Origin of the sequence: Pseudomonas syringae, assembly GCF_000737245.1 — a bacterium.
Lineage (GTDB): Bacteria > Pseudomonadota > Gammaproteobacteria > Pseudomonadales > Pseudomonadaceae > Aquipseudomonas > Aquipseudomonas syringae_J.
In genome coordinates this window covers 1-114,413 of sequence record NZ_JPQU01000023.1, presented here as the reverse complement: position 1 = coordinate 114,413, position 114,413 = coordinate 1, and the positions used below count along the sequence as shown (strand labels likewise).

Below are 114,413 nucleotides of genomic sequence, written 5' to 3'. Positions count from 1 at the left end.
TGGAGCTTGAGCACGGACGGCCTGTCAGTGTAGCCGGGCTGGTGGTTGGCAGGCAGCGGCCGGGTACGGCCAGTGGCGTGACATTTGTCACGCTAGAGGACGAGTTCGGGATGGTAAACGTGGTGGTATGGCGTGACCTGGCAGAGCGTCAGCGCAAAGTTCTGGTCGGATCTCAGTTGTTGCAGGTATTCGGACGGCTGGAGTCACAAAGCGGGGTGCGCCATGTGATAGCGAAGCGACTTTACAATCTGACGCCGCTACTGACGGGGCTGGATGTACGCAGTCGAGACTTCAAGTGAAACGGTATAGAGCATGCTGCACTCAGCGTGACTGGCTCGCGGTTTCGCTGGAGTGGGCGCCGCTAGCACTGATCTTCCCGCATACACCATCCAGCAGCTGAGTAATGGTCCAGGGCTTGGCGATGAAAAGCACATCAGGAGGAAGCTGATCACTGCCGGGCGTTCCGTGTCCGGACATCACCACGATGGGCATCGCAGGCCATTTACCGGCCACCAGATTTGCCAAAGCGATGCCGTCCATGCTTCCAGGCATGCGTACATCAGTCAGCAGTAATGACACTTCATGCGCGTGATTCTGAAGATATTCAAGGGCTTGATCTGCGTTCTCCACAGACTCAGTCCTGAACCCGCCTTCGAACTCAAGGATCTCTTGCACGAAGTCGCGAATCATTGGTTCATCCTCGACAATCAGCACCAGACTTGCCGATGCCGATGCCGATGCCGAGGCCTCCCCATACTGCGATGATTGAGTCATTACTTATTCCCTCTGCTAATCATTAAGAAGCACGAAGCACTGCGCCGTTGGATCCAGTCGGTCGCTTCTCGTCATCTGAACAAAACAAACTGAAAAAAATTCATTTTTTTATAAAAATCGACGAGTTGCAGATGATCGGCGCAATGACGGCGCATTGACAGCTAAACGGGAGAAAAATGCGAAGTCTGCCAAATAATGCATTCCTCGTGTAAATGACTGAAATGCCAAGCGCAATCAACACGAATTTGCGGTTAAACTGCCGCCCGCTATTGCCTGTCGATAGCCTTCGTTAGCGCCAATGCATGGATTTGCTCGGGCCAGATCGTTTCAGCCGTTATCCGGGCGACAAAATTCCATGAAAACCATTTTCACTGTGATGAGCTGTCTCGCCATGGCGGCAGCACTGGCGGGTTGTATTGCCGCGCCGGTTCCTCTGACCTCCGAAACCGAGCAACGGTTGCAGCAGCAACCGCCGATTCGCTTCCTTCTGACATTCGATGACGGCCCCAGCTCTTCGGGGTTCGCTAATCCAACCTTGCAAGTGATGGACAGCCTTGCCCATAACCCGCTGCAAAGTGGCATCAAGGCAGTGTTCTTCGTTCAAACCGGAGCGCCCAGGGCGGGCAACAGTGATCGAGGGCGCAGAGTAATGCGTCGCGAGCATGCGCAAGGGCATATCCTGGGTTTTCATACCGGGACCCCGTCGCATACCAATCATCGCTCGTTGAGCCCCCAGGAACTTGAGCAGTCGTTGAACCAGGGCAGCGCAGCCATTGCCGCCATTACCGGTGCGCCGCCCTCACTATTGCGGCCGCCGTTCTGGAACTACGACAAGCGAACCTTTGCGGCTTATCAGTTGCACCAGATGCATGTGTTGCTGACCGATGTCAGCGCCAACGACGGCAAGATCTGGGGCTTCAATGCCAGCCCGCGTCGGCGCTCGCACATGCTCCGGGAATTGTCCGTCGTGCGTGAGCAGGTTGCCAAGGGCGAGCTGCCCAGCGTGGACGGAGTGGTGCCGGTTGTCATCACCTTCCATGACTTGAATCGTTATACCGCAAGGCACACCCGAGAGTATCTACAGATATTGCTCGACAGCGCCCATGCCAACGGCCTGAAGCTGGATGCTAAACCTTTCTATGACAACACCGCCGAACTGCAACGCGCAGCCATGGCACGGACTGTTCAGAGCAGTTCTGAATCCGTGCATTTGCCGGGCTTGTGGGGCTGGATATGGGATAACGACGCTCAATGAAAAAAGGCGACCTAGAGGTCGCCTTTTTTTTCACTTCACTGATCAGTAACGCTCAAGCCAGTGCGCGTAAGGTGCTGGCAATGTCCAGGAAGCCCGATCCACGCCCAATTCCTTGGCCGCGAAATACGCCCAGTGCGGGTTGGCAAGGTGAGCTCTGCCGACCATCACCAGGTCCAACTGACCGTCCTTGACCACTTGCTCGGCGATAGCCGGAGTACCAAAGCCCCAGGCCGAGGACACCGGGATCCCGGCTTCACGGCGCACGCGCTCGGCAATTGGGCCCATGAAGGACGGAGCCCAGGGAATGTTGGTTTCCGGGATGGTGAAGCCGATGCTGACGCTGAGCATGTCCAGGCCTGCCGCCTTGAATTGACGGGTCAGCTCGATGGATTCCAGCATGGTCTGCTCATCACGACCATCGAACTCCAGCACGCCAAAACGCGCGGTCAGCGGCAGGTGTTCAGGCCAGACGTCACGGACGGCGGCCAGGGTTTCCAGCAGGAAGCGGCTGCGATTTTCAAAGCTGCCGCCATAGGCGTCGTCACGCTTGTTGGAGTGTTCGGAGAAAAACGTTTGCGCCAGGTAGCCGTGGGCGAAGTGCAATTCCAGCCATTCAAAACCGGCATCGCGAGCGCGGCGAGCGGCTGCAACGAAGTCGTCACGCACCCGGGCGATATCATCCAGTGTCATGGCTTCTGGCACTTTGGGCAGGTTGGCACCAAAGGCAATGGAGGAGGGCGCGATGGTCTGCCAGCCGCGCGAATCATCGGCAGCGATATGGTCGTCGCCTTCCCACGGACGGTTGGCGCTGGCTTTGCGGCCGGCGTGGGCGATCTGGATGCCTGGCACGGAGCCAGCGTCCTTAATCGCCTTGACCACAGGCACAAAAGCTTGAGCCAGTTCATCATTCCAGATGCCGGTGCAGCCGGGGGTGATACGGCCCTCAGGAGACACCGCAGTGGCTTCGACGATCACCAGGCCGGCGCCGCCACGGGCGATGGCCGCTAGGTGAACTTTGTGCCAATCGTTGATCAAACCATCGACGGCCGAGTATTGGCACATCGGCGGGACGGCAATGCGGTTGCGCAATGTGATGTCTTTAAGGGTGTACGGCTGGAACAACGCAGACATGCTGAAACCTCAGGGATCTAGTGAATTCGATTGTTCGATACTATTCGAACTATGGCTGATTCGTAAACCCCTGTGTATGATTCGCCCCATGCGACCATTCAAACACCCCCCTGCCAGCGATTTTGTCCTCGAGCGATTGTTTTACGCCTTGAGCGATCCGGTACGTCTAGACATCGTGCGCCGCCTTGGCCACGTTACCGAAGCAACCTGCGGCGAGCTTGACGGTGGTCGCCCCAAGTCGAGCATGTCTCATCATTTTCGCGTCTTGCGCGATGCGGGGCTGGTGAGAACCCAGAGCGTGGGCACCACGCACATGAACTCGTTGCGTCTGGAAGATCTGGAAAGTCGCTTTCCGGGCTTGATGCCCATGATCCTTGCCCAGCAAGCGTGAAGCAGATTTAACAGGCCAGAGACCTGGCCGGAGCTGTAGATGAAATTCATACACCAGCGTGAACATCTCAATGAGGACGACATTGTCGTCATCCAGGCGTCCCAGGCCTGCAATATCCGCCTGATGAGCGATGCGAACTTTCGCAGCTTCAAGAATGGCGGCCGCCACACCTATCATGGCGGCGCCTTCGACAGCTTTCCGGCAAAGATCACGGTACCGAGCAGTGGCTACTGGAACATCACTATCGATACAGTGACACGCCGGGCCATCAGCGTGACCCGCAAGCCGACCCTGACTCATTCGATCAAGATCGTGCGCAGATCCTGACGCTCAATCAGACCTCCTGCGCCGTCGGAGGGAAGAGAATTTCGTTGATGTCCATTTTGGACAGCGCTCACATCGCATGCTTGTTGCATAAGTAAACGGCAATCCAAAGAGCTCCCCTTGTGCCCGGCCTTCCGACCGGTGAGGAGGTCAGGTGAGAGATAGGCTGGAAAAATCTTTAGCGCTGAATGCGTCCGACGATGGCGTTGAGCAACACATCGCACCCCATGCGCGCGTGTTCCGGGAAGATGTCTTCGGCCTCGTTGTGACTCAGCCCACCCACACATGGAATGAAGACCATGGTGGTCGGACAGTGGCGCGCCAGCAGGATGGCGTCGTGACCGGCGCCACTGACGATGTCCTGATGGGGGTAACCCAGGGCTTCGACAGCGCTGCGCACTGCCGCAACGCAATCACCATCAAAAGGCGTCGCTGGACTGAGCCAGTGGCGCTCAATACTCAGGGTCAGGCCCCGGGCGTCGGCGACTTGCTGGAAGCGCTGCTGCACTTGCTGTTCCATGGCGGCAATCTGCTCGTCCTGATGATGACGCAGATCCACTGTGAAATTCACACTGCCGGCAATGGTGTTGCGCGACGATTTGGCAATGCTCAACTGGCCGATGGTCACCAGACCCTTGGGGGCGAACTCTTCAGCCAGGGCCTCAAGCTGCGAAGCCATCTGTGCCACGCCAAACACCGCATCCTTGCGCAGTTTCATCGGCGTCGTACCGGCGTGGGCGCTCTGACCCTTGACCTGCACGTCCAGCCAGCAGATGGCCTGGCCGCCGGTTACGACGCCAACTGGCAGGCCATTGTCCTCAAGGATCGGACCTTGCTCGATATGGGCTTCGAAATAAGCGTCGAATGGCCTTTCAAATGGCAGCTCACCGGTGTGGCCAGTCGCTTGTAGCGCTTGGGCGACGCTGATGCCGTCAGCGTCCTGCGCATCCAGAGCCGTTTGCAGGGGCAGGCTGCCAGTGAACACCGCCGAGCCAAACATGGCCGGGGTAAAGCGTGCACCTTCTTCGTTGGTCCACACCGCAATCTCGATGGGGCGCTGGCTCTGAAGGCCTTGTTCGTTGAGGCAGCGAACCACTTCCAGACCGCTCAGTACACCGTAGATGCCATCGAACCTGCCGCCTTTTGGCTGGGTATCCAGGTGACTGCCCATGACAATGGGGGCAAGGCTGTCGTCAATTCCGGCGCGACGCGCGAACAGGTTGCCAATGGCGTCGAAGCCGAGAGTCATGCCTTCTGCCCGGCACCAGCTCATGAACAGTTCGCGTCCGGCTGCATCTTCTGCTGACAGCGCCAACCGACAGTTACCACCCTTGGCGGTGGCGCCTATTTTGGCCATGTCCATGAGGCTGCCCCAGAGGCGCTCGCCGTTGCATTTCAGTACGTTCATCAGTAAGCCTCTTGCGTATTACTCAGTAACCCAGTTCCGGGTTCACCAGATTGTTCAGGGGTTCGCCATTGCTCAGCCGGCGAGCGTTTTCGGCCACCTGCCGGGCGATACAGTCATGAGAGGCGGCTGAAGCCATGTGCGGGGTGATCACCACTCCCGGCATTTGCCAGAGTCGCTCACTGAAAGGCAGCGGCTCGCGCTCGAACACATCCAGTACCGCGCCGCGTAATTGACCGCTGGCGAGCGCCTGCTCCAGGTCGTCAATCACCAAGTGTTGCCCGCGTCCGACGTTGACGATCACCGCACCGGTAGAGAGCGCCGCGAAGGTCCGCTTGCACAGGATGCCGCGGGTGGCCTCGGTCAACGGCAGCAGGTTGATCAGCATGTCCAGCCCGTCGAGGAAACCGTCGAACTGATCATCGCCATGATGACAAGCGACACCCGACAACTCCCGTGGGCTTCGCGCCCAGCCGCGCACCGTATACCCGGCACCGGACAAGTCCGTGGCGATTGCCGCACCCAGCGAGCCAAGACCCATGATGCCCACCTTGAACTCCGAGGCCGGACGCTGCGGGTGACGCTGCCACAGTTTTTGGCGCTGTTGCGCCGTGACACGGTCGAAGTCCCGATGGAAATTCAGCACGGCCCAGCGCACGTATTCGGTCATGCCCTGACGATGGTCCGGGTCGACCACCCGGCAGGCGGGTACGTCAGGACGGCTCGGATCGGTTTGCAGGTGATCAACCCCGGCCGCTACCGAATGCACCAGTTGCAGGTTGGGCAGGGCGCTCATGCTGTTTGCCGGCGGATACCAGCAGGCGGCGATTTGTGCCCGGTCCGCGTGCGGGTCATCGGCCAGCACCACCCGCAATTCGGGTGCCTGGCGAGCGAACGCAGCCTGTAACTGGGTGAGCAGGCCGGTATCGCTTGCCAAAAGAACGACAGTCATCATGAGCAGTACGACTCGCGCTGGTCTTCGATCAGGGTAAGCGTCGCTTTCCAGCTGAGCTGGATGATTTCTTCGGCTTCCTCGCGATCAAATTGCTGTGCTGCCAGGCGGCAGACCTCTTCACTCGGCTGTATCAGTTTGCTGTTGCCGGACAGGGCTTGAATCTGCGCCTGGCAGGCTCGCTCCAGGAAGTGCAATTCGTGGAATGCGTGGGCAACACTTTTACCCCCCACCAGCAGGCCATGGTTGCGCAGGATCATCGCCTTGTGAGTGCCCAGATCAGCGACCAGACGCTCACGCTCATCCATCGACAGGGCGATGCCTTCATAGGTGTGATACGCCAGCTTGCCGTAGAACTTCAACGCGTGTTGAGTGATCGGCAGCAAGCCGTGTTCTTGGGCCGCGACCGCCATGCCTGCGGCGGTATGGGTATGGATCACACAGTTCAGGTCCTCGCGGGCCATGTGAATCGCCGAATGGATCACGAAACCTGCGGCATTGACCCGACTGTTCTCGACGTCGCCGTTGACCACTTGACCATACTGATCGATGCGCACCAGATCGCTGGCCGTCATGCGGTCGAAGATCACCCCGTAGCGGTTGATCAGAAAGTGATGCTCGGGACCTGGAATACGCAGGCTGATGTGCGTGTCGATCAGGTCGGTCATGCGGAAATGCGCCACCAGTCGATACAGCGCGGCCAGGTCATATCGGGCCTGCCGTTCGACGGCATCCATTGAGTCAAGGGTGTTCATGATGGCTCCTTATTAAATGCTGGCTTATTGAACGGCTGGGTTACTGAAGTGCTGGCGCGCGGGCGGCGTTCGTTTCGCCACGCAAGCGCGCCAGGCCACAGACGCCAAATAGCGACAGGCCAGCCACCAAGCTGAAGAAAATCGCCAAGGGCAGCCATTGCCCGGCGTAATGTGTGGCCAGCAACGTGCCAATGATCGGGGTCGTACCGCCAGCAATCGCGCAGATCAATTGATAGGCAATAGAGATGCCGCTGTAGCGCAGATGCGCTGGGAAGGCCTGGGCCATGTAGCCGGCGATGACCGCGTAAAGCGCCGACAAGGTGATCACCGCCATGGCGATGCCCAGGGTCATTAATGCCAGGTTCTGTGTCCCGACCAACACAAACATCGGGTACGGCATGACCATCGAAAGCAGGGCCGCGAGCTTCAGGAACCGGCCTTCGCCGATACGCTCTGCCAGCAGTGCACTCAAGGGCTGGGAGATAAATTGCAGGATCGTCACGATGAACAGGCAATCAAGAATCGTCGCCCGGGAGATTCCCTGATATTGCGTGACGTAGGTGATCATGAACGTATTGGTGAAGAAGAAGCCTGCCGAGCCGATGGTCACGGCGCAGGCCGCGAAGAAAATCTGCCTCCAGCACGTACGTATAACGTCCAGCACAGGGTATTTGGCAGTCTCGCCGTTGTCCGCGACGGCTTTGAATTCCGGCGACTCATCGACCCCGAAGCGAATGACCAAACCAATCATCATCAGCACACCACTGGCCAGGAACGGCAGGCGCCAGCCCCAGTCGAGCAGTTCGGCTGGCTCAAGTGAGGTCACCAGCCGGAAGGCAATCAAGGCGAGCAGCAGGCCGGCCGGGCTACCCAGTTGCGCAAAAGAGGCATAGAACGTCTTGCGACCCTTCGGTGCGTGCTCGCTGGCCATCAACACCGCGCCACCCCATTCGCCACCGACCGAGATCCCCTGAACGATGCGCAGTGCAACTAATCCGATGGGGGCCCAGATGCCAGCGCTGGCATAGCTGGGCAGCATGCCGATTCCGGTGGTAGCCAGGCCCATCAACAGCATCGTGAACAACAGCATCTTCTTGCGACCCAAACGGTCACCCAGATGGCCGAACACCATCCCGGCCATTGGCCGTGCGATAAAGCCAACGGCGAACGTACCGAATGCGGCCAGCGTACTGAGTGCCGGGTTTTCACTGGGGAAGAACACCTGGCCAAGTACCAGAGCAGCGGCAGTGGCGTAGATGTAGAAGTCATAAAATTCGACGGTGGTTCCGACGAATGCAGCGGCGGCCGCACGGCGCGACTGGTTGCGAGAGGTTTGCATGCAAGGCCCTTTTATCATTGGCTTTCTGGCAGGGTTTCAAGACTGATCAATGGCGCTCTGATGGCGCTTACCCGCTTTATCGCTTACCGGTTATGATTAATCAATTTTCTAATACTAATTCTTGGTATTAGCCTGGCTACTAATGGTGAGTGGATGAGCGACGGCGATGTCATCGAGCCGGAAGACAAATGGAAGGGGCGGCGTTTTCTCAATGATCGACTGGACTGGAATCTGCTGCGTACCTATCTGGCCATCGGTCAGGAGCGCAGCATCAGCCGGGCTGCAGCGCGGCTTTTCGTTACTCAATCAGCCGTCAGCCAATCCCTCAAACGGCTGGAGGAACAACTGGATTGCGCATTGATCCTGCGCAGAGGGCCGCGGTTCGACCTGACCCAGGCAGGTGAGGAAGTGCTGGACATCGCGCAGGAGATGTATGGCAACGTCACACGTTTAGGTACAGCGGTTGAGGACGCAGTAGAAGACGTCGTCGGCAAGGTGCGGGTGCTGTCCATCAGCCTCGTGCAGTCGTCCCTGTACGATGAATTCCTGGCGGATTTCCACCAACAGCACCCTCGGGTGGAGTTGGAAGTGGAGGTCATGCGCAGTTCGGATATTCAGAGCTCGTTGAACCAGAAGACCGCCAGCGTGGGCGTCGGCCTGTGCCGATTTGCGCAGCCCAAATTAGAGCGGGTGCCCATGATGCGTCAGCGCTATGCGTTCTTCTGCGGCAAGCGCCACCGGCTATTCGGACAGCGACGGTTATCCCTGGACGGATTGAAAGGGGAGAATTTTGTCAGCTTCACCAGCGACCAGATTGGCGGGAATCTTTCACCCTTGACGGTCTTTCGGGATGAGCACGGGTTCACCGGCAAAATCGTTGCCAAGTCCTCCAGTTTTGAAGAGATCCGCCGCTTGATCATCGCGGGCTACGGCATTGGTTGCTTGCCGGAGCATCTGGTGGACATCGATCTGCACAATGGCCTGATCTGGCGATTGCCGCCAGCGGAAGGCGTTGTGGATGTTGACGTGTTTCTCATGTGGAACCGCGAGCAACGCATGACCCGCGCTGAGACCGTATTTCTCGAATCATTTCAGCGCGCGATTAACTTCTCGGTGCTGGAGAAGACCTAGGCAACAAGTCCTGTAGGAGCGCGCTTGCCCGCGATGGCGTTATTTCAGACGCTAACTTTGTCGACTGAACCAACGTCATCGCGGGCAAGCGCGCTCCTACAGGGTCTACATTTGCTGTGCGATAGCGCGGTGTCAGTTAGCAACCTCTCCAGCTCTGCGAACTGTGGAAAAACGCCTGAGCATTGTCTGCCAGTGTTTCCAGGTGATAGCCACCTTCCTGCACGATCACGCAGGGCAGACCCAGGCTTCGAACGCGTTCACCCAGCCTTGCAAAACCTTCGCGGGTAACGGCGACCTGGCTTTGAGGGTCCAGCTCATAGATATCGAAGCCCAGCGACAGCACCAAGACCTGCGCATCGAAGGCTTTTACCGCCTCCAGCGACTGTTCCAGCTTGTCCATGAACACCGCTTCGCTGGAGCCGTGAGGCATCGGGAAGTTGACGTTGAAGCCCGTCCCGACGCCCGCTCCTTGTTCCTCCTCGAAACCGGCAACCCCAGGGTAGAAGTTCTCCGGATCACCATGAATAGAGGCGTAAAGCACATCATCACGTTCATAAAAGATTTCTTGAATGCCCTGGCCATGATGCATGTCGGTATCGAGCACGGCCACACGCTGGAAGCGTTCCCTTAACACCTGAGCAGCAACCGCCGCGCTGTTCACGTAGCAGAAACCACCAGCCGCCTCGGCACGGGCGTGATGCCCTGGAGGTCTACACAGCGCGTAAGCAGCGGGCTCGCCGTCGAGCACGGCCTTGGCAGCGGCAACAGCACTTTGCGCTGACCAGTAAGCCGACCGCCAGGTATTTTCGCCAACCGGGCAACTGCCATCCGCCAGGTACCGCGCGGCCTTGGCGAGGATTCCACGCAGGGCATTGGGTTCGCGAACAAAGATATTGGACATCACCTCATCGCCCCAGTCGTCGGGCATTTTTTTCCAGTCCGCGTGGGCGTTTTCAAGGAAGGTCAGGTAAGCAGGGCTGTGCACTGCCAGTAAAGGGTCGAGGCCGAAATCCTCGGGTTCTCTGATGTCGAATCCGAGACTGTCCACGGCTTGCAGAAGATTTTGCGCGCGCTGGGGGACTTCCTGCGGGGTGCGCATCTGTCCGCGCGAATAATAGCTTTTCGGAAAGTGCAGAAGTTGTTCGGGATGGAAGAAACTGAGCATCGGTAATTCCTCGTTCGGTAGTTGGCCAATCAGGCTTCGCGAGCCGTTTCGAGTCTGAAGGCAGTCGCATGACGCTGCGCCAGCGCTAACACACAGATCAGTGAAGTCCCGGCGATCAGGGTGTAGAACACTGCCATCGGCCACCACTGGCCAGGATAGGAGTGCGCCAGCCAGGTTCCGATCAGCGGCGTCAGGCCACCAGCCAACGCACCGCACACCTGATAGGCGAGGGAGATGGCCGTGTAGCGCACGCGGGTTTCGAACATGCCGCTGACGTAGCCTGCGATCACCGCGTAGAACGACGCCATGCACACCACCGCCAAGGCAATCCCGGCAATGATCATCGGTGCTTCACCACTGCTGACCAGGATGAACATGGGGTAGGGTGACGCCATGGCCAGAATCGTCACCGCGCAAAGGAAGCGCGTTGCACCGACTTTTTCCGCAATCCATGCCGCAATGGGCTGGATGCAGAACTGGATGATGGCGACCACAAACAGACATTCGAGAATCAGCGAGCGGGGCAGTCCCAGTTGCTGGGTGCTATAGGCGATCATGAATGTATTGGTGAAGTAGACGCCGGCGATCCCGAGGGTGTTGGCTCCGATACAGAGCAACAGCGGGCGCCAGGATGTTTTCAGGACTTCCAGCACTGGTGCTTGTTGCTTGCGTCCGGATCTTTCGAAGTCCAGCCGCGCCTGCTCTTTGTTATCGAGAAACTCAGGCGACTCGTTCACCCCCAGGCGAATGGCAAGCCCGACGATCAACAGCGCCGCGCTGGCCAGGAATGGCAGACGCCAGCCCCAGCTCATCAAGTCCTCTTCCGGCAAACGCGTCACCGCACTGAAGGCCAAAAGCGAAAGAATCAGGCCCGCCGGGCTGCCCAACTGAGCAAAAGAGGCGAAAAAGTTGCGTCGACCTTTAGGCGCATGTTCGCCCGCCATGAGCACCGCGCCACCCCATTCACCACCCACCGCGATGCCTTGTACCACTCGCAGCAGGATCAACAGCACCGGAGCAGCGGCGCCGATTTGCGCGTAAGTGGGTAGTAAGCCGATGCAGATTGTCACCACGCCCATCATCACCAGCGTGATAACCAACGATTTTTTGCGGCCTATGCGGTCGCCGATATGACCGAAGATCACGCCGCCCAGCGGCCGGGCGAAGAAGCCCACGGCAAAAGTGCCAAACGCAGCCATGGTGCTGAACAGTTTGTCTTCGGAGGGGAAAAAGAGCTGACCGAAAACCAGGGCGGCAGCGGTCGCATAAATATAAAAGTCGTACCACTCGATCATGGTGCCGACGAATGCGGCGGCCGCCGCACGGCGCGGCTGCGGGGAAGCAGAAAGCTCCATGTAGTACTCCATTGGTTAGTTTTGTTGGCAGGAGAAAAAGTTACGGCGAAGTCACTCTGGTGGCGACTGTGAAATGATTTTTTGCGCTTTAGGCATAATCAGTCAAATTTCTATTTATTATGCGAACTATAAACAGGAATTATTATTGAGGCCGGCGATGACAGATCCCTCTCGCAATATCCCTTCATTGCTTAACGACCGCCTTGACTGGAATCTGCTGCGTACCTTTCGCGTCATCGGTCAGGAGCTGAGCATCAGCCGTGCCGCCGCCCGGATGCACCTGACACAACCCGCAGTCAGCCAGGCCCTCAAGCGTCTAGAAGAGCAGTTGGGTTGTCAGCTTATTGCCCGTCGAGGGCCGAGGTTTGATCTGACAGAAGCGGGCGTGAAGATTTTCGCTCTGGCGGGCGAGATGTATGGTCACGTGTCCCAGGTCAGCAATACCCTGCAAATGCCGGGTGATGAGGTGATCGGTAAAGTCCGCTTACTGATGATCAGCCGCATCGTTTCGACCAGCTTCGATAATTTCCTTACGCAGTTTCATCGCAATCACCCCCGTGTTGATCTTGAGGTGGATGTGATGCGCAGCTCTGACATTGTCAGCGCGCTGCTGGAAAAGACCGCAACGTTGGGTTTAAGCCTCAATCGCCGACTGCAACCGCGCCTGGAGCAACGTCTGTTTCAGCGTCAGCGTTATGTATTTTTCTGCGGCCGTAATCACCCTTTATATGGCCGTACAGACCTGACTCAGAGCGACGTGCAGCAAGAGAACTTCGTCAGTTTCACCAGCGACCAGATTGGCGGAATGCTCTCGCCCCTGACGATTTTTCGCGACCAGCAGGGCTTCTCCGGACGGATCGTCGCGTCCTCATCGAGCCTCGAAGAAATCCGCCGGCTGGTCATCGCCGGGATTGGCCTGGGGTGTTTGCCGGAGCACGTGGTAGTTGAAGACGTCGCCAACGGCTTGCTATGGCGCGTCCCGCCGCTGGATGGGGTTGCGGATGTCGATATACACCTGTTGTGGAACCGCGAACAGCGCATGAGCCGGGCAGAAACCGTGTTCATCGAGGGTTTGGCAGCGGGTCTGGAGAGGACTTGGAACGTCGGTAGTGACTCAGCCTTGATACCGTGAGGTTATCGGTTATTGAATATTTGTCATTGGAGTTTATCGCTGTCAGCACCTAGCGTGAGGGGCCTCGCTGAACAGGAAACCAATAAAAATGTCGCTCACACTTACGCCTGCGAACACACTCCCGACGGATGGCCTGACGGGTACTTTAATTGGCCGCGCATGGATCCCCGGTGCAGTTTCAGGCCCGTCGCCAGTGGTCATTCGCCCGGAAGGGGTGTTCGATCTGTCCCGGCATTTCCCGACCCTGACGGACTTGCTGGAGCACCCAGAGCCCCTCAGTGCTGTTCGAGCCGCAACAGGCACCCTGGTCGCCAGTCTCGAAGCCTTGCTGGAAAACTCGCACCCCAATCCGGATCCTGAAAAACCGTACTTGCTGCCGCCAGTCGATCTGCAGGTTATCAAAGCCGCAGGTGTAACCTTTGCCGCCAGCATGATCGAACGTGTCATCGAGGAGCAGGCAGGAGGCGATGCCGCCAAGGCCGAGGCGGTACGGGCCGTGGTGCACAGCGCCATTGGCGATAATCTGCGCAGCATCAAACCAGGTTCGGAGCAGGCTATGCGGCTCAAAGCCTTGCTGATCGAGCAGGGCATGTGGTCGCAATATCTGGAGGTGGGCATAGGCCCGGACGCCGAAATTTTTACCAAAGCACCGATCCTCGCGGCTGTCGGCAGCGGCTGCGAAGTGGGCATCCATCCCAAATCGCACTGGAACAACCCTGAGCCGGAAATCGTCCTCACTGTTAACAGTCGCGGGCAGATTCACGGCGCCACGCTGGGTAATGATGTGAACCTGCGTGACTTCGAAGGCCGTAGTGCACTGCTGTTGAGCAAGGCTAAAGACAACAATGCTTCATGTTCTCTTGGGCCATTCGTGCGGCTGTTTGACGAAACCTTCAGCCTCGACGATGTGCGCAGCTGTGTGGTGGATCTGGAAGTACGAGGCCTGGACGGATACGTGATGCGCGGCTCCAGCTCCATGGATCAGATCAGCCGCGACCCTGCTGACCTCGCCGGCCAAACCCTCAACGCTAATCACCAATACCCGGACGGCTTTGTGCTGTTCCTCGGCACTTTGTTCGCCCCTACTGAGGATCGCGATCACCCGGGCGGCGGTTTCACCCACAAACTGGGCGACCAGGTCACCATCAGCAGCCCGTTGCTGGGCAGCCTGCGCAACATCGTCACCCACAGCAGTGATGCTCAGCGCTGGAGCTTCGGCGTTAATGCCTTGTTCCAGAACCTGGCAGCGCGAGGGCTTTTATCCCGTTGAGCCCTGACTTATACGCCTGATCGTAAAAGTCAGGACTGCCGTGCTAATAACAATAAAAGCGAGGCTCACCATGCACTCTGACGCCAGTGATTCGAACCCTGTCGCGCCTGATCCCAAACAGCTACGACGGGCCATTTTTACCGGTGCTGTCGGCAGCGCCCTTGAATACTATGATTTCGCCATTTACGGCCTGGCCTCCGCGCTGGTCTTTGGTCATATCTTTTTTCCGTCCCTGGGCACCACCGGCGCGTTGCTGGCCAGCTTTGCGACCTATGGCGCGGGCTTTCTTGCTCGCCCATTCGGAGGCCTGTTCTTTGGATCATTAGGTGATCGCAAGGGGCGCAAGCTGGTGCTGCTGCTGACCATCGGCCTGATGGGCCTGGCGACAACCCTCATCGGCCTGTTACCCACTGGAAGCGTGGGTGCGGTGTTGCTGGTATTCCTTCGCCTGCTGCAAGGTTTTGGCGCCGGAGCGGAACAAACCGGCGCTGCGACCTTGATGGCCGAACTGGCGCCGCCCAAGCGTCGAGGTTTTTACGCGGCATTGCCGTTCATAGGCGTATTCACCGGTCTGGCGATGGCGACCATTACCTTCCGCATCATGCAAGCCGTGCTGACCCAGGAGGAAATACTTGCCTGGGGCTGGCGCCTGCCGTTCCTGGCGAGCATCGTGCTCATCGTCATGGCGATCTGGATCCGCTTGAAGCTCAAGGAGAGCCCGGTTTTCAAAGACCTCGCTGAATCGAGGAATGTCATCCAGTCGCCCATGCGGGCGGTGCTCAAGGGGGCTCGTCGCCCGCTACTGGCAACCAGTCTGATGCGTCTGGCGGAGACCGGTTGTTCGACGCTCTATACCACAGTGGCCATTGCATTCCTCACCGGCTATGCGATGAAGCAGGGCGCTGCCGACAATGCAAACTTCGCCACTATCGGCACCAATGCGGTGCTCATTGCGAGTATCGCCAGTGTGATCACCACGCCGCTGTTCGGCGCGTTGTCTGACCGAGTAGGGCGTCTGGTGGTTTATCGCTGCGGGGCTATTTTCACTGCACTCTGGGCGGTTCCGGCCTGGTGGATGATCGACACCGGTAACCCGACACTGGTCTCGATCGCCATCATCGGCGGCTTTGCTCTGGGCGCCAACAGCATGCTCGGCGCACAGTGCGCGCACTTCACCGAGCTGTTCGGCAATCGTTATCGCTACTCCGGGGTTGCCTTGTCCCGTGAGGTGGGAGCGATGCTGTCCGGCGGTATCGCCCCGATCCTGGGGATTTTCCTGGTCGGGATGGCGGGCGGTGCATATTGGGTGCTGGCGGTGTACACCATCGTGCTGGCGGTCTTGACCTTGATGGGAACCCTGTTATCCATCGAAACCCGCGGTCGTAGCCTGACCGACCTGGCTGACGCCGTCGGCAGTGGCGCAGTGCTCAGCGAAGACGAAATTCACTCGCAGCAACAAGCCCGCGTCATTGCCTGACCCCGTTGCTTCGGGGCAAACAGATTCGCCTGACTGATCAATTCAATTACAAGAGAGAAACCGATCATGACTGATACACCCAAACGCCCTCTGCGCAGCCAGCAATGGTTTGATGACCCCGAGCACGCGGACATGACGGCCCTCTACGTCGAGCGCTACATGAACTACGGCCTGACCCGGGATGAGCTGCAGTCCGGGAGACCGATCATTGGCATCGCCCAGACTGGCAGTGATCTAACGCCCTGCAATCGCCATCACATTGAACTGGCGCAACGGGTGAAGGCGGGCATCCGAGATGCCGGGGGTATCCCCATGGAATTCCCGGTGCATCCGATCGCCGAACAGTCGCGGCGACCGACCGCAGCGCTGGACCGCAATCTGGCTTATCTGGGGCTGGTAGAGATCCTCCACGGCTACCCACTCGATGGCGTTGTCCTGACCACCGGTTGTGACAAGACAACTCCTGCCTGCCTTATGGCAGCGGCAACGACCGACCTGCCATCTATCGTCCTGTCCGGCGGACCCATGCTTGACGGTTATCACAAAGGCCAGTTGATCGGTTCCGGGACCGTGCTCTGGCACGCCAGAAATTTGATGGCCGCCGGGGAAATCAACTACGAAGGTTTCATGGAAATGACCACCGCGGCATCACCGTCTGTAGGTCACTGCAACACCATGGGCACGGCGCTATCGATGAATGCTTTGGCTGAAGCCCTCGGTATGTCACTGCCTGGTTGCGCAAGTATTCCAGCGCCGTATCGTGAGCGCGGGCAAATGGCCTATGCCACAGGCAAACGCATCTGTGACCTGGTGCGGCAGGACGTGCGCCCCTCGCAGATCATGACCCGCGAGGCGTTCGAAAATGCCATTGCCGTGGCCTCGGCGCTGGGCGCGTCGAGTAACTGTCCTCCGCATTTGATCGCTATTGCACGGCACATGGGGGTCGAACTGAGTCTCGACGATTGGCAACGGATCGGTGAGGACGTCCCGTTGTTGGTCAACTGCATGCCAGCGGGTAAATACCTGGGGGAAAGCTTCCACCGGGCAGGGGGTGTGCCCGCAGTGATGCACGAACTGCAAAAGGCCGGACGACTGCATGAGGCTTGTGCGACGGTGTCCGGGAAAAGCATCGGCGAAATCGTTACCACGGCCTTCGCCAGTGACGTGGACGTGATCTTTCCGTATGACGCTCCACTCAAGCATGGCGCCGGTTTCATTGTGCTCAGCGGCAACTTCTTTGATAGCGCGATCATGAAAATGTCTGTGGTCGGCGAAGCGTTCCGTAAAACCTATCTGTCCGAACCCGGCGCGGAAAACACCTTTGAAGCTCGGGCCATCGTCTTCGAAGGGCCTGAGGACTATCACGCGCGAATCAATGATCCGGAGCTTGATATCGACGAGCGTTGCATTCTGGTGATCAGAGGCGCGGGAACAGTGGGATATCCGGGCAGTGCCGAGGTGGTCAATATGGCGCCGCCTGCCAGGCTGATCAAGCAGGGTATTGATTCGCTGCCGTGCCTGGGCGACGGTCGGCAAAGCGGAACCTCGGCGAGCCCATCGATTCTCAATATGTCGCCAGAAGCGGCTGTAGGCGGGGGACTTGCGCTGCTGCGCACCAACGACCGACTGCGGGTTGACCTCAACTCACGTTCGGTCAATGTGCTGGTTTCCGATGAAGAGATGGCTGAACGGCGTCTTGCCTGGACACCGGACTACCCGGCATCACAAACGCCCTGGCAAGAACTCTATCGGCAACTGGTGGGGCAATTGTCTACAGGTGGCTGCCTGGAACCGGCAACCCTGCACTTGAAAGTGATTGCCCGCACTGGTGGCGAGCCTCGTCATTCGCATTGAAAGTGCTGACCTGTAGGCGCTCACCGAGGTTACGAGGCCAGCGAGCCCGGTGTTTCAGGCAAACCGCCATCGCTGCCTCGCGGTGCTCGTGAGCTCCTACAGAAAAGCATTCCAATTCAGATATTTATTTCATGTGTGATGGGATGTACCGAAGGCCACGAACTGCGGCGTGTCAGAGACGCCGCATGCGTCGCCGTCGTAACCACCGATAACTCCTACAGTCCCGCGTACTGTCTGTAGGAGCTGCCGAAGGCTGCGAACTTTACAGGCTCAGGCTATTTAGAACACCACACCCTGGCTACGCAGGTAGTCGTCGTAGGTGCCGCTGAAGTCGGTCACGCCACTTGGGCTCAGTTCGATGATGCGGGTCGCCAGGGACGAAACGAATTCGCGGTCGTGGCTGACGAAGATCAAGGTACCTGGATAGTTTTCCAGCGCCAGGTTCAGCGCTTCAATGGATTCCATGTCCAAGTGGTTGGTCGGTTCGTCCATGATCAGCACGTTCGGCTTTTGCAGGATCAGCTTGCCGAACAGCATGCGGCCTTGCTCACCACCGGAAATCACCTTGACCGACTTCTGGATCTCGTCGTTGGAGAACAGCATCCGACCCAAAGTACCGCGGATCATCTGCTCGCCCTGAGTCCACTGGCCCATCCAGTCGAACAGCGTGACGTCATCTTCGAAGTCGTGAGCGTGGTCCTGAGCGTAGTAGCCCAGTTCCGCCGCATCGGTCCATTTGACGCTACCAGCATCCGGAGTCAGTTCGTTGACCAGGGTGCGCAGCAGGGTGGTTTTACCGATACCGTTCGGGCCGATGATCGCTACGCGCTCGCCTGCTTCAATCTGGAAGCTGAAGTCTTTGAACAGCGGCTTGCCGTCGAAGCCTTTAGCCATGCGCTCGACGATAACCGCCTGGCGATGCAGCTTTTTGGTTTGTTCGAAGCGGATAAACGGGCTGACGCGGCTCGAAGGCTTGACCTCGGCCAGCTGGATCTTGTCGATAGCCTTGGCGCGGGAAGTGGCCTGTTTGGCTTTCGAGGCGTTGGCGGAGAAGCGGCTGACGAACGATTGCAGCTCGGTAATCTGAGCTTTCTTCTTGGCGTTGTCCGATAGCAGTTGCTCGCGGGACTGGGTCGCCACGGTCATGTATTCGTCGTAGTTGCCCGGGAACAGACGCAGCTCGCCGTAGTCCAGGTCAGCCATGTGGGTGCACACGCTGTTCAGGAAGTGACGGTCGTGGGAGATGATGATCATCAGGCTGTTGCGCTGGGTCAGGATGTTTTCCAGCCAGCGAATGGTGTTGATGTCCAGGTGGTTGGTCGGTTCGTCGAGCAGCAGCACTTCCGGATCGGAAAACAGTGCCTGAGCGAGCAATACGCGCAGCTTCCAGCCCGGCGATACTTCGCTCATCGGGCCAAAGTGTTGATCGATGCCGATACCCAGGCCAAGCAACAACTCACCGGCACGGGACTCGGCCGTGTAGCCGTCCATTTCAGCGAATTCGGTTTCCAGCTCGGCCACCGCCATGCCGTCTTCTTCGCTCATTTCCGGCAGCGAGTAGATGCGATCGCGCTCGGCCTTGACCTTCCACAGTTCTTCGTGACCCATGATCACGGTGTCGAGCACCGTGAATTCTTCATAGGCGAACTGATCCTGGCGCAGTTTACCCAGACGCACATTCGGCTCAAGCATCACCTGCCCACCCGAAGGCTCAAGATCGCCGCCCAGGATCTTCATGAAGGTGGACTTGCCGCAGCCGTTGGCGCCGATCAGGCCGTAACGGTTACCGGCACCGAACTTGACCGAGACGTTCTCGAACAGGGGTTTGGCGCCGAACTGCATGGTGATGTTTGCTGTGGAGATCAATTACCTTACCTTCAATAGCTTGGATGTGGCTTATGGAAGCCGATTACCGATTTGATACCCGTTTTCGTCTCTGTACCTGAGCGATTGAGACTCTGGTTCGAGGCCATTCTTCGGGCCATATCTAGCCAGCATCTGCGACACAGGAGGTCGGATGACTGGAAATGAAAGCGGGATTCATGCCGAATTTGGCGCGCATTGTCGCATAGGTGAGGCGACAGTTGTATGGCGGCATGCAAGCCCCTGGGAGTAAGGGGCTTAAAGGAGAGGTTTTACAGGTGGGTGATTAGCTGGATGACAACCAACGCAGCCGCTGCAGACACCGCACCGGCCGCAAAAGGCAGGAGGCCGATGCGCTTGGCAAACGACTCTTTGGTGTTCATCAACACATCCAGCTCGGCAAGCTCACGACTCAACAGCCTCTCGCCGCTATTGCTGTTTCGAGTGTTATCCATGGTCGATCCTTTCAACGGGACGGTATGATCTGGTAGCCGTCGCTTGTAATAATGTGTACCCATAGCCGCTAAAACTCAAGCCCGGCGATGGTCTGAAGCCAATCAGGCCTTGGAAATCAGATTGATGATTGCACTGGCCGCTGTTATCAGGCCTGCGCCTACAAGGTACGGGTACCAGAAGGCTTCTCGCTTCAATTTCTTTTCTTCGGCCAGTAGCTTGCGGGTTTCTGCGACCAACTTGCGGCTCTGGATTTGGAGATTTTCCAGCTCAAGATATTGGCGGTCGTCTTGCAACATCCTTTGTCCTTTGGCTTCGTTCATTTGCTGGTGCGGTAGTTTCCGGTACCTCGCGTACTCCCGCAATAATGTTGAACTGCCATTCTTGCCCGACTGTCTAGTAAGGGTCGCTTCCAGATTCGGAAGCCAGTCTCTGGAGAATAGACCTTGAATATTTTTGAAGCCTTGCGAGAAAGCCACGAGCGCCAGCGCAACTATGCCGACATCCTGGTGCAGACCCACGGCGACACTGCCGAGCGTGCTGAAGCCTATAAACAGCTCAAAGCCGAGCTTCAGGCCCATGAAACGGCCGAGGAACGCTTCTTTTATATCCCGCTGATGGAGCACGACAGTGGCGTTGATCTGAGTCGGCACGCAATCTCCGAACATCACGAAATGGACGAGATGATGGAAGAGTTGGACGAGACCGAAATGTCGAGCCCCAGCTGGCTGGCGACAGCCAAGAAACTTTCCGAGAAAGTCCATCATCACTTGAAGGAAGAAGAGCAGAAATTCTTTCAAATGGCGGGCAAGATTCTCGATGACAAGCAGAAAGAAACCCTGGCTGGGGAATACGTCAAAGAGTACGAAGTGCAATTGACTGAAGCATAAAGCTCACGGGCAGGGCGCATGGACCGGCATGCGCCTTCCCCGACCGTGTAGAATCCATTTCTTTAACCCAAGGAATGTCATGAAGCTTTTGATTTCGGTGCTGGTCCCCACGGTGCTGGTTGTCACACTGCTCGCAGGATGCACCTCCCCGTCAAATCAAGCCCGCCTGGCTGGTCCTTACAAGTCCTACTCCAGCCACAAGACTGCCGTTGTTGTCGCGCAGTGCATTGAATACTCATGGCAGGACGAAGCACTACTGGGCGGCGAAGCGGATGCCTTCATGCATTCAGGCAAAGATGGGTTCACTATCTACAACACGGGCGCGGAGTTTTTTGTCGACGTGAAACCAGCTGGGGCCGGATCGGCTGTCAGCTATTACGCGCCGCCGTCGAGTCAGGCAGCCGAGCGGCGTGGGGCTGCGTTGGCGACTTGTCTTTAACTTAGCCAGCTCGTAACTCAAGCAAAAAAAATGGCCCGGCATTGACCGGGCCATTTGCTGTCACCGAGACTCAGTTGTCGTCAGAGCCTGATGCGCCGCCGCCGGTACCATTAGGGCCGTTTTTGTTCGGGCCACCGGTTTTACCTACAGCGCTGCCAGTAGTGCCGCCATCGACAGATTTGCCCGCACCGGATTCGGAGCTGCGACCATAGGCATCAGCTTTTTTGGTGCTGCCGTCTGGAGCGGCAGGGTGAGTGCCTGGTGGCATCGCGGAACCGCTCTGGGCACCGCCGGTTTCAGGTTTGACTGGGCCGGTGCCCGATTCGCCCGCTGCGAACGCGGACCCGAAAGAGATGGAAAGCAGTCCTGCAAGGAAAAGGCTAGTCATCTTTGACTTCATCATGGTGCGTCTCCAAATTATGGGCGTTACCTGATATTGGTCAGTCGAGAGATGGCAGGGTGCCCTTGGGGGCGACGAACGGTCTTGTTGCTCAGGGTGTCAGACCGTTCATTTCGCAGTATTGAAGCCAGTCCATCCCGGCCATCTGCGCTACCTCTTTATGCACCTCTTGGCGTTGAGCTTCGTACTCTTCGGGGGTTTGCGCCGTCAGCTGCAAGGTCAACTCCCAGGCAAATAAGCCCTGCCTCTCGGCTTCTTCCTCGAAGGCCTCATGCAGGCGCTCTTCTCGATACTGCTCCCGGGTCAGCCCTGCGGCCTGGGCGGCCAAAGGATTGAGCCTGGCAAGTTCCTGCTCCAGGTCCGGGTGCCGGGCGAGGAAAATTTCCAGGGCAACTTGATGAGGATGTTCTGCTAAAGCCATTGGATCTCCGTTTTGCGGGCAACGGCGAAATGCCTGTCTGCCTGATAATAGCTGCTCAGCAACCAGTCAGCCCTGTCTGGCGTTAAAGCGTATCCGATAGACAGCCAGGACGTCGGCGCGTTGGTTTTTTTCATCCACTGATTGTGGCAGACTCTTCAGTATTCCTTTATTGCAGAATAAGTTCCGCTGTAGCGGAATTAGGTTTTTGCTTTCATCACCTTCAGCCTGGAGAAAAACAGCATGAGCATCAAACGTTACGGCGCTGGAAGCGTTGCCGGTGGCGGCCAGCCTCGTCCTTTTGCACGAGCCGTGGAAGCCGATGGCTGGCTGCATGTCTCCGGGCAAGTGCCCGCCCATGAGGGTGAAATCATCGCCGGCGGGATCGTTGAGCAGACCCGCAAGACCATGGACAACCTGGTAGCTATTCTGACCGAGGCCGGTTACGGCCTTGAGGATGTGGTGCGGGTCGGCGTGTGGCTGGAAGATCCGCGGGATTTCTGGAGTTTCAATAAAGTGTTCGGTGAGTACTTCAAGCCCGAGCATGCGCCTGCACGAGCCTGTGTGCAGGCCAATATGATGGTCGATTGCAAGGTCGAGATTGATTGCATTGCGTACAAAAAGAAGGCGTGACGTGGAACCGGCTTTAGCCGGGAAGGCGCGACAAGGATTGAAGAATATCTAGCGGCTGCACCGGCCTCTTCCCGGCTTAAGCCGGTCCCACGACACAGGGCTGGACGATGAGCCTTCACACCATTTCGGATAACCCAGACATGACCGAAGACACCATAAAGCGACGGGCGCGGGGGCTGGATCGGGCGTTCGACATCCTTGATTTCCTCAAGGAAAAAGGCGCTCCATTACGACCCAACGACATTGCCAACGGCATCGGCAGCCCAAAATCCACGGTGTATGAACTGGTGGCGTCATTGCTCGAACGGCGCATCCTTGAACCTGTTGGTACCGAAGGTCATGTCTATCTGGGCCGCCAGCTTTATTTCCTGGGTCAGGCTCATCTACGCCATTTCGACTTTACGCGTGAAGCTCAGGTTTGCCTCAGTGATATTGTCAGGCAGACCCGGGAAACCGCGCAGATGTGCCTGCTCAACGGCCGCAAATACACCGTGGCACTGATGCAGGAGGGTGAACGACATTTCCGCATATCCTCGAATATCGGCGAGAACGCTCCGATTCCCTGGACCGCTTCTGGCCGCTTGCTGCTGACCCATTTGTCCGATCAGGCCATTGCCGAACTGATTGACGCCGATGACTTCATCCTGCCCGATGGGGAGAGGCTCTCCATGGCGACCTTTCTCGGTGAAATTCGCAAGGCGGGCGAAGAGGGTTTCTTCTCCTTCGATAGCGTGGCCGACACTTTCACCCATTGCTTTGCCGCTCCGGTCAAAGACAGCAACGGCGTGTGCATTGCTACCTTGTGCATCGTTGCCCCACGCGACGATGCCAAAACCCATTACAACGCTTATCGCAAAGTCTTGATCGAGAGTGCCAACGGCCTTGCACGGCGCATCAGTGAATAGCATCAGTAAATAAAAACCATCTGGAGATCTGCATGAGCATTGCAAAAGTTGAGAAAGGTGCGGCAACGCCGGGCGACTATATGGTGCGTGACGTTAGCCTCCCGGCACTGGTCATTCATCGTCAGGCGCTGGAGCACAATATTCGCTGGATGCAGACCTTTGTCAGTAACAGCGGCGCGGAACTGGCGCCCCATGGCAAAACCAGCATGGTGCCGGCGTTATTCCGTCGGCAACTGGAAGAGGGCGCCTGGGGCATGACGCTGGCGACCGCCGTACAAACCCGAGCGGCCTATGTACGCGGCGTGCGACGGGTGCTGATGGCCAATCAGCTGATTGGTACCCCAAACATGGCGATCATTGCAGAGATGCTGTCGGACTCGATGTTTGATTTCCATTGCATGGTCGACCACCCAGACAACGTCGCCGCACTGGGAGAGTTCTTCGCCTCTCGAGGTCTTCGCCTGAACGTGATGATTGAGTACGGCGTGCCGGGCGGCCGCTGCGGTTGTCGCACCGAGCAACAAGTGCTGGCACTGGCCGATGCCATCGCGGCTCAACCGGCACTGGCGTTGACTGGCATCGAGGGATATGAAGGTGTGTTTCACGGCGATCAGGCGGTCAGCGGCATCCGCGAGTTCGCCGCTTCACTGGTGCGGCTGGCCGTACAGTTGCAGGATCAGGGCGCATTTGCTCTGGAGCGGCCGATTGTCACGGCGTCGGGCTCGGCCTGGTACGATCTGATTGCCGAAGCTTTTGACGAGCGCCAGGTGCGCGAGCGATTCCTGGCCGTCTTGCGCCCCGGCAGTTATGTGGTACACGACCACGGCATCTATAAAGATGCGCAATGCTGTGTGCTCGATAGGCGCAGTGATTTAACCGAAGGGTTGCAACCGGCCATGGAAATCTGGGCGCATGTGCAGTCACTGCCTGAGCCCGGCTTTGCAGTCATCGCAATGGGCAAACGTGACGTTGCCTACGACGCTGGATTGCCCAATCCATTACGCCGCTACCAGGCGGGGATGCTGGAAGATAAAGGAACGGACATCAGCGCATGCACCGTCACCGCCGTGATGGATCAACACGCCTTTATGACCGTCGCGACCGGCTGCGAGCTTAAAGTGGGCGACATCATCGCCTTCGGCTCATCTCACCCCTGCCTGACGTTCGACAAATGGCGCTCGGGCTGTCTGGTGGACGAACAGCTGCAAGTCATTGAAAGTTTCGACACCTGTTTCTAATCGAAGGATTGATCCGTTATGAGTGAACTCGTTACCCATAGCCAGCCACGAATCGCCTTGATCGGTGAGTGCATGATCGAGCTGCAGCAGCATGCCAATGGCGCTCTGCAGCAGAGCTTCGGCGGCGACACGCTCAACACCGCGGTTTACTTGTCGCGGCTGCTCAAGAGCGGTGCACAGGTTGACTACGTGACAGCGTTGGGCGACGACAGCTTTAGTGATGCCATGTGCCAGAGTTGGGCGCAGGAAAACGTAGGGCTGAGCAAGGTGCAACGTCTGCCGGGCAGGTTGCCGGGGCTGTATTGCATCCAGACCGATGCCAAGGGTGAGCGGCGCTTCTTGTATTGGCGCAATGAAGCGGCAGTACGCGACTGCTTTACCAGCGAAAGTGGTGATACGGTCCTGAATGCTTTGGCTGACTACGATGTCCTCTACCTGAGCGGTATTACCCTGGCGGTGCTGGGGGAAGTCGGCCGTGAGCGGCTGCTTGCGGCGTTGAAACGCGCACGGGCGAAAGGCACGAGAGTAGCTTTCGACAACAACTACCGGCCGCGGCTCTGGGCTTCAGTTGATCAGGCGCGCGAAGCTTATCGAGCCTGTCTGGAGCATGTCGATGTCGCGCTGCTGACCGAAGACGATGAGCAAGCGCTGTTTGGCTATGCCGACACGGAACAGTTGTTAGCCGCTTATCGGCAGCGTGATATCAGCGAAGTGGTGGTCAAGCGCGGCTCCCTCAGTTGCCTGGTGGAATCTGCGGGTGAACGCTATGACATTCCGGCACAGCCTGTAACACGAGTGATTGACAGCACCGCTGCCGGGGACTCGTTCAGCGCCGCTTATCTGGCCATGCGCTTGCGCGGTCGCGGCCCGGCTGAGGCAGCAGAAGCCGGGCATCGTTTGGCGAGCGTGGTGATTCAACATCCCGGGGCGCTGATTCCCGACAGTGCCATGCCAACCTTTTAAGCTGATCAGGTATCAGTCGCGGTAGAAAACCTGGACCAAGTGGTAGCCAAATTTGCTTCTGATCGGACCATGGACGGTGCGTAACGGCTTTTTGAAAATCACCTGATCAATCGCCCCCACCATTTGTCCCGGCCGGACTTCACCCAGGTCACCGCCACGTTTGCCAGAAGGGCAGGTGGAGTGTTTCTTCGCAAGCACATCAAACGCTTCGCCTTTGGCAATGCGCTGCTTGAGTTGTTCGGCCTCTTCGGCGGTTTTCACCAGAATGTGGCGGGCTTGGGCTTTCATGGGTCGCAGGGCCTGAGGAAAAATCGGCGGCCATTATCACACAGGTCACAGCGCAGGTCGCAGTAGGGTGAGCGTCGCACATGTCGTCCTGCCGTGAATACGTCCACTGTTTCAAAAGCAGGATGATCAATGATTGCGTCCGGCACCGTTCTGCCGCCAAGCTATGCGCACTCGCCCGTGAACGATTATTCCGGGTGAACGTCGCCTAAGGTGCGGCATCTATTCAGTCAAATCATTGGTGCGGTGTTGCTTATGGATTTTCCGGCGTTGTTGAGGATTCTGGCCAGCCAGGATGGATCGGACCTTTATCTTTCCACCGGCGCACCGCCTTGTGCCAAATTCAATGGGGTGCTCAAGCCCCTGAGTGCAGAGAAGCTCAAGCCCGGGCAAGTGGGCGAAATTGCCCAGAGCCTTATGGATAAAGAGCAGCAACTGGATTTTCATCGTGAGCTGGAGATGAATCTGGCGGTGTCCATGGCCGGAATCGGGCGCTTTCGAATCAACATCTTCATGCAGCGCAACGAAGTTTCACTGGTGGCGCGAAACATCAAGCTGGACATCCCACGGTTTGAAGACCTGCATCTCCCGCCCGTGCTGCTGGATGTGATCATGGAAAAGCACGGGCTGGTGCTTTTCGTGGGTGCGACCGGCTCTGGCAAGTCCACTTCACTGGCCTCCCTGATCGACTACCGCAACAGCAATGCCAGCGGCCACATCATTACCATTGAAGACCCGGTGGAATTCATCCATCGGCACAAGAAGTCCATCGTCAACCAGCGCGAAGTCGGCGTTGATACCCGCAGCTTTCATGCTGCGTTGAAAAACACCCTGCGTCAGGCCCCGGACGTGATCCTCATCGGCGAGATCCGTGATCGGGAAACCATGGAGCATGCGCTGGCCTTTGCTGACACCGGTCACCTGGCGATTTCGACGTTGCACGCCAACAATGCCAATCAGGCATTGGACCGGATCATCAACTTCTTCCCTGAAGAGCGCCGTGAGCAATTGCTCCATGATCTGAGCAATAACCTCAAGGCTTTCGTATCGCAACGTCTGGTCAACACCGTGGACGGCAAACGCCGCGCAGCGGTGGAGGTCATGATGGGTACGCCGACCATTCGCGACCTGATCCAGCGCAACCAGCTCAATGACCTCAAGGGCATCATGGAAAAATCCGGCCATCTGGGCATGCAGACGTTCGACAGCGCGCTGTTCGAACTGGCCTCGACCGGCATCATCACTGAAGAGGAAGCGGTGAAGTATGCAGACTCGAAGAACAACCTGCGCCTGCGGATGAAGCTGCACGGCGAAGGAGTGACCGCTGCGCCAACCGTCGCTCCGGCGGCCCCGGTGGGTACCAGCAGCGCCAGACCTTCCGATTGGGGGTTGGTGGATGAAGGGGGTCAGGGCGGGCAGAGTTAACTACGCGTGAAGATCAGATCTGTGGGAGCGAATTCATTCGCGAAAAGGTCGGTCCAGCCGCCTGTATCTGTCGCTGACAATACCGTCTTCGCGAATGAATTCGCTCCCACTTGGCCTGCACAATTCGGTTGTTGCGACTACCTTGCCAACCACCCCCCATCAATATTCCACGCCGCCCCGCGCACCTGGCTGCCGGCTTCACTGCATAGAAACAACACCAGCTCGCCCAATTGTGACGGCGTCACGAATTCCAGCGAGGGTTGTTTCTCGGCAAGCAGGTCATGCCGCGCCTGATCGGCATCGCCACTCACGGCCGCCCGGTCGTCGATCTGCTGCTGGACCAGTGGCGTCAATACCCAACCTGGGCAAATCGCGTTGCAGGTAATCGGAGTGGTTGCGGTCTCCAGGCCGACGACTTTGGTCAGCCCGATCACACCATGTTTGGCGGCTACATAGGCCGCCTTGCCGGTAGAACCCACGAGGCCATGCACGGAGGCGATATTAATAATGCGCCCCCAGTTTTTGTTGCGCATGCCCGGCAGGCAGAGGCGGGTGCTATGGAACACCGAAGACAAGTTGATTGCGATAATCGAATCCCATCGTTCAACCGGGAAGGCCTCGACAGCGTCGACGTGCTGAATACCGGCGTTGTTGACCAGAATATCCACCCCGCCAAACTCACGTTCTGCGTAGGCAATCATCTCGGCTATTTCCTCGGGTTTGCTGACGTCGGCCGGATGATGACCCACCTTGCCGCCGAACTTGCCCACTTCGGCGATCACCGCCGAAGCATCACCGAAACCGTTGAGAATCAGGTTCGCGCCGGACCGTGCCAGGCTCAACGCAATCCCCAGACCGATACCGCTGGTGGATCCGGTCACCAATGCCGTTTTACCTTGCAGACTCATATTCCGTGCCTCACACAATGCCAGTGGCGTAGAAGGTGCCGATCACCACGAAAACCGCCAGGGTCTTGATGATGGTGATACCAAAGATGTCTTTGTAGGCCTCGCGATGGGTCAGGCCGGTGACCGCAAGCAACGTAATGACCGCGCCGTTATGCGGCAGTGTATCCATGCCACCACTGGCCATCGCCGCCACTCGGTGCAGGACTTCCAGCGGAATGTTCGCGGCATTGGCAGCACTGATGAAGGTATTGGACATGGCAGCCAGGGCGATGCTCATCCCCCCTGAAGCGGATCCGGTGATCCCGGCCAGCAATGTCACTGTGATCGCTTCGTTGACCAGTGGATTGGGGATGCTTTTCAGCCAGTCCGCCAACACCAGAAATCCCGGCAGCGACGCTATCACCGCACCAAAACCATATTCTGACGCGGTGTTCATGGCGGCCAGCAATGCGCCGCTGACGGCACTTTTACTGCCTTCGGCGAGTCGGCTTTTGATGGCGGAAAAACCAAAGGCCAAGACCATGAGGATCCCCACCAGCAGCGCCGCCTCAACTGCCCAGATGGCCGTCAGCTTGGCGATCTCGGTCTGAACCGGCGTTGCCATGCCCGGCAATGCCAGGGTATGGGTCTTGCCGTACCACTGGGGAATCCACCAGGTGAACAGGAGGTTCATGACGCCCACCAACAGCAGCGGAGAGAGGGCGATCCACGGATTGGGCAGTTTGATGTCTTCAGCAGTTTCCGGCTCGTTACGCAGTTCGGTGCCGTAGCCTTCACCCGCGCGTTGCGCCTTGTTACGTTGCCGCTGCAGATAAAGCATGCCGGCGCAGAAGACGAATATCGTGCCGATCACGCCCAGCCAGGGTGCAGCCCAAGCCGTGGTGTTGAAGAAAGTCGTGGGGATAATGTTCTGGATCTGCGGCGTACCGGGCAGGGCGTCCATCGTGAATGAAAACGCACCCAGAGCAATGGTCGCGGGGATCAGTCGCTTGGGTATATCACTCTGGCGAAACATCTCTGCGGCAAAGGGATAGACCGCGAACACCACCACGAACAGTGATACGCCGCCGTAAGTCAGCAGCGCGCAGACCAGCACAATCACCAGCATCGCCTGCCGGGTCCCGAGCACGCCAATGGCAGCTGCCACGATGGCGCGGGAAAAGCCGGAAAGCTCGATGAGTTTGCCGAACACAGCACCCAGCAGGAAGACAGGGAAATACAGTTTGATGAAACCGACCATCTTGTCCATGAACACGCCGGTGAAAGCAGGCGCCACAGCCGAGGGGTCGGTGAGCAATACCGCACCAAGGGCGGCAATGGGGGCAAAGAGGATAACGCTGTAGCCACGGTAAGCAGCAAGCATCAACAGCGCGAGGGCTGCCAAGGCAATGATCACACTCATTGAGTGTCTCCTGGCCAGGGAATCCGGCGAACTCAGAGGCTGCCGAAGGCTCTCTGTACGGCTCGCTGAAATCGTCAGGCATATTGTTATTGTTTTCGGCTGCGGCGGTCCGCCCACTGGGTATAGCGGATTTCATGCCAAACGCCCAAGAGGCTGATTTAAAAGGGTTTATCTATGATTTCACAGCGGCATGAGATTCTGCAGTCTCCAAAAAGAGACTGACAGCCAGCGATGCTTTTTCGCCTTCGATCAGGAGTCCCTGTCAAAGGCCGTATTAGAGCTACCGGTAAGCCTGCCTTCGATATCTCCATTTAAAGACGCAAGTCTCTTTATTGAGACTCGACGATCCCCAATGCTGCCATTTTTTTGTAAAGCGTAGATCGCCCCAGGCCGAGTTGGCTCGCGGCGTCGACAACATTCCCTGCGCAGAGGGCCAATGCCTGTTCGATGACTTGCCGATCATAGCGCTGACGCGCCTGACTGAAGGTTTCGAAGGGTGCTGCTTCCCCATGTAGGCCGGTATGACTGGTCAACGGCACGAGATTGCCGATTGCTGCACGAATCTCTCTGGCGTTGAGCACCAAGTCATCACTGAGCAGCGCTGCACGCTCCAGCACATTGCGTAATTCCCGAATGTTACCGGGCCAGGCGTGCTGCGCCAGCAAGGCCAATGCGTTGTCCTCCAGTTCGTGCTGGCTGCGCAGCTCCTCGAGAATCGCTTCGCTGAGAGCAGGAAGATCATCCAGACGCTCTCTCAAGGGGGGAACGTGAATCGGCAGTACGCTCAAGCGGTAATACAGGTCGGCACGAAATTCGCCGCGCTTGATCGCGGCTTCAAGGTCGGTGGATGTAGCTGCGATCAGCCGGATATCGCTGCGGACAACCTCATTTGAACCGACTGGTTCATACTCTTTCTCTTGGAGGACTCGCAGCAGCTTGCTCTGCAACGGTAAAGGCATATCGCCGATTTCGTCGAGAAACAGAGTGCCGCCCTGAGCGATTTGCAATTTACCGGGACGCGCCTTGCGATCAGCACCGGTGAAGGCTCCCGGCGCAGTGCCGAAGAACTCGGCTTCGAGCAGGGTTTCGGGGATCGCGGCACTGTTGATACTGACAAAGGCCTTGTGCGCCCTGGGTGATGCGCTATGGATGGCGTGGGCCAGCAGCTCCTTTCCGGTGCCTGTTTCACCGAGTAGCAGCACCGGAGAGTCAGCGCTGGCGCTACGTCGGGCGCGGCGTTTGACCTCCAGGCTGGCAGCGCTGGTACCAATGAAATGCGCAAAGCTGTACTTGGCCTGACGAGCACGTAACAGCGAGCGGGTCGAGGCCAGTTCCTCTTGCATGCTCAGATAGCGCTTGAGCAGTGGAGACAGGGCCTGCAGTTCGCCGAAAAGGGCGAAACCGATGGCGCCAATCAAATCGCCAGCGTCATCGTGGATCGGCAGACGCATGACCACCAGCGGGTCTTTGGCGGTGTCCATCATGTCCAGCAGGATTGGTCGGCCATTGGTCGCGACCTGGCGCAGCAGGCTGCCCGGTATGACCTTTTCACACGGCTGTCCCAGAGCAAGACTTGAGTCCTGCAGGCCAAAGCGCCGTGCATAACGTTCATTGATCCAGACGATGTTGGCGTTTTTGTCGACGATCACGGTTCCTTCGCTGGACTGCTCGATGATCTCGAACAGAGAGCGAATCGCGAGTTGTCTGACGCTCAGATAATCGTTGAGGCTGTGGCTTTCTTTCATGGGATTTTCCATGGAGGGTTCCGTTGCTTGAAACCGGCGTCTGGCCGCACAGAATGCCCTTTTTCAGCTGAAACCCGGATGCGCCGCCGCCAGCAATTCCCTGGTGTAAGGGTGCTGGGGCGAGTCGAACAAATCGTGGCTGGCGCCACGTTCGACAACTTTGCCATCCTTGACCACGATCACGTCATGGGCAAGGGCCCTGACGACAGCCAGATCGTGGCTGATAAACAGATACGTCAGGCCGTGTTTTTCCTGCAATTGGCGCAGCAATGATACGACTTGTTTTTGTACGGTCCGATCCAGTGCAGACGTCGGCTCATCCAGCAGGATCAGCGCAGGCTTGAGCACCAGCGCCCTGGCAATTGCAATACGCTGACGCTGCCCCCCGGAAAACTCGTGAGGGTAGCGGTGTCGGCTTTGTGGGTCGATACCGACTTCCTCCAGCACGCGAATCACCTCGACTTCGCATTGCACCGCATCCAGCGCACTGTGTACTTCAAGGCCTTCGCTGATGATCTGTGCCACCGACATCCGTGGGCTGAGACTTCCGTAGGGGTCCTGAAATACCACCTGCATCTGCTTGCGCCATGGCTGCATTTGCTTCTGGGTAAGGCCGTCGATGGCCTTGCCCTGATAGCGGATACTGCCACGCGATTCGATAAGACGCAGGATTGCCTGACCAAGTGTCGATTTCCCGGATCCGGATTCGCCCACAATGCCGAGGGTCTTGCCGCGCTCGATACTCAGACTGATGTCATCCACTGCCTTGAGGTATTCCTGATGGCGACGGAAAATTCCGCCTCCCAGGGAAAACCAGACCCGCAGATTATCGACCTCCAGCACCTTTTCCCGGCTGTCCCGAGGCAATGGCTCGCCAGCAGGCTCGGCATCCAGCAGCAGCTTGCTGTAAGGGTGTTGTGGCTGCTTGAAAAGCAAGTGGCAGTTGGCCTGCTCGACGATTTCACCGGCGCGCATCACGCAGACTCGCTGGGCGATGCTGTGCACCAGATTCAGATCATGGCTGATCAATAGCAGTGACATGTTAAGGCGTTGCTGCAATTGCTTGAGCAACAGCAGGATCTTGCGTTGCACGGTTACGTCCAGCGCAGTCGTGGGCTCATCAGCAATCAACAGCTCGGGTTCGCACGCCAGGGCCATGGCGATCATGACCCGCTGTCGTTGGCCGCCAGACAACTCGTGAGGATAGGCTTTCAGGCGTTTTTGCGGGTGCTGGATACCCACCAGCTCCAGCAGCTCCAGAATCCGCTTTTGTGCCGAACGACCGGTCATGCCTTTGTGCAGCAACAGGGTCTCGCCGATTTGTTTGGCCACGGTGTGCAGTGGATTAAGGGAGGTCATCGGCTCCTGAAAAATCATCGCAATGCGGTTTCCGCGCAGTTTGCGCAGGGTCTTGCCGTCGGCGCCGAGCAGTTGCTGGCCGCGATAGGTGATGCTGCCGGTGCTCAGCGTGCCAGTGGTAGGCAGTAGTTGCAGGATCGAGTGTGCCGTCACCGATTTGCCCGACCCGGATTCACCGACTAACGCCAGACACTCACCCGCGCGGATATCCAGACTGAGGTTGCTGACCACGGTCTGACCATTGAAGGCAACGCTGAGGTCACGGATTTCGATCAGGTTGTCCGACATTTCAAGACCTCGGGTCGAAGGCATCACGTAGCGCCTCACCAATGAAAACCAGTAATGAAAGGATCAGCGCCAGGGTGAAGAACGCCGTCAGGCCCAGCCAGGGGGCTTGCAGATTCTGTTTACCCTGAGCGATCAGCTCGCCCAGCGAAGCGCTACCAGCGGGCATGCCGAATCCGAGGAAGTCCAGGGCGGTGAGGGTAGAGATGGCGCCGGTCAGGATGAAGGGTAGATAGCTCAGGGTCGCATTCATGGCATTGGGCAGAATGTGTCGCATGATCACTTTGCGGTCTCCCAGACCCAGCGCGCGCGCAGCCTTGACGTATTCCAGGTTGCGTCCGCGCAGAAACTCGGCGCGGACCACATCCACCAGAGCCAGCCACGAAAACAGCGCCATGATCCCTAGTAGCCACCAGAAGTTCGGTTCAACGAAGCCGGAAAGAATGATCAGCAGATACAGCACCGGCAACCCGGACCAGACTTCCAGCAGACGCTGGCCGATCAGGTCGATCCAGCCACCGTAGTAGCCCTGCAACGCCCCGGCGGTGATACCGATAAGTGCACTGATTGCCGTCAGGACCAAGGCGAACAGAATTGATACCCGAGCGCCAAAAATCACCCGGGCCAACACATCTCGGGCCTGATCGTCAGTGCCCAGCCAGTTGTCGGCGGTCGGCGGGCTTGGGGCAGGGCGATTCAGATCGTAGTTGGGGGTGTCGTCGCTGAACGGAATGATTGGGAAGAGCATCCAGCCGTCCCCTTTGCGGATCAGCTCCCGGACATAATCGCTGCGATAGTCCGGCTGAAAGGGCAATCGACCGCCAAACTCCTGCTCGGTGTAGCGTTTGAGTGCCGGGAAATACAACGAGCCGTGATAACTCACCACCAGCGGTTTGTCGTTGGCGATCAGTTCGCCGCCCAGGCTCAACAGAAACAGGCCGCAGAACAGCCATAGCGACCACCAGCCCCGACGGTTATTACGAAAGCGATCCAGGCGGCGCTGGGCCAGTGGAGAGAGTCTACGCATCAGACGTTCCTCGCACTGAAGTCGATTCTTGGGTCCACCAGGGTATAGCAGATGTCGCCCACCAGCTTAATCAGCAGGCCGAACAGCGTGAAGATGAACAATGAGCCGAACACCACCGGGTAGTCTCTGGATACAGCCGCTTCATAACTCATGCGTCCGAGGCCATCGAGGGAGAAAATCACTTCGATCAACAGCGAGCCCGCAAAGAACACACTGATGAACGCCTGGGGAATGCCCGCCACCACCAACAGCATGGCGTTGCGGAACACATGCCCGTACAGCACTCGGCGCTCGCTCAAGCCTTTGGCTCGCGCGGTCACCACGTACTGGCGAGTGATCTCATTGAGGAAGGAGTTCTTGGTGAGGATGGTCAGCGTTGCAAAGCCACCAATCACCAGCGATGCCACTGGCAATACCAGATGCCAGAAGTAATCGGCTATTTTGCCGGTAAGGCTCATCTGCTCGAAATTCTCCGACACCAGCCCGCGTACCGGAAACCAGTTGAGCGACGTGCCCCCCGCGAATACCACCACCAGCAGCATGGCGAAGAGAAAGGCCGGCATGGCGTAGCCGATGATGATCGCGGTGCTGCTCCAGATGTCGAACTGGCTGCCATGCTTGACGGCCTTGCGAATCCCCAGCGGAATTGACACCAGATAGGTGAGCAGCGTGGCCCAGAGCCCCAGGGAAATGGAGACAGGCATCTTTTGCAGAATCAGATCGGTCACGCTGGCGCCGCGAAAGAAACTGTTGCCGAAATCCAGTTGCGCGTAGTTCTTCAACATCAGCCACAAGCGTTCGTGCAATGGTTTGTCGAAGCCGTACTGATGCTCGATCTCCTTGATCAACTTCGGATCCAGGCCCCGAGCGGCACGGGACGAACTGTTGCTGACCGATTCGGCGGGGGCGCTGCCGACACTGGCGCTGGCGCCACCAATGCCTTGCAGTCGGGCGATTGCTTGCTCAACAGGCCCCCCAGGTGCGGCCTGCACGATGAAAAAATTCACCAGCAGAATGCACAGCAAGGTGGGGATGATCAGTAAAAGTCGTCGCAGGAGATAACCGAGCATTTACTTCATCTCCGAAGCGATGGCTGATGCACCGCGCTTGGTAGCAAACTGCTCATTGGTCAGCGGAGTCGGGCTGACCTCCCACCAGGTCTCGATGGCTTCGGCATTACTGGCCTGTACCTTGGGAATGCCGAAACGATTCCACCACAAGGTCGATGAGCCGGGCGGGTAATAATTGGGGATCCAGTAGAAACCCCATTGCAGCACGCGGTCCAGGCAGTGTGCGTAATCCACCATGGTGGATTTCTGATCGGCGGCGACCAGGCCAGCAATCAGCGTATCCACGGCCGGGTCCTGCAAGACCATGTAGTTGCTTGAGCCAGGATCGCGCGCGCCCTTTGAGCCGAAATTGTTGTAAAGCTCCATGCCCGGCGATGTCGAGACGGAATAGCCGGTGACGATCATGTCGTAATCCCGGGCCATGACCCGATTAATATATTGGGCTGAATCGATGCGCCGGATATCGAAGCTCACCCCGATCTGCGCCAGGTTGCGCTTGTAGGGCAGGAGTATTTTTTCGAAACCCGCTTGAGCATTGAGGAACGTGAAGCTCAGCGGCTCACCCTTGGCGTTGACCAGATGATCACCCTCAGGCCTCCAGCCAGCTTCTTGCAGGAGGGCCAGCGCTTGCAGCTGCTTATCCCTGATAAAGCCGCTGGCATCGGTCTTGGGTGCATGAAAGACTTTATCGAAAACTTCTGGCGGGACTTTATCTCGCAGAGGTTCGAGGATCTTCAATTCGGCGGCCGTCGGCAGCTCCGATGCGGCCAGCGCGGAATTGGAAAAGTAGCTGTTCTGGCGGATGTACATGTTGCGCATCATTTGCCGGTTGGTCCATTCGAAGTCCCAGAGCATCGCCAGCGCCTGACGCACCCGCCGATCCTGGAACATCGGCCGATCCAGATTAAAGACAAAACCCTGGGAGCTCTGTACCGCGCCCTTGGCCAGATGAGCTTTTTGCAGAAGCCCGTCGGTGAGCGCCGGACCGTCGTAAAGAATCGAATAGGCTGTGGCCGAGTATTCGCGGTTGTAGTCGTAGGCGCCGCCCTTGAGCACCTGGCGGGCGACGTCGGTATCGCCAAAGTACTCGACGCTGAAGGTATCAAAGTTGTAAATGCCGCGATTGACCGGCAAATCCCTGGCCCACCAATTCGGGTTACGGGCGAAGGTGATGCTGCGTCCTGGATCGACTTTGGCGACGGTATAAGGCCCGCTGCCGAGCGGGGCTTCGAACCCGGCACCGCTGGCAAAGTCGCGGCTTTTCCACCAATGCTCCGGCAGGACTGGAATAGACGCCAGGTCCAGCGGCAGGCTGCGGTTCTCGTTGCTTTTGAAGTCAAAGCGGATCTGTGTCGGCGATTCGACTTCCACCCCTTTGATGTCCTGGAATTCGGTGCGGTAGGAGAGACTGCCCTGGGTCATCAACAAGTTGTAGCTGTAGCGCACATCCTCGGCAGTGATGGGCGTGTTATCGGCAAAGCGCGCTTTGGGGTTGATGAAAAACCTCAGCGACAAGCCGTCGGCACCGCGCTCCATTTTTTCCGCCACCAGCCCATATACGGTGTAGGGCTCATCCAGCGAGCGAACCGCCAGCGGGGAATACAGCATGCCGTTGATCTGTGAAACCCCGGTACCTTTATCAATGTAGGGGATCAGATGATCGAACTGCCCGATTTCCTGGGCAGAACGTCGCATGCTTCCTCCTTTTGGCGCATCGGGATTTACATAGTCGAAATGCGCGAAGTTTGCCGGGTAGCGGGGCGCCTCGCCATAGACCGTCAGGGCGTGTTGAGCAGCAGCGAATGAGGGTTGTAAGCCTGACGACAAGGTCAATATGAAAGCGATCAGCGATGTAGAAACAAAACGCATTACACGAATCCTGACTGATGTCCGCAGGCGACTATCAGGGTTAAGGGCAGGGTGATGGAACCGCAGGAAACAAGGTACCGGAACCCGGGGACGTTTGTAACCAGATGATGCGCAGCCAAGATGTCATTGATGTTTGCCGTGCACAAACGGGGGTTGTGCCAAAACACAGCAATTTGCTTGCCGCGTAGCTTCTGTAGGAGCGCCCGTGCACCGAGAGGCCGCGATGGCGGTGTGTCAGGCACGCCGCGATCCTGAGGCGACGCCGCACCTTTAGGAGCGCGACAAACAAAAACGGCCCGCTTCTCAGCGGGCCGTACTCTGAATCAACTGCGAGGAATCAATCCTGGCGGCTGGTCACTTCCAGCAGGTGATAACCGAACTGAGTTTTCACCGGGCCTTGCACGACATTGACTGGCGCGCTGAACACAACAGTGTCGAATTCCTTGACCATTTGACCAGGGCCAAAAGAACCCAGATCGCCACCTTGGCGGCTTGACGGGCAGCTCGAGTTGGATTTCGCGACTTCTGCAAAATCAGCACCGCCTTCGATTTGAGCTTTGAGTTCGTTGCACTTCTCTTCGCTGGAAACGAGGATGTGGCGGGCAGTGGCTTTAGCCATGGGGAGTTACTCCTGTCAAAAAAAAGAAAGAGCCTACCGGATTAAGGGAAGCATTTGCGATAAAAGTTCCAGCGCGAACCTGGCTGGGCCAAGTCCGCTGCCTCTTTTTTGACATCCGCTGACGTTGACCCGGCGTTGATTATCTGTAGCGCAGCCTTTGCACTGCGCTTCGCAGCAGGTCTTCGGTGGCGTCCCAGCCGAGGCAACCGTCGGTCACCGAAACCCCATAACGCATCGAGTCGCCGATGGGCTGGCACCCTTCAAACAGATGGCTTTCCAGCATCATTCCGATCAATGATTGATCGCCTTGCAGGCGCTGGTTGAGTACATCATTGAACACCAGCGGCTGACGTAGCGGGTCTTTGCCGCTGTTGGCGTGGCTGCAATCGACCATGATCCGTTCGGCAATGCGGTTTTTCGCCAGATCGGCCCGCACCCTGGCCACACTTTGCTGATCGTAGTTCGGGCCTTTGTTGCCACCGCGCAGGACGATATGGGTATCCCGGTTGCCTTGGGTTTCGATGATGGCCGGATGGCCGTGACGGTCAGTGCCGAAGTGACGATGCCCGTGGGCAGCAGAGCGCATGGCATCTGTGGCTACGGCAACGCCGCCATCCGTGCCGTTTTTGAAACCAACGGGCATTGGCAGACCGCTGGCCATTTCCCGATGGATCTGGGATTCGGTGGTTCGTGCGCCAATCGCCACCCAGCTCAATACATCGTCGAAATAGCCCGCGGCCATCGGTTGCAGGATTTCTGTGGCGATGGGCAAACCCAGACGCAACATTTCCAGCATCAGCTGGCGTGATAGCGTCAGGCCCAGGGCCATGTCGTCGCTGCCATCGAGCATCGGATCGTAAGCCAGGCCCTTCCAGCCGACGGTGGTGCGAGGTTTCTCAACGTAGGCTCGCATCACCAGGAGCATCTGATCGCTCACTTCGTCAGCGAGGCCAGCGAGACGCTCGGCATATTCCAGCGCCGATTGTGGGTCATGGATCGAGCAGGGACCGACTATCAGCAGTAAACGGCTGTCTTCACCATCAAGAATGGCGCGTACTGAGCGGCGATGGGCGGCAACTTGCTCGCCCAATCCGATGCTCAGAGGGAGTTGTGATTTCAGTTGCTGGACGGTGGGCAAACGGTGGGGAGCCGGGCTGTCGAGCACGGTGAGGCTGGAGTGCGACAGGTCAGATGGCTTTATTGCGACGGACGAATTCATGGCTTCTGCTTCCTGGGGCTGGCGGGTCTATCCCGCGCAGCCCTACTGGGGTGTTCGACAAAGTGTCGTAAGGTCGTGCTGCGATGTATTGCCACCTGAAAGTGACCGGTCGGAGGCGGCTGCTGGTCCCGAACGGAGGGTGCTAAATCGCCAGGCGCAGCAGATGTCGGAGCGGTAATAAGGGCGGTAAGTCATGGTGTGTTCCTCATGTTTAATCGAATGTTCAATGGTTTTTACGGAAGCCAGAAAAACAAAACCCCCGGTCGGGTAGCCGACCGGGGGTAGAGAATTCTCTGGTTGGCGTCCCCTTGATTTGGGCGCCGGTTAGGTATCAGGCGCGCCAGTGGCTATACCAATACCCAAAATAAAAATGACCGCTTACAACGTCGTCAACAGATCCCACAGGCACAGCCGCACGTGCAACCAGGCGTTGAACGCCGGTCGGCAGCAGTAACTGTGAAAGTGATAGCAACATGCTTTGTCTCCGTTGGGTTCGGCGAGCTTACTTCAGCCGAGTCGGAGGATTCAATGGGAATTATCAATAATCCAACAAGATGCGAGACGGCAGGAGGCGGGATCCAGTTTCACAGCGTGACCAACGATCAGACACAGTGCATTCGCGCTACCCGTGGCCCGCCCTTGAAATAACAGCGCTGGTCGTCGCTATTTGGTAACGGCATCGCCCTGGGATTCAGCGGGGGTAGGGATGCTGCCGATTTTCATGCCCAACAGCACCGCCACTTTGTGGGCTTCACCGCGTCGGCCTTTCTTGCGACCCGACAGCACCTGATAAGTCGTCGCCGGGTCAATGCTGTTCTCACGAGCAAACTCTTGAACAGATTTGCCTTGTTGTTCAAGCCACTCCTTGGCTTGTGCAGCCGTACGTATTCCGGGCATAGTTCAAAACCGTTCAAATCAGTTTAATTTATCTCGATTCTACCATTCGTAAGGATGGGGTCAACAGGAATGTGCATTCAAATGAGTGGAATTGGTTCCCGACTAAGAAAAGAAAGGGAGCGCTTGGGCTTGTCTCAGCGAGCTTTCGGCGAAATCGGTGGTGTGGAAGCTAACGCTCAAGGCAAGTACGAAAGTGGCGATCGTGCGCCAAAGGCCGACTACCTTGCTGCCGTTGCGGCAAAGGGCGTCGATATATTGTTCGTACTGACCGGAAACCCTACTCCGGTACCCGTCGACAATCTGAGTAATTCTGAGGAGAAGGTCCTTGGCAGCTACCGAACGCTGCACAAGGAAGATCAGGATGCGATCAAGCGCCTGACCATGACCATGGCTGAGCTGTCTGCTTCCTATGCGGTCAGATCGAAGTCCGATACCCGGGACGACAGCTAACTAACAGGCAGGCGCTAGAGCCTGTAAAAGCAGTATTGGCAATTAATGAGAGCCAGACTTTGCATTACGCTAGGTCCGGCTCTCTGTTTTTGCTATGGTGACCAGCATTCGATATGACCGTTGCGTGAGGTGTCTGCTTGATTAAGGTGCTAGTTGTTGATGACCATGATCTTGTTCGGACAGGCATCACCCGTATGTTGGCCGACATAGATGGCCTGCAGGTAGTTGGGCAAGCCGATTCGGGTGAGGAATCACTTAAGAAAGCCCGTGAGTTGAAACCGGATGTGGTGCTGATGGATGTCAAGATGCCTGGCATCGGCGGCCTTGAAGCCACGCGCAAGATGTTGCGTAGCCACCCGGAGATAAAAGTCGTTGCGGTCACAGTCTGTGAAGAAGACCCGTTCCCCACGCGTCTGCTTCAGGCCGGGGCTGCTGGATACATGACCAAAGGTGCCGGACTTGCGGAAATGGTCCAGGCCATTCGCCTGGTGTTTGCCGGACAACGCTACATCAGTCCGCAAATCGCTCAGCAGTTGGCCCTGAAGTCTTTTCAGCCCCAAGTGAACAACTCTCCTTTCGACCTTCTGTCAGAGCGTGAAATCCAGATCGCGCTGATGATCGTCGGCTGCCAGAAAGTGCAGGCTATTTCCGATAAGCTATGCCTTTCTCCCAAAACCGTTAATACCTACCGTTACCGTATCTTTGAGAAGCTCTCGATCAGCAGCGATGTTGAATTGGCTTTATTAGCGGTACGTCACGGCATGGTCGATGCCAGCGCCTGAAATGAACCAACCGTTTGACCCCAGTGTCTTTCTTGCAACCTGTAGCGGCCGTCCTGGCGTGTATCGAATGTTCGATGCCGAGGCACGTCTGCTTTACGTGGGCAAAGCCAAAAATCTGAAAAACCGTCTGGCGAGCTACTTTCGCAAGACTGGCCATGCGCCGAAAACCAGCGCTCTAGTGGCGCGCATCGCGCAGATCGAAACCACCATCACGGCCAACGAAACAGAAGCCTTGCTGCTTGAGCAGACGCTGATCAAGGAATGGCGTCCGCCTTACAACATCCTGCTGCGCGACGACAAATCCTATCCTTACGTTTATCTATCGGACGGCAATTTCCCGCGCTTGAGCATTCACCGCGGCGCGAAGAAAGCCAAAGGGCGGTATTTCGGTCCTTATCCAAGCGCCGGGGCTGTGCGTGAAAGTCTGAGCTTGATGCAGAAGACGTTTCTGGTTCGCCAGTGCGAAGACAGCTACTACAAGAACCGTACACGACCTTGTCTGCAGTACCAGATCAAGCGTTGCAAAGGGCCTTGCGTCGGGCTGGTGGAGCCGGACGTCTATGCCGAAGATGTCCGCCACTCGATCATGTTTCTCGAAGGGCGCAGCAACACGCTGACCGACGAATTGAACGCGTCGATGGAAAAGGCAGCCATGAGCCTGGATTTTGAGCGGGCTGCCGAATTGCGTGACCAGATTGCGTTGTTGCGCCGTGTCCAGGACCAGCAAAGCATGGAAGGCGGCACTGGTGATGTGGATGTCGTGGCCGCCTTCGTCAACCCGGGCGGTGCCTGCGTGCATTTGATCAGCGTGCGCGGTGGCAGAGTGCTGGGCAGCAAGAACTTCTTCCCTCAGGTCGGCATCGAGGAAGAAGTGGGCGAAGTCATGTCAGCCTTTCTATCGCAGTACTTTCTCGGCGGCGTGGATCGCGAGCTGCCGAGCGAAGTGATTGTTAACGTACTGCACGAAGATTTCCCGACGCTGATTGACGCCATTGAAGAGTCCCGCGGCCGTGAGCTGGTCATCAGCCACCGTGTGCGCGGTACCCGTGCGCGCTGGCAGCAGATGGCGGTCACCAATGCCGAACAGGCGTTATCGGCACGTCTGGCCGATCGACAACATGTGGCCGCGCGGTTCGATGCGCTGGCCCAGGTACTGAAGCTGGATGAACCACCGCTGCGTCTTGAGTGTTACGACATCAGCCACTCCAGTGGTGAAGCGACAGTGGCGTCCTGTGTGGTTTTCGGACCGGACGGGCCGATCAAAGCCGACTATCGTCGATACAACATCGAAGGTGTGACCGCAGGCGATGACTATGCGGCGATGCATCAGGCGTTGACCCGGCGTTTCAGCAAGCTCAAGGACGGGGAAGGCAAGCTTCCGGACATTCTGCTGGTGGACGGTGGTAAAGGGCAGTTATCCATGGCCCGCGATGTACTGAATGAGCTGGCGGTTCCCGACCTGATCCTGCTGGGTGTCGCCAAAGGTGCAACGCGCAAGGCCGGTTTCGAAACCCTGTACCTGAACGATGCTGCCCATGAGTTCACCTTGCCAGGGGATTCTCCGGCACTGCACTTGATTCAGCAGATACGGGATGAAGCCCACCGTTTTGCAATTACCGGACACAGGGCACGACGCGGCAAAACCCGCCGGACTTCAACCCTTGAAGGTGTAGCGGGGGTGGGGCCCACGAGGCGTCGGGACCTGCTCAAGCACTTCGGTGGACTGCAGGAACTGAGCCGCGCAAGCATCGAAGAAATAGCAAAAGCGCCCGGAATCAGTAAAAAGCTTGCAGAGTCGATTTATGCAAACCTGCACAGCGAGTAGAATACCCGTTCACCTCGTAGCAAGTTGTGCCGATGAATATCCCTAATCTGATCACCGTTCTACGTGTCCTCCTGATTCCGATCTTCATCCTGCTGTTTTATTTGCCGTATCACTGGAGTTATATGGCGGCCAGTACGGTCTTCGCTTTCGCAGCGGCAACCGATTGGCTGGATGGGTATTTGGCGCGCAAGCTTGAGCAAAGCACACCCTTTGGTGCGTTTCTCGATCCGGTGGCCGACAAACTGATGGTTGCAGTGGCGCTTGTGTTGCTGGTGCAGGCCCATGCCAACATCTGGCTGACGCTGGCAGCAGCGGTCATTATCGGCCGGGAGATTGTCATTTCAGCCCTTCGCGAGTGGATGGCCGAGTTGGGGGCCCGTGCGCAAGTGGCCGTGTCCAATCTGGGTAAATGGAAAACCGCAGCGCAAATGCTGGCGTTGGTCATTCTATTGGGCAACCCGCCAGGGTTCACCATCTGGGTGATGCTGGGCTACACGCTGCTGTTGCTTGCTGCCGGTTTGACCTTGTGGTCAATGGTGCAATACCTCAGGGCGGCATGGCCGCACTTGAAGACCACGGCAGATAAAAAATAAGTTTTTAAAACAAAGGGTTGACGGCGCTAATTGAAACGTTAGAATAGCGCCCGTCACCAAGATGCGGGAATAGCTCAGTTGGTAGAGCACGACCTTGCCAAGGTCGGGGTCGCGAGTTCGAGTCTCGTTTCCCGCTCCAAACATTGCATTTGCAGACTTCAGTTAGGGTTTGCAGATGATAGAAAAAAGGACCTTCGGGTCCTTTTTTCGTTGCTGCGTTAAATCATTGTTCGCCGCAGCTTCCCTGTGCCCCCCAACCAATGGCTCGTTTGACAAATCCTCCATCGAACATCTCGATGGAGGATTTACCTTTTTGCTATGGCATCCCCAGCCAGGTCGGCAGCGCCAGCGAGATGAATGGCACGTAGGTGACCAGGATCAGGAACAGCAACAGGATCGACAGCCAGGGCAGGGCAGCGCGAATAGTCTGCCCCAGCGTCAGCCCGGTTACCGCTGAGGTCACGAACAGATTCAGCCCCACCGGTGGATGCACCAGCCCGATCTCCATGTTCACCACCATGATGATGCCCAAGTGAATCGGATCGATGCCCAGTTTCATGGCGATCGGAAAGAAGATCGGTGCCAGGATCAGGATGATCGCCGAGGGCTCCATGAAGCTGCCAGCGATCAGCAACACGATGTTGACCATGATCAGGAAGCCGATCGGTGTCAGGCCTTCGGAAATCACCCAAGCGGTGATTTGCTGAGGGATTTGCTCAGTGGTCAGTACGTGGGCGAACAACATTGCGTTGGCAATGATGAACAGCAGCATGATCGTCAGCCTGCCAGACTCCAGCAGGACCTTCGGGCATTCCTTGAAACTCATGTCCTTATAGACAAACAGTGCAATGAACGCCGAATACACGGCCGCCACTGCGGCGGCTTCCGTGGGCGTGAACATACCGCTGTAGATGCCGCCAAGGATGATCACCAGCAATAACAAGCCCCAGAACGCCCGTTGCGCGGTATGCAACCATTCACGGAAAGTTGCACGTGGCTGGGCTGGAAGGTTTTTGACCCGGGCGACGATGTAAATCACCACCATCAGGCTCAACCCCAGCAAGATGCCGGGTATGACGCCCGCCATGAACAGCTTGCCCACGGAAGTCTCGGTAGCCGCCGCATACACCACCATAACGATGGACGGCGGAATCAGAATGCCTAAGGTGCCGGCATTACAGATGATCCCCGCACCGAACTCTTTTGGATAGCCGGAACGCACCATGCCCGCCACGGCAATGGACCCGACCGCCGCTACGGTCGCAGGCGAGGAACCAGACAATGCTGCGAAGAGCATGCACGCCAACACGGCCGCAATGGCAAGGCCGCCACGGATATGGCCGACACAGGCGTTGGCGAAATCGATCAGCCGCTGCGCCACGCCGCCGGTGGTCATGAACGCGCCTGACAGGAGGAAGAATGGAATCGCCAGGAAGGTGTAGCTGTCGGACGTTTCGAACAGTTTGATCGCCAGTGAGCTCAGGGAATCCGGGCTGAACAGCAGGATCGACACGGCCCCGGCCAGGCCCAGCGATATCGCGATAGGTACGCCGAGGAACATGAACACGAAGAGCAACAGGAACAGACAGATCACCGTCATCAGTGTTGCTCCTCTGCAGGGTTGGCCAATTTGGTAGCTTCCGCGGCTTCATCCGCCAGGCCCAGGCCGAGCTGTTGGTGGGTGTAGATGCGGTACAGGATTTCCAGATAGCGCGCGATGATCAACCCGAAGCCAATCGGCACGATGATCGCGATGTGGCCAATCTTGATCCCGTAGCGGTCCAGGTCTTCGGCACCGATCCCGGCGACCAGGAGCGCGGTGACCCATTTGATACTCGCAACCAGAAACAGTCCGGCATAAGCCAGGCAGCAAGCGCAGGCCAGCATGGCCAGCAGGCGCTGGACCGGTCTGCTGGTTTTCTTGACCAACACGTCGACCCCCAGATGACCCGCCGTGCGCACGCCATAAGCGATGCCGAAGAAGATCAGCCAGCCAAACAGCGCCTTGGTCAACGCGACGCTCCAGGTCATCTCCTGGGCATAACCCATCAGGTGATCGCCGAACCAGGCGAAAAAGTCACTGCTCCACGCCCACTTGTCGCTGAGGGTATAGAACAGCGTGTATAGGTTATTCAGCGCCACGTAGACGAACGTGACCAGTGTCATGGCAGCCAACAGGAAGGCAATCATGCCCTCCTCGAAATGCTCCCAGACTCGCCTGAGCGATTGCATAAGAATTCTCCAAACCAAGAGAGGGCAGCCACCCGGGGATGGGCGGCCGCACATACGTCACTTGTTGAACGGGCCGCTCATTTCCTCGCGCAGCCGAACTTCATGACGCCTTGTTCGATGCATCAGCGGCCTTGATCAGGTCAGCACCGATTTCGTCGGAGAATTTTTCCCAGACCGGCTTCATCGCTTCGCGCCATTCTTGACGTTGTGCCTCGGTCAGTTGATCGATTTCGCTGGTCTTGGAGTCGATGATTTTTTGCTTGGCCGTCTGGTTCAGGGCTTCGGCTTGCTTGTTCACCTCCACGGTGACCTGATCCATGATCTTTTGCAGCTCGGTACGAACATCCGGCGCCAGACCGTCCCAGAATTTCGAGTTGGTGATCACCATGTAGTCGATCAGGCCGTGGTTAGTCTCGGTGAAGAACGGCTGCACCTCGTTAACCTTCTGGCTCTCGTAGTTGGACCAAGTGTTTTCGGTGCCATTCACGGTACCGGTCTGCAGGCCTTGATATACCTCGGCGAAGCTCATTTTGCGAGGGTTGGCGCGCACGGCCTTGAATTGTTCTTCCAGGACGCTGGAGGCTTGAACGCGGAATTTCAGGCCACGGGCATCCTTGGGCAGAATGACCTTCTTGTTGGCCGATAGCTGCTTCAGCCCGTTATGCCAATACGCGAGGCCGTGGATGCCCTTGTCGTCCATGGACTTGAGCAGCGCCTGGCCCTGAGGGCCTTGCTGAAAGCGATCAACTGCTGCCAGGTCGTTGAACAGGAAGGGCAGGTCGAAGATTTGCACCTGTTTGGTGTAATGCTCGAACTTGGCGAGAGACGGCGCCAGCATTTGCACGTCACCCAGCAACAAGGCTTCCATCTCTTTGCCATCGCCAAACAGCGAGGAGTTGGGGTACACCTCGACCTTCACTTTGTCCTTGAGCTTTGGGTCGGCGGCGACGAGTTTCTGAAACATCAGGGCGCCCTGGCCTTTGGGCGTGTTCTCCGCCACGACGTGGGCAAATTTGATGACAACCGGGTCGGCTGCCTGAGCGATGCCTGTCATGGATACTACGACGGCGCAGACTAGCGCCTTGGTCAGCTTCAACATCGATATCACCTTTTTATTGTTGTGGTGGAATCAGCTTTATAGAGTGTTTTCAAGACACCTGCACGGGCGGGCGCCTTTGAAGCGTTAACGACACGATGGCCCAATGCCCTCCAGCTGCAGAATTAGCTTTTATAGAACCCCGTGTTCGGCGGAGCCGAACGCGGCCAATGTAGCCCGCGCAGTTCAACGTTAGCAGACTGACGCGCAAGCCTGCGGTATTCCTGCCTATGCCTATGCCAACGCCAACGCCAACGCCAGTAGTCGCTGCGCTCGCAGCAGAACGGGCGCGTCGATCATTTGCCCGTCCAGTTGAAAGGCCCCTGCGCCCTGTGCAGCGGCGCTTCCCTGTATGACTTTATGGGCCCAGGCCAAGTCGTCGGCGCTGGGGGTGAGGGCGGCATGGATGATCGGGATCTGCTTGGGATGAATGCACAGCGCGCCGCCATAACCCATGTCATAAGCATGCCGGACGGCCTTCTGCAGGCCATCCGGGTCACCAATGGCAGGATAAACACCGTCTAGTGGTGGCAGTAGATCGGCACCTCGAGAGTGCAATTGCACCGCCATGCGTGCCTGATCGAGGAATAGCTGCGCCGCGGCAGTGCCTGTGTTCAGGTTCAGATCCAGGGCCAGGTCGAGACTGCCGAAAGAAAGACGCTCTACGCCTTCGCTATGGGCGATCTGTTCGAGGGCCAGCAGCCCTTTGGCGCTTTCGATGATCGGCCAGATCGGTTTGCGTGTCTGCCTGACTTCGGCGACATGCGCGGCGCTTTCCACCTTAGGTAACAGAATCCCCGCGACTCCAGGCTGAATGGCGCACCAGGCCAGGTCGGCGGCATGTTCAGCATGGTCCGGCGCATTGATCCGCACCCAGACGCAGGCCCCGCGATCCTGACCCAGAAAGGCTTTGAGGTTATCCCGGGCCTGACGCTTGAGTGGTTCTTCAACGGCATCTTCGAAATCGACGATGACCGCATCGGCACCGGCGGCCAGCGCCTTGGCGAAACGTTCGGGCCGACTTCCCGGCACGAACAGCGCAGAGCGGACGATGGATGGGGGCATGGTGGTTGGCTCCTCTTGTTGCCTGGTGAACTCGCTGAATCGGAATGCTTTCTTGTAGGAGCGCGCTTGCCCGCGATAGCAGTGGTCAGACAAAAGATTATTCGCTGATCCAACGCTATCGCGGGCAAGCGCGCTCCTACGGGTCCCATGGTTGCTCTGCGGCAGGGTAGGACCTCACGTTTTTTAGCAATATTGTATTTGCCATCCCGCTCAAACCACCCCTTCTGCGACTAACCGCGCCTGTTCCTCGCCCGTGATCCCCAACTCATCGAGAATGCCAGCGGTGTGTTGCCCCAGCGCGGGCACGCCGTCCATTCGCGGGGTGAAAGCCGCGTTGCGGCCCGGAGGTAGCAGCGACGGCAGTTTTCCAGCAGGGCTGTCGACTTCTCGCCAACTGTCTCGGGCCTTGAGTTGCGGATGATCCCAGACGCCCTGCATGTCATTGACGCGAGCGTTGGCGATTTGCGCATCCTCCAGCCGTGCAACCACTTCGTCCACCGACAACGAGGCAAACCCATCCACGATGATCTGTCGCAGCACTTCGCGATTTTCCGAACGCTTGAAGTTGGCGGAGAAGCGTTCGTCTATGGCCAGTGCCTTGTCGAGCAGGACTTTTTCGCAGAACAGCGCCCATTCGCGCTCGTTCTGTAAGCCCAGCATGATGGTTCCACCACCGCCGGTGGGGAAAGGCCCGTAGGGATAGATGGTGGAGTGAGATGCCCCGGCCCGAGGCGGAGGCGGCGCGCCGTTGTAGGCGTAATACATCGGGTAGCCCATCCACTCCACCAGGCTTTCGAGCATCGAAACATCAATGCGGCTGCCCACACCGGTTTTGGCCCGAAGCATCAGCGCCGAGAGGATCCCGGTATAGGCGTACATGCCTGCCGCGATGTCAGCAATGGAGCAACCGGCCTTGGCCATTTCGTTCTCGCCAGGCCCGCCGGTGACCGAGAGAAAGCCACCTTCGCTTTGAATCAGCAGGTCGTAAGCCTTTTTCTTCTCGTAGGGGCCACCTTCGCCGTAGCCCGAAATATCGCAAACAATAAGTCGCGGGAAGCGCTCATGCAGCGCGTCGAAAGACAGCCCCATGCGCGCTGCTGCACCTGGAGCGAGGTTCTGCACCAGCACGTCTGCTTTACCCAGTAACGATTGCAGAATTGACCCGGCCGCATCCTGTTTAAGGTCCAGGGTCAGGCTTTCTTTGGAGCGGTTGGTCCAGACGAAATGCGAGGCCAGCCCATCGACGCGCTGATCATAGCCACGCGCGAAATCACCGGTGCCAGGGCGTTCGATCTTCACCACCCGGGCACCGAGATCGGCCAATTGCCGGGTACAGAAGGGCGCTGCGATGGCGTGCTCCAGGCTGATGACGGTGATGCCATCCAGCGGGCGGGGATTGAGTTGAGTCATGTCTGTTACCTCTTGAAACCTGTAGGAGCTGCCAAAGGCTGCTAAAGCGGTGCGTCGAATGCAGCTGCGTTGTTGTTCTTCGCGGGCAAGTCACGCTCTCACAGGGGATTGCCATCTTCTGTAGGAGCGCGCTTGCCCGCGATTGCATTGCGGCAGACGCCATCAGCGTTGGATGTGCCGATGTCATCGCGGGCAAGCGCACTCCTACAAGGCCCGTGCTGGCTGCGCGACAGTGCCGTGTTTAAATCAAATCCACCAGGGTTGGCGCATCCCGCAATGCCCAGACACGGTCAATCAACGCTTTGCCTTGCTCTTCAGTGCGAGCCCCGGAAAATGCCAGCAGGCGTTGAAACTTGGATTCCAGTTCGGGGCGCGACAGGGTGTTGCCGGGGTCGCCTTTGGGTTCGTCGATAGCGGCCGCAAGCGTGCGGCCGTCGGTGGTGGTGACGATCACCCGTCCCAGCCAGCGACCTGGATAAGCCGCATCGACCTCAGGGTCCAGCTCCATACTGACTTTCTCGCGGAAGGCGTCCACTGCCGGGTCAGTCAGCGCCAGGTCGCGGAATTCAATTAACTGAGCACTGCCATGCACGGCAATCAGCCCTAGCACGGCCCCCATGGAAAATTTCGCCTGATGCACGGTGGTTGGCTTCACGACGCGCCCGAGGACGTCAATTGCGCCCTGATGAACTCGAGTAACCACCGTGGCGATCTGTTCGTGACTAAGGCCTTCGCGCTGCATCAGGTGCAACAAGGCATCTGCGGCCGGGTGGGTGTGGCGGCATGAGGCGTGAAACTTGAATGAGGTTTCCACCAACGCCCAGCGAGTGCCCAATCGGTCTGACAAGCAGGCTGGCTTGGCGTCGGTGGACATACCTGCCGCCATGCCTTGCTCACCTTCAAGAATGTTGCGCGCACCTGTTAGCCCGTCTTCGGTCATGTAGGCGGCGAGCAAACCATCAGCGGCGGCTTTGGCGGTATGTAACTGTTTGGAGTCCGCGGCATCGCGAAGAAACTCCCACAAACCGGCAGCCTGAGTCCCGGCATTGCCTAGTAGATTGATGAATTGCTCTTTATTGAAGCCCAACAGCTTGCCCACACCGACAGCGGCAGCCAGGGTGCCGACGGTGGCCGTGGTGTGGAAGATCCGGTAATGCGATCGGCCCATGAACTCGCCGATGCGGATCCCGGCTTCGTAGCCAGCGACTGAAGCGAGCAGCAGGTCCTTACCTGATTTGTTCAAATCCTGAGCTGCGGCCAGTACTGCTGAAAACACCACGGTTGCGGGGTGCAGCACCGAGCTGTTGTGCAGGTCATCCTGCTCCACCAGGTGTGATGATGCGCCGTTGACGAACGCCGCAAACCAGGGCGAGGTGCCGCGTCCGCTGACCAGGATTTTCGCGTTGCCGTCGGCTGGCCCCATGCGATGCGCGTAACGTTCGAACAGAGGGATAGGGCGCGCGCCCTGACTGGCCAGCGCCGAACCGATCCAGTCCAGAAACAGGTCTTCGGTGCGGTCAAGAACGGTGCCGGGAATCTGCTCGTAGTGCAGGTCGGCCAGGAACGCGGCCAGGGCTTGGGTATGGCTCATGGGCAAATCCTCAGAAGCTGCGTGGCAGTTCGAGCAAATGCTCGGCGACGTAGGAAAGAATCAGGTTGGTGGAGATCGGTGCCACCTGGTAGAGGCGTGTTTCGCGGAATTTACGCTCCACGTCGTACTCGCAGGCGAAGCCAAAACCGCCGTGAGTCTGCAGGCAGGCATTGGCGGCTTCCCAAGAGGCCTTGGCGGCCAGGTACTTGGCCATGTTGGCGCTGGCCCCGGCGTTTTTGCCGTTGTCGTATTCCTCGCAGGCACGCCAGCGCATCAGATCGGCGGCTTCGATCTCGATGTGGGCTTCTGCAATGGGGAACTGCACACCCTGGTTCTGCCCGATTGGCCGGCCGAAGACCACCCGGTCACGGGCATAGGCGCTGGCTTTGTCGATGAACCATCGGCCATCACCGATGCACTCGGCGGCGATCAGGGTGCGTTCGGCATTCAGGCCGTCGAGGATGTACTTGAAGCCTTTGCCTTCTTCACCGATCAGGCTGTCGGCCGGCAATTCAAGGTTGTCAAAGAACAGCTCATTGGTTTCGTGATTGACCATATTGGCAATGGGTTGAACAGTCAGGCCCTTGCCGATGGCCTCACGTAGATCGACCAGAAAAATCGACATGCCCTCAGACTTTTTCTTCACTTCAGCCAGCGGAGTGGTGCGTGCCAGCAGGATCATCAGGTCCGAATGCTGAACCCGAGAGATCCAAACTTTCTGGCCGTTGATGATGTATTTGTCGCCCTGTCGGACGGCCGTGGTCTTGATCTTGGTGGTGTCGGTGCCCGTGGTGGGCTCGGTGACAGCCATGGATTGCAAACGCAGTTCACCGCTGGCGAGTTTTGGCAGGTAATGGCTTTTTTGCGCGTCGCTGCCGTGGCGCAGCAAGGTGAACATATTGTACATCTGGCCGTGAACGGTGCCGGAGTTGCCGCCGCATGCGTTGACTTCCTCAAGGATGACCGAGGCTTCCGCCAATCCCAGGCCTGAGCCACCGTATTCAGCCGGGATCATCGCCGAAAGCCAACCTGCGTCGGTCAGGGCCTTGACGAAGGTTTCAGGGAAGCTTTTTTCTTCGTCGATTTTGCGCCAGTAAGCGGCGTCGAATTCGCCGCACAGGGCACGAACGCCTTCGCGGATCGCATTGAGGTCTTCGTCTTCGTAAGGGTTCATTGTTTGTCCTCGTTGTCATGGCCTGCCGGTGTCGGGGTCATGATCATTGTTTGAACATCAGTGGGGCGATTTGAAAAACTGTGACGCGCAGGGACTTCAGTCGAACTGCACTTCAGCGCTCTGCGCGACGCCGTCTTCATTGCCAGCCCATAACTGGGCCTTGCCCGTGTCAACGATGCGGCCACCCACGTGAAAAGGAGTGGGCACGTTCAGCGGGCGTACCCCGCGATAGGCGAAATGCCGCACGTGCTTGTCTGGGTTGGCGCGCACGAAAGCACGAAGACTGAAAGTGGCGATCATCGGGCCGTGCACCACCAGGCCGGGATAGCCTTCGGTCTCGGTCACGTAGGGGTAGTCGTAATGGATGCGGTGGCCGTTGAAGGTCACAGCCGAGTAGCGAAACAACAGGGTAGGGGTGGGCACGATAATCTCGCTCCAGTCCCCGGGTTCCGGCGCGGCGCCGCTGTTGAGCTTGGGTGGGTTGGGCTCGCGGTAGACGATGTCCTGTTCTTCACGAACGCAAAGCTGGCCGTCCTGGGAATAGTCATGGCGGACCGTGACAAACAGCAGTGACCCCGTTCGACCGTGTTTTTCCTCAACGTTAAGCAGGGTGGACAAACGCTGGGCCTGGCCGCCCACCTTCAGCGGCGCGATAAACTCGACCCGGCCACCGGCCCACATGCGGTTGCGATTGGCTGCTGGGGGCAGGAAACCACCTCGGGCCGGATGACCATCACCGCCCAGCTGGCTTTCAGGCACCGGGTCCTGAAAAAAGCACCATTGCCAGAGGGGCGGCAGCGGCTCTCCCTCAGCGGGTGTCGCTTCACCGAAGGTCGCGGCGATGCGCTGAATCAGGTTACGGCTCAGCACATCATGGGCCACTTCCGTACGGCCGATCCAGGCGCTGAAATCCGTGGTTGTGCTCGAAGCATTCATAGCCATGGGGCCTCTGTCTTTGTTGTTATGGACAGATGATGCGAGGCGCCAGGCATTCTGAGAATTTGCATTTGCGTAACCCGGCGTTCATGTATGCTGAACGCCATTTGGTCATGTACGGACACAACCATGCACTTCGATCTGGCTGATCTGCGTCTCTTCATTCATATCGGTGAATCGCCGAGCCTGACCCAAGGCGCGCGCCGGGCGTTTCTCTCACCTGCGGCAGCCAGCGCGCGGATCAAGGCACTGGAAGGACAGCTCGAAACCCGCTTGCTGTATCGCGACAGTCGGGGTGTCGAGCTGACGCCCGCCGGTCAGAAACTGCTCAGACATGCGCGCCTGATCATGAGCCAGGTGGATTACCTGAAAGCCGAGTTCACCCATTTCGGTACCGATTCAGCCGGGCACATCCGTATCTTCGCCAACACCACGGCAGTGACCGAGTTTCTTCCGGAAGTGCTCGCGGGGTTTCTGGCTAAACGACCCGGCGTCACGGTTGACCTGCAAGAGCGCTTGTCCCGGGACATTGTGCGCGGCGTGCTGGATGGCAGCACTGACATGGGGATTATTGCCGGACCGGTGGAGGCTGCCGGTTTGCAGGTCATGCACTTCAGCACGGATCGGCTGGTGTTGATCGTGCCCGTGGGGCATGAATTGGCGAGCTGCAAAAGAATCACCCTGAAACAGACCCTTGCGTTCCAGCATATCGGCCTGCACGAAGGCAGCACCTTGCTCAGCTTCCTGCGCGACCACGTCGAGCGAATCGGCAAGAGCCTGTCCCTGAGGATTCAAGTCTCCAGCTTCGAGGCCATCTGCCGCATGGTGGAAGCCGGGGTCGGGATCGGCATCATCCCGGAATCGGCTGCAATACGACACAGCCGCACCATGAAACTGGTAGCCATTGAACTCGACGAACCCTGGGCTGTGCGCGAGCGCAGCATTCTGGTCCGTGAGCTTGATGCGCTGCCTGGCACGGTACGGGCATTGATTGCGACGTTGATGCCCGATGCCGAAACACCATTGCCGTCTTGAATACCGGTTGTGGGACCGGCGTCAGCCGGAACGAGTCAGATCTGACGACCTGGATGCAGCGAATGTGCCGACCTTGTCCCGGCTAAAGCCGGTCCCACAGCTCAGAAGGTAATCACCTGGCGGATCGCTTTCCCTTCGTGCAGCCGGTCCATACCGACATTGATTTCATCCAGCCCCATCCTGTGCGTCACTAATTGATCGATGGGCAGCCTGCCTTGCTTGAACAGCTCCAGATAACGGGGGATGTCCCGTGATGGAACGCTACTGCCCATGTAACTGCCCCGTAGTAAGCGCTCTTCCGCGACCAGGGTGACCATGGGCACGGCGAAGGTTGCGCTTGGTGGCGCCAGCCCGGCCGTGACGATCTCGCCACCGCGTTTGGCCACCCGCCAGGCCAGATCCAGTGCCGGTGCGGCGCCCGCGAACTCCAGGGATACATCGACACCGCCGTGAGTCCAGTCCCGGACCAGGTCGACGACACCCTCATCCAGCGCATTGAATGTCGCGGTTGCGCCCAACGCCTTGGCTTTCTCCAGCTTGTCCGGGTTGGTATCGATGGCGATGACCTGCGCTGCGCCTGCCGCATAGGCACCCAGCAGGGCTGCCATACCCACACCACCCAGCCCGACGATCGCCACTGTGCTGCCGAGCTGAATCCGGGCGGTATTAATGGCCGCGCCGACGCCGGTCAACACTGCACAGCCAAACAACGCAGCGTTCTCCAGCGCAATGGTCGGGTCGATCCTGACCAGCGAGTGGGCGGACACCGTGGCGTATTCGGCAAAGCAGGAAACGCCATTGTGATGGTTCAGCGTCTGCCCCTTTGCAGTGGGGCGGCGGGCACCGTGCAGCAATGTACCGGCAGCGCCCGCAACCGAACCTGGCTCGCACAGCGCCGGGCGACCCTCCGAGCAGGAGACGCAATGCCCGCAGGTGGCGACGAATACCGTGACGACGTGATCGCCCGGTGCCAGATCGTAGACATAAGGCCCGACAGCCTCGACGACTCCCGACGCTTCATGCCCCATCACCATGGGCAGCGGACGAGGCCTTACCCCTTGAATAACCGACAGGTCGGAATGGCAAATACCCGCCGCAGCGTAACGGATCAAGACCTCACCGGGGCCGGGAGGCTGCAATTCAACGTCCTGAATGCTCAGCGGCTTGCTGAGAGCGTAGGGGGCAGGGGCTCCCATTTGTTCGAGTACGGCGGCGCGCATGTGCATCATCGATCTCCCTAATAGTTGTGGTGGTTGATCAAACGACGCGTCCGCCATCCACCGGCAGTTCGACGCCATTGAGGAACGCCGCATCATCAGTGGCCAGAAAAACCGCGACAGCAGCGACATCACTAGGCTTGGAAAGGCGGCCCAGCGAGATCGAAGCCAGAAACTTCTGACGGTTTTCCGGGGTGTCCGGCATGCCCATGAAGTCTTCGAGCAACGCAGTCTCGCCCATGACCGGACAGATGTTATTGACGCGGATTCCATCAGGCCCCAGCTCTACAGCCAGTGACTTGGACAGCAGATTCACGTCGCCCTTCGAGCCGTTGTACCAGGTCAGCCCCGGCCGTGAGCGAATCCCGGCGACCTGCCGGTCAGGGTCTGGTTGAGAAACCACTTGAGTTGGTTTTGTCTAACCCAGCGTTCGTCGTAGCTGAATGATAGACGCTGGCAGCAGCAGGGGGAGAACTCCTGGCCGATGGCAATTGGCAGCCCTGGCCGCTTGGGAAAAAGTGCGAACTCAGCGGACGAGGATGCAGTCCACCTCTTGAATCGAAGCTGAAACCGCGCAGCTTCAACACGCAATCTAAACGAGAGGAAAGCTGAATGGCCCACTATCCAAAACCTCCATTTGAGCCACAACACCAGCCTGTTCCGGGCAGCCAGAGCAAAATGAGTCCTCTGCCTGATTGCGGCGAAACGAGTTACAAAGGCTCAGGCCGCCTCGCCAACAAAATCGCCCTGATAACCGGTGGGGACAGCGGCATAGGTAGAGCTGTGGCCATCGCCTATGCCCGTGAGGGTGCGGACGTCGCCATCTCATACCTTGATGAGCATGATGATGCCAAAGAGACCGCGCGCTGGGTGGAGGAGGCGGGCAGACAGTGCCTTTTATTACCGGGAGATCTGGCGAACAAGGCACAGTGCGAAGCAGTGGTGAACAAAACCGTTGAGCAATTCGGACGCATTGATGTGTTGGTCAATAATGCCGCCTTCCAGATGACCCATGAAACGCTGGAAGAGATTACGGATGAGGAGTGGTTGAAGACCTTTGATATCAACATCACCGCCATGTTTCGCATCTGTAAAGCCGCGCTGCCTTCCATGGCCCCTGGCAGTTCAATCATCAATACCAGCTCAGTCAACTCCGATATGCCCAACGAAAGCCTGCTGGTCTACGCCACCACCAAAGGGGCGATCGCCAATTTCACGGCGGGTCTGGCACAAATGCTCGGAGAGCGTGGCATTCGGGTCAACAGCGTGGCCCCAGGACCTATCTGGACCCCCTTGATCGTCGCGACCATGACGGATGATCAAGTGAAGAACTTTGGTTCACAGACGCCCCTCGGGCGGCCGGGTCAGCCGGTAGAAGTGGCACCGATTTACGTGCTGCTGGCGTCGGATGAAGGAAGTTACATATCCGGAACACGCTACGGCGTTACAGGGGGCAAACCGATCCTTTGATTCGTGCGTCCCATGCCCTGTACAGCGCTTGCACAGGGCATGGGACTTATTGACCGCGGTTTTAACCGGGTTCAATTTTTAGCCGCATTACCACCTGTTGCGGCTGCCAGTTCTTTTGCTTGAACCAGATGCTCTTTGAGCTTGGGCAGCGTTTCGCTGGCAAAGGCTTTAAGTTCGGCATCTTCACCGTTGGCAGCCTGCTCTTCGAACAGCGCGATGGTCGCCTCATGGGCTTTCACCTGATTATTGGCATACGCCCGATCAAACGAACTGGCGTTGCGTAGATCAAGGATCAAGGCTTTTGCCTTATCCATAAGTTGCGCATCGTCGGAAACCTCCAGCTTCTTAGACTGCGCGATAGCTTTGAGCTTTTCATTGGCGGCGGTGTGATCCTTGATCATCATCTGTGCGAAGTCTTTCACTTTTTGAGACTGGCCTTTCTCGTCCGCCAGTTTTCCTGCTTCAACTTCCGCAACACCTTTTGCCGAGGCATCCTCAACGAAGTCATCAGCATCTTGGGCAGCAAGTGCAGCCTGGCTTCCTAATGCAAGTGCCAGGCATATAGCGCTCATTCGAAAGAACTTATCCATTTTTAGCTTCCTTATAGATCGACGGTATGACGTCCTGGTGGACGGTTCAACAATGTCGACTGGGCACCAACGGCAATGTTCCGTATTTTCGCGGTACGGAGTCATGAGCGGTTGGTACAGGTTCAGCCCTTACTGTGTTCGGGTGAAGAGGGTGCTCGGGAAACGCCACGTGGACCGGTGATGCCCCAGATGACCCAGCCCACGACGGGTAGGAGAATGATCAGTAACGCCCAGCCGATCTTGGTGCTGGTGCCTTTGCTGCTGCGGCTTATGCTCACCAGTAACCATATATCGATGAGCAGAGCGATCAGAAGTACACCCACCCAAAACAGTGTAATTTCCATGATTATTGCCTCGATTTTGATCTTTGATAAATCGAATGCGAGTCGTTGACTCGCACCTGTCTATAGGGTGACCCCGGCTAACGATCAGCGGTTTAGTTGCGTGAATCGATATGCGACAAGCGGTTTGAGTTGCCTGCAACAAATGAAGAAAGCCCGATCCAGGACCGGGCTTCGGATTTGATTACTCCAGGTTCGACTTTCTGGTGTTGTGGGCGGCGTAAAGTCGCAAGAATGCTTTTTCGTCAAGGGTAGCCAGAAACTTCCTGCCATCCTTCAACGTGGCCAGAAACGTCACTTCCTTGTATTCATTGCCTAGCACGAACCCGGCAACGGCGCCCAGAGGCCCCATTACCAGGCTGCCAGCGGCCCCCTGGAGTAAAGCGCTGCTGATGTCTCTATTTTCTTCCTTGCCGACAATCTCGATCGACCTGATCATCGATGTACTGATGGTAATACCAGGCCAAGGGTACAAGGCGGACTCGATACTCAGAACTGCGCCGTGATATTCCCCGCTACCCTGTAAAAAGTCGCCGGCCAGGATCTTCATCTTGGCCATGGAAAAGCTCCTTCTACGGTGAATGCCTCCTCGGAATTCCACGCTTCATCCCACCGATCGTCAACCGCCACAAGACCAGCAGGTCGATCAGCGACTGACGGTCGCCGACACCAGGCTGTCTGCATGAAAACGCCCGCTGATGATTTTTTTCATGGCATTCCTTGACACGTCTGCCGAAGCAGTCCAGAATTGCGTCCATTCCTGATTCAGGAACTAGAAAAACCCTTTAGATTTCAACGGGTTGGAAGCAAGTATAGATTAAGCTTCCCACTCTAGAGTTGTACGCATTTAGCAATCGAAGTCTGAGCGCTGAATGTATTGAGGCCGAGTAGCAAAATGGTTATGCCGCGGATTGCAAATCCGCTTACGCCGGTTCGATTCCGACCTCGGCCTCCACTATTAAAAACCCCGAAGATTAATGTCTTCGGGGTTTTTTTTGAGCTAAAAAAAGGCAAGCCTATCCCGCTGGAGAGTCGACGACTCGCTGCAGCCGATCAAGGGCTAAACCGTCGGAGCTCTTGACGTTGCCTGATCAGGTGGAATTAAAACAACAAGGGCCTACGCACCGAAGCACGTAAGCCCTTGTTCTATAAGTGGTGCCCCGAGCCGGGGTCGAACCGGCACGTCCAAAGGACGAGGGATTTTAAGTCCCTTGCGTCTACCAATTTCGCCATCGGGGCGGTAGCGCTGAAGAGCAGGGAATATATACACCCAACCCTCGTGAAGCAAGCCCGCAAGATATTGAAATAAGACAAGATCTTGCCTGAGCTGCCTATCGGGGTTGGGTGCTACGGTTGCGAAAAAGTATTACTGGCTAGTTAAAAACGCTATCAACCGTACAGTGCACGGTTCAAAAACGGTGCGGTGCGGCTTTCGAAGTTTTTTGCCACGTCCGCCGGTGCTCCAGTTGCGACAATGGAGCCACCTTTATCACCTGCGCCCGGTCCGATGTCTATGACCCAGTCACTTTGAGCTACGACGCGCATTTCGTGCTCGACTACCACGACGGTATTGCCTGCATCGACCAGGGTGTTGAGTTGTTTGAGTAAGCGATCGACGTCGGTCGGATGCAGGCCCGTTGTGGGCTCATCCAGTACATACAAGGTGGCGCCTCGCTGAGTTCGCTGTAGTTCGGTGGCCAGCTTGATCCGTTGCGCCTCGCCCCCGGACAACTCGGTAGCGGGCTGGCCCAGGCGAAGGTAGCCCAAGCCGATATCACGCAGTGCGGTCAGGGGCCGCATGACTGCGGTTTCGTCGCTGAACTGCACGATGGCTTGGTCGACGGTGAGTTGCAGAACCTGAGCAATGTTCAGGCCTTGCAAGTGGACGGTCAGGGTCTCCGGGTTGTAGCGAGCACCGTGGCAGGTCGGGCAGGGGGCATAGACGCTGGGCATGAACAGCAATTCGACGCTGACAAAACCCTCCCCTTCGCAGACGGAGCAACGTCCCTTGGCAACATTGAACGAGAATTGCCCGGCGTCGTAACCCCTTTCCCGTGACTCAGCTGTCGCGGCGAACAGTTTACGAACCTGATCGAATAACCCGGTGTAGGTGGCGAGATTGGAACGTGGGGTGCGGCCGATGGGTTTCTGATCGACCTTGACCAGACGCTTGATTGATTGAAGGCCGTCAACAACGCGTCCGCTGCTGAACTGCGGCGCGTCATCTTCGAGGCTGGGCATTTCGGATTCGTTGTTGTCCACGATATGCCCCAGATGGGCACCCACCAATTCCAGCAGCGAATGACTGACCAGACTGGACTTGCCCGAACCGGAAACGCCGGTGACAGAGGTGAAGCATCCCAGGGGAAATGCAGCGCTCAGCTCATGCAGGTTATTACGGGTCACGCCTTCAAGGCGTAACCAGCCCGATGGCTCACGTCGCAGAGTCTGTTGCGACTCATGGCTGGCAAACAAATGGGGCCTGGTCTGAGAGGCTTCGACAGCGGCCAGACCCGCAGGAGGGCCGCTGTAGAGGATGCGCCCACCTTGTTCGCCCGCTGCCGGGCCGACGTCTACCAACCAGTCCGCGCGGCGCATGGTCTCCAGATCATGCTCAACCACGAACAACGAGTTACCAGCGGCTTTGAGGCGCTGCAGTGCGCTGAACAGCGCTTCACCATCTGCCGGGTGCAAGCCTGCGGATGGTTCATCCAGCACGTAAATCACGCCGAACAGTTGAGAGCCCAACTGTGTGGCCAGTCTCAGTCGTTGCAGCTCGCCTGAGGACAGGGTCGGGGTGCTGCGGTCCAGTGCTAGGTAGCCCAGCCCGAGATCCGTAAGAGTGCTGACCCGGCCCAGCAGGTCCTGAGCGATACGTTGCGCCGCAATGCGTTTTTCAATGGACAAGTTGGGTGTCAGGCGCACATCTGGCGCGCTTTCATGGGTTGACTTGCCCTTGACTGCACGTTGCTGGCGAGTTTTCTTCGCCTGCTCCGGGCTGATGGGTTCGCCGTTCTGTTGCTCGCTTTCGATAAAGGTCTGCGCCGCCACTGGGGCAAGGACGGCGGCCAGCTGCAACAGGGACATCTGTGACAATTCGCCGATATCGAAACCGGCAAATTTCACTGACAAGGCCGCCTGGGTGAGGCGCTTGCCCTGACACAGGGAACAAGGGCTGCCGATCATGAATTGCGCCACGCGCTTCTTCATCAGGGCGCTTTGGGAATGGGTGAACGTATGCAGGACGTAGCGACGCGCGCCTGTGAAGGTGCCCTGGTAGCTGGGTTCGAGTTTCTGTTTCAGGGCCTTGCGGGTTTCCTGCGGTGTAAACCCTGCATATACAGGGACGGTGGGTTGCTCGTCAGTAAACAGAATCCAGTCCCGTTGCTTTTTGGGCAGATCCCGCCACGGGATATCCACGTCGTATCCAAGGGTGACCAAGATGTCACGCAGGTTCTGTCCTTGCCAGGCCGTGGGCCAGGAAGCGATAGCACGCTGGCGAATGGTCAGCGAACCATCCGGGACCATCGACTGCTCGGTGACTTCATACACTCTGCCCAAGCCATGACATTGCGGGCAGGCACCTTGAGGGGTATTGGGGGAGAAGTCTTCGGCGTACAGCATTGCCTGGCCTGCGGGGTAACTGCCGGCTCGGGAGTAGAGCATGCGGATCAGGCTCGACAGGGTGGTCACGCTGCCGACCGATGATCGAGCGCTGGGCGTGCCGCGCTGTTGCTGCAACGCCACCGCTGGCGGCAGACCTTCGATGGAATCAACGTCCGGCACGCCGACCTGGTCGATCAGACGCCGGGCATAAGGGGCCACAGACTCAAAGTAGCGTCGCTGGGCCTCGGCATAGAGCGTCGAAAAAGCCAGGGATGATTTGCCGGAGCCTGAGACGCCTGTGAACACCACCAAGGCGTCACGGGGGATGTCGATGTCGATATTTTTAAGATTGTGCTCGCGAGCCCCGCGGACCCGGACAAAACCGGTAAACGCCTGTGCGCATTCGGCCTGCAGGGTTTGCGGGTCGGGATTGTTGCTCTGTGAAGTCATTGTCCAGCCTTGTCGTGGGGGTAGGGCGACACGACAACGCGCACGCCTGTGCTTCGGTTATCGCGGCTCAGCGATTGCCTTGCTTGCCGGGTATCTTTGGCGTATGGCCTTCAACATCCTGACGGTCGCCGGTATGGGTCTCTTCATCTCGGGTTTCGGTGGTGCGTTGTTCATGATCGGCAATGTCTGCCGGACGCGCATCCGGGTCGTTGAGATTGTTGCCTTGAACAGTGTGTTTGTCATTGGGCATGTGCAGGATCTCCAAGGGGTCATCAATACGATTCGATGGAGCCCGGGTTCGTTCCATCGCGTTGGAGCCACGACTCGCTGAACTAAGGGTCTTGGTATACGCACGTAACAGCCAAAGTAGGACATCCTCCATTTGTGTTGTAGGAGTAGTCCTACCGCGTAAATGTTAGTTGTCTAAAAGTTCCCAACGGCGTTTTAATTAACCACGGTTTTTCATCAAGCAGGTTTTGTTCAGATGCAGTGGAGTTGACAGGTCCATGAGTGGAATTGGCACACGATTGAGGCAGGAGCGCAGGCGCCTGGGGTTGTCTCAACGAGAGATGGGGCAGATGGGCGGGGTCGCTGTGAATGCCCAGGGCAAGTATGAAAGTGGCGAGCGAATACCCAAGGCTGACTATCTGGCGGCTCTGGCCTGTGTCGGGGTTGATGTGTTGTACGTGTTGACCAGTCGTCATTCGCCAGCGAGCCCTGCCGATAGCGCCCAGGTGCGAATCGACAGCCCAGGAGAACCTGACGCATTGCTCATCCAGGTCCAGCACGCGGCCAGGCACTTCATGTCAACCATTCAGGAGTTATCGAACTCCTATGTGGTTAATGGCAAGGCCGTGCCAGTAAGATCCAACGAGGGCAATAACTGAGTCGTGGCTTAATTGCAGAGCATTTTTTCGCGGTCAACAAAAACAACGGCACGCTACTGATCAACCCCGCTCAGGACTTTCAGCCGCCGCGTTTCGAGCAAGACTTTGGAGGAAGCTCGCCAGTGCGACTTCTTCAACGCGCAGTCCCTTGCGTTGTCGGGTACGTGGCAGCAGCGCAAGTTCCCCTTGCAGAAAACCCTCCAGCACAGCGGGGTGGATGTAGCACTTGCGGCAGATCGCTGGGGTATTGCCCAGTTGGCGAGCGACAGCCTTGACCATATCGACAATATGCTTTTTAGCGTCGGCTTCCGGCTCCCAATGCAACTTGCGCAATGTGGCGAGCGCCAGTGCGCTGCCAGCCCAGGTTCGGTAGTCTTTGGCGGTGAAGTCAGCGCCGGTCAAGCGCTGCAGGTAGGCGTTAATGTCCGAAGAGCTGACCGTGTGCCGTTCGCCGTTGTCGTCCAGATACTGGAAAAGATTTTGCCCCGGTAGTTCCATGCAGCGTTTGATAACTCGGGCGATGCGCCGATCCGTCACGCTGATCTGGTGCTCCACTCCGCTTTTGCCGCGAAACTGGAAAAGGATCGCATTGCCACGCACTTCGACGTGTTTGTTGCGCAAAGTAGTCAACCCATAAGATCGATTGTCCCGAGCGTATTGGCTATTGCCGATGCGGATCAACGTGGCGTCCAGCAATGAAATAACCGTCGCCATCACCTTGTCACGGCCGATACCCGGCTCCGCGAGTTGGGCCTCCAGCTGCTTGCGGACCTTGGGCAGTGCCAGCCCGAATTCAATCATCCGCGAGTATTTGTTCTCGTCGCGGATCTCCCGCCAGCGCGGGTGGTAGCGGTACTGTTTTCGCCCCCGTGCATCACGCCCGGTGGCCTGCAGATGACCCCGTGGGTCGGGGCAGATCCAGACATCGGTGTAGGCGGGCGGTATGACCAGGGCATTTATGCGTTTTATTTGCGCCTCATCGCGAATGCGTTGGCCATCGACATCAAAATACACAAACTTGCCACGCAGGATTTTCCGGGAAAACCCCGCCTGAGCATCCTCGACATAATGAAGATCAGGCGGTAATTGGGCGATGAGGCTCGAATCAGTCATGGCAGCAATCCACAGGGCAGTTAAGTGGATTGACCGTGCCAACCGGAAGGGGTGCCCAGTATTTTTCGCAACGCCATTGCGTTACGCCAAGACTGCAACCGACTTGATCTGCGCCCAAAGCCGTTGGCCGGGTGACAGCCTCATCTGATCTCGGGAATAGCGCGTAATCCGTGCCAATAAAGGTGTGCCCGCCGCATCGAGTCGCACCATTACGTGGGCGGCGTTGTCCGCCGGCATTTCACTCACGACGATGACTGGCAGTCGATTGAGTATGCTGCTTTGCCCGTCGGGCTGCAGACTCAGGCTGACATCTCGGGCCTGGACTTTGAATCGCAGGGTTCTGCCTAGCTCCATAGGTGTGTGCGCCACCCGGACGTGTAAGTCGCTATCGGGCAATTGCACGCTTAGCAGGTGGTAATCCGCGTCGAAAGCAATGACTCCCCCTTCAATCACCACCCCAGCATCGTCACCCAGGGCGAGTGGCAGGTCGAGTCTGGAAAGGGTTTCGCCGATTGGGCCGCTGGCCAGTGCTTTCCCGTTATCCATCAGCACCAAATGGTCGGCAAGACGTGCCACCTCATCCTGAGAGTGGCTTACATAAAGCATGGGGATTTCCAGCTCGTCATGCAGCCGCTCAAGGTACGGCAGAATCTCACTTTTGCGGCGGGTATCGAGTGCTGCCAGGGGCTCGTCGAGCAACAACAGCCGCGGGCTGGTCAGCAAGGCCCGGGCGATACCGACCCGCTGGCGCTCGCCACCAGACAGCTTGTCCGGGCTTCGTTCCAGCAAATGCTCGATACCGAGAAGCTGTGCCGCATGCCCCAAGTCTAAGTGGCGTTCGCCTTTTGGGATGCGATGCAGGCCGAACTCGAGATTGCCACGTACCGACAGATGCGGAAAAAGGCTCGCTTCCTGGAAGACATAACCCAGCGCCCGTTTGTGGGGGGGCTGGAGCAGGTTCGTGGCACTGTCCTGCCAGACTTCATCATTGATGCGGATATAGCCTTGAGTGGGTTTTTCCAGCCCGGCAATACAACGCAAGCAGGTAGTCTTTCCCGAGCCGGAATGGCCGAAAAGCGCCGTGACGCCGCGCCCTGGCAATGACAGATCCACATCTAAGGTGAATTGCGGGTAGGTCACCAGCAGACGAATTTCCAGTCCCGAATTCATCGGTCAACTCCAGTCAGCTTTGGTCTTGCCGCTGGAATAAAGCGCCAGAAGAACCAGAAAGGAGAATACCAGCATGGCACCCGCCAGCCAGTGGGCCTGCACGTATTCCATTGCCTCGACGTGGTCGAAGATCTGTACCGAGACCACTCGGGTTTTCTCGGGAATATTGCCGCCGATCATCAACACCACACCAAATTCGCCCACGGTATGAGCGAAGCCGAGGATGGCGCCGGTCACAAAACCTGGTTTGGCCAAGGGCAAAACCACGCAGAAGAAGGTTTCCCAAGGATTGGCACGCAAGGTTGCGGCCACCTCAAGTGGGCGAGTGCCAATCGCGGCGAAAGCGTTTTGCAACGGTTGCACCACAAACGGCATCGAATACAGCACAGAGCCAATCACCAGCCCGGCAAAGCTGAAGGTCAGGGTGCCAAGGCCGAGGCTTTGGGTTAATTGGCCAACAGCGCCGTTAGGCCCCAGTAGCAACAAAAGGTAGAAGCCGATGACCGTGGGCGGCAACACTAACGGCAGCGCGACAATCGCGCCCACCGGGCCTTTTAGCCAGGAGCGCGTGCGCACCAGCCACCATGCGATAGGCGTACCGATGATGAGCAGGATCACGGTTGTCAGCAATGCCAGTTTCAGGGTCAGCCAGATCGCCGCGAGATCGGTTCCGTCCAACGGTATTGCCAGGGACATTTACAATTGATACCCGAATGATTTGATCACTGCGGCCGCTTTAGGACCTTTGAGGTATTCCACTAGCGCTTTAGCGGCTGCATTGTCCTTACCTTTGTTGAGAATCACTGCGTCCTGCTTGATCGGGGCATGCAGTTCGGCCGGTACGATCCAGGCGGAGCCGCTGGTGAGTTTTCCATCCTTGTAGATTTGCGACAGGGCTACAAAACCCAGCTCGGCGTTGCCAGTGGAGACGAACTGGTAAGCCTGCGTGATGCTCTGGCCTTCGACGATCTTTGTCTTAGTGGCGTCGATGAGGCCAAGTTTGGCCAATACCTGAGTTGCAGCCAGGCCATAAGGGGCCGTTTTGGGATTGGCGATGGACAGATGCTGGTAGGTGTTGGCCTTGAGCACATCTCCCTTGGCGTCCACGTAACCGTCCTTGGCGGACCACAAAGCCAGGGTGCCGACCGCATAGGTAAACCGTGAGCCTTTGACGATTTCGCCTTCCTGCTCGAGTTTTGCCGGGGTGCTGTCGTCAGCGGAGAGGAAGACTTCGAATGGCGCGCCATTTTTGATCTGGGTGTAGATCTGGCCGGTGGCACCGAATGCCGCAACCAGTTTGTGCCCAGTGTCCTTTTCGAAATCCTTGGCGATGGCTTGAATAGGTGCGGTGAAGTTGGCGGCGACCGCGACCTGGGCCTCATCGGCAAACGCAGGACTCATGGCCAAGACGGCAGCCACACTGGCGATGGATTTCAGAGGCAGAGGTCGAAAGGGCATACGCATTAAAAAGAGTTCCGTTGACAGAAAGGGTAGATGGACCATGTCGGCCAATCGCTATATATCGAAATATATAGCGGGCCATCCACCCAGGGAAGCTAAGTTTCAATACCGCGTGAGTTTTTCCAGAGCCTGGGTAGCGAGTAACCGGGTCAGGGCTTCAGCGCCAAGCTCATGCTTGAGCCCGACCGCCTGGCCTGCCCAGAGGTTCATGAAGTCGCCGCTGCCCAAGGGTTCGGCGATAGCCCGCAGTGGCATCAATGCACCTCCTGCGAGAGGAAAGGACGGCGCGGCATCGCACATCGGCCCCAATTCGGTCATCACCCTGTTGACGATGCCCCGCGCTGGCCGGCCGGTGAAAATATTAGTCAGCGCGGTCTGGCTGTCTTTGGCCGAGCGCAATGCCTGGAAGTGCGGCTTGCTGACCTTGGCTTCAGGGCAGAACAGGTAGGCCGTACCCACTTGAACGGCTGCAGCGCCGAGCATGAACGCAGCGGCAATACCACGCCCATCCGCTATACCGCCTGCCGCGATGACTGGCACCCTGACGGCGTCTACGACCTGAGGCACGAGCGCGAGAGTTCCGACTTGAGTGGTGAGGTCGGTGCTTAAAAACATGCCGCGATGGCCACCTGCTTCATAACCCATGGCGATGATCGCATCGCAACCATTGGCCTCAAGCCAGATCGCCTCGTCAACGGTGGTCGCCGATGAAATCACCTTGGCCCCGGTCGCCTTGACCCGGGCAAGCAATGAAGCCTCCGGTAAACCAAAGTGGAAGCTGACCACTTCCGGCTTCAGCGTCTCCACAAGCTCACAACTCGACGCATCAAACGGGGCGCGGCTGGACACTGGCGTCGGGGCTTCGAAATCGGCACCTAGTTCCTGATAATAAGGCTGCAGCAGGTTTTTCCAGCGCACGTGGCTGTCTGGATCATCCAGCGGCGCTTGATGGCAGAAGAAATTCAAGTTCAACGGCGCGGCGCTGTGCTGTCGAATGGCGGCAACCTCTTCGCGGATCTGCTGTGGGCTGAGCATCGCGCAGGGTAATGAGGCCAAACCGCCTGCTTTAGCCACTGCAATGGCCATGGCGGAGCCGCTGGCACCGGCCATGGGCGCTTGAAGAATCGGCATTTCGATACCGAAAAGGTGCAAGAGACGAGTATCAGGCCACGCGTTCATCGGACTGTTCCAGGCTGAGAAATTGAAGTCCTATTGAGCGGGTGTGTACCGCGTTTGGCAACTGCCGAGTGAGCGGGATTGACATAAAAGACGATCGGTCTAGAATTCGGACCATGACCAGTACACCAATCAAATCTCGACGTCCCGGACGTCCACCCAAGGTAGATCGGGATAATCTCGAAACCCGCGATGCGTTGATCCGCTGTGGAATTGAAGTCCTCACCGAACAGGGCTTCATGGCCACCGGCCTTGATTACATTCTCAAGCGGGTGGATGTGCCGAAAGGCTCGTTCTATCACTACTTCCCCAGCAAAGAAGCTTACGGCCGAGTTGTGCTTGGGCATTACGCCGAGTATTTCTCCCGGCGCCTGGACCGCTGGTTGCTCGATGAGACCCTGAGCCCGCTCGAGCGGCTGGTGGGTTTCGTGCAGAGCGCCAAGAGCTCTATGGCCCGCCATGAATACCGTCGCGGCTGTCTGGTAGGTAATCTCGGCCAGGAGGCTGGCATGCTCCCTGAAGGTTTCAGTCCGGCGCTGGAAACCATATTCCAGGATTGGCAACAACGTCTGAGCCATTGCTTTCAGGCTGCGAAGGCCTGTGGCGAACTGGCAGAGTCCGCCGACTGCGATGAGTTAGCTGCGTTTTTCTGGATCGGTTGGGAGGGTGCCGTGTTGCGCGCCAAGCTGGTTGGGAGCGACGTACCCCTCAATACATTCATCAGCGGGTTTCTGCGCGGCTTGCCGCAATGATGTCCAAGGCTTAATAAAAGACGATCGGTCTAAATTGGAGGCAAGCATGTTCAAAGGCATCTTGATCGAAAAAGACGATAACGGTTACCGCTCCACCCTAGCCGAGCTCAGTGAGGATTCACTGCCAGCGGGCGACGTAAACGTGGATGTATCCCACAGCACGATCAACTACAAGGATGCGCTGGCGATAACCGGCGATGGACCCATTGTGCGCAGTTTTCCGATGGTTCCGGGGGTGGACCTTGCGGGCACCGTCACCGCCAGCAGCGATCCAGATTTCGTGCCTGGTGATGCGGTGGTGCTCAATGGCTGGGGCGTGGGTGAGGGCCACTGGGGCGGACTGGCCGAGAAGGCACGCTTGCAAGGAAAGTGGCTGATACCACTGCCAACAGCATTCACCCCGGCCCAGGCCATGGCGATAGGTACGGCGGGCTACACGGCGATGCTGGCGATCATGGCGCTGGAGAAGAACGGCGTAATGCCAGACAACGGCGATATTCTGGTCACTGGCGCAAATGGCGGGGTGGGCAGTTTCGCGGTGGCGCTACTCGCCCGGCTGGGTTATCGGGTCGTGGCTTCGACCGGCCGGGTCAACGAGACCGAATATCTTCAGGCCCTGGGGGCCGCCGAGATTATTGACCGCGCCACGTTGTCCGCACCCGGCCGGCCTTTGACCAAAGAGCGCTGGGCGGGGGCCATTGACTCGATTGGTAGCCACACATTGGCCAATATCTGCGCGGCAACCCGCTATCGAGGCACCGTTGCCGCCTGCGGACTGGCACAAGGCATGGAGTTTCCGGCTTCGGTTGCGCCGTTCATCTTGCGCGGGATTACCCTCGCGGGTATCGACAGCGTCACCCGCCCTCGGGCTGACCGGATAGCGGCGTGGGCGCGTCTGGCAAGCGATCTTGATGTATCGCTGTTACCCATGATCAGCCGCGAAGTGGGATTGAGCGAAGCAATCGACCTCGCCCCCGAGCTTTTAGCGGGCAAGGTGCGGGGCAGGCTGGTGGTGGATGTAAGGCGGTAGGCCAAGCGGTCTCTGTGTTCTGTAGGAGCGCACTCACAAAGCGAGGGCGCGATAGTGGTCGGTCTGACACACCGCCATCGCGGCCTCGCGGTGCTTGTGCGCTCCTACAAAGGATTGCGTTTTGCCTCGCTCTCGCGCTCCAACAACTTTTGTTTGCGCTCGATCCCCCAGCGATAACCCGATAGATTGCCGTCGCTACGTACTACGCGATGGCAAGGTATCGCGACCGCAAGGCTGTTGGCGCCGCAGGCCTGGGCAACGGCGCGAAAGGATTTGGGGGCACCGATTTTCTGAGCGATTTCTGCGTAACTTGCGGTGCTGCCGGGCGGGATTTCCTGCAGGGCCAGCCACACCCGCTGCTGGAAGGCAGTGCCGCGCATGTCCAATGGCAGGTCCAGGCCTAGCCCCGGCGCTTCGGTGAAGCCGACGACCTTGGCGATCATCTGTTCAAAATCGTGGTCAGCGCCAATCAACAAGGCATTGCGAAACTGGTCCTGAAAATTACGCACCAACACCTCTGGATCGTCGCCCAACAGAATGGCGCACACGCCGCGAGGACTTTGCGCGACGAGGATCGAGCCCAGCGAGCATTCGCCCAGGGCAAAGCGTATTTCTGTATCGCTGCCACCCTTGCGAAACTGCTCTGGCTTCATGCCCAGCAACGCTTGCGCATTCGCATAAAAGCGACTGTTGGAATTGAAGCCCGCGTCATACAGCGCTTCGGTCACTGAGTTGCCCGCCACCAGATGATGACGAACCTTGCTTGCACGCTGTGCATTGGCGTACCCCTTGGGCGTGACCCCGGTGAGCGCTTTGAATACCCGATGAAAGTGATAAGGGCTCAACCCCGCATCGAACGCCAATTGCGAAAGGCTGGGAGAAACCTCGGCCTGCTCGATGCGGCGGCAGGCCTGGGCTACCAGCGCAGCATGTTGCTCGGCGACGTTGCTTTGATCAGCCGCAGCGCGTCTGCTGGGACGATAGCCAGCGGCTTCTGCGGCGGCGGCTGTGTCAAAGAACAGTACATTACCTCGATGAGGTAAGCGCGAGAGGCTGCTGGGTCGACAATAAACCCCGGTAGTACGTACGGCGTAGACGAACTGGCCGTCGGCACTGGCATCTCTGGCCAACACTGCCGCCCAGCGGGCATCCTCTTCAGTCGCAGGTGCCACGGTTCTTGTTGTATTAGCGGTGGTCATGGGCTTAAACCTTTCACTGGCTTGAAGGTTTCAAGTTTATGAATGCGCGAGAGGGGCGGCACTCCGGGTCTTGCGGTCAAACTCGGTCAGCCAGCCTGCAGCGGTGGCAGTGTGCCCAGCAGTGAAACGGCGAGCAGCGCCGCAACGCCGAACAGCGATTCGAAGATGATACTGGTGCGCAGTACACCCGTTGGCAAATCACGACGGTTGAGCATCAAGCGATTGAATAGCGCCAGCGCCAACATACACAAGACCATGCTGGCCTTGATCCCGAGAATCAGACCAAATCCCGACAAAGCAGGCTGCGGCCAAAACGCGCCGCTCATGGCGCGAACGTTGATCAATCCCGTTGCGATGATCAGCGCAACCAGCAAATAGCCCAAACTGCTGAAACGCAGCAGGATGGCCCGCATGTCGGCTGCTACCGCTCCCAGACACCTCAACTGGCTCAACAGCAGGCCCAATCCCCCCAACCATGCGCCGACCGCGCAAAGGTGGATCAGCTGGTTGAGGATCATCAATTGGCCGGATAGCCCGTCGAACATAGCAACATGGCCAATAGGTGCCAGTGTTGCCAGCAGCGAAAAAGCCAGAGCAAGGCGTAGTAGCGGGGAAGGCGTGTCGGCCGCTGCCAAGATGATCAGCAGAAGCAGATTCAAGCCCAAGTGCCAGGCCCATATTTTGCCGAACGAGGTATTGCCAAGCACCAACAGCAGAGTGTCGCGATCAAAACCGTCAGCCCAATTGCCGGCCATGCTGGCGGCCGTCAACAGCAGCCAGCCCACGGCGCTGAGCAAAGCCACGAGGCAAAGCGCAGGCGTCAGTCGAGCCGCGATAAACCGTGGCACGGCGCGCTCAAGGCTCAAACCCGGCAGCATACGCGCAAGGCACAGCCCGAATAGCATCAATACTGTCCAGAAGTGCACCAGCCGGCAAACAATGAGCGCCGTATGCATGCCGTTACGGGCTTACCGAGAAACGGTAGCTGCCTTCGCTTTTGTGGGTGTCGACGGATACGACATGCCATTCCACCTTGTATTCGCCAGGGGCCAGTGGCGCGCCGGGGGTAACGATCAACACTGTCTTGTCGGCCGGATCGGTGGCAATGCCTGGCACGGGCTCAACCAGGTTCTTGCCGCTTGCCGCTACCGAGGTGATGCTGATCTTGGTGAACTTCTCTTCAACGCCTTCGCTGAACTTCAGACGTAATTCCTTGGGGCTGCTGACTGTACTGTCAGCGGCGGGTAACTGGCTGTCCAGGTGGGCATGGGCGAACGCCACGTTAGTCAGCGTCAGCGACGCGAACACAGTAATGGAGGCAACGAACTGTTTGAAACGGAGGGCAGACATCAAAAAATACCTGTTTGCAGGAGCTGAAGTTAAGCTTTTCAAGCCTTTCTGGTGGGGTACTAGACCAGAAATGCTCGAGGGACTCCAGCTTTCAAACCAAGCTTTACGCCGCCTGCACCCTCGCAAGAGCTGCTACAGCCGCCAAAAGCGAATCGCGAGCAAAAAAAAGCCACCGCACATTAAGTGAGGTGACTATAAAGTTTCTAACCAAAGGAATGATGAAGCGGAGCAGGTATTCGATCGCTTGTAGATGCGGAGTCAGCAAGCGACTGAAACATGTTCTTCATCGCCGACAACCCTAACATCTGTTTTCGAATCTGGACTATTACAATAATCGATAGTGACTATTACCGATTCAATATAATTGGTGCTGGCGACAAGTGCTAAAAACTCCCCGCGCTGGCCAGCACTAAAAAGAAGTTTTGAGGCGCCATGTTTGAAAGGACCCTTTAGAGCTCTTGATCAATCCTGTGTGTCAACCATGTTTTAATTCTTTGTGTTTCTGCCGTATGTGTAAGCCCCTCGTTGACATGTGGTCATCTCAGCAGGCTTTGCCATTTCTGATGACCGAGTAGCGGGGGGCATTATCTGGACAGGGCTTAAACTGATGTGACCGGCCACTGCCGCCTCAACCATTCTGGCAACCATCGCCGATGCGAGTGTATTGCAGATTGTGCTCTACGCCTTGGCTGTCGAGGTACAGCATGTGAGCTTTGACAGGACCACAAGCGGTATCGTTTTCAGAACTGATCTGGATAACTTTGGCAATATCCAGATTCTGCGAGTATTTGTAGTCAACGGAAGCAGGAGCCTGATGGGAAAGTTGATCATTCGCCGAAGCAAATACAGAAAACATCGAAAGGGCGGCGAACAGGGCATAGTTTTTCATGGTGAATCTCCAAAAGCGTTGAAACGGCCATTCAGTGCAAAGCTGAAAGTTTGCTTTGCTGTTGGAGTGAATCCTAAGCCTGTCACCACCTCAGCAAAAATGGTGGATGTCGATACCCGCAATCATTAGAACTGATGGGACCCAGACCCTCAGATCCAACTAACCCTGCCTTATTCGAAATGAACGCGATAACCCGGTATTGGGTTTATATCGACAGCGACGCCGGATTCGCTCTGGCGATCAGGCTCTGGTGAATTGCTTGCGATAGCTGCTGGGGCTGATGCCCACCAGGTTGCGGAAGTGCCTGCGCAGCGATTCTTCGGAACCAAAGCCCGCCACTTCAACGACCTCCGTCAGGCGCATGCTGGACGACTCCAGCAGCTCCTTGGCGTAAGCGATGCGTTCGCCCAGCAGCCAGTCATAAGGCGACAATCCAGTACTGTCCATGAAACTGCGGTGCAGTGTGCGGGTGCTGACGGCCGCGTGATCAGCCATCTCCTTGATACTGCGCTGGCGCTTCAGATCGCTGCGAATCCAGTCCATGACTTTGGCAATAGGACCGTCGCTGGAGGACACCAGCTGCCGCGATGCATATTGCGATTGACCACCCTCACGATGGGGCGGGATCACCATGCGTTGGGCAACCATATTCGCCACTCGGGCGCCATGATCGTTGCGCACCAGGTGCAGCATCATGTCCAGGCCTGCGGCAGAACCGGCAGCCGTTACGATCTGGCCCTGATCAACGTACAGCTCATTGGGCTGAATCGTGAGGTGCGGGTACATGCTCGCCAGGAGGTCGGTATAGCGCCAGTGGGTGGTGACGCGCTTACCCTCCAGTAATCCTGCTGCGGCCAGCACAAATGCGCCGGTACAGATAGAGCAGATTCGCGCACCCCGGGCATGGGCGGCCTGCAGCTGCGCGATCAGCCTGGCAGGAACAGGCGCATCGACTCCGCGCCAGCCCGGAACAATGATGGTATCGGCGTTCTCCAGAAACGTGTCGCCCGCGGATGGGACAATGGTGATTCCACCGGCTGCAGTGATCTGGCCTTCATCCACCGAATGAGTCGCGAATTCGTACCAGGTGACGCCCAGCTCCGGCCTTTTGAGCGCAAAGACTTCCACCGTGCAGCCAAATTCAAAGGTGCACAGCTGGTTATAAATAAGCGCAACAACGAGATGATTTTCCATGGCGCGATGTTACCGGATATTGGCGGTAACCACAGTGGTCCGGTCTGCGGGGACTGGGTAACCTGACTGCATAAATCAGGCAGCAGCCTGAAGTTGCGGTAGTTCATGTAAGCGATCCAGGAGTCAGTTCGTGTCAATCAACATTGGTATCTACGTCTACGACGACGTTGAAGTGCTGGACTTCGCTGGCCCCTATGAAGTGTTCACAACCGCCAGCCGCATGCACATGCGCAACAGCCTTGATGACCGGCCACTGTTCAATGTCTTTACCATCGGCCGCACCATGTCTTCGATCAGGGCTCGTGCCGGGCTGAAGGTCGATCCTGATTACTCGATGAGCGATCACCCGGTCATGGATTGCCTGATCGTGCCCGGCGGCGTGGTGACGGCAGAGCTGGAAAAGCCTGATGTCATTCACTGGATCAGCGGTCAGTCCGCGCCAGAGCGAGTGGTTGCGTCAGTGTGTACCGGTGCGTTTTTACTGGCCAAGACCGGTAAGCTGGCTGGCAAGCAAGTGACTACCCACTGGGAAGATCTTGAGGACCTCAAGGCAATGTTTCCCTCCATGGATGTATTGAGCGCGCTGCGCTGGGTCGATGAAGGTTCCTTTGTGACCTCTGCGGGTATTTCTGCGGGCATCGACATGAGCCTGCATCTGGTTGAACGGTTGCACAGCCGCACACTGGCGGATCGAACTGCCCGGCAGCTGGACTTCGACTGGACCGAAAATCACTGATCCAGGCTTTTAACGAATATAGGTGGCCGCACTGCGCATTATGGGACCGGCTTTAGCCGGGAAAGCGGTATTGACGTCAACACATAGCTTGCGGATGTTTTAACCACTTCCCGGCTAAAGCCGGTCCCACGTCGTCACATCCGCTGCTGGGCAAACATAGGATCTTCCACTACAGACCGGGTTTGTTTTCAGGAATTAACCTGTAACCCAATGCAACGTTTGCCAGCCACAGCGCTCATACAGTCAAGCAACTGAAAGACAGAATCGGACCCGATCAGATCACTCCGATGGCTTCGACCCGACTGACTTGACGCGGATGACTGTACTTTATGACGACACCGGATAAGCAATATGTGGACTGGCTCATCGAGCAATCGATGCTGAATGCCGCCAGACAACGCGCGAAACTGTACTCCGGCCAAGGCAGGCTGTGGCAACGCCCGTTTGCCCAGGCCCGACCTCGAGACGCCTCGGCCATTGCCTCCGTGTGGTTTACCGCTTACCCGGCGTCGATCATTCCCCGCGAAGGCGGCACGGTACTGGAAGCGTTGGGGGATGAAGCGCTTTGGCACGCGCTTTCAGAAATCGGGATTCAGGGCATTCACAATGGCCCGCTGAAAACCTCAGGCGGTTTGCAAGGTCGTCAACGCACGCCAAGCATCGACGGCAACTTCGACCGTATCAGTTTTGGCATCGATCCAGATCTTGGCACTGACGCGCAGTTGCTCAGCCTGAGCCGCATTGCTGCGGCGCATAACGCAGTGCTCATCGATGACGTGATCCCGTCCCACACCGGTAAAGGTGCAGACTTCCGTCTTGCCGAAATGGCCTATGAAGACTATCCCGGCCTGTATCACATGGTGGAGATTCGCGAAGAGGACTGGCACTTGCTGCCCGATATCCCGGCCGGTCGTGACGCGGTCAACCTGATGCCGGACGTGGTCGATGTGCTCAAGGACAAGCACTACATCGTCGGTCAATTACAGCGGGTGATTTTTTTCGAACCCGGCGTTAAAGAAACTGACTGGAGCGCGACGGCGATTGTCCAGGGCGTCGATGGCAAAGCCCGGCGCTGGGTTTATCTGCATTACTTCAAAGAAGGTCAGCCTTCTCTGAACTGGCTGGACCCGAGTTTTGCTGCGCAGCAAATGATCATTGGTGATGCGCTGCATGCCATCGACGTCATGGGCGCCCGGGTCCTGCGCCTGGATGCCAATGGCTTCCTCGGGGTCGAGCGCAAAGCTGAAGGTAACGCCTGGTCCGAAAGCCATCCGCTGTCGATCACTGGCAATCAATTGATCGGCGGCGCAATTCGCAAGGCCGGTGGTTTCAGTTTTCAGGAATTGAACCTGACTCTGGACGACATTGCTGCCATGTCTCACGGCGGGGCAGACCTGTCTTACGACTTCATTTCGCGGCCTGCGTATCAACACGCCTTGCTCACCGGTACTACAGAGTTTCTGCGTTTGATGCTGCGTCAGGTGCATGCGTTCGGCATTGATCCGGCTTCTTTGATTCATGCGCTGCAAAACCATGATGAGCTGACGCTGGAGTTGGTGCACTTTTGGACGCTTCACGCTCACGACACCTATCACTATCAGGGGCAAACGTTCCCCGGCAATATCCTGCGCGAGCATATCCGCGAGGAGATGTATGAGCGCCTGGCAGGCGAGCATGCCCCTTACAACCTGAAGTTCGTTACCAACGGCGTGTCCTGCACCACCGCGAGCATCATCACTGCGGCGCTGGGGATTCGCGATCTGGACGCGATCACCGAGGCTGATATCCAGCAGATTCAGCACATTCATTTGCTGCTTGTGATGTTCAATGCCATGCAGCCGGGTGTGTTTGCGTTGTCCGGGTGGGATCTGGTCGGCGCGCTGCCGTTGCCTGCCGATCAGGTTCAGCATTTGATGCAGGATGGCGACACCCGCTGGATTCATCGGGGTGCGTATGACCTGGTAGACCTCGATCCCGAAGCCGAATTCTCCGCAGGCAACATGCCGCGGCCGCGCTCACTGTACGGCAGCCTGATCAGCCAGCTGCAGCGCCCGGACTCTTTCGCCTCACAGCTCAAGAAGATCCTCGCGGTACGTCGCGCTTACGACATCGCCGCCAGCAAGCAGATCTTGATCCCGGATGTGCAGCATCCTGGTTTGCTGATCATGGTTCATGAACTGCCAGCCGGGAAGGGCACCCAGATCACGGCGTTGAACTTCAGTTCGGAGTCGGTGGTGGAGACCTTGCATCTGGCCGGTATCGCCCCGGGTCCAGTGGTGGACATCATCAACGAGCGGGTTGAGGGTGATCTGACCGAGGAGGGTGAATTCACGATCACTCTGGACGCCTATGAAGGACTTGCACTGCGGGTAGTGAGCGCTGTGCCGGCGTTCTGAGTGAATGCTGCATCGCCCGGCTGAAACTTCGCGGTGGGAGTTTCTAAGATTGTGCGCAAGCTGAAGTGCGACGTGAGACCGGCTTTAGCCGGGAAAGCGGTAGTTAGGCCGGGAAACATCCAGAGCCTGTACCGGCCTCTTCCCGGCTAAAGCCGGTCCCACGTCGGTTTGCAGGTCAACATACACTTTCCCACAAGGCTGACCGCTTAGATCAAAAACATCGTCCGTTGACGAAATGACGACATCTCTGGCCTGATAATGGGCTTTTCTTGCTGAGCGCAAGTCGTCTCGTCTTCGGAATTTGCATGGATATCAAACACAGCCTCAAACAGCGCATCGTCATCGTCTTTACGCTGATGAGTACTCTGGTGGCGCTGGTTTTTGCAGCTGGCATTGTCATGACGGTCCATCTGGTGGGTAAGAAACTCACGTCCCTTTCAATGAATGGCGATCTTCACCGCCTGCTGCTAATGGACGATGTCAGCAACTGGAGCCACCGTCCGGAAAAAGACTCACTGTTCTTCGTCCAGGATGCTTCCGGGGTCCTGGAAATGCCCGACGACCTGAAGGGCTTCGAACCCGGCTTTCATCAACTGATTCAGGATAAAGTCAGCTACTACGCCATGGTCGACGTGGTGGATGGCCGTCGATACGTGTTGTTACGAGACCGGTCTGCCACTCTGCAACGGGAGCGGATTCTGTTTGGCATCGTTCTGGTGGGGTTCATTCTCAGCGTGTTGCTGGCATTGCTCTTGGGGCGGCTGTTGGCGCAACGCGTCATGGCTCCGGTGGTAAAGCTCGCAGGCCAGGTGCGGCACCGGGACCAGATTCTGGATGGGGCACCGGCCCTGGCGCCTGAATATGCTCATGATGAAGTTGGTGAACTTGCGATTTCATTTGATGAAACCCTCGGACGCCTGCGGGCAGCACTCAAACGCGAAAAGATGTTCACCAGCGACGTCAGCCACGAGCTGCGCACGCCATTGATGGTATTGGCCAGTTCGTGTGAGTTGCTCCTGGAAAATCCCAACGTTGATGCCCGCTCCCATAATCAGGTCGTACGTATTGCTCGCGCCAGCGAGGGCATGCGTCAGTTGGTGGAGACCTTCCTGCTCCTGGCTCGCGTGGAAAGCGAAGTGGGGGGGCATGGTCCACGGTCGACGCTCACGGCTGTCGCCGACGAATTGATTGATATCTGGCGCAAACCCATTGAAGAGAAGGGGCTGACGCTGACCTATGAGCGCGGTGACGAGTCCCCGCAGCTGTACAACGCCACCTTGCTGCATTCGGTCATGGGTAACCTGTTGCGTAATGCCTGGCATTACACTGACTCGGGTTTCATTAGCCTGACCCTGGCTAGCAACGGTTTTTCGGTTCAGGACAGCGGCATCGGCATACCGCTGGAAAAACAGCAGGCCATGTTCCAACCCTTTGTCCGGGGTGATGAGCAACGGGGCGAAGGGCTGGGCCTGGGCTTGTCACTGGTTCAGCGAATCTGTACCCATCAGGGTTGGACAGTCAGGCTGGAAAGCCGGGTGCCACATGGCTGCTGTTTCGAGGTTTTTCTGTCGGCACCGACGGCCAACGCGAACACTCAATCGGCGCCGTTACTTCAACCTGAAGCGTCAACCCTGTAGGCGCTCACCGAGGTTACGAGGCCAGCGATGGCGGTGGGGCAGACAGACCGTTATCGCGGTCTCGCGCTACTCGTGAGCTCCTAGTGTTAATCATTCCAACCCAGATATGAACTTTCATGTTTTGCCAGGAGCTGTTGCATGACCACGATAAAAATAACCGCAGGCGGCTATGAGTTTCTCGCGCAAGCCAACCCTGATGCGCCGCAAACGGTCGCAGCATTTCTAGAGTTGCTGCCTTATCGGCAGAAATTGGTTCATGTGCGTTGGAGCGGCGAAGGCTGCTGGGTGCCACTGGGTGAGTACCAGCTGCTGCTCGATGACCAACCGATCGGGTTTGAAAATCACACGAGCCATCCGTCAGTAGGGGACGTCCTGTTCTATCCAGGACCCTACAGCGAAACAGAAATCCTCATTGCCTATGGCTCGTGCTGCTTCGCCGCCAAGATGGGCCAGTTGGCGGGTAATCACTTTCTGACCATCGTTCAAGGGAAGGAAAACCTGCGTGCCCTGGGAGTGAAGACCTTGTGGGAAGGCGCGCAGGATGTGCTGTTCGAACTCGCCTGATTATCGCTGGCTGCCCTCAGCTGTTTCGTTATGGCTTCGCCTGCCCAGATACCAACCCACCAGAGTCCAGAGTGCGGCGCAGATTGCGCCTACCACGGCCACCAGCACAGCCGACTGACCCAGTGTGTCGAGCAGGCTTTTCGCCCAGCCGCTGATCGCATCGCCGCCCCGGTAAACCACCGTGTCGATGAAGTTCTTGGCCTTGTATTTGGTTTCTGCGTCCAAGGGTGCGAAGAGCATTTCTCGTCCTGGTCGGATGAAGGCGTATTCGCCGATCCGCCTTATGATCATCAAGCCGGCGAGCATGGCAAAACTGGGAGCGAGGGCAAGGCCGATGAACCCCAGGCATACCAAAGCGGGAACGATGGCCAGCAAACTCCCCACGCCGAAGCGCTGAGCGATACGCCCGGTGATAAATAGCTGTGCAACCAGCGCGCCTGCCTGCACCGCAAAGTCGATCAAGCCGAAGACACTGACCTGCAGTTCCCGGCTGGGGAAGCGCTCCGCGACCAGACGAGCCTGCTCGAAATAGAGAAAGGTACTGGCCGTGGCCAACAGCAAGACGAACAGGCACATTGCCAACAAATAAGAGGAGCGCAAAACCCGGCCAAGCCCGCTGAACGGATTGCCTGCGACCGGCTTGCGCGGGCTTTCGGTGGGTGCAGCCCCAGGCCGACCAGCGCCACCGCGTGCGCGCCAGTTCATCAGGTAGCGCTTGAGGTAAAGCGCCGCGAACAGCAGCAACGCGCTCACCAGGGTCAGCCCAGCTTGCCCAAGTTGATTGATCGACAGCGCACTTATCAACGGCCCCACGAGCCCACCCACACTGGCACCTGCCGCGATAAACGCAAACAACCGCTTGGCTTGGTCAGCATCAAAGACGTCGGCCATCAGGCTCCAGGCCACGGAAACCACAAACAGGTTATAAACAGAGATCCACACGTAAAACAGTCTTGCCAGCCAGACACTGTCGTCATGAACGGCGAAGGTCAGGGCGAATAGCAGCAGGTTGACGATAAAGAATCCAAATACCCAATCGACGAATTGCTCCCGGGGCACCCTGGAATTCAACCAGCCAAACAACGGGATGGCGATCAACATGACCACGAATGTCGCTGTGAACAACCACTGCAGATTCTCGACACCTCCCTGGATGCCCATGGCCTCGCGGATTGGCCGTAGCATGAAGTAGCCGGTGAACAGGCAGAAAAACAACCCGAAACCGGCCAATGCTGAATACACCTCGCCCGCCTGGGCATTAATGGCCTGGGCGGTTCGGTTGATCAGTGGATGGTCGGTGTTTGGCAAGATCAATCCCTGTGGCAAACGTTGTGTCGGCAGCTCTCACTGATCATAGGTGATTCAAGTGAACGCTTCCGCGTGAGCGTTTGCGACGGCATGCGGGCTTGTATCAGCGCCGGTGCCGGTCTGGCATTAACGCCACGCAGTGACCCCGTTCCATGGGGTCGTGATGAAGAGCGAGCGACTAGCGCGGATTGGGCTGATCGTCCATCTCGGCGTTATCTGGATCAACATCGATCAGTTCCTCCTCGACTGGGGCGTCATCGTCTGAATCCAGCGGAATTTCGCCTTCATTGTTAGGAAGCTCATCAACTCCAGGTTGATCACTCGGGTTAACGTCTGTGCGGCCCGGACTCAATGGATCATTGGAGGTTGGAAGTAAATCCATACCGCCTCTAAGCTCTGTGTTGATTTGCATGGCTATCTCCTTTGCCCGACCCGATGCCAGGCGCATAAATTGGAAATAGCCTTTGACGGGTAGTTCGAAGCATACGACTGGCGGTAGCACGGGTGACTCGTCAGCAGTGGCAGGAGTTTGTCACTGATCAGGTTGGGAGTGGATTCTGCGATTCAGGCTACCTTCGATCTGACCGGCCATGTGCAGGGTTCCGGCCATGACGCCGCTGTTGGGGTTCTGGAGTAGCTTTAGCCAGGCTTTATCAAATGATGTGCCGAGGGTTTGTCTGATCAAGGCTTCGCTGTCAGGGCGGTCATTGGCCTGGAGCACCGCCCTGACGCCAGCAACGCCCACGGAAATGAGTGCGCCGGCGAGTTTACCGGCTACCGCAGCAATTGCACTGGCCGCGCCACGCGGCGCCATCTCTGCTTCTATTCGCTGACTGGCTCGCTTGGCAACCGGGGTCATCCCCGCATCAGTCGAGCCGATACCCCGGTCGCCGCCCGCTTTGTGGATCTCGTCAATGAGCGCCGCATAAGCGGGCAGGGTGCTTAGCGGTTCGGCACTCACAAGCTGGAATAACGATGCATTACGGGAGGAGGGAGGGCCAAGGGCGATAGCCGGGATTCGCTGGGTTCTGCTGTTGAGCCGGGAGATCGGCACACCGTGCCGCTGGGCAATGACTTTCAGCTGCTCATCCATCAGTTGGACATAGAAGCCCGTCGCCTGGCCGAGGATGGCGTCCGGTTCGACTTCCACTGCCACAGGTGCCAGGACCTGTTCCTGATATTCCTGTAGCAGATAGTCCGCAAGACGTTTCGCAGAAGCGTCCTGCTCGCCGCTGGCGCTAAGGGCGTACCAACTGACTTTCATCGACAGCCATTCCTGAGTCCAGTAGCTACTGAACCAGGGGATGAATCGTTCTTCGGTCTGTTGGTAAACCCGGGTCCGCCAATGGTCCATGGAACCTCGGGCAAACACCTTGACTTGTTCAGTGGCGTCTCGCGATGCACTGACTATTTCCCGGTCAACCTGTTGCCAGGTTGCAGGAGAAATGACCACAGGCGTTACCGCCACTGGCGCGGGCCTTTGCGAGGCGCAACCGGCTGATATCAGAACTATCACGACGATCAGCGAACGTATGTTCAAGATGTCGGCTTCCGGGACGGGATCCAGGTCTACTGCGTTTCGCCTGAGTATAGAGCTCCGTTAAGAAAGTTATTGCTAACACACTGCTCACTCGTAGGAGCGCGCTTGGCGGCGATAGCGTTTCCACAAGCACCCAACCTGCTGGCTTTGGAACCGCATCGCGGGCAAGCGCGCCCCAACGCGCAGGCGCGGTCACTTTGTCTGCAACGGCGGCGTCCGTGGCGGAATCATGCGTTTGCTGCCTGTCGCTTCGAAAGCACTGGCGAGGCGCAATAGATTCGAGTCGTCATAAGCACGACCAGCGAACGTCAGCCCGACGGGCATGCCAATATCGGCCATGACGCCCATTGGCACCGTGACGGTCGGCACGCCCAAGTGACGAATGGCAAGATTGCCATTAGCCACCCAAACGCCGTTGCTCCAGGCAATGTCAGCGGATTCGGGATTGATATCGGCGTCAGCCGGGCCTACATCCGCCACGGTTGGAAAAAGCACCGCATCAAGGCCCAACTTATCCATCCAGTCTTCCAGATCGATACGCCGGGTCTGCTCAAGTCCGCGAAGGCCATCGGGGAGGGTGGGTATCTCATTCCACGGGGTAATCCCGCGCTCGGCCATGCGCACATACTCGTCCATACCTGCGGCCAGATCGTCCTCGCGATTGGGCAGCGTGCCGGGGTCGTGGGGGAAAATCTTCGCACCATCGACGTCCGCGAGACGGTTTAATGTCGGATCGCCATTGGCGCGCAGAAAGTCATCAAAGGCCCACGCTGACAGATCCCACAACTCGTCATGCAGAAATTCTTTTGACACCAGCCCACGGGTAAATACGGTGGGCGCGCCTGGGCGATCACCCTCGCAATTTGAAACCAGCGGAAAATCCACCTCAATGACTTCGGCACCGGCTGCTTCGAGCGCCTTGCGGGCCTGTTGCCAAAGGTCGATCACGCTAGGCCGGGTGATGATGCGCTGGCCGGTCGGGCCACCAATTCCGGGGGTTTCGGCGGTGCCTGCCTCAGGGTCTGCATTGATGAACATGCGTGGCACCCCGAAGCGCTTGCCGGCCATTGCTTCGGCCGTGATGGCCAGTTCAGGGTAAGAAGCGGGGCGCACCGAAGCGACACTCGGCAATGTCACCCAAGGCTGCAGCCGCCAAAGATCGCCACGGGTTTCGGGGTCCTCGGCGACGATCACATCCAGCACTTCGAGCAGATCAGCCATGCTTCTTGCGTACGGGACAACAACGTCCATGGTTGGCGTCAACGGCCAGTTGCCCCGCACCGAGATCACCCCACGGGAAGGGGTATAAGCGCAAAGGCCGTTGTTTGAAGCAGGGCCGCGACCACTCGACCAGGTTTCTTCAGCCATGCCGAAGGCAGCGAAACTGGCGGCGGTGGCGGTTCCGGCACCGTTGGAGGAGCCTGAGGCGAACGGTGCAGTGAGGTAATTGGCGTTGTACGGACTTTCGGCACGGCCATAAACGCCACGCTGCATACCGCCGTTTGCCATGGGGGGCATGTTGGTTTTGCCCAGACAGATCGCGCCAGCGGCCCGAAGGCGGCCGATGGTGAAGGCATCACGTTGCGCAACCAATTCGGCAAATGCAGGGCTGCCCGAAGCCGCAGTCAGCCCTTTGACCAGATAACTGTCCTTTGCCGTATACGGGATGCCATCCAGCGGGCTCAGCTGTTCGCCCTTGCTGCGACGGCTATCGGAGGCTTGCGCTTCTTCGATAGCCTCAGGGTTTCGAACCACGACAGCATTAAGAGCGGTCGGGGTGTCGAGGCCGTCGTAGGCATCCATTCTGGCAAGGTAAGCCCTCACCAGCTCAACCGACGTAGTCTGGCCAGACTCCAGTGCAGCACGCAGATCGGCGATGGAGGCCTCTGTCACTTCAATCATTTACGTTTCACCGACGGCAGGAAATGCTGCCTAGTCTATTTGCAGTGTCCGACTCGAGCCAGCCCCTTGCATCAGAGCGGACGGTCAAGAAACAGCAAACGTGCCGCCAGTGCGGCCATCACCCCGGCAAAACCGTACTTCCCCAGACGCTCGGTGAATCTGCTTCTGTGCATCTTCCCGTTAAGTTGACCGGCACACAGGCCCAGCAGCGTATGGAAGACCAGTGCGATAAGTGACAGCAGCCCGCCGAGAAACATGAGCTGAAAAGTGAGGTTGCCGTTTTCCACGCTGACGAATTGGGGCAGGAACACCATGAAGAACAACAGCGCCTTGGGGTTCAGCAGGCTGTTGAGAGTGGCTCGGGCAAATATTTTCCACATAGAAGCCAACTGAGGCTGGGTGCCTTGGGGAAGCGATGGCACTTTCAATGCCTGCCAGGCGATCCAGATGAGATAACAGGCGCCAGCCACACGCAACACATCGAATGCTGGCGCCCAGCTCATGACCACGGCGCCAACGCCTGCGCTCACCAACGCGGTCATCACCAGATCAGCCAGAGAAATACCCAGTGCGGCGGCGAATCCAGCACGCCAACCGTGGGCCAAGGCATGGGTGGTGACGAACGCCATGTTGGGGCCCGGAACGACCAACAAGAGCACAACGGCGACAATGAACAGGTAAAGGCTGGCTGCATCAGGCATAGCGATCGCTCCGTTGATTTGAATGCCCTAAGGTTTTGTATGAAGAAGTTAAGCGCGATGGGGTGGGGGCGGTAGCTACAGTCAGCGAGTATCCGATAGCAACAGTCAGAGATTTATGGGCGCCGAATATAAAACGCTAACCATCGGTTTCGTCTTTGGCGCGGGATGTGTACGATCGCGGCTGGCCAGTGCTGCCCGCCGCTCGCTCCGAAAGGAAAGGTGAAAGCATGTTTTTCCAACCCCTATCGCAAAGCTCTTGATAGTCGAGGTTTGGCAACGCGAGCACCAACAGGCTTCGACTCCAGGAGAAATCATGTTAACCATCCAGAAAGCCAAGCAGATGGCTAAGACCTTGCGTGCTTCGTTGGAAGGCCGCAACCAGGAAGTGTCCCATAGCGCGGCACTCGAACTGGTCGCTCAACAACTGGGCTACAAGGACTGGAACACCGCATCAGCAATGCTTGCGGAAGAAAATCCCCACAGCGTTACGTTCGACAAAGCCATTCCGATATTGCGAATTTTTGACGAGGCCAAGGCGCGGGAATTCTATATTGACTTCCTCGGTTTCAGTGTCGAATTCGAGCATCGGTTCGAAGCGGATCTGCCGCTTTACCTGGGCGTCAGCCGAAACGGCCTGCAGCTCCATCTGTCCGAACATCATGGCGATGCCAGTCCGGGATCGACGATCTTTATCCCGATGCACAACATCGAAACGCTCCGGGATGAACTCATTGCCAAGCGCTATGGCTACGGGCGTCCGGATATTGTCCAGCAGGGATGGGGGCAGATTCTGGAAGTCTACGACCCTTTCGGTAATCGGATCCGCTTCTGCCAGAGCTGATTTGGCGACAGAGGCCGGACTACGGTGGTTTGCCCGGCCTCTGTCGTGAGCAAGAACAAGGAAGCATTGAAATGCATGGATATGGAATGGTAGGGGATCTACTTTACTTGGCACTTTATTTGGCAAGTATCGGATGTTGGACCTTTCTATGGATGGTGTGCATCTTTAACGCCGAGGGCCGTTTGAAAAGATTTCTGGGCACTCACGCATTGCTGATTTGCGTACTGGTGTTCCCGCTGTTGCCTGCAATCTTCATTGGTGGGGCCTTGATGACGTTTGGCACGCAAGGTCTCGCCTGGATCTGCGGCATCGTGGGTATCGGTTTACCTCTGGCGGGCTTGGCGCTGATCAAACGCTATCTCAAGGTGGGCCCAAATGTTCACTCATAAGGTCATTCAGGCAACCGGGCTGTGTTCTCTCGGGCTATTTCGGTGTCTTTGAGAATTTGTAAAACAGGTTGGGCTCGCTGACTACGTAAAGGTTGCCGTCGCGATCCATGGTCATGCCCTCAGGCTGAGGTGCGCTGTGGCGAAGATCGGAGAGACCGCCCTGGAGTGAGCGAATACTCACGAACCTGCCATTGCTGTCCATTTCCGTAATCGACAGCGACTGGTCACTGAGTAACAGTAAATGACCGGTTCGCGGATCGTAGTAGCCGTCGGACAGGTCTCGGGTGGCGACACTCTTCGTCACCCAGTCTTGCCTGTCGACAACCCTTATCTGCAAGCGCCCCTGATCGATGGAGCGCATTACCCCGCAAACCTCGAACAATTGCCGTGGGTCACGTTCTTTGATTGCGAACAGCCGGTCGCCGTCCGGGTCGTACGTTACCCCCTCAAACCCTTTGTTATTAGTACTGGGGTTGATCATAAGCGCTATGTATTGGGCTTCTTGCACCTGGATGGGCCTTACCTGTATGGGCAGTGTGATGATATCCAGCTGCTGGAAGTCTTCGTCGCACAGGGCTATACGACCGTTGCCCAGGTAGGCCAGTCCTTCGATGTCATCGAAGCCAATCAGCGGATAGCGCGCCAGGATGTTGCCGCTCTTATCCAGCGTCAGCAGTTGCATCGGCCCTTTGTTAGTCACTGCAAGCAGCCGATCATTGTCGTAGTCGTAGGTGATCCCGGAGAGATTCTCCAGCCCCGGAGCGATGGGTTTTGCATCGATCACTACATGAAAATCCGGCAGCCAGATATTTTCCTCGCCAGCCTGATTTCCGTGCAACCAGACACCACTGTATTGGTAGAGCTGTTGATGGATCTGAAAATGGTTCGATACTGCACTGACCAACGCCAATAGGCCTAGAACGGCGAGACCCACCAGTATCTGCCGATGTAATATCGGCCGACGGCGGAGGATCGAGTGACGCGGCATCGCCACTTCAGCTACCACTGGGCTCATGGCATCGGGCACTCGCTGAAGTGCCGGACGGTGGGAGCCTGAATCAATTCGCATTTTTCTTCCAGCTGAAGTGATAGACATCGGCATGAGTGTGCGGACGGCATAGACCGTTGTCCGCGCTGGCGTCTACCACAAACCAGTCAGCCCGTGACGTCTGACCGAGCGGTTGAGCTTTTTCCGGTACGAAACAACTGGCCAGTTGCTCACCGGGGACCATGGCAAAGGAGCCAGGATGTTCGCGCAGCCAAGTGGCGGCCTGCTGGATCGCCAGGGAATCGGCAAAGCCGAAATGCACAATCGGCTGGCGCGCAAAGAGCCAATTGCCTTCCCGCCAGCCGACCAATACCAGCTCGGCTCCCTGGGTGACCTCGGCTGCTTGATCCATCACAAGCTTGTGCGGGTTTTCGCCATCCAAAACTGGTTCGACGAACCCACGAGCGAACCATAAACAGAACCAGCCAATGACGACGCCCGGAAAAATTCGTCGCGCCCAGTCGCGGTTATGGAACAAGCGGCGCAGCAGCCATGGCACCAGTGGCGCGGCGACCAGCACCAGACCTGGCAGGGCGGGGTAGATGTAGAGTTTGCGCTTACCCGTGGAGATGCTGAAAAACACCAGCACCAGCACAACCCATCCGAGCAGGACCAGTACTCTGCCGTCGCGCTTGCTTAACTGCCGGCGCCAGGCCGGAATCAACCAAGGCAGCACCAGTACCAACGGCAACCAATACTGGGGGATCACGTTGACGAAAAAGTACCAAAATGGCTCGCGGTGGTCCCAGGCGCTGGCATAGCGATTGGCGGTCTGATGCAGGAGTATTTCGCGGATATAGGCAAAGCCTTCCGGCCCACCGTCGCGCACCACCGAGATCACCATCGGTATCAGCCACAGGCAGCAAGCCAGCAATACGACCAGTAAGCCAAGTGCCCAGCGACCGGCTTGGCCGGGCATTGCGACGACGCCGGGCCACCCCTTGCGGACAGCATAGCCATACGGAATCAGCATCAGCGCCGGCACAAAACCTACCCCTTTACTGATGATGCCCAGGCCCATGGCCGCGCAACCAACATAGAACCAGCGCCAGGCAGGGGCGAGCAGTAAGTGGCGAACCAGACCGTAAATGCCCAGGGCAGTCCACAAGCATAGAAAGCCGTCGATCTGCCCGGTGCGCAGAATACTGTAGGTCTGATAAGTCGCCAGGAACAGCAAAGCGGCGTAGCGTCCGATTCGCCGGTTCCACAGGCGCCGGCCCAGATCGTAGAGAGCGGCCGTGGCCACGCTCGCCGAGAAGAGTGCCGGCAGGTAAAGGGCGATGTTCGGGCTGCCCGTCAGCCAGATGAAAAACGCCACTGCCCACATGAACAGCGGCGGCTTGTCGCCATAAATCTCCGCTGCCCGGTGGGGTACGAACCAGGAGCCGCTCTGCAACATCTCCAGCGCAACACCCAGGAAGCGTTCTTCGTCCACGTTCTGCGCCTGGCGCAGGCCAAGTCCGGCCCCGATCAGAACGACGGCGAGTGCAACCAACAACCATCCTTCAAGACGCGGTGAAAGCTTGATTCGCACCGTTATTCTTCCTTGACTGCTTTAGCCTGCTGGCTGATTAACTGAAGGTTGCGCAGGTACACCAGCAAGCCGAACGACTGGCCTGCAATAAACACCGGGTCTTGCCGATAGATGGCGTAGATGAGCAGCAGGGCGCTGCCAAGCATGCTCAGATACCAGAAGCCCACCGGAATGATGCTGCGTTTGTGAATCTCGCTATATAGCCACTGCAAAACGAAGCGTCCGGTGAACACGGCTTGTCCGACAAAGCCCAGAATCAGCCACATAGTTTCGTTATCGAATTTCATGGCTTCAGCTCCCGTGGCTGGCTGTGCAGCCGGGTGCGGCGGATGAGCCACCAAACGCCAAACAGGTCAAGAATCCCCACCAGCGCCCGGTCCAGATTGCCGTAGTTTGAAATGCCAGCCTGGCGATGACGGTGGTTGACCGGATGGTTGACCATGCGGCCGTTATGGCGCTGAATCAGCGCCGGAATAAAGCGGTGCATATGGTCGAAATAGGGCAGGCGCAGAAAGGCATTGCGTTCGATCAGTTTCAGACCACAACCGGTATCGGGAGTCGAGTCCTTGAGAAGGCGGCTGCGTAATCCATTGGCAAATCGAGAAGCCCAGCGCTTACTGGCGGTATCGCGGCGGTTTACACGGTGCCCGGCCACCAGCTGAAGGGCATCGGAACCGCCTTGGCGAGCGCGCACCAATGCCAACATACCGGGGATGTCCGCCGGGTCGTTCTGGCCATCGCCGTCCAGCGTCGCTAGCCAGTCGCCCTGTGCCGTCTGAGCCGCGTGGTAGATCGACGTGCTCTGGCCCAGTGAGTGTTCGTGTTGCAGAATCCGCAGCTCCGGGAATCCTTCGTCTTTCAATGCGCGCAGGACCTGCGGGGTTTCATCGGTGCTGCCGTCGTCAACCACCAGAACCTCGTAGTGCTCTCCAGTCAGCGCGGCTCGGACCTCCTGCAACAGCGAAGGCAGATTGCCTGCTTCGTTCTTGGCGGGAATTATTACGGAAACAAAAATAGGCGCAGTCATTATTTTTTTGGCTCTGAAGAGGGCAGGCCAGTCCGGGGCTGGTAGTGCTCCCGGTACCAGTCGACGAAGGCTTGAACGCCTGTGTCGACCGACACCTGCGGTTGAAAGTCAATCCACTGGGCCAGGTCACTGACATCTGCCCAGGTTTGCAGCACGTCACCCGCCTGCATGGGCAGATAGCGGCGTTCGGCACGCAGGCCCAGTGCGGCCTCCAGGCAGTCAACGAACTCCAGCAACTTCACAGGCTGACCCCGGCCGATGTTGAAGAGTCGGTGAGGCGGTTCGCTGCCGACGGCTTCGGGCGGACGCACGCGCAAACGCAGGATGCTTTCGACAATGTCATCGATGTAGGTAAAGTCCCGCGCCATCTCCCCATGGTTGTAGATGTGCACCGGTTCGCCGGCGAGCATGGCTTGGGTGAACTTGAACAACGCCATGTCGGGGCGGCCCCATGGGCCATAAACCGTGAAAAAGCGTAATCCGCTGCATCGCAGACCATAGAGGTGGGCGTAACTGTATGCGGTCAACTCGTTGGCGCGTTTGGTGGCGGCGTACAGGGAAAGCGGCCTGTCTACGGCATCCTCTACGCGAAACGGCATCCGCGTATTCGCGCCGTAGACTGAGCTGCTTGATGCGTAGATGAGATGCGTCGGTCGATGGTGCCGACAGGCCTCCAGTACGTTAACAAAACCGACTAAATTGGATTGGACGTATGCACCCGGCTCCTCCAGCGAATAACGCACACCGGCCTGGGCCGCCAGGTGAATGACCTGCTCGAAGCCGTGAAGCCGGAATAAAGCAGACAAAGCCTGATCGTCGGTAATGTCCAGACAATGAAAAGTGAAACCTGGCGTGCCCTCGAGCACCCTTAGTCGCGCCTTTTTGAGATCAACGCTGTAGTAAGCGTTGAGATTGTCGATCCCAACCACTTCAATACCTTGCTCGCACAAGCGTTTGGCAGCATGAAATCCGATGAATCCTGCAACGCCAGTCACGAGAACGGTCATGGCCGGACCCCCTGGCCGCGGCCAATACCGTAGTAAGTAAAGCCGGCCTCTCGCAACTGCAGCGGGTCGAACAGGTTACGCCCATCAAATACCACCCAGTCTCGAAGTTGTTCCTTGAGCCTGGGCAGATTCAGGACGCGATAGTCCTGCCATTCGGTGACCACCACCAAGGCGTCAGCGCCATCGAGAGCGCTTTCCTTGCACGGCATCAGTTTCAGATCATCGCGCTCTCCGTAACGAGCGCTGATTGCCTCCATGGCCTTTGGGTCGTGTGCCTGGACCGTGGCACCGGCGGCCCACAGCGCCTCAAGAAGCGCATGACTGGGCGCTTCGCGGATATCGTCGGTATTGGGTTTGAACGCCAGCCCCCAGACGGCGAAAACCTTGCCTCTGAGCGCGCCTTGATAATGCACGCGGATCTTTTCAAACAGCAGGTGCTTCTGGCGACGATTAACGTCATCCACGGCGCTGAGGAGGGCGGTCTCCATCCCGCATGCCTTGGCTGCACTGATCAGCGCTTGAAGATCCTTGGGGAAACACGAGCCGCCGAAACCGCACCCAGGGTAGATGAAGTCGTAGCCGATCCGAGGGTCTGAGCCAATACCGAGCCGCACCTGCTCAATGTCGGCATCAAACCGCTCAGCGAGGTTGGCCAGTTCGTTCATAAACGAGATTTTGGTCGCCAACAGGCAGTTGGCTGCGTACTTGGTAAGCTCGGCACTGCGAGCGTCCATCACGACAAACTTCTCACGGTTGCGGCTGAATGGCTGATAGAGCTCCCGCAAACGCTCAAGTGCGGCCTGGCTGGCGCCGCCGACAATTATGCGATCGGGGCGCAGGCAATCACTGACCGCTGAGCCTTCTTTGAAAAATTCCGGGTTACTGATCACTTCAAAGCCATCATCTCGCCGAGGGCTAGCGGCAATCACCGCAAGCATCTGGTCGACAGTCCCTACCGGGGAGGTGGACTTGTTGACGATGATCCGTGCACCGTTGGCATGCTGGAGCAGGGCAGCCAGCACCGCCAATACCTGACTCAGGTCGGCGTTGCCGTCAGCCTGCGGCGGCGTTCCCACCGCAATGAATACCAATTCTGCAAAGCGACTGGCTTCGGCTTCATCCGTGGTGAAATGCAATCGCTGGTTGTCCAGCCCATTGCGGAGGAGCCCACCAAGGCTGGGTTCGAAAATGGGGCAGATGCCATCGCGCAGTGCGTCAATACGGTTGCTATCCACATCGATGCAACACACGGTGTGGCCCACCTCAGCCAGACAGGCGGCCTGGGTCAAGCCGACATAACCGGTTCCGAAGACTGTGACTCTCATGTGCGGCTCCCTTTGTTCCAGGTATCAACGGGCTTGTTTTTTAGAAATGCCCGACGACGTCAAAACAGACCGCGCAAAATGAATGTCACAAATGTGTTAACAAACGATGACTGTGTCTGCGATTGCGTCGCGTCTAAGCAGTCCAAGAGAAGAACAAAGGCGATAACGCCCAGGTTTTTAAAAGAGCGCTGTAATTCTGTTATTCAAATAGTGTCTGGAACCCTTGATCAATAGGGTTTTAACGGCACTCTCGCTGGTCACGGGTGACTGACTTGGCGAAAGAGAAATCTAGCGAGCCCCTGTTCAACTTGTTTTTGATATTCAATCGCTAACTAATGGGCTCACCTTAAGACAGGTCAAAGGGCTCTAAGCTGCGCGTAGAACTTGTCGAGGCCCGTGTTGGTTTGGGGGAATAAGGTGGGGGCTCAGGCACGGCAGCTAACTAGCGCGGAAAAACTATCCACGCAACCGACGCGAAACTGTGGTGATCAGCATCGCCTCGGTTCCACGCATGTCTTCAATTGCATGCAATTTGGCGCCTCGCTTCGTTCGCCACGAAGATCTGCGTGACTTTCGCGCTGAAGAGCGGATCAATCAGAATGAGCTGTCGGGCCCGTTCAACGAAGGAGGAGTAATGGCCGAGCGAAACAACTAGATTCTGCGAGTGATCAATCGCCCCGCGGTTGGTTTATACGACAACCGGCAGTTTTGGCCTATCTGTGTGGCCTTCAACGTCTGCATCAAGGCTTTATGTCAGCTATTTTTTATCGGGCAACCCAATAACTCGGCCGAGGAGGGCGGGCCTCGGTAGCTCGGTCTGGTCAGCACAGATAGCGCAGAGTCGTTCCAGCGTGACCTTGCTGAAAGGAGCCGAGCGCGGGCCAGTCATATCGACGTGCAAAAGCATTTGCTCGTTGCCTGCCAGTTCCTTTTCATCTCCCGCCAAGTGCAGGCTGTGATAGAGGTGCAGACGTTTGGCGTCGTAGGCGATCAGTTGGGTGCGCACCTCAACGTCCGCACCGAGTTTCACCTCGTGAAGGTAATTCAAGTGCAGTTCCAGGGTGAATAACGAGTGGCCACTTGCTTCGCGGTTGTCGCTGTCCAGGCCCAGAGTGTCCATCAGTACATCGGTGGCATAGCTGAAAATCAGCAGGTAGAACGCGTCGCGCAGGTGGCCGTTATAGTCGACCCAATCGCGTTGAACCTGGGTGGTGTAGGTGGTCAGTGCAGGCATGGGTCTGTACTCGGCAAAAGACGTGGGAAATTCTATGTTTCGACGTGGGACCGGCTTTAGCCGGGAAGGCGGCATTTCAGACGATAAATAGGATATGGATGTACTGGCCTCTTCCCGGCTGAAGCCGGTCCCACGTCGTCGCGCCAATATCCGGATAACTCCTGTGAGTAAGCGAGCTCCCGCACAGGTCTATTCGGCGAAGGTCATGCCGTGTTTTTCCTTGGTGGTTTTGACCGCCTCCAATACAGCTAGCAGGCAGTCGTCACGATAGCGCTCCAGCCCTGAAATACTATGGTTACCCAACTGGGCGCTGGTGCCGTCGACCACATGGTCGATCAACTCTTCGGTCAGCTCCGGTGCCTGCAGATAGGTCCACGGCAATTGCAGTGCGGGGCCAAACTGCGCCATGAAGTGGCGCATCCCGGCATCGCCACCGGCCAGCGTGTAGGTGAGGAAAGTGCCCATGAATGACCAGCGCAACCCAGCGCCAAAACGAATCGCGTCATCGATTTCGCCGGTGGTGGCCACGCCGTCATTGACCAGGTGCAGAGCCTCACGCCATAGCGCTTCGAGCAAGCGATCGGCGATGAAGCCCGGGACTTCCTTGCGCACATGCAGAGGGCGCATTCCGAGGGATTCGTAAACCTTGATTGCTGCCTGGATTGCCTCCGGCGCGGTGTTTTTTCCGCCCACTACCTCCACCAACGGCAGCAGGTATACGGGATTGAAGGGGTGACCAACCACGCACCGCTGCGGGAGGGTGGCGCTCTCGTAGAACTCACTGGGCAGCAGGCCCGACGTACTCGAACCGATCAACGCATCGGGCTTGGCCGCTCTGCTGATTTTGCTGTGCAATTCCAGCTTCAACTCCAGGCGTTCGGGGGCGCTTTCCTGGATGAAGTCAGCGTCTTTCACGCATTCTTCGATGGTGGCGACGAAGCGAAGGCGATCCTGGGACGCGCCCGGTGCCAGGCCCTGTTTCTCCAACGCTCCCCAGGCATTGGCGACGCGCTTGCGCAACGCAGCTTCGGCCCCCGGTGCCGGGTCCCACGCCACTACATCAAGGCCGTGGGCGAGGGCACGAGATACCCAGCCGCTGCCGATAACGCCGCTGCCCAGGGCGGCGAAGGTTTTGATCTCAGTGATAAAGCGCATTGGCGACGATCCTGAATAATGTGATGAATGCATCTGGGGGTTAGCCGCGTTTTTTAAGACCCATCTTGATACGGCCTTCTGCCGGGGTCATGACGCGTGCGCCCAGGCGACTGAGGATTTCGTTGGCACGCTCCACCAGTTGGCCATTGGTCGCGAGCACGCCCTTGTCCAGCCACAGGTTATCTTCCAGACCAACACGCACGTTGCCGCCCAGCAGCACCGCCTGCGCCGCCATCGGCATCTGCATGCGGCCGATGCCGAATCCGGCCCACACAGCGTCGTCTGGCAGGTTGTCGACCATGGCTTTCATCGTGGTGGTGTCGGCCGGCGCGCCCCATGGGATGCCCAGACACAGTTGGAACAGCGGGTTGTCGAGTAAACCTTCCTTGATCATCTGTTTGGCGAACCACAGGTGGCCGGTGTCGAAGATTTCCAGCTCCGCCTTAACGCCCAGCTCCTGGATGCGTTTGGCTCCGGCGCGCAGTTGGGCGGGGGTGGACACGTAAATAGTGTCGCCGTCGCCGAAGTTCAGGGTTCCGCAGTCCAGGGTGCAGATTTCCGGCAACAACTCTTCCACATGAGCCAGACGGCTAATCGGGCCGATCAGGTCGGTGTTGGGGCCGAACTCCATAGGGTTCTCACCGCCGCCGATTTCCAGGTCTCCACCCATGCCTGCGGTGAGGTTGACGATGATATCGACGTCGGCCTCGCGGATACGCTCCATGACTTCGCGATACAGCGCGACGCTGCGGCTGAACTTGCCTGTGTCGGGATCGCGTACATGGCAATGCACAACGGTCGCACCCGCCTTGGCAGCTTCCACTGCCGCTGCGGCGATTTGTTTGGGAGTGACCGGCACATGTGGACTTCTGGCGGTCGTGTCGCCAGCACCGGTGAGTGCGCAGGTGATGATGACGTCGTGATTCATGGGGGGTTCCTTTCAGGCGTGATGAGGCCGTTCGTAGCCGGTGTTGGCTACGAAGCGGTGAGGAGCATGGTTATTTGCTGGTCAATTGCAGATTGGCCGCAGCCGGCTTGCCGTCGAAGGTGGTGACACCTTCCAGCCAGCGAGCCTGGTCCTGCGGGTGATCCTTTAGCCACTGTTTGGCGGATTCAAGCGGATCCTTGTGATCCAGAAGCGGCTGCATCATCCGGCTCTCGTCGGCGGCCGTGAAGCTCAGGTTGGTCAGAAGTTTGTGCACGTTGGGACACTGCTCGGCATACGTGGGCGATGTCACAGTCCAGACCGTTGCCGCGCCTTCGTTAGGCCCCATGGCATCGTCGCTGCCACTCAGGTAAGTCATGGCGATGTTGACGTTCATCGGGTGGGGCGCCCAACCGAAGAAAACCACGGCTCCATTTCGACGTACAGCGCGGTTAACGGCGGCGAGCATGCCGGCTTCGCTGGACTCCACCAGCTGGAACTTGCCCAGGCCGAATTGGTTCTTGGCGATCATTGCCTTGATCTGGGTGTTGGCGCCCGAGCCTGGCTCGATGCCATAGATCTTGCCGCCGAGCTCTTTTTCGAATTTGGCGATATCGGCGAACGTTTTCAGGCCCTTGTCGGCCAGGTAAGTCGGGACGGCGAGGGTGGCGCGAGCGTCTTCCAGGCTTGGTTTGCTGAGGACCTTGACTTGCCTGGCCTCAACGAAAGGGGTGATGGTCTGAGTCATCAGCGGGTTCCAGTAGCCCAGGAACAGGTCCAGGCGCTGGTCGCGGATGCCAGCGAAAATGATTTGCTGCGAAGCGCTGGTCTGTTTGGTGTTGTAGCCGAGGCCGTCGAGCAAGACTTTGGTCATGGCGCTGGTGGCGATGACGTCGGTCCAGTCCACCACGCCCATGCGCACGTTCTGGCATGAAGCGGCATCTGCTGCCATGACATTTGTGCTCAAGATGGCGCTGGCGCTGAGTGCGAGCACGCAGCGGCTGATCAGTCGATTCATGGTGTATCCCTCGGCAGCTCGTAATTGTGGGGGCCGGTGTCTTTGTGCACCGTAACGCCACGTTACGTACCTGCGAGGCCGACAAACTGCACGGCGGCGACGCACTTTTGCACTGCAGCGACCTACCTCTTGAATGAGCTGCATAACGGGAGTATCACAGTGCCACGCTGTCCGTTCTGCAAGAGCGCTACCATGTCCCAGGATTTCTACTTTCTGCTGATGCCAGGGTTTTCGGCCATTGGCTTTATTTCCGCACTAGAGCCTCTTCGGGTTGCCAACCGCTTTCGCGGTGACCTGTACCACTGGCATGTGTTAAGTGCCGATGGCGGCGCGGTACTGGCGAGCAATGGCATGTCGGTCAACGCCGCCGCGCTGCAGCCGCTGAATAAAAACGCGACCCTGATGGTGGTTGCGGGTTTCGAGCCGCTGCAGTTTGTCACTCCAGCCCTGGCACAGTGGCTGCGTCGCCTCGACAACGACGGAGTGACCCTTGGTGCCATCGACACGGGCGCCTGTGTGCTCGCTGAAGTCGGGCTGCTCGACGGACACCGCTTGACCCTGCATTGGGAAGCCATCGACGCATTCAAAGAGTCCTATCCACAACTGACGGTTACTCAGGAACTGTTCGAGATTGACCGCCGCCGGATCACCTGTGCTGGCGGCACCGCGTCAATTGACCTGATGCTCGACTTGATCGCCATGGCCCATGGCCCGGAGCTGGCGATCCAGGTGTCCGAACAATTCGTCCTGAGCCGCATCCGCCCGCGCAAAGATCACCAGCGCATGCAGATCGCCGCGCGCTACGGTATCAACAACAAGAAACTGGTTCAGGTGATCGGCGAGATGGAGCAACATACCGAACCGCCCGTGAGCACGTTTGCCCTGGCCGAGTCGATCAAGGTCACGCGGCGTCAGCTGGAGCGTTTGTTCCGCCTGCACCTGAACGACACACCCCGCAATTTCTACTTGGGTCTGCGCCTGGAGAAAGCTCGGCAACTGCTGCGACAGAGCGAGCTTAGTGTGCTTGAGGTGAGTATTGCCTGCGGGTTTGAGTCGCCGTCATATTTCACCCGCAGCTATCGGGCACGGTTTGCCAAATGCCCCAGAGAGGATCGGCGCCGGGAGGTGGTATGAAGACACCGAAGCGCCCAGGGCATTGAACAGATCCGATGCGGCGCGCAAAAAGTGGGGCCCGGTTGGCGGCGAGAGGCCGCTTCAGGGCCGGAAGCATTCACTTGCGACCAGACTGCTACAGGCCCGCCGCGATCAACGAACCCTCAAGCTCGGCTGCAGTTCACTCAGGCTTTGCGGCGGGGTGCAGGGCTATTCCTCACCACCCGCTGCGCCGCGAGGTTGCATACCCGTCATAGCCACCGAAGGGCACACCACACGCAACAGCTTGCGAAATCGGGGGCAATTCATATGAGAGACTGCGTGGCATTCGGCCACGTGCCTGAGCAGGCGGCTCATGGTCGTCATGCGCAGAATCTGGCGGTCGAGCTCATCGGCGCGCTGCAGCAGGGTCGGCCGCGCCAAGTCCGCGTTTCGATTCTGGTCGAACATGCCGCCGATGTCTTCCAGCGATAATCCGGCGGCTTTTCCGAGGCCGATCAAGGCAAGCTGGACGATCGTATCCTCACTGTATTGCCTGCGTAATCCGTTTCGGCAAACGGGCTGGATCAGTCCCACTTCTTCGTAGTACCGCAGCGTAGACGCGGGCAGCCCGCTGGTTTTCGAAAGTGCCCCGATATCGACGAGTTTCATGCTTGACCTCAAGTTGACTTGAAGTTGCATAGTAGGCCATCCCGACGTTAACAGGCAGACAATGCGTATGAAACAGGAAGCCATCCCAGCGACCAACACACCAACACTCGCGGCATTGGCGGGCGCCATCCTGCTGGCTTCGCTGGGCAACAGTATCGCGACGGTCGCGCTGCCGCACCTGGCAACGATGTTCTCGGCTGGCGTACAAACAGTGCAATGGGTCGTGCTGGCCTATCTGCTCGGTGTGACCATGGCCATTTTGATAGCCGGGCGCCTGGGTGATCTATACGGTAGTCGCCGCGTGCTGCTCGCCGGCATCATGTTGTTCACCCTGGCCAGTGTAGGAGGCGCCGTTGCCCCGAGCCTGGGTTGGCTTATAGCCGGTCGTGCGCTGCAGGGGGTGGGCGCGGCCGTGCTCATGGCACTGCCGATGTCGATTGCCAAGAGCCTGATTACAAAGGAGCGCCTAGGCGCCGCAATGGGTCTGTTGGGCACCATGTCGGCGATTGGGACGGCACTGGGGCCAACAGTTGGCGGCCTGCTGATCGGTCAGCTCGGCTGGCGCTCCATCTTCGTGCTGCTGGCAATGTGCGGCGCCGGCATGCTGGTGCTGGCCTCTGCAGGTGTCGGTAAAACGACACCGACTGCAACAGTGACCCGAATCGATTGGCCCGGCGGCGCCTGGCTATCCGTAGCGCTGCTGGGCTTTGCGCTTGCGGCCACTGGTGGGCGGGCCGGCATAGACATTCAGCCCTGGGTTTTGTTGATACTGGCCGCAGTTGCACTCCTGCTGTTTATCCGCACCGAGCTTGGCATTGCCCACCCCCTTATCCCGTTGACGCTCTTTCGCGAGCGAGCCATCGTTGCCCCGTTGTGGATGAACCTTCTGGTTGCCAGCATCATGATGTCCACGCTTGTGGTGGGCCCACTATTTCTCACGTTTGGTTTGGGCCTGAGCGAGACCATGACGGGGTTGGTTATGGCCGCTGGGCCTATCGCCGCAGCGCTCTCAGGAGCGCCAGCCGGCAGGCTCACGGATCGGTTCGGAACTGACCGAATACTGTTCGCTGGCCTGATGCTTGCGGCTGTGGGGCTGTGTAGCTTCGCCGTATTGCCGGGTTTAATCGGGGTGCCAGGCTACCTGCTGGCGATGCTGCTAATGACCCCAGGCTTCCAGTTGTTTCTGGCAGCCAACAGCACGAGCGTAATGAACCAGGCCGCGGAGGATAACCGAGGCGTGTTATCGGGGCTGCTCGGCCTGTCGCGCAATCTTGGCTTCATGACAGGTGCCTCTTTGATTCCGTTCCTATTTGCCTCGCGGCTGGATGGCCGAATACTGGCCAACAATACCACTACAGCTATCAGCAGTGCTTTCTCTGTGACATTCCTGACTATGGCAGGTCTTTGCTTCCTCACTCTGTTAGCAGTGCGGTATCGAAGCGGACGATGTTGAATAAGAATGGCCACTCGCGCGAGATCCTTATCCACATAGTCAAAAGGGCGTCAGCAATGTTTTCTATCCAAGGTTTCAATTTCTTAAGTAACGTACTGATTTTGCATGGATTTCGTGATTTACCCGAAATTCGTTCGGGTTTTAGCTGATCGTCACAGCCGCGGTGGTCGAAATATTCTTCAATGATCACCAGAAGCGCCCCCACGGTGAAACCCATAGGTACGCATAATGTATATTATGTTAAACGACAGGCCATGTCACAGATGTTCACGAGTCGTCTAAGGTACTGATTAGACAAATCTGCTTCTCACATCCATTCTCTTAACGGGCCATGTCCTTCGTGTTCATGGCGAGTCCTTGAATTAAGGTGGCTGCCGATGAATCTGATTCAGTGCCGTTACTCTTCTGGTCAGCGTGTACCGCTGCTTGTGCAGGATGGTCAGGCGGCGCCATTGCCCAAGCTAGTCCCATTCATCTACGTCCAGCTCAAGCTCAAGCATCGTGCATACAACACCGCCGCAGCGCACTTGCGTGCGATCCAGGCTTTCTACAACTATGCCAAAACCCGAGATCTGGATATCGATGAGGCCATCTTGGCCTGTCACTTTGAGGCGATTCTGGCGTTACTGGACGGTTACGCCATCTGGCTCCAAAGCGGCCGTCAAGCCGATAACCTAGTCGCCCGAATTGGCAAAGCTACGACGGCACCTTTTCCGCAGATCGATCCGCGTACCCGTGACCAGTACTTGCGGCTGTTGAAGAAGTACCTGTCCTGGTGTGTCACTCGCTACATCCCGCGCGCCCGTCAGAGCTCAACCACCCTGGCTAACATCGAGGTGGTATTTGCAGATGTTGCCGACGTCATCGAACGACGCTTTGAGAGCCACATCATCAATGTTCGTCCCGACCACGCTCGTTACCGCAGCCTGACAGATACACAACTCCAGATCATTCGCACACTGATTCGCCCGGGTGCTGCGGGGAATCCGTTTCCGGAGCGACTTCAGTTGCGTAATTGGCTAATGATTGAATTACTGCTGGAGACGGGTATCCGTCGCGGAGAGCTTCTGAAGCTCTACACCACGGATATCAATCAGGGGTCTCAGCATGCCTTTGTCAGCATCAATGATCGCGAACATGATCCCGGCGATCCACGAGCTGAAGAGCCTGCGTTGAAAACACACGGGCGGACGGTGGGTATTTCCGCGCAGTTGTATGAGGTCTATGAGCGCTATATCCAGGGCGATCGGCGCCCCATACGTAACGGCAGACCAATGAAATTGCGGTACCACTATTTGTTCATCTCTGACCGAGGTCGTCCGCTGTCGATCCGCGCGCTGTCTAACGTCCTTGATCGGCTGTTTCTGACCATTGAACTTGCTCATCCGGGGTTGTTGCCTACACTTTCCGCGCATGATTTTCGCCACACCTTTGCCGACAGGTTTTTGGCTTACCTGGTCGAGAAGCGTGGGTATGACCTCGAGCGGGCCACTGACGAACTCCGGCGAGTCTGCGGTTGGTCTGACACTTCGACGATGCCACGCCGTTATGCAAGTCGTTATCTTTCCGAGTCGGCCAACCTCCACAACGCCCAGCGTGCCTCGGCAGCCTGGAGCCGACTTGACAGTTAAGGAGGTTCGCCGTGACCAAATCAGCCGATCAAGAACAGGCTTCACCCTCCTCCTCTTTTCCGGCCTACGTGTTCGAGGGCCCGGCTCAGGTTGCGATTCGAACACGCACCAATGACCAGCCAAGATACGTCGATACTCGACTTGACGTTTGGACGTGGTACGACGGCGGGATGAGTATGAAAATAGATTGGACTGCACTTCAGTTCAGTGCTGAGCTCATGGCAATTAGTAAAAGCTTTATGGCTTATGCGCTTGAAAAATATGCACCAAAAACCGCGCAAATGTTTGCAAATTCCCTCCGCACTCTATCTAGTACTAAACTAGCAAATGGTCTTCCCTGGGATAAGACCGTTCTAATTGCAGTTCTTGATGGCTTAAAAAAATCAAGACACGATCTTGTGGGGTTTCGTAGGTTTTATCGTTGGGCTATTGATAGAGGTATTAAAGGTTTTGATCTAAATACTTACCTGATAATCAAAGATGCAAGGTCAGCTCGGGTGGATCCGTATGCGCGAATTTTTCTCTCGCAGTCTGGCTTAGAACTTGATGAGGAAATTAGGTTGCTCAAGCGCATTGATCGAGAGTTTTCAACTGACTCTTGGGAGGAAGTGCAGTTTAATATAGTGCTTCACTTGGGTTTCGAACTCGCACCACGCGCGATTCAATTCCATTCGCTGGACATTGCGGATTTTGAGTTCATTGAAAGCGCTGATCATGAGCAGTACTACACCCTGTGGCTACCCATGGCCAAAAAGGTCGGCCAGCGCAGACCTGAGCGACGCCCCCGCAAAGTCACCACCCGGTTGGGTGAAAAAATGTTACGACATGTATCGGAAATGCAACGCCGCTTTGGGAGCGACTGCGAACCATTATTTGTAGGTCCCAATGGAAGACGCCTGTCTGTAATTGAAATCGGTGTAGGCCTCAAACACGAGCTGCGTGAAGCCGGGATAGACAAGCCGAACCAGGTAACCATGTTGCTGCGTCATCACCTCGGGCAAGGTTTGGCGGACCAGGGAACTCCGGCAGACATGATTGCCGAACTGCTCGGCCACAACAGCACGGTTGCGGCGCGTGCTTACGTAACGGCAACCCCCAACATTGCCCGGATCAAAGAGAAAGCACTCGGCAAGAGTCCCGCGTATCAACGCATTATGCGCAGTCTCTTGACCGGGGAAGTCGTGCAACGCCGCGATACTGCTACCGAAAGAGCGATCCGCGGCGTGGTCGACACACAGTACATCGGGGACATCGGTGCATGCGCCCTCCCGGTTCATACGCACTGCCCCTACAATCCCGTGTATGCCTGCTACACCTGCAAGAAGTTTCACCCCTTTGCTGACGGCCGCCATGAGCAAGTGAAAGAGGCGCTGCAACGAGAAGCCCAACGGTTCATAGACATGGCGGAACAAGCCGGTGACCTCATACACAACCGGCCTCTCGCTCAGCATCAAACAACCATCCTGGCGGTAACCGCTACGATAGAACGCTGCCGGCAGCACATGGAGGATGTCGCAGATGACACCGTCTAGGGCAAGGCAGAGTCTCGAAAGTTTCATCAAGCAGGAACAAGCGATTTTTCAGTCGTTGCCAATTTCGTCCCCGTGGGCGTCACCGCTATGGGACGTCGGAAGTTGGTTGCCACTGCGGAATAACCAACATGCTCTTACCTTCGACACGCATCGGCTAGCCCTTGAGAAGACAGGCTATTCCGCCCCACCTAAGGGACCGCTCCCCTTCATTTTCCAAGATTTTAGTAAAGCCTTGATTGTGTATTTGCAACGCACTCGAAATCTGAAGTTCTCGATGGCGGCTGCATATAATATCGCCGTCCGGCGACTGTACAATCCCTTGTTTGAACGCGACGTCTCCGACCCCGCACAGTTGACGCGAGGCGACTTTGATCGCGTCGTCGGATTTCTCCGCGAAAGTGGTTATAAGAATCTCTACGACGCGATCTCTCACCTTCAAGTAGTAGCGGATACGATTGATAATTTGCAATTAACCGAGATCGCCATCCACTTTGAGCATGATGCCAAACCAGAAAAGCGTCGGCACGATTACATTTCATTGCACGATCCAGATCGCGCAGTAAAACATCGTAAATCTGATGACAGGTTGCCATCTCGCGAAGCAATGGAAGCTTATGCCTTGTGTTCAAATAATCCGCTTAGTGAGGGCGAAGAAATCCTACTGCGTGTAATCGATTTGTTGATTGCGACTGGGCAGCGGGGTAATGAGGTAGCCGTAATTCCCTATGACTGTTGGGTAGAAAGACCGATCAAAGGAACGACAGGTCAGGTAGTTTTAGATGCCAATGGCAAGCCCCTTATCGAATGTGGAATCAGGTATTTTGCGGAAAAGCAATTTCAATCCCGTGTTCATTGGTTCGCAGAAAGCGACGTTCCTTTAGCGAGGCGCGCGGTAGAACGACTGAAGGTTCTAACGCAAGAACAGCGGGAAATCGCTAGGTGGCAAGAAGCCCATCCAGGACGTGTCTGGGACTACTCACCCTCTACAGTAATTCCAGAGAGTCAAATCCTGCGTTGGCTCGGTTTTAGCGAAAAAAACCCAGCTAGAAATCTGTATTTATACCTTTCTCGCAACGGAATTCACCCATACGACGATGAGACAGATCATCGATCTACGCAAGCGATAAAGAGACGATACGTGGCCGGTGATATTGAGCGTCTGATCTTCCCCAAGCTTCGTGGCCATGCGGCGTTAACAGAAAATGTTGGAGGCTCTCTTCGTTATATCCTTAAAACCAGCGAAACGCTTGCAATTGCTTTTGATGGTCAATTCCGCTTCGGTGGGCGGGAAGCAAATGTGTTTCGCGCAATCCCGCGTCGGGTGACCCTCGCGGATATTAATCGCGCGTTAGGTCATGATGAAAATTACCCTTCCATTTTTTCACGTCGGTCATTGACCGAGTCAGATGGCACTCCGATTAGGGTAACAAGCCACCAACCCCGACACTGGCGAAACACTATTTATGATCTGACCGGCATGAGTGATGTTCAGCAAGCATTGGCCTTAGGGCGCAAACGCCTCGACCAGAATGTCTACTACCAACACACAAGCATTGAGGAAAACACTGCTGCGCATCACCAGTTCTTGGCGTTCAATAGCCATCACGAGCGCATCGATTTTCTGCATACAGGCATAAGAGATAAACGCATTCAGGGCGCGTTAACCGACAGTTACCATGCGTTGCTGTCAGATAAAGGCACGACAACTGCAGAAGCATTCCTCACCGTACACGCCACGGCGCTACACGTAACACCCTTCGGAGGTTGCATTCACGATTTCTCCCAAGCGCCCTGCCCTAAGCATCTTCAGTGCTGGAATGGCTGCTCGCATCTCCATCTGATGGGCACTCCATCGGAGCGGGCCAACCTTGAGAAACAAGCCGAGAATTTGACGACGGCAATCACCATCATGCGCGATTCCGGCGCCGGAGAGGCAGGTAGCGATGTATGGCTGATGGACCAGGAAAACAAGCTCAACAATTTAAAATCCGTCCTCGCACGCGATACCAATGTAGGTGTGCAACGCGTATTTCCGAATGGGCATCCAATGACGATTGCGGACACGGACAAACGGCACAGCTCTGTTTCAGATGATTAGAGGCGACCATGGCTCATCGACAGACCTTGAGAGGGGGGACCTTGGATGAGGCGATCGACGCCCTCCTCGCCCAAATGATTAGCTTAGGACTAGAGAACGCGCCTATTTCGCGCCCCGAAGTGCAGCGTCGATTGGGTCTGACTAGCCGAGCTACCTTAGTGGGGGACCGTGGGAGGCGAATCGAGTTCGCCCGTATCGCACAACTCAAGGAGAGTGGGAGAGATCCGGACGGTGCCCGCCGCCGAAGAAGCCTCGAAGAACGTATTGCTAAGCTGCAGGCGGAGAATGCCGACTTGATAAAGCAGCGAGACCAGCTCTATGAAGCACTGGCGGCAATTGCGCACAACTGCCTGCTGAAAGGATTGGATGTCGAAAACATACTGACTCCGTTGCGGAAACGGTAAGTGGCAGAAAGGTTGCCAACGCCGCCAACTGACTCGGCGGGCAGGCTAGATTGCCTAATCGCTAACGCGTCGAAGATGCCGTTAACCGTTCGAGCGTGTTGGTCTCATGCTCGCCGAGATGCCGGTGTAGCGGAAAAAATGATACGAGGATTTTGCAAATCGGATGTGCTGGACCCCAAGGCCTCAGTGTAGGTATGCCCTCCCTCCAGGCTATACACGTAGGCCGCCTCCTCACTGGTGTTATCCACCATTTCGCGCACCTCTAACAGCCTCTCCATCTTCCACCCGTCACTTCCGTTCAGATAAGCCGGTGAAACCAACTGCACATCCAACAGCCAGATGTCTGCTCCCTGTTCGTTAAGTAGCTTCTCAAGCGCTGAAACGCTGGGAAGCATAACCATACTAGTCAACCCTTCACCGCCTTGTTGTCGCCCTACTCTGACGTAAAACCAGGGACAATGAGTGGTCTGCTCAACGTACTGCCAGTACTGGGTAGAGTCATCACCCAGGTATGCGCCGAGGAAAATCTCTGCTGGTTTGTGAGTGATGAACATAGCTCCACCCCAAAAGTGAACACTATAGATTGTAGCTCTATAGAGCTCGCGAAGGCTTCATCGTTCCTTTTGCGAGGTCGGCAATATGGAACTGAAACAGGCTTTTGGCGCGGCCCTGAAAAAGCTGAGATCGGAGAGAAAGCTTTCCCAGGAAGATTTCTCCGACGTCAGTAGTCGTACCTATCTGAGCACCCTAGAGCGCGGTCTGAAGAGCCCTACGATCGAGAAGGTAGACGAGCTAGCATCTGTAATGGACGTTCATCCGCTGACCATCCTCGTAGGCTGTTATTTGCTTCAGGAAAATCCGATCACGCTCGACGAACTGTTTTCGCGAATTCGAACGGAACTGCCAAGCGAGATGAAATGAACATCTGACGGATTACGTTCCATAAGCAAAGGGGATCAACGGAAGACTGTGGGTTGTAAGGCTTGTGCTAGCATCCAATTTGATCCGAAGATCGAGGTCAGCAGCGATGAAGCACCCAGTAAAGCCGGAAAATAGCCTCTCTGAAATTTTGGAAGGTAAACGGAAACGCCGTGATGCGTTAATGCTTGCCGTTAGCCTTGCTTCGCCGTCCGAGCTAGAAGAATCTGCTCAGCGTTTGAAAGAGGTGATGAAAAAACCTGCTGGAGCGCGACGTCAACGCGTTCCCCCACCAGAGTTCGCACGATAGGCAAAGGTTCGATTTCTACCCTCCTTAAATAACAGCGCTACCGCGTCGATCGCGATGCTCTGTAGTGGTCAACTAATCCCGGACACGACGTTAAGTTTTTTCTCGGCCTGAGCTGGGGCCAGACCGTCGTTGAATTGACACGACCGAATCCAGTTGTACCGATGCATCAGATAATGATTCATCTTTCGGTGCGCTTCTTGTGTCGTCATGTTACCCACGGTTGGTATCCATTCAGTTTTCAAGCTGCGAAACACACGCACCATCGGCGCATTGTCCCTACAGTTTCCACGACGGCTCATGCTTCGGCGCATGCGGTAACACCCGAGCCGTTGGCGAAACTGGCGGCTGCCATAGACGTCAGGCCAGTTGTTTCTCAACCTTTGTCAAATCCGCTTTAAACTGCTTGAGTGTCTGCTGGTCATCCTCCAAGGATGTTGAGCCAGGACTGCAATGGCAATACGATTGGCAGGTAGCTCCGACCTTCACAAGTTTCCATCCCGCCGATAACAGGCAGGACAAGTGCTCTTAGACCGCTAGCCGATCTCAATCAGCTGATTACCCAAAATTTTTGCAAGGACGCCAGATGCCTCCAGTACCGCTAACCCGGCATTTCCGTCTGATTCCAGACGCCTATCAGAAAGATGATCTACCTCTAGGCGAACTGTGGCTGGGATCTTCACACGGTGAAAATCAGACGTGGAAGGTGCTCTTTACGGAGTACCGGGTGGTCATCCTCGCCGAGGCCGGAGCTGGTAAAACCTACGAGCTACAGTGGGCCGCAAACCTACTGCAAAACCAGGGCAAAGCGGCATTCTTTATCCGGGTCGAAGACATAAGCGACCGCTTCGAGACAGCCTTCGAGATAGGCACCGCAGAAGCATTCTCGGCCTGGCTATCAGGTACGGATGAAGCCTGGTTCTTTCTGGACTCAGTGGATGAGCTTCGCCTGACAGAAGCGAGAGCCTTTGAGCAGGCCTTGCGATATTTTGCCGATCAGGTTGGGCCAGCCAGCCAACGTGCCCATGTGTACGTGTCAAGCCGACCCTATGCCTGGCGGCCGCAACTTGATCGTGCCCTTTTGGAAGAGTTACTCCCCTTTGCCCCGCAGACGACGTCGCTCGAAACCGATGGCATCGATGATCCCGCAGAAGATACCGAGGTTGCGGCTGAGCACTACACTACCCAGACAGCCGATGACCCGCTGTCCGCCCTGCGCCTTTATCAGTTGACCCCGCTGAGCATTAACGACATTGAGATTTTTGCCCAGCACAGCGGCGTCTTGGACCCAACCGTGTTTCTGGAAGAGCTGGAGCGCGGTAACCTTCTCACACTCGCTGGGCTTCCCTTTGATTTGCGCGATTTGATCGGCACATGGAACGCCGAGCATGCTCTTGCGAACAGGCTAACGATCCTGCAGCAGAGTATCGCCCGACAACTTGATCAAGCCGCCCGGGATCTGCCGACTCTCACGCGGTCTCGCCTCGAAGAGGGTGCCGAACTCTTGGCCATAGGTGTTGTATTGACCGGCATTTCGAGCCTGCGGATACAAGAAAGTGGCTCTGAGGCAGCTATCAAACCGGACACCTTACTCCAGGAATGGTCCTGCGCTGAGCTCAATGCCCTGTTGATGTGCGGAATTTTTGGCGAGCCCGTCTATGGCGAGGTTCGGTTCCGCCATCGCGAAATAAGAGAATTGCTGGCAGCGCGCTGGATCAGCAACCATCTGGGAGTCGAGGCGAATCGCAGCGAAATTGAGTCATGGATATTTCGTCGGCAGTATGAGCAGACGGTACTGAGTGCACGCATGCGTCCGCTGCTGCCTTGGTTGATTCTGCTCGACGAGAGCATTCGAAACAGGGTCACCCGTGACTACCCTGATGTTGTGCTTGAAGGAGGGGATGCTGCAGTACTGCCTTTTGCAGCTCGAGGAGAGACATTGACGCGAGTGATTGAACAGATCACTGATGCAAATTCATCGATTCGGGGACTGGACAATGACGCCATCATACGAATCGCAGGCCTAGATCTTGAAGCCCTGACCCTCGAGCTGATTGGCAAGCACGCGAAGCATGACGACGCGATTTTCATCCTGGGTCGTTTAGCCTGGCAGGGCAAGATGCTCCGATGCGTGGAGCCGCTGGCGAACATCGCTGTCGAGTCCGGCCGCGGCCTGTATGCTCGGATCGTGTCGGTGAGAGCGGTGGCAGCACTGAGTGATACTCAGCGCTTCCTTCAGCTGTGGCAAGACATCTTGGCATGCGAAGGATCGGTTCCGCGAGGCGTCTTCTCGGAACTGGTTTCGTATGCACCCAGCCAACAGGAGTCGAGCGAGTTCATCCTGCAGACTCTTACTCGATCAGGAAAGCATGACGGATATGACGCAAGCGGACTCACTTCCAGCTTGGCCGATTTCGTTAAACGGCTGGCCTTGAGCGGTAAGTCTAACGCACTTGAGCTACTCCATGGGTTTGCCGAGGGCTTGCTTGGACTTCTGAAAAAGACGCCGCATATAGAACGGGGTGACTGCGCTGTTTCGAAAGAGTATCAGTGGCTGATGCCCACCGCCTTGCTCTGCGTCGAACACCTGATTGCTGTGCGCGCTCCGGCCGCTTTGTCCTCGACATCATTGGCCCTCCTCTCGGCGGTACCTGCCCTTCTCCACTGGCAGGGTGCCGAGCTTCAAGAAGCGCGGAAGACGTTCGACATGCTAGTACCCCAATGGACCGAATTGAATGACGCGTTGTTTTGGTGGACTGTCGCCGAATGCCGGAAGAAGACCAAGAGGACTGGCCAGCCGCTCAGGGATGATTGGCCGGTGACCTGGCCAGGGCATTTCTGGTCGTTCGATGAAGCCAGTTTCCCCAGAACATTGGCGTGGATAAATCAGCGAGCTCAGGAAGATGACCGTTACGTAGCCCTTGCCCGGGCTTATCGGACCTATAGGGAAAATAGCCAGCCGCAGTGCTGGTTGGATCAGTTGCTTGTCGCTACGCACGACCATACCGGGCTAAAGGCCACCCTTCAGGCGTGGCTCAACCCTCCACCAGACCCGGCAACCTTGAGCCTCCAAGCACAAGAGCGTAAGCACCAGCAGCTCTATGCACGGCGTAAAAAAAAGCGGAGTAAGGACTGGGACGCCTTCGTCGCTCGAGTGAAGGATAACCCGAAGATTGTACGTCACCCGCCGGGTCTTAAAACGAACGAATTGAGCCAAATCCAGTATCACTTGATGGAACATATCCGAGCAGGCAATGGCCTATATAAGCGATCCGAGGGAGCTAACTGGAGTGTACTGATTCCAGAGTTCGGCAACGAGGTGGCCGGGGCTTACCGCGATGCTGCGATTGCGTTCTGGCGTGCTTACCAACCAGATACTCGTTCAGAAGGCGCCGCGCCGAATAGCATCCCCGTGGCGGTGATGTTTGGCCTGGCCGGCCTTGAAATTGAACTTGAAAGCGAGAGTGCTATTGCTCACTTGACTAACGCGGAAGCGGAAGCTGCACTGCGATACGCACTTTGGGAGATCAATGGTTTTCCGCAATGGTTTGAACCGTTATGCCGGCTGTATCCCCTTGCGGTGACGAACGTCTTGCACCCGGAAATTCAATGGGAACTGCAGAGTAGCCTGCCCGAGCAAAACTCCTACTATGTGTTACACAACTTGGTGTACTACGCTCCAGGGTTGCATGGTGCTTTAGCTCCGGCAATCTATGAGTGGATATCGAAGCATCAGGTCGTAAACCATGACTGCTTGAACTACTGCCGACTGATCATGACCGCCGGGGACATATCAGCTACGCGGATAGCAGGATTGGCGGCGGCTAAGGTTAGCGACCCTTCTACCCCCCCTCAACTACTGCCGGTCTGGCACGCCGTCCGAGTGCACGCCGACCCCTATCTGGCGTTACCACCTCTTAAGCATACATTCCGCTCGCTTTCCGCGACAAAGGCCGAGCGCTTCGGCGAAGTCTTCAGTGTAGCGCTGCTGGGCGGAAGACGTGAGACGGTCAAAGGTAACGGCAGATTCCAGACACCGAGTATCCTGAAGGATTTGTATTTGCTGGTGCATCGCGTGGTCCGCGCCAGAGATGACCTCAATCGGGCTAACACCGGTGTGTACTCCCCAACGCTGCGTGATGATGCACAGGATGCCAGGGAGCGCCTGTTCGGCCTGCTTAGCGAATTACCTAAAGAGGCGACTTACCGAACCATTCTCGAGCTTGCCGTTGCGCACCCGGATCCCCGTTTTCGTGCTTTTATGCGCGCATCTGCTCTGCAGCGCGCTACGGTAGATGGGGATCTAGCATTGTGGAGTGAAGATGAGGTCGCCAATGTTGCGCGTCGTCTGACGGTGATTAACGCCGTCGACACTTCTTCGCCGGAGACCCCCTGTGCAGTACTTTGAGCGGCCAAGCCAGCCTCCCGCGATTCTGAAGTCACCGCTAACCCAGGCATCGCGCAAATCGATGCTGGAATACTGGCTGATTGAGCCCGGGCGACGGTCGCAAACCAGTGTCCCCATCATTAGCGTCAATGAAGACGAACACCTCCTGCGTGAAGCGTTGGCAAACCTGAATAGGCAGCGATGCGCGTTTTGTGAGGCCAGCGATCGGCTGGAAGTGCATCGCTTCCGGCCCGCTGGTAATGCCTTGCCCATGTCTCGGTCCAGTGACGCCCACCTTTACTACCTCTGGCTAGCAGATGCCTGGCAAAACCTTTTCCCCATCTGCCCCGGCTGTGTACCGATTGAGCCCCAATTTGCGGTGCGAGGAAGTCGCTGCCCGCTACCGACCCGTGAGCAGGTTGAGGCCTATGTGAACAGCGGAGATGGTCTCTGGCAGTTTGGCATGCCTAGCGAAAAAGCCATGCTCCTCGATCCCACGGAAGTACGCCAGTTTGCCGGCCACCTCATTCCGGCCTTGGATGGCGGTTTACTGCCCGGCTCGACACGAGGAGCGTACACCATTGCCCATTTCGACCTGAATCGGGGGGAGCGACGTCACCAGCGCTATATCACCTACCAGCAGCGCCTGGAGGAGCTTCGCAGCTGTACCACACCCTCAGACCTGTCGAGGATCGATCGACTGGTCGACTTTGCAACTCTTGAGTTTGGCGGGACGTGGTACCTGCTGCTTCGTCGGCTACTCAACCATCTTCCTGTCAATGGAATCGTGCGTAACCCGACGCCCAAGCAGGTTGGTCCCGCGCTTCGCCGATGGGCGAAAGCCCGGGACGCGGCGACGCTCTTGGCGCAAGCACACCATATGCTGCAACGCGAAGATGCGAGGCTGCACGCAAGCGACAAACAGGCGATGGCGCCCGAGCCGGTCGTCGAATCGATCACCGCCATCCACATACGCAATTTCAAAGCAATCGAGCAGCTTGATCTTAAGTTCAAGGGGGCACCGGCGCGGTCGCTCGCGCGCAGTGAGCCTCTGGCCCCTGCCTTGGTGATTCTGGGAGAAAATGCCACCGGTAAGAGCTCCATACTTGAAGCTGTCGCGTTGACGCTAGTCCCTGCAGCAGTTCGGAACGCACTCAACATATCGTTGGCTGAGCTGGTCATGGATCCTGCCCAGCTCGGCGTGGACGGCGGTGATCAGGCGACTCGTGCACAGATTCGTATCGAGCTATCCAATCAACACTGGGTTGAGCTGACCATCGACCAGCAAGCCCACGGCCACTCCAGCAACTTAGATAACCAGCAAGTCCCTGTGTTTGCCTATGGCGCGTTTCGTAGATTCACCCGAACCAGCCAGCGAACAAGCCCGCATGCCCATGTCCGTAATCTGTTCGACGGCAACGTGCTGTCAAATCCTGAGCCTTGGCTAAGGCATCTTAGACAAGATCGATTCGACATGGTGATTCGTACCCTACGCGAAGTGCTGGCAATAGATGGCGATTTCGATGTAATCCAACGCGCTCAGGAGAGCGATATCCTGTACATGGTGACGGCCATCAGCGAACCGGACGGCGCGTTCCGCTTCAATCGTACCCCGCTGCACGCTGTGTCTTCCGGGTATCGCTCAATGCTGGCAATGATCTGTGACATCCTCAAAGGGCTCATGAACGCAACTATTTACCCCGGCTTCGAAAGCTTTCAATCGGCCCGAGGGGTCGTACTGATCGACGAAATCGAGGCGCACCTACACCCACGCTGGAAGGTCCAAGTCATGTCTCGTTTACGTGCAGCCCTGCCAAGCATGACATTTATCGTCACCACCCATGACCCGTTGTGCCTGCGGGGCATGGAGCAAGGCGAAGTGGTGGTGCTGCAGCGCATCGCTAGCGCTGATAGCCAGGCGCAGCGCCAGATGCCGATCACCATTGAAAGCATGGCCGACCTGCCCCCGGTGGCCGATCTGAGGCTTGAGCAACTGCTCACCTCTGACTTCTTCCAGATGCTATCTACCGATGATGCGCATGCTGACCGTCGCTTAGCGAGAATCGCCGATCTGATGGCGGCACACGCTAATGGTGAGTTGAGCGCGGAGGATGAGCGAGTGTTGCAGGACTTCAATGAAGATATCACTAACGCCCTTCCAATTGGCTCGAGCGAAGTACATCAAATTGTCCAACTGGCCGTGGGTGAATACCTGGCGAAACGCCGTGCCGCCAGTAGCCAGCGGTTGCGGAATTTGCGGCAGGCAGCCAAGGATCAAATTCTGTCTGCCCTAGAGAGGCTTTGAATATGCGTCCCGTTGACCGATTTTCAGTGCCTCCCCCCTCCTCGCTGCTAGCAGGTGGCGCTGGACCTCTGGAGTTAGATGATGCCCGCAGCCACCGCGCCACTGCGCCGGTCCCAGGCACAAAGAAGAAGGAATTTAAGTACAAGGCTTACAAAGGCGCCGATGTGCGACAGGCCTTGGAGAAACTGTTCCACGGCAAGTGTGCCTACTGCGAGACCTACTATGCGGCCTCTGCCCCAGTAGATATCGAGCATTACCGGCCCAAAGGTGCGGTGGCGGATGATGTCGCGCATGGTGGTTATTGGTGGATTGCCATGCAGTGGGAAAATCTGCTGCCGTCGTGCATTGACTGCAACCGCAAACGAGGTCAGGTTCTGGCTAATGCATCGAATAGCCTTGTAGTGCTGGCGGGCACGGCTGCGACAAGGACCCGACAAGCAGGCAAGAAAGATAGCTTTCCGCTCGCGGACACGGGCGTGCGCGCCACGGCAGAGACCACTAACTTTTCCAGAGAATTGCCGCTACTCATCAATCCTTGCGAAGATGATCCTGCCACGTATTTAGCGCATAGCATCGATCCACAGCTGCCCACGGGTTTGATCGTGGCCGTAGGCAATGCGCAACAGCAAGCGCGCGCCAATTCGTCTATTTACGTATATGGGCTGAACCGCCTGAAGCTGTTCCAAGATCGCAACCGCGTGTTACGGAAATTACAATTCCTCGGTGATTTGGTCACTGAACTGGCTGAGTCGATCACCGCACTGGAGGAACCCGCCACACAGCGCATATTGGAGGGTACGCCTGCGGCAGGTGTCACCACACGACTTCGCCTTCTCCAAGATCGCTTGCTCACCGAATTGAAGGCTGCCACCGCGCCGGAAGCTCCTTATGCGTCGATGGCCAGCGCTTGGCTTGCACAGTTCACGGAAGAGCTGCTCTTGTAAAGCGTTCAAAACCGCTGTCAACTACCGAACCAGATAGTAGTGCCACTTCTAGTTTGTCGACAAATACATAGGACGATTACCACAACTAACGAACGATTTTTCCACTGTCGCACAACAGCAGGTTTAATCGCCGAGGTTAGGTTCAGGCAGAAGCAATTGTTCGCGAGGCGAGCCACGCACGCCCCTCAACTATCAACATTTGTGCGGATTTCCAAGAGCGAGGTAAGCGTCCGGCGAAGGCACTTGGCTGAGTTGGTCTACGACGATGATCAACTCG

General features: G+C 57.3%; 107 protein-coding genes, 3 tRNA genes and 1 pseudogene (1 of these 111 running past the window's edge). 43 read left to right on the top strand and 68 right to left on the bottom strand.

Annotation, left to right across the window (positions count from 1 at the left end; translation table 11 throughout):
- Window positions 1–299 carry the end of an error-prone DNA polymerase gene (locus IV01_RS18185; protein ID WP_032627182.1) on the top strand. Its footprint begins 2,800 nt before the window's first position, so 299 of the gene's 3,099 nt are visible here — the last part of the coding sequence; its start codon lies beyond the left edge, outside the window; it ends in the stop codon at window positions 297–299.
- A gap of 22 nt (window positions 300–321) precedes the next feature.
- Here the strand turns inward: IV01_RS18185 and IV01_RS0124755 are convergent, their stop codons facing one another.
- Window positions 322–774: a response regulator gene (locus tag IV01_RS0124755; protein WP_032627181.1), complete on the bottom strand. Its 453-nt coding sequence runs from the start codon at window positions 772–774 to the stop codon at window positions 322–324.
- 355 nt (window positions 775–1,129) lie between these two features.
- On the opposite strand from IV01_RS0124755, the gene IV01_RS18190 reads away from it, so the two are divergent.
- A complete protein-coding gene (locus IV01_RS18190; protein WP_032627180.1) occupies window positions 1,130–2,029 on the top strand; it encodes a polysaccharide deacetylase family protein in 900 nt (299 codons plus the stop codon).
- Window positions 2,030–2,071: 42 nt separating this feature from the next.
- Here IV01_RS18190 and IV01_RS18195 read toward each other — a convergent pair whose 3' ends face one another.
- A complete protein-coding gene (locus IV01_RS18195) occupies window positions 2,072–3,160 on the bottom strand; it encodes an NADH:flavin oxidoreductase/NADH oxidase (protein ID WP_032627179.1) in 1,089 nt (362 codons plus the stop codon).
- A gap of 88 nt (window positions 3,161–3,248) precedes the next feature.
- Between IV01_RS18195 and IV01_RS18200 the strand changes: the two genes are divergently transcribed.
- Window positions 3,249–3,551, top strand: a complete 303-nt coding sequence (locus IV01_RS18200) for an ArsR/SmtB family transcription factor (RefSeq protein ID WP_032627178.1) — start codon at window positions 3,249–3,251, stop codon at window positions 3,549–3,551.
- 39 nt (window positions 3,552–3,590) lie between these two features.
- Window positions 3,591–3,878 (top strand): DUF1883 domain-containing protein, encoded by a 288-nt coding sequence (locus IV01_RS18205; protein WP_032627177.1) that lies wholly within the window; start codon window positions 3,591–3,593, stop codon window positions 3,876–3,878.
- A gap of 175 nt (window positions 3,879–4,053) precedes the next feature.
- On the opposite strand, the gene IV01_RS18210 is transcribed toward IV01_RS18205, so the two are convergent.
- The 4 genes from IV01_RS18210 to IV01_RS18225 are packed head-to-tail and all read right to left on the bottom strand — an operon-like array spanning window position 4,054 to window position 8,326.
- Window positions 4,054–5,283, bottom strand: a complete 1,230-nt coding sequence (locus tag IV01_RS18210) for a Zn-dependent hydrolase (RefSeq protein ID WP_032627176.1) — start codon at window positions 5,281–5,283, stop codon at window positions 4,054–4,056.
- A 22-nt stretch (window positions 5,284–5,305) separates the two neighbouring features.
- Window positions 5,306–6,235, bottom strand: a complete 930-nt coding sequence (locus IV01_RS18215; protein ID WP_032627175.1) for a 2-hydroxyacid dehydrogenase — start codon at window positions 6,233–6,235, stop codon at window positions 5,306–5,308.
- Entirely contained in the window at window positions 6,232–6,987 is a 756-nt protein-coding gene (locus IV01_RS18220) for a class II aldolase/adducin family protein (RefSeq protein ID WP_032627174.1), read from the bottom strand. The genes IV01_RS18215 and IV01_RS18220 overlap by 4 nt, the downstream gene beginning before the upstream one ends.
- Before the next feature lie 40 nt (window positions 6,988–7,027).
- Complete coding sequence (locus IV01_RS18225; RefSeq protein WP_032627173.1) at window positions 7,028–8,326, bottom strand: MFS transporter; 1,299 nt, start codon at window positions 8,324–8,326, stop codon at window positions 7,028–7,030.
- Window positions 8,327–8,479: 153 nt separating this feature from the next.
- Between IV01_RS18225 and IV01_RS18230 the strand changes: the two genes are divergently transcribed.
- A complete protein-coding gene (locus tag IV01_RS18230; protein WP_032627172.1) occupies window positions 8,480–9,457 on the top strand; it encodes a LysR family transcriptional regulator in 978 nt (325 codons plus the stop codon).
- 136 nt (window positions 9,458–9,593) lie between these two features.
- On the opposite strand, the gene IV01_RS18235 is transcribed toward IV01_RS18230, so the two are convergent.
- Window positions 9,594–10,622 (bottom strand): histone deacetylase family protein, encoded by a 1,029-nt coding sequence (locus tag IV01_RS18235; protein ID WP_032627171.1) that lies wholly within the window; start codon window positions 10,620–10,622, stop codon window positions 9,594–9,596.
- Between the two features lie 29 nt (window positions 10,623–10,651).
- Window positions 10,652–11,977 carry an MFS transporter gene (locus tag IV01_RS18240; RefSeq protein ID WP_032627170.1) on the bottom strand — a complete coding sequence of 442 codons (1,326 nt, stop codon included), beginning with the start codon at window positions 11,975–11,977 and terminating at the stop codon, window positions 10,652–10,654.
- A 157-nt stretch (window positions 11,978–12,134) separates the two neighbouring features.
- Here IV01_RS18240 and IV01_RS18245 point away from each other — a divergent pair, with 157 nt between their 5' ends.
- The 4 genes from IV01_RS18245 to IV01_RS18255 all read left to right on the top strand — a co-directional run bounded on the left by IV01_RS18245 (window position 12,135) and on the right by IV01_RS18255 (window position 17,710).
- On the top strand, window positions 12,135–13,109 hold the full coding sequence (locus tag IV01_RS18245) for a LysR family transcriptional regulator (RefSeq protein WP_032627169.1): 975 nt from the start codon (window positions 12,135–12,137) through the stop codon (window positions 13,107–13,109).
- An 88-nt stretch (window positions 13,110–13,197) separates the two neighbouring features.
- On the top strand, window positions 13,198–14,379 hold the full coding sequence (locus IV01_RS18250) for a fumarylacetoacetate hydrolase family protein (RefSeq protein WP_032627168.1): 1,182 nt from the start codon (window positions 13,198–13,200) through the stop codon (window positions 14,377–14,379).
- Window positions 14,380–14,449: 70 nt separating this feature from the next.
- Window positions 14,450–15,856: an MFS transporter gene (locus IV01_RS0124750; protein ID WP_050507328.1), complete on the top strand. Its 1,407-nt coding sequence runs from the start codon at window positions 14,450–14,452 to the stop codon at window positions 15,854–15,856.
- A 66-nt stretch (window positions 15,857–15,922) separates the two neighbouring features.
- Window positions 15,923–17,710 carry an IlvD/Edd family dehydratase gene (locus IV01_RS18255; protein ID WP_032627167.1) on the top strand — a complete coding sequence of 596 codons (1,788 nt, stop codon included), beginning with the start codon at window positions 15,923–15,925 and terminating at the stop codon, window positions 17,708–17,710.
- Between the two features lie 279 nt (window positions 17,711–17,989).
- Here IV01_RS18255 and IV01_RS18260 read toward each other — a convergent pair whose 3' ends face one another.
- From IV01_RS18260 to IV01_RS18270, 3 genes are all read right to left on the bottom strand, one after another.
- On the bottom strand, window positions 17,990–19,576 hold the full coding sequence (locus tag IV01_RS18260; protein WP_080290236.1) for an ABC-F family ATPase: 1,587 nt from the start codon (window positions 19,574–19,576) through the stop codon (window positions 17,990–17,992).
- A 269-nt stretch (window positions 19,577–19,845) separates the two neighbouring features.
- Complete coding sequence (locus tag IV01_RS18265; RefSeq protein ID WP_032627165.1) at window positions 19,846–20,028, bottom strand: hypothetical protein; 183 nt, start codon at window positions 20,026–20,028, stop codon at window positions 19,846–19,848.
- A 102-nt stretch (window positions 20,029–20,130) separates the two neighbouring features.
- Complete coding sequence (locus IV01_RS18270; RefSeq protein WP_032627164.1) at window positions 20,131–20,325, bottom strand: hypothetical protein; 195 nt, start codon at window positions 20,323–20,325, stop codon at window positions 20,131–20,133.
- 147 nt (window positions 20,326–20,472) lie between these two features.
- Between IV01_RS18270 and IV01_RS18275 the strand changes: the two genes are divergently transcribed.
- Window positions 20,473–20,916, top strand: coding sequence for a hemerythrin domain-containing protein (locus tag IV01_RS18275; protein ID WP_032627163.1), 444 nt, complete (start codon window positions 20,473–20,475; stop codon window positions 20,914–20,916).
- Between the two features lie 79 nt (window positions 20,917–20,995).
- Window positions 20,996–21,355 carry a hypothetical protein gene (locus IV01_RS18280; protein ID WP_032627162.1) on the top strand — a complete coding sequence of 120 codons (360 nt, stop codon included), beginning with the start codon at window positions 20,996–20,998 and terminating at the stop codon, window positions 21,353–21,355.
- A gap of 70 nt (window positions 21,356–21,425) precedes the next feature.
- Here IV01_RS18280 and IV01_RS0124745 read toward each other — a convergent pair whose 3' ends face one another.
- The gene (locus IV01_RS0124745; RefSeq protein WP_032627160.1) at window positions 21,426–21,758 is read right to left on the bottom strand and encodes a hypothetical protein; all 333 of its coding nucleotides are present in this window, start codon (window positions 21,756–21,758) and stop codon (window positions 21,426–21,428) included.
- A gap of 88 nt (window positions 21,759–21,846) precedes the next feature.
- Entirely contained in the window at window positions 21,847–22,176 is a 330-nt protein-coding gene (locus IV01_RS18285; RefSeq protein ID WP_032627158.1) for a DUF6388 family protein, read from the bottom strand.
- A gap of 240 nt (window positions 22,177–22,416) precedes the next feature.
- Between IV01_RS18285 and IV01_RS18290 the strand changes: the two genes are divergently transcribed.
- The 4 genes from IV01_RS18290 to IV01_RS18305 all read left to right on the top strand — a co-directional run bounded on the left by IV01_RS18290 (window position 22,417) and on the right by IV01_RS18305 (window position 25,912).
- Window positions 22,417–22,806: a RidA family protein gene (locus IV01_RS18290; RefSeq protein WP_032627155.1), complete on the top strand. Its 390-nt coding sequence runs from the start codon at window positions 22,417–22,419 to the stop codon at window positions 22,804–22,806.
- A 140-nt stretch (window positions 22,807–22,946) separates the two neighbouring features.
- Complete coding sequence (locus tag IV01_RS18295; RefSeq protein ID WP_032627153.1) at window positions 22,947–23,711, top strand: IclR family transcriptional regulator; 765 nt, start codon at window positions 22,947–22,949, stop codon at window positions 23,709–23,711.
- 32 nt (window positions 23,712–23,743) lie between these two features.
- Window positions 23,744–24,949 carry an amino acid deaminase gene (locus IV01_RS18300; RefSeq protein WP_032627151.1) on the top strand — a complete coding sequence of 402 codons (1,206 nt, stop codon included), beginning with the start codon at window positions 23,744–23,746 and terminating at the stop codon, window positions 24,947–24,949.
- An 18-nt stretch (window positions 24,950–24,967) separates the two neighbouring features.
- The gene (locus tag IV01_RS18305; RefSeq protein ID WP_032627149.1) at window positions 24,968–25,912 is read left to right on the top strand and encodes a sugar kinase; all 945 of its coding nucleotides are present in this window, start codon (window positions 24,968–24,970) and stop codon (window positions 25,910–25,912) included.
- Window positions 25,913–25,924: 12 nt separating this feature from the next.
- On the opposite strand, the gene IV01_RS18310 is transcribed toward IV01_RS18305, so the two are convergent.
- Window positions 25,925–26,200, bottom strand: coding sequence for a peptidylprolyl isomerase (locus tag IV01_RS18310; RefSeq protein WP_032627148.1), 276 nt, complete (start codon window positions 26,198–26,200; stop codon window positions 25,925–25,927).
- A 252-nt stretch (window positions 26,201–26,452) separates the two neighbouring features.
- Here IV01_RS18310 and IV01_RS18315 point away from each other — a divergent pair, with 252 nt between their 5' ends.
- Window positions 26,453–27,622: a PilT/PilU family type 4a pilus ATPase gene (locus tag IV01_RS18315; RefSeq protein WP_032627313.1), complete on the top strand. Its 1,170-nt coding sequence runs from the start codon at window positions 26,453–26,455 to the stop codon at window positions 27,620–27,622.
- Window positions 27,623–27,759: 137 nt separating this feature from the next.
- Here the strand turns inward: IV01_RS18315 and IV01_RS18320 are convergent, their stop codons facing one another.
- From IV01_RS18320 to IV01_RS18365, 10 genes are all read right to left on the bottom strand, one after another.
- The gene (locus IV01_RS18320) at window positions 27,760–28,530 is read right to left on the bottom strand and encodes a 3-hydroxybutyrate dehydrogenase (RefSeq protein WP_032627147.1); all 771 of its coding nucleotides are present in this window, start codon (window positions 28,528–28,530) and stop codon (window positions 27,760–27,762) included.
- Window positions 28,531–28,540: 10 nt separating this feature from the next.
- Window positions 28,541–29,932 (bottom strand): GntP family permease, encoded by a 1,392-nt coding sequence (locus IV01_RS18325; protein WP_032627146.1) that lies wholly within the window; start codon window positions 29,930–29,932, stop codon window positions 28,541–28,543.
- Between the two features lie 329 nt (window positions 29,933–30,261).
- On the bottom strand, window positions 30,262–31,677 hold the full coding sequence (locus tag IV01_RS18330) for a sigma-54 interaction domain-containing protein (RefSeq protein ID WP_032627144.1): 1,416 nt from the start codon (window positions 31,675–31,677) through the stop codon (window positions 30,262–30,264).
- Between the two features lie 63 nt (window positions 31,678–31,740).
- The gene (locus IV01_RS18335) at window positions 31,741–33,324 is read right to left on the bottom strand and encodes an ABC transporter ATP-binding protein (protein WP_032627142.1); all 1,584 of its coding nucleotides are present in this window, start codon (window positions 33,322–33,324) and stop codon (window positions 31,741–31,743) included.
- Between the two features lies 1 nt (window position 33,325).
- Window positions 33,326–34,348, bottom strand: coding sequence for an ABC transporter permease (locus tag IV01_RS18340; protein WP_032627140.1), 1,023 nt, complete (start codon window positions 34,346–34,348; stop codon window positions 33,326–33,328).
- Window positions 34,348–35,418, bottom strand: coding sequence for a microcin C ABC transporter permease YejB (locus IV01_RS18345; protein ID WP_032627138.1), 1,071 nt, complete (start codon window positions 35,416–35,418; stop codon window positions 34,348–34,350). Before IV01_RS18345 ends, IV01_RS18340 begins: the two co-directional genes overlap by 1 nt.
- Window positions 35,419–37,287, bottom strand: coding sequence for an extracellular solute-binding protein (locus IV01_RS18350; RefSeq protein ID WP_032627136.1), 1,869 nt, complete (start codon window positions 37,285–37,287; stop codon window positions 35,419–35,421).
- 337 nt (window positions 37,288–37,624) lie between these two features.
- Window positions 37,625–37,906 (bottom strand): peptidylprolyl isomerase, encoded by a 282-nt coding sequence (locus IV01_RS18355; protein ID WP_027898593.1) that lies wholly within the window; start codon window positions 37,904–37,906, stop codon window positions 37,625–37,627.
- 139 nt (window positions 37,907–38,045) lie between these two features.
- The gene (locus IV01_RS18360; RefSeq protein WP_032627135.1) at window positions 38,046–39,125 is read right to left on the bottom strand and encodes a 3-deoxy-7-phosphoheptulonate synthase; all 1,080 of its coding nucleotides are present in this window, start codon (window positions 39,123–39,125) and stop codon (window positions 38,046–38,048) included.
- A 663-nt stretch (window positions 39,126–39,788) separates the two neighbouring features.
- Window positions 39,789–40,022 carry a DNA-binding protein gene (locus IV01_RS18365; protein WP_032627133.1) on the bottom strand — a complete coding sequence of 78 codons (234 nt, stop codon included), beginning with the start codon at window positions 40,020–40,022 and terminating at the stop codon, window positions 39,789–39,791.
- Between the two features lie 81 nt (window positions 40,023–40,103).
- On the opposite strand from IV01_RS18365, the gene IV01_RS18370 reads away from it, so the two are divergent.
- The 5 genes from IV01_RS18370 to IV01_RS18390 all read left to right on the top strand — a co-directional run bounded on the left by IV01_RS18370 (window position 40,104) and on the right by IV01_RS18390 (window position 43,811).
- On the top strand, window positions 40,104–40,472 hold the full coding sequence (locus IV01_RS18370) for a helix-turn-helix domain-containing protein (protein WP_032627131.1): 369 nt from the start codon (window positions 40,104–40,106) through the stop codon (window positions 40,470–40,472).
- Between the two features lie 137 nt (window positions 40,473–40,609).
- Entirely contained in the window at window positions 40,610–41,254 is a 645-nt protein-coding gene (uvrY, locus tag IV01_RS18375) for a UvrY/SirA/GacA family response regulator transcription factor (RefSeq protein WP_032627129.1), read from the top strand.
- Window position 41,255: 1 nt separating this feature from the next.
- On the top strand, window positions 41,256–43,079 hold the full coding sequence (gene uvrC, locus IV01_RS18380) for an excinuclease ABC subunit UvrC (RefSeq protein ID WP_032627312.1): 1,824 nt from the start codon (window positions 41,256–41,258) through the stop codon (window positions 43,077–43,079).
- 32 nt (window positions 43,080–43,111) lie between these two features.
- Window positions 43,112–43,672: a CDP-diacylglycerol--glycerol-3-phosphate 3-phosphatidyltransferase gene (gene pgsA / locus IV01_RS18385; RefSeq protein ID WP_032627127.1), complete on the top strand. Its 561-nt coding sequence runs from the start codon at window positions 43,112–43,114 to the stop codon at window positions 43,670–43,672.
- A 63-nt stretch (window positions 43,673–43,735) separates the two neighbouring features.
- Window positions 43,736–43,811: transfer RNA gene (locus IV01_RS18390), tRNA-Gly, on the top strand.
- Window positions 43,812–43,988: 177 nt separating this feature from the next.
- On the opposite strand, the gene dctM is transcribed toward IV01_RS18390, so the two are convergent.
- The 8 genes from dctM to IV01_RS18430 all read right to left on the bottom strand — a co-directional run bounded on the left by dctM (window position 43,989) and on the right by IV01_RS18430 (window position 53,176).
- On the bottom strand, window positions 43,989–45,272 hold the full coding sequence (gene dctM, locus IV01_RS18395; RefSeq protein ID WP_032627125.1) for a C4-dicarboxylate TRAP transporter large permease protein DctM: 1,284 nt from the start codon (window positions 45,270–45,272) through the stop codon (window positions 43,989–43,991).
- The gene (locus IV01_RS18400; protein WP_032627124.1) at window positions 45,272–45,904 is read right to left on the bottom strand and encodes a TRAP transporter small permease; all 633 of its coding nucleotides are present in this window, start codon (window positions 45,902–45,904) and stop codon (window positions 45,272–45,274) included. Before IV01_RS18400 ends, dctM begins: the two co-directional genes overlap by 1 nt.
- Before the next feature lie 100 nt (window positions 45,905–46,004).
- Entirely contained in the window at window positions 46,005–47,003 is a 999-nt protein-coding gene (locus IV01_RS18405; RefSeq protein ID WP_032627122.1) for a TRAP transporter substrate-binding protein, read from the bottom strand.
- Between the two features lie 231 nt (window positions 47,004–47,234).
- The gene (locus tag IV01_RS18410) at window positions 47,235–48,065 is read right to left on the bottom strand and encodes an HpcH/HpaI aldolase/citrate lyase family protein (protein ID WP_032627120.1); all 831 of its coding nucleotides are present in this window, start codon (window positions 48,063–48,065) and stop codon (window positions 47,235–47,237) included.
- A 210-nt stretch (window positions 48,066–48,275) separates the two neighbouring features.
- The gene (locus IV01_RS18415) at window positions 48,276–49,475 is read right to left on the bottom strand and encodes a CaiB/BaiF CoA transferase family protein (RefSeq protein ID WP_032627118.1); all 1,200 of its coding nucleotides are present in this window, start codon (window positions 49,473–49,475) and stop codon (window positions 48,276–48,278) included.
- A gap of 241 nt (window positions 49,476–49,716) precedes the next feature.
- Window positions 49,717–51,066, bottom strand: a complete 1,350-nt coding sequence (locus tag IV01_RS18420) for an MmgE/PrpD family protein (protein ID WP_032627116.1) — start codon at window positions 51,064–51,066, stop codon at window positions 49,717–49,719.
- Between the two features lie 10 nt (window positions 51,067–51,076).
- Entirely contained in the window at window positions 51,077–52,240 is a 1,164-nt protein-coding gene (locus IV01_RS18425) for an acyl-CoA dehydrogenase family protein (RefSeq protein WP_032627114.1), read from the bottom strand.
- A gap of 96 nt (window positions 52,241–52,336) precedes the next feature.
- The gene (locus IV01_RS18430) at window positions 52,337–53,176 is read right to left on the bottom strand and encodes an FAS1-like dehydratase domain-containing protein (RefSeq protein WP_032627311.1); all 840 of its coding nucleotides are present in this window, start codon (window positions 53,174–53,176) and stop codon (window positions 52,337–52,339) included.
- A 129-nt stretch (window positions 53,177–53,305) separates the two neighbouring features.
- On the opposite strand from IV01_RS18430, the gene IV01_RS18435 reads away from it, so the two are divergent.
- On the top strand, window positions 53,306–54,211 hold the full coding sequence (locus IV01_RS18435; RefSeq protein WP_032627112.1) for a LysR family transcriptional regulator: 906 nt from the start codon (window positions 53,306–53,308) through the stop codon (window positions 54,209–54,211).
- Between the two features lie 101 nt (window positions 54,212–54,312).
- Here IV01_RS18435 and IV01_RS18440 read toward each other — a convergent pair whose 3' ends face one another.
- Both IV01_RS18440 and IV01_RS0124740 read right to left on the bottom strand, forming a co-directional pair.
- Window positions 54,313–55,437, bottom strand: a complete 1,125-nt coding sequence (locus tag IV01_RS18440; protein WP_032627111.1) for a zinc-dependent alcohol dehydrogenase family protein — start codon at window positions 55,435–55,437, stop codon at window positions 54,313–54,315.
- 31 nt (window positions 55,438–55,468) lie between these two features.
- Window positions 55,469–55,831, bottom strand: coding sequence for an SDR family oxidoreductase (locus IV01_RS0124740; protein WP_080290235.1), 363 nt, complete (start codon window positions 55,829–55,831; stop codon window positions 55,469–55,471).
- A 209-nt stretch (window positions 55,832–56,040) separates the two neighbouring features.
- Between IV01_RS0124740 and IV01_RS18445 the strand changes: the two genes are divergently transcribed.
- Window positions 56,041–56,898, top strand: coding sequence for an SDR family oxidoreductase (locus tag IV01_RS18445; RefSeq protein WP_032627109.1), 858 nt, complete (start codon window positions 56,041–56,043; stop codon window positions 56,896–56,898).
- A gap of 71 nt (window positions 56,899–56,969) precedes the next feature.
- Here IV01_RS18445 and IV01_RS18450 read toward each other — a convergent pair whose 3' ends face one another.
- The 3 genes from IV01_RS18450 to IV01_RS18460 form a co-directional block, all read right to left on the bottom strand.
- Window positions 56,970–57,488, bottom strand: a complete 519-nt coding sequence (locus IV01_RS18450; protein ID WP_032627108.1) for a DUF4142 domain-containing protein — start codon at window positions 57,486–57,488, stop codon at window positions 56,970–56,972.
- 122 nt (window positions 57,489–57,610) lie between these two features.
- Entirely contained in the window at window positions 57,611–57,832 is a 222-nt protein-coding gene (locus IV01_RS18455; RefSeq protein WP_032627107.1) for a PLD nuclease N-terminal domain-containing protein, read from the bottom strand.
- Window positions 57,833–58,013: 181 nt separating this feature from the next.
- The gene (locus IV01_RS18460; protein ID WP_032627106.1) at window positions 58,014–58,388 is read right to left on the bottom strand and encodes a hypothetical protein; all 375 of its coding nucleotides are present in this window, start codon (window positions 58,386–58,388) and stop codon (window positions 58,014–58,016) included.
- A gap of 322 nt (window positions 58,389–58,710) precedes the next feature.
- On the opposite strand from IV01_RS18460, the gene IV01_RS18465 reads away from it, so the two are divergent.
- Window positions 58,711–58,784: transfer RNA gene (locus tag IV01_RS18465), tRNA-Cys, on the top strand.
- Window positions 58,785–58,982: 198 nt separating this feature from the next.
- On the opposite strand, the gene IV01_RS18470 is transcribed toward IV01_RS18465, so the two are convergent.
- From IV01_RS18470 to IV01_RS18480, 3 genes are all read right to left on the bottom strand, one after another.
- Window positions 58,983–59,068 (bottom strand) — tRNA-Leu (locus IV01_RS18470).
- Window positions 59,069–59,218: 150 nt separating this feature from the next.
- Entirely contained in the window at window positions 59,219–61,885 is a 2,667-nt protein-coding gene (locus IV01_RS18475) for an excinuclease ABC subunit UvrA (RefSeq protein WP_032627105.1), read from the bottom strand.
- 67 nt (window positions 61,886–61,952) lie between these two features.
- The gene (locus tag IV01_RS18480) at window positions 61,953–62,135 is read right to left on the bottom strand and encodes a hypothetical protein (RefSeq protein WP_032627104.1); all 183 of its coding nucleotides are present in this window, start codon (window positions 62,133–62,135) and stop codon (window positions 61,953–61,955) included.
- A 256-nt stretch (window positions 62,136–62,391) separates the two neighbouring features.
- On the opposite strand from IV01_RS18480, the gene IV01_RS18485 reads away from it, so the two are divergent.
- On the top strand, window positions 62,392–62,772 hold the full coding sequence (locus tag IV01_RS18485; protein WP_032627103.1) for a helix-turn-helix domain-containing protein: 381 nt from the start codon (window positions 62,392–62,394) through the stop codon (window positions 62,770–62,772).
- A 60-nt stretch (window positions 62,773–62,832) separates the two neighbouring features.
- Here IV01_RS18485 and IV01_RS18490 read toward each other — a convergent pair whose 3' ends face one another.
- From IV01_RS18490 to IV01_RS18510, 5 genes are all read right to left on the bottom strand, one after another.
- Window positions 62,833–63,885 carry a DNA topoisomerase IB gene (locus tag IV01_RS18490; RefSeq protein WP_032627102.1) on the bottom strand — a complete coding sequence of 351 codons (1,053 nt, stop codon included), beginning with the start codon at window positions 63,883–63,885 and terminating at the stop codon, window positions 62,833–62,835.
- A gap of 81 nt (window positions 63,886–63,966) precedes the next feature.
- Entirely contained in the window at window positions 63,967–65,055 is a 1,089-nt protein-coding gene (modC, locus tag IV01_RS18495; protein ID WP_032627101.1) for a molybdenum ABC transporter ATP-binding protein, read from the bottom strand.
- A gap of 3 nt (window positions 65,056–65,058) precedes the next feature.
- Complete coding sequence (gene modB / locus IV01_RS18500; RefSeq protein ID WP_195758764.1) at window positions 65,059–65,745, bottom strand: molybdate ABC transporter permease subunit; 687 nt, start codon at window positions 65,743–65,745, stop codon at window positions 65,059–65,061.
- A 6-nt stretch (window positions 65,746–65,751) separates the two neighbouring features.
- A complete protein-coding gene (gene modA, locus IV01_RS18505; RefSeq protein ID WP_154232196.1) occupies window positions 65,752–66,456 on the bottom strand; it encodes a molybdate ABC transporter substrate-binding protein in 705 nt (234 codons plus the stop codon).
- A gap of 162 nt (window positions 66,457–66,618) precedes the next feature.
- Window positions 66,619–67,695: an NAD(P)H-dependent flavin oxidoreductase gene (locus IV01_RS18510; protein WP_032627100.1), complete on the bottom strand. Its 1,077-nt coding sequence runs from the start codon at window positions 67,693–67,695 to the stop codon at window positions 66,619–66,621.
- A 113-nt stretch (window positions 67,696–67,808) separates the two neighbouring features.
- Between IV01_RS18510 and IV01_RS18515 the strand changes: the two genes are divergently transcribed.
- Both IV01_RS18515 and IV01_RS18520 read left to right on the top strand, forming a co-directional pair.
- Complete coding sequence (locus tag IV01_RS18515) at window positions 67,809–68,444, top strand: TetR/AcrR family transcriptional regulator (protein WP_050507326.1); 636 nt, start codon at window positions 67,809–67,811, stop codon at window positions 68,442–68,444.
- A 46-nt stretch (window positions 68,445–68,490) separates the two neighbouring features.
- The gene (locus tag IV01_RS18520; RefSeq protein ID WP_032627099.1) at window positions 68,491–69,474 is read left to right on the top strand and encodes an MDR family oxidoreductase; all 984 of its coding nucleotides are present in this window, start codon (window positions 68,491–68,493) and stop codon (window positions 69,472–69,474) included.
- A gap of 104 nt (window positions 69,475–69,578) precedes the next feature.
- Here the strand turns inward: IV01_RS18520 and ada are convergent, their stop codons facing one another.
- From ada to ftrA, 5 genes are all read right to left on the bottom strand, one after another.
- A complete protein-coding gene (gene ada / locus IV01_RS18525; protein ID WP_032627097.1) occupies window positions 69,579–70,673 on the bottom strand; it encodes a bifunctional DNA-binding transcriptional regulator/O6-methylguanine-DNA methyltransferase Ada in 1,095 nt (364 codons plus the stop codon).
- An 86-nt stretch (window positions 70,674–70,759) separates the two neighbouring features.
- The gene (gene copD, locus IV01_RS18530) at window positions 70,760–71,629 is read right to left on the bottom strand and encodes a copper homeostasis membrane protein CopD (protein WP_032627095.1); all 870 of its coding nucleotides are present in this window, start codon (window positions 71,627–71,629) and stop codon (window positions 70,760–70,762) included.
- A gap of 4 nt (window positions 71,630–71,633) precedes the next feature.
- A complete protein-coding gene (gene copC / locus IV01_RS18535) occupies window positions 71,634–72,023 on the bottom strand; it encodes a copper homeostasis periplasmic binding protein CopC (protein ID WP_032627094.1) in 390 nt (129 codons plus the stop codon).
- 628 nt (window positions 72,024–72,651) lie between these two features.
- On the bottom strand, window positions 72,652–72,912 hold the full coding sequence (locus IV01_RS18540; RefSeq protein ID WP_032627093.1) for a DUF2790 domain-containing protein: 261 nt from the start codon (window positions 72,910–72,912) through the stop codon (window positions 72,652–72,654).
- Between the two features lie 240 nt (window positions 72,913–73,152).
- Window positions 73,153–74,106 carry a transcriptional regulator FtrA gene (gene ftrA, locus IV01_RS18545; protein WP_032627091.1) on the bottom strand — a complete coding sequence of 318 codons (954 nt, stop codon included), beginning with the start codon at window positions 74,104–74,106 and terminating at the stop codon, window positions 73,153–73,155.
- Window positions 74,107–74,236: 130 nt separating this feature from the next.
- On the opposite strand from ftrA, the gene IV01_RS18550 reads away from it, so the two are divergent.
- The 4 genes from IV01_RS18550 to IV01_RS18560 all read left to right on the top strand — a co-directional run bounded on the left by IV01_RS18550 (window position 74,237) and on the right by IV01_RS18560 (window position 79,439).
- A complete protein-coding gene (locus IV01_RS18550) occupies window positions 74,237–74,842 on the top strand; it encodes a DJ-1/PfpI family protein (RefSeq protein WP_032627089.1) in 606 nt (201 codons plus the stop codon).
- A 329-nt stretch (window positions 74,843–75,171) separates the two neighbouring features.
- On the top strand, window positions 75,172–77,238 hold the full coding sequence (gene treS / locus IV01_RS18555) for a maltose alpha-D-glucosyltransferase (RefSeq protein WP_032627088.1): 2,067 nt from the start codon (window positions 75,172–75,174) through the stop codon (window positions 77,236–77,238).
- Window positions 77,239–77,543: 305 nt separating this feature from the next.
- Window positions 77,544–78,875 (top strand): sensor histidine kinase, encoded by a 1,332-nt coding sequence (locus IV01_RS0124735; RefSeq protein WP_050507325.1) that lies wholly within the window; start codon window positions 77,544–77,546, stop codon window positions 78,873–78,875.
- Between the two features lie 138 nt (window positions 78,876–79,013).
- Window positions 79,014–79,439 (top strand): DUF3830 family protein, encoded by a 426-nt coding sequence (locus tag IV01_RS18560; protein WP_032627087.1) that lies wholly within the window; start codon window positions 79,014–79,016, stop codon window positions 79,437–79,439.
- On the opposite strand, the gene IV01_RS18565 is transcribed toward IV01_RS18560, so the two are convergent.
- From IV01_RS18565 to IV01_RS18580, 5 genes are all read right to left on the bottom strand, one after another.
- Window positions 79,440–80,747, bottom strand: coding sequence for an NTP/NDP exchange transporter (locus IV01_RS18565; protein ID WP_032627305.1), 1,308 nt, complete (start codon window positions 80,745–80,747; stop codon window positions 79,440–79,442). It abuts the gene before it with no gap.
- Between the two features lie 178 nt (window positions 80,748–80,925).
- Complete coding sequence (locus IV01_RS18570; RefSeq protein WP_032627086.1) at window positions 80,926–81,159, bottom strand: hypothetical protein; 234 nt, start codon at window positions 81,157–81,159, stop codon at window positions 80,926–80,928.
- A 120-nt stretch (window positions 81,160–81,279) separates the two neighbouring features.
- The gene (locus tag IV01_RS0124730) at window positions 81,280–82,287 is read right to left on the bottom strand and encodes a hypothetical protein (protein ID WP_050507324.1); all 1,008 of its coding nucleotides are present in this window, start codon (window positions 82,285–82,287) and stop codon (window positions 81,280–81,282) included.
- 192 nt (window positions 82,288–82,479) lie between these two features.
- Window positions 82,480–84,189 carry an amidase gene (locus IV01_RS18575; protein ID WP_032627085.1) on the bottom strand — a complete coding sequence of 570 codons (1,710 nt, stop codon included), beginning with the start codon at window positions 84,187–84,189 and terminating at the stop codon, window positions 82,480–82,482.
- A gap of 71 nt (window positions 84,190–84,260) precedes the next feature.
- The gene (locus IV01_RS18580; RefSeq protein WP_032627084.1) at window positions 84,261–84,890 is read right to left on the bottom strand and encodes a LysE family translocator; all 630 of its coding nucleotides are present in this window, start codon (window positions 84,888–84,890) and stop codon (window positions 84,261–84,263) included.
- 313 nt (window positions 84,891–85,203) lie between these two features.
- Between IV01_RS18580 and IV01_RS0124725 the strand changes: the two genes are divergently transcribed.
- The gene (locus IV01_RS0124725; RefSeq protein ID WP_032627082.1) at window positions 85,204–85,731 is read left to right on the top strand and encodes a glyoxalase superfamily protein; all 528 of its coding nucleotides are present in this window, start codon (window positions 85,204–85,206) and stop codon (window positions 85,729–85,731) included.
- A 182-nt stretch (window positions 85,732–85,913) separates the two neighbouring features.
- On the top strand, window positions 85,914–86,120 hold the full coding sequence (locus IV01_RS18585; RefSeq protein ID WP_154232191.1) for a hypothetical protein: 207 nt from the start codon (window positions 85,914–85,916) through the stop codon (window positions 86,118–86,120).
- A 34-nt stretch (window positions 86,121–86,154) separates the two neighbouring features.
- Here the strand turns inward: IV01_RS18585 and IV01_RS18590 are convergent, their stop codons facing one another.
- The 10 genes from IV01_RS18590 to IV01_RS18635 all read right to left on the bottom strand — a co-directional run bounded on the left by IV01_RS18590 (window position 86,155) and on the right by IV01_RS18635 (window position 96,393).
- A complete protein-coding gene (locus IV01_RS18590; RefSeq protein WP_050507348.1) occupies window positions 86,155–87,108 on the bottom strand; it encodes an SdiA-regulated domain-containing protein in 954 nt (317 codons plus the stop codon).
- A gap of 70 nt (window positions 87,109–87,178) precedes the next feature.
- Complete coding sequence (locus IV01_RS18595) at window positions 87,179–88,708, bottom strand: ArnT family glycosyltransferase (RefSeq protein ID WP_080290234.1); 1,530 nt, start codon at window positions 88,706–88,708, stop codon at window positions 87,179–87,181.
- Window positions 88,705–88,989, bottom strand: a complete 285-nt coding sequence (locus tag IV01_RS18600) for a lipid-A-disaccharide synthase N-terminal domain-containing protein (RefSeq protein ID WP_032627078.1) — start codon at window positions 88,987–88,989, stop codon at window positions 88,705–88,707. Before IV01_RS18600 ends, IV01_RS18595 begins: the two co-directional genes overlap by 4 nt.
- On the bottom strand, window positions 88,986–89,729 hold the full coding sequence (locus IV01_RS18605) for a glycosyltransferase family 2 protein (protein ID WP_032627077.1): 744 nt from the start codon (window positions 89,727–89,729) through the stop codon (window positions 88,986–88,988). The genes IV01_RS18600 and IV01_RS18605 overlap by 4 nt, the downstream gene beginning before the upstream one ends.
- The gene (locus tag IV01_RS18610) at window positions 89,729–90,736 is read right to left on the bottom strand and encodes an NAD-dependent epimerase/dehydratase family protein (RefSeq protein ID WP_032627076.1); all 1,008 of its coding nucleotides are present in this window, start codon (window positions 90,734–90,736) and stop codon (window positions 89,729–89,731) included. The genes IV01_RS18605 and IV01_RS18610 overlap by 1 nt, the downstream gene beginning before the upstream one ends.
- Window positions 90,733–92,061: a UDP-glucose dehydrogenase family protein gene (locus IV01_RS18615; RefSeq protein ID WP_032627075.1), complete on the bottom strand. Its 1,329-nt coding sequence runs from the start codon at window positions 92,059–92,061 to the stop codon at window positions 90,733–90,735. The genes IV01_RS18610 and IV01_RS18615 overlap by 4 nt, the downstream gene beginning before the upstream one ends.
- 757 nt (window positions 92,062–92,818) lie before the next feature.
- On the bottom strand, window positions 92,819–93,295 hold the full coding sequence (locus IV01_RS18620) for a thioesterase family protein (protein ID WP_032627074.1): 477 nt from the start codon (window positions 93,293–93,295) through the stop codon (window positions 92,819–92,821).
- A 189-nt stretch (window positions 93,296–93,484) separates the two neighbouring features.
- On the bottom strand, window positions 93,485–94,450 hold the full coding sequence (locus IV01_RS18625) for an L-carnitine dehydrogenase (protein WP_032627073.1): 966 nt from the start codon (window positions 94,448–94,450) through the stop codon (window positions 93,485–93,487).
- A gap of 40 nt (window positions 94,451–94,490) precedes the next feature.
- Entirely contained in the window at window positions 94,491–95,378 is an 888-nt protein-coding gene (locus IV01_RS18630) for a 3-keto-5-aminohexanoate cleavage protein (protein ID WP_032627072.1), read from the bottom strand.
- Between the two features lie 70 nt (window positions 95,379–95,448).
- Window positions 95,449–96,393 (bottom strand): choline ABC transporter substrate-binding protein, encoded by a 945-nt coding sequence (locus IV01_RS18635; protein WP_032627071.1) that lies wholly within the window; start codon window positions 96,391–96,393, stop codon window positions 95,449–95,451.
- Window positions 96,394–96,585: 192 nt separating this feature from the next.
- Between IV01_RS18635 and IV01_RS18640 the strand changes: the two genes are divergently transcribed.
- Window positions 96,586–97,527 (top strand): GlxA family transcriptional regulator, encoded by a 942-nt coding sequence (locus IV01_RS18640; RefSeq protein WP_032627070.1) that lies wholly within the window; start codon window positions 96,586–96,588, stop codon window positions 97,525–97,527.
- A 189-nt stretch (window positions 97,528–97,716) separates the two neighbouring features.
- On the opposite strand, the gene IV01_RS18645 is transcribed toward IV01_RS18640, so the two are convergent.
- Window positions 97,717–98,157, bottom strand: coding sequence for a helix-turn-helix domain-containing protein (locus IV01_RS18645; protein ID WP_032627069.1), 441 nt, complete (start codon window positions 98,155–98,157; stop codon window positions 97,717–97,719).
- Between the two features lie 67 nt (window positions 98,158–98,224).
- On the opposite strand from IV01_RS18645, the gene IV01_RS18650 reads away from it, so the two are divergent.
- The 5 genes from IV01_RS18650 (at window position 98,225) to IV01_RS18670 (ending at window position 105,275) form a co-directional block, all read left to right on the top strand.
- Window positions 98,225–99,610 (top strand): MFS transporter, encoded by a 1,386-nt coding sequence (locus tag IV01_RS18650; protein ID WP_050507323.1) that lies wholly within the window; start codon window positions 98,225–98,227, stop codon window positions 99,608–99,610.
- 377 nt (window positions 99,611–99,987) lie between these two features.
- Window positions 99,988–101,241 (top strand): tyrosine-type recombinase/integrase, encoded by a 1,254-nt coding sequence (locus IV01_RS18655; protein WP_032627067.1) that lies wholly within the window; start codon window positions 99,988–99,990, stop codon window positions 101,239–101,241.
- A gap of 11 nt (window positions 101,242–101,252) precedes the next feature.
- Entirely contained in the window at window positions 101,253–102,773 is a 1,521-nt protein-coding gene (locus tag IV01_RS18660; RefSeq protein ID WP_032627065.1) for a tyrosine-type recombinase/integrase, read from the top strand.
- Window positions 102,751–104,871: a hypothetical protein gene (locus tag IV01_RS18665; protein ID WP_229636099.1), complete on the top strand. Its 2,121-nt coding sequence runs from the start codon at window positions 102,751–102,753 to the stop codon at window positions 104,869–104,871. The genes IV01_RS18660 and IV01_RS18665 overlap by 23 nt, the downstream gene beginning before the upstream one ends.
- A gap of 41 nt (window positions 104,872–104,912) precedes the next feature.
- Window positions 104,913–105,275, top strand: a complete 363-nt coding sequence (locus IV01_RS18670) for a hypothetical protein (protein WP_229636098.1) — start codon at window positions 104,913–104,915, stop codon at window positions 105,273–105,275.
- A gap of 104 nt (window positions 105,276–105,379) precedes the next feature.
- Here IV01_RS18670 and IV01_RS18675 read toward each other — a convergent pair whose 3' ends face one another.
- Complete coding sequence (locus IV01_RS18675) at window positions 105,380–105,829, bottom strand: hypothetical protein (protein ID WP_032627059.1); 450 nt, start codon at window positions 105,827–105,829, stop codon at window positions 105,380–105,382.
- Window positions 105,830–105,914: 85 nt separating this feature from the next.
- On the opposite strand from IV01_RS18675, the gene IV01_RS18680 reads away from it, so the two are divergent.
- Window positions 105,915–106,196, top strand: coding sequence for a helix-turn-helix domain-containing protein (locus IV01_RS18680; RefSeq protein ID WP_032627057.1), 282 nt, complete (start codon window positions 105,915–105,917; stop codon window positions 106,194–106,196).
- A 375-nt stretch (window positions 106,197–106,571) separates the two neighbouring features.
- On the opposite strand, the pseudogene IV01_RS0124720 reads toward IV01_RS18680, so the two are convergent.
- A pseudogene (locus tag IV01_RS0124720) lies at window positions 106,572–106,856 on the bottom strand (IS3 family transposase); the annotation flags it as partial.
- A gap of 230 nt (window positions 106,857–107,086) precedes the next feature.
- Here IV01_RS0124720 and IV01_RS0124715 point away from each other — a divergent pair.
- Genes IV01_RS0124715 through IV01_RS18690 form a run of 3 tightly spaced genes read left to right on the top strand, consistent with a single transcriptional unit; the run spans window position 107,087 to window position 114,136 of the window.
- On the top strand, window positions 107,087–110,908 hold the full coding sequence (locus IV01_RS0124715; protein ID WP_050507322.1) for an NACHT domain-containing protein: 3,822 nt from the start codon (window positions 107,087–107,089) through the stop codon (window positions 110,906–110,908).
- Window positions 110,895–113,192, top strand: coding sequence for an AAA family ATPase (locus IV01_RS18685; protein ID WP_032627055.1), 2,298 nt, complete (start codon window positions 110,895–110,897; stop codon window positions 113,190–113,192). The genes IV01_RS0124715 and IV01_RS18685 overlap by 14 nt, the downstream gene beginning before the upstream one ends.
- A 2-nt stretch (window positions 113,193–113,194) precedes the next feature.
- Window positions 113,195–114,136, top strand: a complete 942-nt coding sequence (locus tag IV01_RS18690; protein WP_027923155.1) for an HNH endonuclease — start codon at window positions 113,195–113,197, stop codon at window positions 114,134–114,136.
- The last annotated feature ends 277 nt before the right edge of the window (window positions 114,137–114,413 follow it).

Coding starts and splice junctions, on each gene's coding strand:
- IV01_RS18345 (WP_032627138.1), bottom strand. CDS start 35,418: ATGCTCGGTTATCTCCTGCGACGACTTTTACTGATCATCCCCACCTTG.
- IV01_RS0124715 (WP_050507322.1), top strand. CDS start 107,087: ATGCCTCCAGTACCGCTAACCCGGCATTTCCGTCTGATTCCAGACGCC.
- IV01_RS18445 (WP_032627109.1), top strand. CDS start 56,041: ATGGCCCACTATCCAAAACCTCCATTTGAGCCACAACACCAGCCTGTT.
- IV01_RS18635 (WP_032627071.1), bottom strand. CDS start 96,393: ATGAATCGACTGATCAGCCGCTGCGTGCTCGCACTCAGCGCCAGCGCC.
- IV01_RS18330 (WP_032627144.1), bottom strand. CDS start 31,677: ATGAAAGAAAGCCACAGCCTCAACGATTATCTGAGCGTCAGACAACTC.
- IV01_RS18400 (WP_032627124.1), bottom strand. CDS start 45,904: ATGCAATCGCTCAGGCGAGTCTGGGAGCATTTCGAGGAGGGCATGATT.
- copD (WP_032627095.1), bottom strand. CDS start 71,629: ATGCATACGGCGCTCATTGTTTGCCGGCTGGTGCACTTCTGGACAGTA.
- IV01_RS18240 (WP_032627170.1), bottom strand. CDS start 11,977: ATGGAGCTTTCTGCTTCCCCGCAGCCGCGCCGTGCGGCGGCCGCCGCA.
- IV01_RS18650 (WP_050507323.1), top strand. CDS start 98,225: ATGAAACAGGAAGCCATCCCAGCGACCAACACACCAACACTCGCGGCA.
- IV01_RS0124735 (WP_050507325.1), top strand. CDS start 77,544: ATGGATATCAAACACAGCCTCAAACAGCGCATCGTCATCGTCTTTACG.
- IV01_RS18360 (WP_032627135.1), bottom strand. CDS start 39,125: ATGAATTCGTCCGTCGCAATAAAGCCATCTGACCTGTCGCACTCCAGC.
- IV01_RS18645 (WP_032627069.1), bottom strand. CDS start 98,157: ATGAAACTCGTCGATATCGGGGCACTTTCGAAAACCAGCGGGCTGCCC.
- IV01_RS18430 (WP_032627311.1), bottom strand. CDS start 53,176: ATGAATGCTTCGAGCACAACCACGGATTTCAGCGCCTGGATCGGCCGT.
- ftrA (WP_032627091.1), bottom strand. CDS start 74,106: ATGGAAAATCATCTCGTTGTTGCGCTTATTTATAACCAGCTGTGCACC.
- IV01_RS18520 (WP_032627099.1), top strand. CDS start 68,491: ATGTTCAAAGGCATCTTGATCGAAAAAGACGATAACGGTTACCGCTCC.
- IV01_RS18220 (WP_032627174.1), bottom strand. CDS start 6,987: ATGAACACCCTTGACTCAATGGATGCCGTCGAACGGCAGGCCCGATAT.
- IV01_RS18630 (WP_032627072.1), bottom strand. CDS start 95,378: ATGAATCACGACGTCATCATCACCTGCGCACTCACCGGTGCTGGCGAC.
- IV01_RS18195 (WP_032627179.1), bottom strand. CDS start 3,160: ATGTCTGCGTTGTTCCAGCCGTACACCCTTAAAGACATCACATTGCGC.
- IV01_RS18625 (WP_032627073.1), bottom strand. CDS start 94,450: ATGCGCTTTATCACTGAGATCAAAACCTTCGCCGCCCTGGGCAGCGGC.
- IV01_RS18355 (WP_027898593.1), bottom strand. CDS start 37,906: ATGGCTAAAGCCACTGCCCGCCACATCCTCGTTTCCAGCGAAGAGAAG.
- IV01_RS18420 (WP_032627116.1), bottom strand. CDS start 51,066: ATGAGCCATACCCAAGCCCTGGCCGCGTTCCTGGCCGACCTGCACTAC.
- IV01_RS18200 (WP_032627178.1), top strand. CDS start 3,249: ATGCGACCATTCAAACACCCCCCTGCCAGCGATTTTGTCCTCGAGCGA.
- IV01_RS18235 (WP_032627171.1), bottom strand. CDS start 10,622: ATGCTCAGTTTCTTCCATCCCGAACAACTTCTGCACTTTCCGAAAAGC.
- IV01_RS18405 (WP_032627122.1), bottom strand. CDS start 47,003: ATGTTGAAGCTGACCAAGGCGCTAGTCTGCGCCGTCGTAGTATCCATG.
- IV01_RS18675 (WP_032627059.1), bottom strand. CDS start 105,829: ATGTTCATCACTCACAAACCAGCAGAGATTTTCCTCGGCGCATACCTG.
- IV01_RS18230 (WP_032627172.1), top strand. CDS start 8,480: ATGAGCGACGGCGATGTCATCGAGCCGGAAGACAAATGGAAGGGGCGG.
- IV01_RS18640 (WP_032627070.1), top strand. CDS start 96,586: ATGTCCCAGGATTTCTACTTTCTGCTGATGCCAGGGTTTTCGGCCATT.
- IV01_RS18315 (WP_032627313.1), top strand. CDS start 26,453: ATGGATTTTCCGGCGTTGTTGAGGATTCTGGCCAGCCAGGATGGATCG.
- dctM (WP_032627125.1), bottom strand. CDS start 45,272: ATGACGGTGATCTGTCTGTTCCTGTTGCTCTTCGTGTTCATGTTCCTC.
- IV01_RS18205 (WP_032627177.1), top strand. CDS start 3,591: ATGAAATTCATACACCAGCGTGAACATCTCAATGAGGACGACATTGTC.
- IV01_RS18225 (WP_032627173.1), bottom strand. CDS start 8,326: ATGCAAACCTCTCGCAACCAGTCGCGCCGTGCGGCCGCCGCTGCATTC.
- IV01_RS18580 (WP_032627084.1), bottom strand. CDS start 84,890: ATGCCTGATGCAGCCAGCCTTTACCTGTTCATTGTCGCCGTTGTGCTC.
- IV01_RS18280 (WP_032627162.1), top strand. CDS start 20,996: ATGAAGCTTTTGATTTCGGTGCTGGTCCCCACGGTGCTGGTTGTCACA.
- IV01_RS18425 (WP_032627114.1), bottom strand. CDS start 52,240: ATGAACCCTTACGAAGACGAAGACCTCAATGCGATCCGCGAAGGCGTT.
- IV01_RS18245 (WP_032627169.1), top strand. CDS start 12,135: ATGACAGATCCCTCTCGCAATATCCCTTCATTGCTTAACGACCGCCTT.
- IV01_RS0124745 (WP_032627160.1), bottom strand. CDS start 21,758: ATGATGAAGTCAAAGATGACTAGCCTTTTCCTTGCAGGACTGCTTTCC.
- IV01_RS18575 (WP_032627085.1), bottom strand. CDS start 84,189: ATGATTGAAGTGACAGAGGCCTCCATCGCCGATCTGCGTGCTGCACTG.
- IV01_RS0124725 (WP_032627082.1), top strand. CDS start 85,204: ATGTTAACCATCCAGAAAGCCAAGCAGATGGCTAAGACCTTGCGTGCT.
- IV01_RS18340 (WP_032627140.1), bottom strand. CDS start 34,348: ATGCGTAGACTCTCTCCACTGGCCCAGCGCCGCCTGGATCGCTTTCGT.
- modC (WP_032627101.1), bottom strand. CDS start 65,055: ATGAATTCGGGACTGGAAATTCGTCTGCTGGTGACCTACCCGCAATTC.
- treS (WP_032627088.1), top strand. CDS start 75,172: ATGACGACACCGGATAAGCAATATGTGGACTGGCTCATCGAGCAATCG.
- IV01_RS18655 (WP_032627067.1), top strand. CDS start 99,988: ATGAATCTGATTCAGTGCCGTTACTCTTCTGGTCAGCGTGTACCGCTG.
- IV01_RS18455 (WP_032627107.1), bottom strand. CDS start 57,832: ATGGAAATTACACTGTTTTGGGTGGGTGTACTTCTGATCGCTCTGCTC.
- IV01_RS18350 (WP_032627136.1), bottom strand. CDS start 37,287: ATGCGTTTTGTTTCTACATCGCTGATCGCTTTCATATTGACCTTGTCG.
- IV01_RS18300 (WP_032627151.1), top strand. CDS start 23,744: ATGAGCATTGCAAAAGTTGAGAAAGGTGCGGCAACGCCGGGCGACTAT.
- ada (WP_032627097.1), bottom strand. CDS start 70,673: ATGACCACCGCTAATACAACAAGAACCGTGGCACCTGCGACTGAAGAG.
- IV01_RS18610 (WP_032627076.1), bottom strand. CDS start 90,736: ATGACCGTTCTCGTGACTGGCGTTGCAGGATTCATCGGATTTCATGCT.
- IV01_RS18295 (WP_032627153.1), top strand. CDS start 22,947: ATGACCGAAGACACCATAAAGCGACGGGCGCGGGGGCTGGATCGGGCG.
- IV01_RS18485 (WP_032627103.1), top strand. CDS start 62,392: ATGAGTGGAATTGGCACACGATTGAGGCAGGAGCGCAGGCGCCTGGGG.
- IV01_RS18415 (WP_032627118.1), bottom strand. CDS start 49,475: ATGACTCAACTCAATCCCCGCCCGCTGGATGGCATCACCGTCATCAGC.
- IV01_RS18305 (WP_032627149.1), top strand. CDS start 24,968: ATGAGTGAACTCGTTACCCATAGCCAGCCACGAATCGCCTTGATCGGT.
- IV01_RS18570 (WP_032627086.1), bottom strand. CDS start 81,159: ATGCAAATCAACACAGAGCTTAGAGGCGGTATGGATTTACTTCCAACC.
- IV01_RS18460 (WP_032627106.1), bottom strand. CDS start 58,388: ATGGCCAAGATGAAGATCCTGGCCGGCGACTTTTTACAGGGTAGCGGG.
- IV01_RS18490 (WP_032627102.1), bottom strand. CDS start 63,885: ATGACTGATTCGAGCCTCATCGCCCAATTACCGCCTGATCTTCATTAT.
- IV01_RS18250 (WP_032627168.1), top strand. CDS start 13,198: ATGTCGCTCACACTTACGCCTGCGAACACACTCCCGACGGATGGCCTG.
- IV01_RS0124755 (WP_032627181.1), bottom strand. CDS start 774: ATGACTCAATCATCGCAGTATGGGGAGGCCTCGGCATCGGCATCGGCA.
- IV01_RS18450 (WP_032627108.1), bottom strand. CDS start 57,488: ATGGATAAGTTCTTTCGAATGAGCGCTATATGCCTGGCACTTGCATTA.
- IV01_RS18615 (WP_032627075.1), bottom strand. CDS start 92,061: ATGAGAGTCACAGTCTTCGGAACCGGTTATGTCGGCTTGACCCAGGCC.
- IV01_RS18325 (WP_032627146.1), bottom strand. CDS start 29,932: ATGAGTGTGATCATTGCCTTGGCAGCCCTCGCGCTGTTGATGCTTGCT.
- IV01_RS0124750 (WP_050507328.1), top strand. CDS start 14,450: ATGCACTCTGACGCCAGTGATTCGAACCCTGTCGCGCCTGATCCCAAA.
- IV01_RS18590 (WP_050507348.1), bottom strand. CDS start 87,108: ATGCCGCGTCACTCGATCCTCCGCCGTCGGCCGATATTACATCGGCAG.
- modA (WP_154232196.1), bottom strand. CDS start 66,456: ATGAGTCCTGCGTTTGCCGATGAGGCCCAGGTCGCGGTCGCCGCCAAC.
- IV01_RS18600 (WP_032627078.1), bottom strand. CDS start 88,989: ATGAAATTCGATAACGAAACTATGTGGCTGATTCTGGGCTTTGTCGGA.
- IV01_RS18310 (WP_032627148.1), bottom strand. CDS start 26,200: ATGAAAGCCCAAGCCCGCCACATTCTGGTGAAAACCGCCGAAGAGGCC.
- copC (WP_032627094.1), bottom strand. CDS start 72,023: ATGTCTGCCCTCCGTTTCAAACAGTTCGTTGCCTCCATTACTGTGTTC.
- IV01_RS18365 (WP_032627133.1), bottom strand. CDS start 40,022: ATGCCCGGAATACGTACGGCTGCACAAGCCAAGGAGTGGCTTGAACAA.
- IV01_RS18255 (WP_032627167.1), top strand. CDS start 15,923: ATGACTGATACACCCAAACGCCCTCTGCGCAGCCAGCAATGGTTTGAT.
- IV01_RS18210 (WP_032627176.1), bottom strand. CDS start 5,283: ATGAACGTACTGAAATGCAACGGCGAGCGCCTCTGGGGCAGCCTCATG.
- IV01_RS18540 (WP_032627093.1), bottom strand. CDS start 72,912: ATGAAAAACTATGCCCTGTTCGCCGCCCTTTCGATGTTTTCTGTATTT.
- IV01_RS18190 (WP_032627180.1), top strand. CDS start 1,130: ATGAAAACCATTTTCACTGTGATGAGCTGTCTCGCCATGGCGGCAGCA.
- IV01_RS18410 (WP_032627120.1), bottom strand. CDS start 48,065: ATGCCCCCATCCATCGTCCGCTCTGCGCTGTTCGTGCCGGGAAGTCGG.
- IV01_RS18270 (WP_032627164.1), bottom strand. CDS start 20,325: ATGTTGCAAGACGACCGCCAATATCTTGAGCTGGAAAATCTCCAAATC.
- IV01_RS18560 (WP_032627087.1), top strand. CDS start 79,014: ATGACCACGATAAAAATAACCGCAGGCGGCTATGAGTTTCTCGCGCAA.
- IV01_RS18480 (WP_032627104.1), bottom strand. CDS start 62,135: ATGCCCAATGACAAACACACTGTTCAAGGCAACAATCTCAACGACCCG.
- IV01_RS18440 (WP_032627111.1), bottom strand. CDS start 55,437: ATGCACATGCGCGCCGCCGTACTCGAACAAATGGGAGCCCCTGCCCCC.
- uvrC (WP_032627312.1), top strand. CDS start 41,256: ATGAACCAACCGTTTGACCCCAGTGTCTTTCTTGCAACCTGTAGCGGC.
- IV01_RS18680 (WP_032627057.1), top strand. CDS start 105,915: ATGGAACTGAAACAGGCTTTTGGCGCGGCCCTGAAAAAGCTGAGATCG.
- IV01_RS18370 (WP_032627131.1), top strand. CDS start 40,104: ATGAGTGGAATTGGTTCCCGACTAAGAAAAGAAAGGGAGCGCTTGGGC.
- pgsA (WP_032627127.1), top strand. CDS start 43,112: ATGAATATCCCTAATCTGATCACCGTTCTACGTGTCCTCCTGATTCCG.
- IV01_RS18515 (WP_050507326.1), top strand. CDS start 67,809: ATGACCAGTACACCAATCAAATCTCGACGTCCCGGACGTCCACCCAAG.
- IV01_RS18290 (WP_032627155.1), top strand. CDS start 22,417: ATGAGCATCAAACGTTACGGCGCTGGAAGCGTTGCCGGTGGCGGCCAG.
- IV01_RS18605 (WP_032627077.1), bottom strand. CDS start 89,729: ATGACTGCGCCTATTTTTGTTTCCGTAATAATTCCCGCCAAGAACGAA.
- IV01_RS18320 (WP_032627147.1), bottom strand. CDS start 28,530: ATGAGTCTGCAAGGTAAAACGGCATTGGTGACCGGATCCACCAGCGGT.
- IV01_RS18435 (WP_032627112.1), top strand. CDS start 53,306: ATGCACTTCGATCTGGCTGATCTGCGTCTCTTCATTCATATCGGTGAA.
- IV01_RS18620 (WP_032627074.1), bottom strand. CDS start 93,295: ATGCCTGCACTGACCACCTACACCACCCAGGTTCAACGCGATTGGGTC.
- IV01_RS18510 (WP_032627100.1), bottom strand. CDS start 67,695: ATGAACGCGTGGCCTGATACTCGTCTCTTGCACCTTTTCGGTATCGAA.
- IV01_RS18335 (WP_032627142.1), bottom strand. CDS start 33,324: ATGTCGGACAACCTGATCGAAATCCGTGACCTCAGCGTTGCCTTCAAT.
- IV01_RS18665 (WP_229636099.1), top strand. CDS start 102,751: ATGTCGCAGATGACACCGTCTAGGGCAAGGCAGAGTCTCGAAAGTTTC.
- IV01_RS18475 (WP_032627105.1), bottom strand. CDS start 61,885: ATGACTTCACAGAGCAACAATCCCGACCCGCAAACCCTGCAGGCCGAA.
- IV01_RS18285 (WP_032627158.1), bottom strand. CDS start 22,176: ATGGCTTTAGCAGAACATCCTCATCAAGTTGCCCTGGAAATTTTCCTC.
- IV01_RS18690 (WP_027923155.1), top strand. CDS start 113,195: ATGCGTCCCGTTGACCGATTTTCAGTGCCTCCCCCCTCCTCGCTGCTA.
- IV01_RS18215 (WP_032627175.1), bottom strand. CDS start 6,235: ATGATGACTGTCGTTCTTTTGGCAAGCGATACCGGCCTGCTCACCCAG.
- IV01_RS18265 (WP_032627165.1), bottom strand. CDS start 20,028: ATGGATAACACTCGAAACAGCAATAGCGGCGAGAGGCTGTTGAGTCGT.